Annotated in this window: 103 protein-coding genes, 8 tRNA genes and 1 riboswitch (1 of these 112 only partly in view); of the genes, 66 read left to right on the forward strand and 45 right to left on the reverse strand. The window is 55.3% G+C overall.

What is annotated here, in order from left to right; all coding sequences use genetic code 11:
- The 6 genes from B5E43_RS01840 to B5E43_RS01865 all read right to left on the reverse strand — a co-directional run.
- Positions 1-391 carry the 5' portion of a hypothetical protein gene (locus tag B5E43_RS01840; RefSeq protein ID WP_087393061.1) on the reverse strand. 8 nt of this gene lie to the left of the window's left edge, so only the first 391 of its 399 coding nucleotides appear in the window; it begins with the start codon at positions 389-391; its stop codon lies beyond the left edge, outside the window.
- A complete protein-coding gene (locus B5E43_RS01845) occupies positions 384-803 on the reverse strand; it encodes a hypothetical protein (protein ID WP_087393064.1) in 420 nt (139 codons plus the stop codon). Before B5E43_RS01845 ends, B5E43_RS01840 begins: the two co-directional genes overlap by 8 nt.
- On the reverse strand, positions 800-1294 hold the full coding sequence (locus tag B5E43_RS01850; RefSeq protein WP_087393066.1) for a DUF4860 domain-containing protein: 495 nt from the start codon (positions 1292-1294) through the stop codon (positions 800-802). The genes B5E43_RS01845 and B5E43_RS01850 overlap by 4 nt, the downstream gene beginning before the upstream one ends.
- The gene (locus tag B5E43_RS01855; RefSeq protein ID WP_087393069.1) at positions 1291-1608 is read right to left on the reverse strand and encodes a hypothetical protein; all 318 of its coding nucleotides are present in this window, start codon (positions 1606-1608) and stop codon (positions 1291-1293) included. Before B5E43_RS01855 ends, B5E43_RS01850 begins: the two co-directional genes overlap by 4 nt.
- Positions 1609-1612: 4 nt before the next feature.
- Positions 1613-2659 carry a type II secretion system F family protein gene (locus B5E43_RS01860; protein ID WP_087393071.1) on the reverse strand — a complete coding sequence of 349 codons (1047 nt, stop codon included), beginning with the start codon at positions 2657-2659 and terminating at the stop codon, positions 1613-1615.
- A gap of 117 nt (positions 2660-2776) precedes the next feature.
- On the reverse strand, positions 2777-3814 hold the full coding sequence (locus tag B5E43_RS01865) for a transglutaminase-like domain-containing protein (protein WP_087393074.1): 1038 nt from the start codon (positions 3812-3814) through the stop codon (positions 2777-2779).
- Between the two features lie 293 nt (positions 3815-4107).
- On the opposite strand from B5E43_RS01865, the gene B5E43_RS01870 reads away from it, so the two are divergent.
- Positions 4108-5307 (forward strand): BTAD domain-containing putative transcriptional regulator, encoded by a 1200-nt coding sequence (locus B5E43_RS01870; protein ID WP_087393076.1) that lies wholly within the window; start codon positions 4108-4110, stop codon positions 5305-5307.
- 60 nt (positions 5308-5367) lie between these two features.
- On the opposite strand, the gene B5E43_RS01875 is transcribed toward B5E43_RS01870, so the two are convergent.
- Genes B5E43_RS01875 through glpK form a run of 3 tightly spaced genes read right to left on the reverse strand, consistent with a single transcriptional unit; the run spans position 5368 to position 8422 of the window.
- Positions 5368-6555: an iron-containing alcohol dehydrogenase gene (locus tag B5E43_RS01875; RefSeq protein WP_087393079.1), complete on the reverse strand. Its 1188-nt coding sequence runs from the start codon at positions 6553-6555 to the stop codon at positions 5368-5370.
- A 53-nt stretch (positions 6556-6608) separates the two neighbouring features.
- A complete protein-coding gene (locus B5E43_RS01880; protein ID WP_087393081.1) occupies positions 6609-6899 on the reverse strand; it encodes a hypothetical protein in 291 nt (96 codons plus the stop codon).
- A 26-nt stretch (positions 6900-6925) separates the two neighbouring features.
- Positions 6926-8422: a glycerol kinase GlpK gene (gene glpK / locus B5E43_RS01885; protein ID WP_087393083.1), complete on the reverse strand. Its 1497-nt coding sequence runs from the start codon at positions 8420-8422 to the stop codon at positions 6926-6928.
- 771 nt (positions 8423-9193) lie between these two features.
- On the opposite strand from glpK, the gene B5E43_RS01895 reads away from it, so the two are divergent.
- The 5 genes from B5E43_RS01895 to B5E43_RS01910 all read left to right on the forward strand — a co-directional run bounded on the left by B5E43_RS01895 (position 9194) and on the right by B5E43_RS01910 (position 15748).
- Positions 9194-11962: an S-layer homology domain-containing protein gene (locus B5E43_RS01895; RefSeq protein WP_087393087.1), complete on the forward strand. Its 2769-nt coding sequence runs from the start codon at positions 9194-9196 to the stop codon at positions 11960-11962.
- 106 nt (positions 11963-12068) lie between these two features.
- Positions 12069-12206 (forward strand): hypothetical protein, encoded by a 138-nt coding sequence (locus tag B5E43_RS15015; RefSeq protein WP_158098936.1) that lies wholly within the window; start codon positions 12069-12071, stop codon positions 12204-12206.
- 20 nt (positions 12207-12226) lie between these two features.
- Positions 12227-13708 (forward strand): recombinase family protein, encoded by a 1482-nt coding sequence (locus tag B5E43_RS01900; protein WP_158098937.1) that lies wholly within the window; start codon positions 12227-12229, stop codon positions 13706-13708.
- Between the two features lie 308 nt (positions 13709-14016).
- Entirely contained in the window at positions 14017-14571 is a 555-nt protein-coding gene (locus tag B5E43_RS15295; protein WP_242964667.1) for a hypothetical protein, read from the forward strand.
- Between the two features lie 82 nt (positions 14572-14653).
- Positions 14654-15748 carry a glycosyltransferase gene (locus B5E43_RS01910; RefSeq protein ID WP_242964668.1) on the forward strand — a complete coding sequence of 365 codons (1095 nt, stop codon included), beginning with the start codon at positions 14654-14656 and terminating at the stop codon, positions 15746-15748.
- Between the two features lie 45 nt (positions 15749-15793).
- Here the strand turns inward: B5E43_RS01910 and B5E43_RS01915 are convergent, their stop codons facing one another.
- The 5 genes from B5E43_RS01915 to B5E43_RS01935 all read right to left on the reverse strand — a co-directional run bounded on the left by B5E43_RS01915 (position 15794) and on the right by B5E43_RS01935 (position 21754).
- On the reverse strand, positions 15794-17110 hold the full coding sequence (locus tag B5E43_RS01915) for a helix-turn-helix transcriptional regulator (protein ID WP_087393094.1): 1317 nt from the start codon (positions 17108-17110) through the stop codon (positions 15794-15796).
- Between the two features lie 153 nt (positions 17111-17263).
- Positions 17264-18598 (reverse strand): MATE family efflux transporter, encoded by a 1335-nt coding sequence (locus B5E43_RS01920; RefSeq protein ID WP_087393096.1) that lies wholly within the window; start codon positions 18596-18598, stop codon positions 17264-17266.
- A gap of 100 nt (positions 18599-18698) precedes the next feature.
- Positions 18699-19139 (reverse strand): MarR family winged helix-turn-helix transcriptional regulator, encoded by a 441-nt coding sequence (locus B5E43_RS01925; RefSeq protein ID WP_087393098.1) that lies wholly within the window; start codon positions 19137-19139, stop codon positions 18699-18701.
- A gap of 64 nt (positions 19140-19203) precedes the next feature.
- The gene (locus B5E43_RS01930; protein WP_087393100.1) at positions 19204-20379 is read right to left on the reverse strand and encodes an alanyl-tRNA editing protein; all 1176 of its coding nucleotides are present in this window, start codon (positions 20377-20379) and stop codon (positions 19204-19206) included.
- 43 nt (positions 20380-20422) lie between these two features.
- Positions 20423-21754, reverse strand: a complete 1332-nt coding sequence (locus B5E43_RS01935; protein WP_087393102.1) for a sodium-dependent transporter — start codon at positions 21752-21754, stop codon at positions 20423-20425.
- Between the two features lie 178 nt (positions 21755-21932).
- Between B5E43_RS01935 and B5E43_RS01940 the strand changes: the two genes are divergently transcribed.
- From B5E43_RS01940 to B5E43_RS15410, 9 genes are all read left to right on the forward strand, one after another.
- Complete coding sequence (locus tag B5E43_RS01940) at positions 21933-22574, forward strand: undecaprenyl diphosphate synthase family protein (RefSeq protein ID WP_087393104.1); 642 nt, start codon at positions 21933-21935, stop codon at positions 22572-22574.
- Between the two features lie 195 nt (positions 22575-22769).
- The gene (locus B5E43_RS01945) at positions 22770-24158 is read left to right on the forward strand and encodes a DUF512 domain-containing protein (RefSeq protein WP_087393106.1); all 1389 of its coding nucleotides are present in this window, start codon (positions 22770-22772) and stop codon (positions 24156-24158) included.
- A gap of 38 nt (positions 24159-24196) precedes the next feature.
- Positions 24197-25522 carry a ribosome biogenesis GTPase Der gene (der, locus tag B5E43_RS01950; protein WP_087393108.1) on the forward strand — a complete coding sequence of 442 codons (1326 nt, stop codon included), beginning with the start codon at positions 24197-24199 and terminating at the stop codon, positions 25520-25522.
- 3 nt (positions 25523-25525) lie between these two features.
- On the forward strand, positions 25526-26227 hold the full coding sequence (locus B5E43_RS01955; RefSeq protein WP_087393110.1) for a glycerol-3-phosphate acyltransferase: 702 nt from the start codon (positions 25526-25528) through the stop codon (positions 26225-26227).
- Between the two features lie 78 nt (positions 26228-26305).
- On the forward strand, positions 26306-27307 hold the full coding sequence (locus B5E43_RS01960; protein ID WP_087393112.1) for an NAD(P)H-dependent glycerol-3-phosphate dehydrogenase: 1002 nt from the start codon (positions 26306-26308) through the stop codon (positions 27305-27307).
- 141 nt (positions 27308-27448) lie between these two features.
- The gene (locus B5E43_RS01965; RefSeq protein ID WP_087393115.1) at positions 27449-27847 is read left to right on the forward strand and encodes a spore cortex-lytic protein; all 399 of its coding nucleotides are present in this window, start codon (positions 27449-27451) and stop codon (positions 27845-27847) included.
- An 8-nt stretch (positions 27848-27855) separates the two neighbouring features.
- On the forward strand, positions 27856-29100 hold the full coding sequence (locus B5E43_RS01970) for a peptidoglycan-binding protein (RefSeq protein WP_087393116.1): 1245 nt from the start codon (positions 27856-27858) through the stop codon (positions 29098-29100).
- A complete protein-coding gene (locus tag B5E43_RS01975; protein ID WP_087393118.1) occupies positions 29097-29684 on the forward strand; it encodes a peptidoglycan-binding protein in 588 nt (195 codons plus the stop codon). Before B5E43_RS01970 ends, B5E43_RS01975 begins: the two co-directional genes overlap by 4 nt.
- A gap of 482 nt (positions 29685-30166) precedes the next feature.
- Positions 30167-30370 (forward strand): hypothetical protein, encoded by a 204-nt coding sequence (locus tag B5E43_RS15410; protein WP_242964669.1) that lies wholly within the window; start codon positions 30167-30169, stop codon positions 30368-30370.
- Between the two features lie 370 nt (positions 30371-30740).
- On the opposite strand, the gene B5E43_RS01985 is transcribed toward B5E43_RS15410, so the two are convergent.
- Positions 30741-30827: transfer RNA gene (locus B5E43_RS01985), tRNA-Leu, on the reverse strand.
- 108 nt (positions 30828-30935) lie between these two features.
- Positions 30936-31559 (reverse strand): folate family ECF transporter S component, encoded by a 624-nt coding sequence (locus B5E43_RS01990; protein ID WP_158098938.1) that lies wholly within the window; start codon positions 31557-31559, stop codon positions 30936-30938.
- A gap of 57 nt (positions 31560-31616) precedes the next feature.
- A riboswitch (THF riboswitch) is annotated at positions 31617-31720 on the reverse strand.
- Between the two features lie 235 nt (positions 31721-31955).
- On the opposite strand from B5E43_RS01990, the gene rpoN reads away from it, so the two are divergent.
- Entirely contained in the window at positions 31956-33335 is a 1380-nt protein-coding gene (rpoN, locus tag B5E43_RS01995) for an RNA polymerase factor sigma-54 (protein WP_087393124.1), read from the forward strand.
- A gap of 94 nt (positions 33336-33429) precedes the next feature.
- A tRNA-Pro gene (locus tag B5E43_RS02000) sits at positions 33430-33506 on the forward strand.
- 536 nt (positions 33507-34042) lie between these two features.
- Here the strand turns inward: B5E43_RS02000 and B5E43_RS02005 are convergent.
- Genes B5E43_RS02005 through B5E43_RS02015 form a run of 3 tightly spaced genes read right to left on the reverse strand, consistent with a single transcriptional unit; the run spans position 34043 to position 37028 of the window.
- The gene (locus B5E43_RS02005) at positions 34043-34483 is read right to left on the reverse strand and encodes a GtrA family protein (protein WP_087393126.1); all 441 of its coding nucleotides are present in this window, start codon (positions 34481-34483) and stop codon (positions 34043-34045) included.
- Positions 34455-35426, reverse strand: coding sequence for a glycosyltransferase family 2 protein (locus tag B5E43_RS02010; protein WP_087393128.1), 972 nt, complete (start codon positions 35424-35426; stop codon positions 34455-34457). Before B5E43_RS02010 ends, B5E43_RS02005 begins: the two co-directional genes overlap by 29 nt.
- Before the next feature lie 3 nt (positions 35427-35429).
- Positions 35430-37028, reverse strand: coding sequence for a glucosyltransferase domain-containing protein (locus tag B5E43_RS02015; protein WP_087393130.1), 1599 nt, complete (start codon positions 37026-37028; stop codon positions 35430-35432).
- 145 nt (positions 37029-37173) lie between these two features.
- Between B5E43_RS02015 and B5E43_RS02020 the strand changes: the two genes are divergently transcribed.
- The 3 genes from B5E43_RS02020 (at position 37174) to nifU (ending at position 39399) form a co-directional block, all read left to right on the forward strand.
- Positions 37174-37623 carry an Rrf2 family transcriptional regulator gene (locus tag B5E43_RS02020; RefSeq protein ID WP_087393133.1) on the forward strand — a complete coding sequence of 150 codons (450 nt, stop codon included), beginning with the start codon at positions 37174-37176 and terminating at the stop codon, positions 37621-37623.
- A 167-nt stretch (positions 37624-37790) separates the two neighbouring features.
- Positions 37791-38978: a cysteine desulfurase NifS gene (gene nifS, locus B5E43_RS02025; protein ID WP_087393135.1), complete on the forward strand. Its 1188-nt coding sequence runs from the start codon at positions 37791-37793 to the stop codon at positions 38976-38978.
- Positions 38965-39399: a Fe-S cluster assembly scaffold protein NifU gene (nifU, locus tag B5E43_RS02030; protein WP_087393137.1), complete on the forward strand. Its 435-nt coding sequence runs from the start codon at positions 38965-38967 to the stop codon at positions 39397-39399. Before nifS ends, nifU begins: the two co-directional genes overlap by 14 nt.
- 47 nt (positions 39400-39446) lie before the next feature.
- Here the strand turns inward: nifU and B5E43_RS02035 are convergent, their stop codons facing one another.
- Together B5E43_RS02035 and B5E43_RS02040 are read right to left on the reverse strand one after the other, a co-directional pair.
- A complete protein-coding gene (locus tag B5E43_RS02035; protein WP_087393139.1) occupies positions 39447-40241 on the reverse strand; it encodes a TIGR03915 family putative DNA repair protein in 795 nt (264 codons plus the stop codon).
- A gap of 12 nt (positions 40242-40253) precedes the next feature.
- The gene (locus B5E43_RS02040; protein WP_087393141.1) at positions 40254-41516 is read right to left on the reverse strand and encodes a putative DNA modification/repair radical SAM protein; all 1263 of its coding nucleotides are present in this window, start codon (positions 41514-41516) and stop codon (positions 40254-40256) included.
- Between the two features lie 261 nt (positions 41517-41777).
- Here B5E43_RS02040 and acpP point away from each other — a divergent pair, with 261 nt between their 5' ends.
- From acpP to B5E43_RS02100, 12 genes are all read left to right on the forward strand, one after another.
- Positions 41778-42008: an acyl carrier protein gene (acpP, locus tag B5E43_RS02045; protein ID WP_087393260.1), complete on the forward strand. Its 231-nt coding sequence runs from the start codon at positions 41778-41780 to the stop codon at positions 42006-42008.
- 32 nt (positions 42009-42040) lie between these two features.
- Complete coding sequence (gene accB / locus B5E43_RS02050; protein ID WP_087393143.1) at positions 42041-42478, forward strand: acetyl-CoA carboxylase biotin carboxyl carrier protein; 438 nt, start codon at positions 42041-42043, stop codon at positions 42476-42478.
- A 4-nt stretch (positions 42479-42482) separates the two neighbouring features.
- Positions 42483-43877, forward strand: a complete 1395-nt coding sequence (gene accC, locus B5E43_RS02055; RefSeq protein WP_087393145.1) for an acetyl-CoA carboxylase biotin carboxylase subunit — start codon at positions 42483-42485, stop codon at positions 43875-43877.
- A 60-nt stretch (positions 43878-43937) separates the two neighbouring features.
- Entirely contained in the window at positions 43938-44792 is an 855-nt protein-coding gene (gene accD, locus B5E43_RS02060) for an acetyl-CoA carboxylase, carboxyltransferase subunit beta (RefSeq protein ID WP_242964670.1), read from the forward strand.
- Positions 44789-45613, forward strand: a complete 825-nt coding sequence (locus B5E43_RS02065; protein ID WP_087393147.1) for an acetyl-CoA carboxylase carboxyltransferase subunit alpha — start codon at positions 44789-44791, stop codon at positions 45611-45613. Before accD ends, B5E43_RS02065 begins: the two co-directional genes overlap by 4 nt.
- On the forward strand, positions 45610-46548 hold the full coding sequence (locus B5E43_RS02070) for a beta-ketoacyl-ACP synthase III (protein WP_087393149.1): 939 nt from the start codon (positions 45610-45612) through the stop codon (positions 46546-46548). The genes B5E43_RS02065 and B5E43_RS02070 overlap by 4 nt, the downstream gene beginning before the upstream one ends.
- A 46-nt stretch (positions 46549-46594) precedes the next feature.
- Positions 46595-47527, forward strand: a complete 933-nt coding sequence (locus tag B5E43_RS02075; protein ID WP_087393151.1) for a nitronate monooxygenase — start codon at positions 46595-46597, stop codon at positions 47525-47527.
- A 2-nt stretch (positions 47528-47529) separates the two neighbouring features.
- Positions 47530-48465 (forward strand): ACP S-malonyltransferase, encoded by a 936-nt coding sequence (gene fabD / locus B5E43_RS02080; RefSeq protein WP_087393152.1) that lies wholly within the window; start codon positions 47530-47532, stop codon positions 48463-48465.
- Positions 48462-49205 carry a 3-oxoacyl-[acyl-carrier-protein] reductase gene (gene fabG / locus B5E43_RS02085; RefSeq protein ID WP_087393154.1) on the forward strand — a complete coding sequence of 248 codons (744 nt, stop codon included), beginning with the start codon at positions 48462-48464 and terminating at the stop codon, positions 49203-49205. Before fabD ends, fabG begins: the two co-directional genes overlap by 4 nt.
- 13 nt (positions 49206-49218) lie before the next feature.
- On the forward strand, positions 49219-50460 hold the full coding sequence (gene fabF, locus B5E43_RS02090) for a beta-ketoacyl-ACP synthase II (protein ID WP_087393156.1): 1242 nt from the start codon (positions 49219-49221) through the stop codon (positions 50458-50460).
- 4 nt (positions 50461-50464) lie between these two features.
- On the forward strand, positions 50465-50911 hold the full coding sequence (fabZ, locus tag B5E43_RS02095) for a 3-hydroxyacyl-ACP dehydratase FabZ (protein ID WP_087393158.1): 447 nt from the start codon (positions 50465-50467) through the stop codon (positions 50909-50911).
- A gap of 106 nt (positions 50912-51017) precedes the next feature.
- Positions 51018-51467 carry a MarR family winged helix-turn-helix transcriptional regulator gene (locus B5E43_RS02100; protein ID WP_087393160.1) on the forward strand — a complete coding sequence of 150 codons (450 nt, stop codon included), beginning with the start codon at positions 51018-51020 and terminating at the stop codon, positions 51465-51467.
- Positions 51468-51518: 51 nt separating this feature from the next.
- Here the strand turns inward: B5E43_RS02100 and B5E43_RS02105 are convergent, their stop codons facing one another.
- Both B5E43_RS02105 and B5E43_RS02110 read right to left on the reverse strand, forming a co-directional pair.
- Positions 51519-51776 carry an HPr family phosphocarrier protein gene (locus tag B5E43_RS02105; protein ID WP_087393162.1) on the reverse strand — a complete coding sequence of 86 codons (258 nt, stop codon included), beginning with the start codon at positions 51774-51776 and terminating at the stop codon, positions 51519-51521.
- A 30-nt stretch (positions 51777-51806) separates the two neighbouring features.
- The gene (locus B5E43_RS02110; RefSeq protein ID WP_087393164.1) at positions 51807-52739 is read right to left on the reverse strand and encodes a carbohydrate kinase; all 933 of its coding nucleotides are present in this window, start codon (positions 52737-52739) and stop codon (positions 51807-51809) included.
- Positions 52740-52918: 179 nt separating this feature from the next.
- Here B5E43_RS02110 and B5E43_RS02115 point away from each other — a divergent pair, with 179 nt between their 5' ends.
- The 4 genes from B5E43_RS02115 to glsA all read left to right on the forward strand — a co-directional run bounded on the left by B5E43_RS02115 (position 52919) and on the right by glsA (position 58718).
- Positions 52919-54307 carry a sodium-dependent transporter gene (locus B5E43_RS02115; RefSeq protein WP_087393166.1) on the forward strand — a complete coding sequence of 463 codons (1389 nt, stop codon included), beginning with the start codon at positions 52919-52921 and terminating at the stop codon, positions 54305-54307.
- A 231-nt stretch (positions 54308-54538) separates the two neighbouring features.
- Positions 54539-55558 (forward strand): TAXI family TRAP transporter solute-binding subunit, encoded by a 1020-nt coding sequence (locus B5E43_RS02120; protein ID WP_158098939.1) that lies wholly within the window; start codon positions 54539-54541, stop codon positions 55556-55558.
- Positions 55559-55683: 125 nt separating this feature from the next.
- Positions 55684-57651: a TRAP transporter permease gene (locus B5E43_RS02125; protein ID WP_087393170.1), complete on the forward strand. Its 1968-nt coding sequence runs from the start codon at positions 55684-55686 to the stop codon at positions 57649-57651.
- 149 nt (positions 57652-57800) lie between these two features.
- Entirely contained in the window at positions 57801-58718 is a 918-nt protein-coding gene (gene glsA, locus B5E43_RS02130; RefSeq protein ID WP_087393172.1) for a glutaminase A, read from the forward strand.
- A 78-nt stretch (positions 58719-58796) separates the two neighbouring features.
- On the opposite strand, the gene B5E43_RS02135 is transcribed toward glsA, so the two are convergent.
- The 7 genes from B5E43_RS02135 to bilQ all read right to left on the reverse strand — a co-directional run bounded on the left by B5E43_RS02135 (position 58797) and on the right by bilQ (position 66454).
- Positions 58797-59744 (reverse strand): GTP-binding protein, encoded by a 948-nt coding sequence (locus tag B5E43_RS02135; protein ID WP_087393174.1) that lies wholly within the window; start codon positions 59742-59744, stop codon positions 58797-58799.
- An 11-nt stretch (positions 59745-59755) separates the two neighbouring features.
- Positions 59756-60853 carry a GTP-binding protein gene (locus tag B5E43_RS02140; RefSeq protein WP_087393176.1) on the reverse strand — a complete coding sequence of 366 codons (1098 nt, stop codon included), beginning with the start codon at positions 60851-60853 and terminating at the stop codon, positions 59756-59758.
- Between the two features lie 39 nt (positions 60854-60892).
- The gene (locus tag B5E43_RS02145) at positions 60893-62821 is read right to left on the reverse strand and encodes a S41 family peptidase (protein ID WP_087393178.1); all 1929 of its coding nucleotides are present in this window, start codon (positions 62819-62821) and stop codon (positions 60893-60895) included.
- 95 nt (positions 62822-62916) lie between these two features.
- Positions 62917-64212: an adenylosuccinate synthase gene (locus B5E43_RS02150; protein WP_087393180.1), complete on the reverse strand. Its 1296-nt coding sequence runs from the start codon at positions 64210-64212 to the stop codon at positions 62917-62919.
- A gap of 217 nt (positions 64213-64429) precedes the next feature.
- The gene (gene bilS, locus B5E43_RS02155; RefSeq protein ID WP_087393182.1) at positions 64430-64933 is read right to left on the reverse strand and encodes a flavodoxin family protein BilS; all 504 of its coding nucleotides are present in this window, start codon (positions 64931-64933) and stop codon (positions 64430-64432) included.
- On the reverse strand, positions 64930-66042 hold the full coding sequence (bilR, locus tag B5E43_RS02160; RefSeq protein ID WP_087393184.1) for a bilirubin reductase: 1113 nt from the start codon (positions 66040-66042) through the stop codon (positions 64930-64932). The genes bilS and bilR overlap by 4 nt, the downstream gene beginning before the upstream one ends.
- A gap of 4 nt (positions 66043-66046) precedes the next feature.
- Positions 66047-66454, reverse strand: coding sequence for a bilirubin utilization transcriptional regulator BilQ (bilQ, locus tag B5E43_RS02165; protein WP_087393186.1), 408 nt, complete (start codon positions 66452-66454; stop codon positions 66047-66049).
- Positions 66455-66623: 169 nt separating this feature from the next.
- Between bilQ and B5E43_RS02170 the strand changes: the two genes are divergently transcribed.
- Positions 66624-67097, forward strand: a complete 474-nt coding sequence (locus B5E43_RS02170; protein WP_087393188.1) for a CBS domain-containing protein — start codon at positions 66624-66626, stop codon at positions 67095-67097.
- Between the two features lie 55 nt (positions 67098-67152).
- Here B5E43_RS02170 and ppk1 read toward each other — a convergent pair whose 3' ends face one another.
- The 3 genes from ppk1 to nrdR form a co-directional block, all read right to left on the reverse strand.
- A complete protein-coding gene (gene ppk1 / locus B5E43_RS02175; RefSeq protein ID WP_087393190.1) occupies positions 67153-69294 on the reverse strand; it encodes a polyphosphate kinase 1 in 2142 nt (713 codons plus the stop codon).
- A gap of 119 nt (positions 69295-69413) precedes the next feature.
- On the reverse strand, positions 69414-70757 hold the full coding sequence (locus tag B5E43_RS02180; RefSeq protein ID WP_087393192.1) for a sodium:alanine symporter family protein: 1344 nt from the start codon (positions 70755-70757) through the stop codon (positions 69414-69416).
- Positions 70758-70860: 103 nt separating this feature from the next.
- Positions 70861-71316 carry a transcriptional regulator NrdR gene (gene nrdR / locus B5E43_RS02185; RefSeq protein WP_087393194.1) on the reverse strand — a complete coding sequence of 152 codons (456 nt, stop codon included), beginning with the start codon at positions 71314-71316 and terminating at the stop codon, positions 70861-70863.
- A 254-nt stretch (positions 71317-71570) separates the two neighbouring features.
- Between nrdR and purF the strand changes: the two genes are divergently transcribed.
- Positions 71571-72980 carry an amidophosphoribosyltransferase gene (gene purF, locus B5E43_RS02190; protein ID WP_087393196.1) on the forward strand — a complete coding sequence of 470 codons (1410 nt, stop codon included), beginning with the start codon at positions 71571-71573 and terminating at the stop codon, positions 72978-72980.
- Positions 72981-73034: 54 nt separating this feature from the next.
- Here purF and B5E43_RS02195 read toward each other — a convergent pair whose 3' ends face one another.
- The gene (locus B5E43_RS02195) at positions 73035-75143 is read right to left on the reverse strand and encodes a glutamine synthetase III (protein ID WP_087393263.1); all 2109 of its coding nucleotides are present in this window, start codon (positions 75141-75143) and stop codon (positions 73035-73037) included.
- Between the two features lie 376 nt (positions 75144-75519).
- Here B5E43_RS02195 and B5E43_RS02200 point away from each other — a divergent pair, with 376 nt between their 5' ends.
- The 5 genes from B5E43_RS02200 (at position 75520) to glmS (ending at position 81907) form a co-directional block, all read left to right on the forward strand.
- Positions 75520-76851: a glutamine synthetase family protein gene (locus tag B5E43_RS02200; protein ID WP_087393198.1), complete on the forward strand. Its 1332-nt coding sequence runs from the start codon at positions 75520-75522 to the stop codon at positions 76849-76851.
- Positions 76852-76891: 40 nt separating this feature from the next.
- Positions 76892-77437: an ANTAR domain-containing protein gene (locus B5E43_RS02205; protein WP_087393200.1), complete on the forward strand. Its 546-nt coding sequence runs from the start codon at positions 76892-76894 to the stop codon at positions 77435-77437.
- 97 nt (positions 77438-77534) lie between these two features.
- Positions 77535-78323 (forward strand): diaminopimelate epimerase, encoded by a 789-nt coding sequence (gene dapF, locus B5E43_RS02210; protein WP_087393202.1) that lies wholly within the window; start codon positions 77535-77537, stop codon positions 78321-78323.
- A gap of 98 nt (positions 78324-78421) precedes the next feature.
- Positions 78422-79639: an LL-diaminopimelate aminotransferase gene (locus B5E43_RS02215; protein WP_087393204.1), complete on the forward strand. Its 1218-nt coding sequence runs from the start codon at positions 78422-78424 to the stop codon at positions 79637-79639.
- Positions 79640-80071: 432 nt separating this feature from the next.
- Positions 80072-81907, forward strand: a complete 1836-nt coding sequence (gene glmS, locus B5E43_RS02220) for a glutamine--fructose-6-phosphate transaminase (isomerizing) (RefSeq protein ID WP_087393206.1) — start codon at positions 80072-80074, stop codon at positions 81905-81907.
- A 63-nt stretch (positions 81908-81970) separates the two neighbouring features.
- On the opposite strand, the gene B5E43_RS02225 is transcribed toward glmS, so the two are convergent.
- From B5E43_RS02225 to B5E43_RS02235, 3 genes are all read right to left on the reverse strand, one after another.
- Positions 81971-82420 carry a hypothetical protein gene (locus tag B5E43_RS02225; RefSeq protein ID WP_087393208.1) on the reverse strand — a complete coding sequence of 150 codons (450 nt, stop codon included), beginning with the start codon at positions 82418-82420 and terminating at the stop codon, positions 81971-81973.
- Between the two features lie 177 nt (positions 82421-82597).
- Complete coding sequence (locus tag B5E43_RS02230) at positions 82598-82978, reverse strand: DUF4363 family protein (RefSeq protein ID WP_087393210.1); 381 nt, start codon at positions 82976-82978, stop codon at positions 82598-82600.
- Positions 82979-82990: 12 nt separating this feature from the next.
- Positions 82991-83677, reverse strand: a complete 687-nt coding sequence (locus tag B5E43_RS02235; RefSeq protein WP_242964671.1) for a DUF421 domain-containing protein — start codon at positions 83675-83677, stop codon at positions 82991-82993.
- A 229-nt stretch (positions 83678-83906) separates the two neighbouring features.
- Between B5E43_RS02235 and B5E43_RS02240 the strand changes: the two genes are divergently transcribed.
- The 3 genes from B5E43_RS02240 to guaA all read left to right on the forward strand — a co-directional run bounded on the left by B5E43_RS02240 (position 83907) and on the right by guaA (position 90175).
- A complete protein-coding gene (locus B5E43_RS02240) occupies positions 83907-84989 on the forward strand; it encodes a carbamoyl phosphate synthase small subunit (RefSeq protein ID WP_087393212.1) in 1083 nt (360 codons plus the stop codon).
- A complete protein-coding gene (carB, locus tag B5E43_RS02245; RefSeq protein WP_087393214.1) occupies positions 84989-88198 on the forward strand; it encodes a carbamoyl-phosphate synthase large subunit in 3210 nt (1069 codons plus the stop codon). The genes B5E43_RS02240 and carB overlap by 1 nt, the downstream gene beginning before the upstream one ends.
- 435 nt (positions 88199-88633) lie before the next feature.
- Positions 88634-90175, forward strand: a complete 1542-nt coding sequence (gene guaA / locus B5E43_RS02250; RefSeq protein WP_087393216.1) for a glutamine-hydrolyzing GMP synthase — start codon at positions 88634-88636, stop codon at positions 90173-90175.
- Positions 90176-90351: 176 nt separating this feature from the next.
- On the opposite strand, the gene B5E43_RS02255 is transcribed toward guaA, so the two are convergent.
- Positions 90352-90909, reverse strand: a complete 558-nt coding sequence (locus tag B5E43_RS02255) for a helix-turn-helix transcriptional regulator (RefSeq protein WP_087340666.1) — start codon at positions 90907-90909, stop codon at positions 90352-90354.
- A 165-nt stretch (positions 90910-91074) separates the two neighbouring features.
- Here B5E43_RS02255 and B5E43_RS02260 point away from each other — a divergent pair, with 165 nt between their 5' ends.
- The 6 genes from B5E43_RS02260 to B5E43_RS02285 all read left to right on the forward strand — a co-directional run bounded on the left by B5E43_RS02260 (position 91075) and on the right by B5E43_RS02285 (position 97274).
- Entirely contained in the window at positions 91075-91263 is a 189-nt protein-coding gene (locus B5E43_RS02260) for a hypothetical protein (protein WP_004010379.1), read from the forward strand.
- Between the two features lie 13 nt (positions 91264-91276).
- Positions 91277-92353 carry a site-specific integrase gene (locus B5E43_RS02265; protein ID WP_087393218.1) on the forward strand — a complete coding sequence of 359 codons (1077 nt, stop codon included), beginning with the start codon at positions 91277-91279 and terminating at the stop codon, positions 92351-92353.
- A gap of 3 nt (positions 92354-92356) precedes the next feature.
- Positions 92357-92677: a hypothetical protein gene (locus B5E43_RS02270; protein WP_087393220.1), complete on the forward strand. Its 321-nt coding sequence runs from the start codon at positions 92357-92359 to the stop codon at positions 92675-92677.
- A gap of 3 nt (positions 92678-92680) precedes the next feature.
- The gene (locus B5E43_RS02275) at positions 92681-93835 is read left to right on the forward strand and encodes a helicase RepA family protein (protein ID WP_087393222.1); all 1155 of its coding nucleotides are present in this window, start codon (positions 92681-92683) and stop codon (positions 93833-93835) included.
- Between the two features lie 445 nt (positions 93836-94280).
- On the forward strand, positions 94281-95465 hold the full coding sequence (locus tag B5E43_RS02280; protein ID WP_343214259.1) for a plasmid recombination protein: 1185 nt from the start codon (positions 94281-94283) through the stop codon (positions 95463-95465).
- A 306-nt stretch (positions 95466-95771) separates the two neighbouring features.
- Positions 95772-97274 (forward strand): Lsa family ABC-F type ribosomal protection protein, encoded by a 1503-nt coding sequence (locus B5E43_RS02285; RefSeq protein WP_087393226.1) that lies wholly within the window; start codon positions 95772-95774, stop codon positions 97272-97274.
- Between the two features lie 489 nt (positions 97275-97763).
- Here the strand turns inward: B5E43_RS02285 and B5E43_RS02290 are convergent, their stop codons facing one another.
- Both B5E43_RS02290 and B5E43_RS02295 read right to left on the reverse strand, forming a co-directional pair.
- Positions 97764-98393, reverse strand: a complete 630-nt coding sequence (locus tag B5E43_RS02290) for a hypothetical protein (RefSeq protein WP_087393229.1) — start codon at positions 98391-98393, stop codon at positions 97764-97766.
- 87 nt (positions 98394-98480) lie between these two features.
- On the reverse strand, positions 98481-98969 hold the full coding sequence (locus B5E43_RS02295) for a helix-turn-helix transcriptional regulator (RefSeq protein WP_087393231.1): 489 nt from the start codon (positions 98967-98969) through the stop codon (positions 98481-98483).
- A gap of 302 nt (positions 98970-99271) precedes the next feature.
- Between B5E43_RS02295 and B5E43_RS02300 the strand changes: the two genes are divergently transcribed.
- The 4 genes from B5E43_RS02300 to B5E43_RS02310 are packed head-to-tail and all read left to right on the forward strand — an operon-like array spanning position 99272 to position 102045.
- The gene (locus B5E43_RS02300) at positions 99272-99466 is read left to right on the forward strand and encodes a helix-turn-helix domain-containing protein (protein ID WP_087393233.1); all 195 of its coding nucleotides are present in this window, start codon (positions 99272-99274) and stop codon (positions 99464-99466) included.
- 2 nt (positions 99467-99468) lie between these two features.
- Positions 99469-100542, forward strand: a complete 1074-nt coding sequence (locus tag B5E43_RS02305; RefSeq protein WP_140402101.1) for a site-specific integrase — start codon at positions 99469-99471, stop codon at positions 100540-100542.
- Between the two features lie 2 nt (positions 100543-100544).
- Positions 100545-100880, forward strand: coding sequence for a hypothetical protein (locus tag B5E43_RS14810; RefSeq protein ID WP_143382921.1), 336 nt, complete (start codon positions 100545-100547; stop codon positions 100878-100880).
- Positions 100870-102045 (forward strand): AAA family ATPase, encoded by a 1176-nt coding sequence (locus tag B5E43_RS02310; RefSeq protein ID WP_087393235.1) that lies wholly within the window; start codon positions 100870-100872, stop codon positions 102043-102045. The genes B5E43_RS14810 and B5E43_RS02310 overlap by 11 nt, the downstream gene beginning before the upstream one ends.
- A 319-nt stretch (positions 102046-102364) precedes the next feature.
- Here the strand turns inward: B5E43_RS02310 and B5E43_RS02315 are convergent, their stop codons facing one another.
- From B5E43_RS02315 to B5E43_RS02330, 4 genes are all read right to left on the reverse strand, one after another.
- Positions 102365-102859, reverse strand: a complete 495-nt coding sequence (locus B5E43_RS02315) for a carboxypeptidase-like regulatory domain-containing protein (RefSeq protein ID WP_087393237.1) — start codon at positions 102857-102859, stop codon at positions 102365-102367.
- A 25-nt stretch (positions 102860-102884) separates the two neighbouring features.
- Complete coding sequence (locus tag B5E43_RS02320) at positions 102885-103493, reverse strand: hypothetical protein (RefSeq protein WP_087393240.1); 609 nt, start codon at positions 103491-103493, stop codon at positions 102885-102887.
- Between the two features lie 139 nt (positions 103494-103632).
- Positions 103633-103706, reverse strand: a tRNA-Gln gene (locus B5E43_RS02325).
- An 80-nt stretch (positions 103707-103786) separates the two neighbouring features.
- Positions 103787-104488, reverse strand: a complete 702-nt coding sequence (locus B5E43_RS02330) for an RsiV family protein (protein WP_158098940.1) — start codon at positions 104486-104488, stop codon at positions 103787-103789.
- Positions 104489-104641: 153 nt separating this feature from the next.
- Here B5E43_RS02330 and B5E43_RS02335 point away from each other — a divergent pair, with 153 nt between their 5' ends.
- The 3 genes from B5E43_RS02335 to hslO are packed head-to-tail and all read left to right on the forward strand — an operon-like array spanning position 104642 to position 106572.
- A complete protein-coding gene (locus B5E43_RS02335; protein ID WP_087393244.1) occupies positions 104642-104938 on the forward strand; it encodes a YerC/YecD family TrpR-related protein in 297 nt (98 codons plus the stop codon).
- On the forward strand, positions 104935-105687 hold the full coding sequence (locus B5E43_RS02340; RefSeq protein WP_087393245.1) for a class I SAM-dependent methyltransferase: 753 nt from the start codon (positions 104935-104937) through the stop codon (positions 105685-105687). Before B5E43_RS02335 ends, B5E43_RS02340 begins: the two co-directional genes overlap by 4 nt.
- A 3-nt stretch (positions 105688-105690) precedes the next feature.
- Positions 105691-106572, forward strand: a complete 882-nt coding sequence (gene hslO, locus B5E43_RS02345; protein WP_087393247.1) for an Hsp33 family molecular chaperone HslO — start codon at positions 105691-105693, stop codon at positions 106570-106572.
- A 51-nt stretch (positions 106573-106623) separates the two neighbouring features.
- Here hslO and pfkA read toward each other — a convergent pair whose 3' ends face one another.
- Positions 106624-107625: a 6-phosphofructokinase gene (gene pfkA, locus B5E43_RS02350; RefSeq protein ID WP_087393249.1), complete on the reverse strand. Its 1002-nt coding sequence runs from the start codon at positions 107623-107625 to the stop codon at positions 106624-106626.
- A 264-nt stretch (positions 107626-107889) separates the two neighbouring features.
- Between pfkA and B5E43_RS02355 the strand changes: the two genes are divergently transcribed.
- The 7 genes from B5E43_RS02355 to B5E43_RS02380 all read left to right on the forward strand — a co-directional run bounded on the left by B5E43_RS02355 (position 107890) and on the right by B5E43_RS02380 (position 109838).
- Positions 107890-107965: transfer RNA gene (locus tag B5E43_RS02355), tRNA-Val, on the forward strand.
- A gap of 31 nt (positions 107966-107996) precedes the next feature.
- Positions 107997-108073 (forward strand) — tRNA-Asp (locus B5E43_RS02360).
- 35 nt (positions 108074-108108) lie between these two features.
- Positions 108109-108184 (forward strand) — tRNA-Phe (locus B5E43_RS02365).
- A gap of 32 nt (positions 108185-108216) precedes the next feature.
- A tRNA-Gly gene (locus tag B5E43_RS02370) sits at positions 108217-108292 on the forward strand.
- A gap of 29 nt (positions 108293-108321) precedes the next feature.
- Positions 108322-108396, forward strand: a tRNA-Cys gene (locus B5E43_RS02375).
- An 87-nt stretch (positions 108397-108483) separates the two neighbouring features.
- Positions 108484-108810, forward strand: a complete 327-nt coding sequence (locus B5E43_RS14815) for a hypothetical protein (protein WP_143382922.1) — start codon at positions 108484-108486, stop codon at positions 108808-108810.
- A 56-nt stretch (positions 108811-108866) separates the two neighbouring features.
- Positions 108867-109838 (forward strand): hypothetical protein, encoded by a 972-nt coding sequence (locus B5E43_RS02380; RefSeq protein WP_143382923.1) that lies wholly within the window; start codon positions 108867-108869, stop codon positions 109836-109838.
- Positions 109839-110434: the final 596 nt, after the last annotated feature.

Genomic DNA, 110434 nt, shown 5'->3' on the forward strand with positions numbered 1-110434 from the left:
CATCCCAGACCGCCAAATCATCGTCCGGCTGCCATTCGGCAGTCGATACTGCTTGCCAGCGTAAAATTTGGTAGGAGATTCCATCTAGCTCCACAGCAACCTCAAGGGCTTGTGTATCAGAGATGGGACAGGAGTAGGTGTAAATACCGTTTTGTTCCTGAACCCCTTGGGGTCGTTCTCCCTGCCGCAGCTGAGCGAGAATTTGTTCGGCCTGACAGTCGGCTTGATAATAGTCGGAAACAGCCTGGACAGCTGCGTCGGCCAGGCGCTGGTTGGCTTGGACACCGGACAGAGCCAACAGAGCGAAGATCGTCAGACACAAAACTGCGAAAATAACCAATAGAGAGCTACCGCCCACCACCGGGGGAGAAAAGGTCTCCTTTTTACCCATGGTCCGCCACCTCCTGCCAGGATACAGGGAGGGAGAACAGGAGTTTTTCTCCCTGCGTCACCTGAATGAGGGCAGATCCCAGAAGGGGAGTGGGGGAATCCTGTAGGGATGCCTGAAGCTGATAGACGGCTTCTTCCTGGCTGATCTGCCAGTCGGTTCCGTAGGAGATGGACCATACCTCCTCCGTACAGGTGCCGCCCATGCGAGAGGCAGCCTGGGACAGTGATCCGCGCACCTGCTTTAACGTTTCGGCGGCACATTCCGCCTGTAGCACAGCTTGGTCACGGACCTCATTGAACCGGGAAATCTGGTCAGATAGAGCAAATACACGCAGGCAAAGGGCGGCAGCCAGGGCAAATACCAATATCATAATGCCCTGTTCCATTAAAGCCAAAGGGGCTTTACTTTTCATGCCAACTCTCCTCCTTCCCCGCGAATATACAAGGTGAGTGAAAGGGGAAGCTGGTCGGGAAGAGAGAAAACCGCGGTCAAAAAGCTATCTTCCAGTTCCAAGGAAAGCTGTTGAAGGGGGAGAACCTGTTCACCGTCTTCGGGAGAAAAGTCTCCGTCAGCGCTAGTAAACAGCTCCCGCAGCCACCCATCCCAGCAGTAAATGCGGGTGAGGTAGAGCTCTCCATCAATTTCCTGAGAAAAAATGAGGGCATCTCCATCTCCAAAATAGTCCACAGAAATAGAATCCGGAGAGGCGGCCTGCCGTACCTTGGTGGCCAGATATTGCGTACAGGTCCGTTGCTGGTAGGCCAGCTGATCCCTGGTAGTGAGTCGCTGGTAAGCAGAAGCGCCTGTCAGCAGTACCGAGAGAACGCAGGCGGCAAATACGCCAAAGAGCAGCAGGGCAAACAGACTCTCCATGTGGGAATGATTCCAATGTCGTTGCTTCATGATCCCTTTTCCAGAACCGTGATGTCGGGCATCAGGTTCGATCCAAAAATTTCGTAAAATACAACATAGCGGCTCTCATCAATTTGAAGGCCGTAGTGCTCTTCTAAATAATCCAGGGTAGGAGGATAGATTCCCTCGGCAGCATAGCATGCCACAGCAGAGCGCCGGACGGACTCCTCCAGCTGCTGCCGTCCCTCCTCCCCACGGCTGCTGTCCAGGTTGGACAGGGCGGTAAAGAAAAGCAGCAGCACACATAGCGCGCCCAACGGGAGCAGCAGTCCCCAGAAGGAGAAGCGGGATAATCGTTTTTTCATAGGCTCACCCAATGGCGGTCATGATGTGCATCAAAGGCAACATCACGGACAGGAGAATCAGGCCCACCAATATGGAGGTGAGAATGACTAGGGCTGGCTCCACTTGATTGACCCGCCCCTCTAAAGCAAATTCACTTTCCTCTGACAGCCGCGCAGCAATCTGTTCCATCACCTGATCCCCGTTCCCGCTGCGAAGACCCAGCTCTAAAAGGTGGCACTCGCTGGCAGGCAGAACCCCGGACTCCCGCATGGCCTGGGCCAGAGGAAGTCCTTCCTCCAGGCGGTGCAGACAGTCCTGGCACCGGGCCTGGGCGGTTGGGACTCCGCTAAGAAGTGTACTGGAGAGAGAGATCGACTCCTCCAGAGGTAGTCCGCTGCTCAATCCCATCGAAAAGGACTGGGCAAAACGGGCGTCATTCATGCGCCGGGATACCCCACGGTCACCTAATGTACGTCTCCAGAGGGAAAGAATCCGGGTACGGACAGTACCCGAGGCAGCAAATAGGGCCAGGAATAGGACAAGGAAAACCAGAAGCACACACAAAATAGGCATGATTTGGTCAAGAGCCTGTCCCAAGGCATACAGCCCGCCAGCAATACCGGTCAGTCGGCCGCCTAGGTAGGAATAGACCTCATTGAACACAGGCAATACCCGTACCAGAAGGACCACAATTACGGAGAGCATGATCAGTAAAAGAATAGCGGGATAGAGTAGAGCGGCCCTCAGTCTGCGGTCCAACCTGGCCCGACGGTCATAGTGGTCAGCCAGAGCCGACAGTGCCTCCTCCGTACGCCCGGAGCGCTCGCCTACCTCAATGAGTGTACACACATAATCAGGAAAGTGCCCTGATTCCCGGATCACCACGGCAAGGGACTGGCCCTCGTCCATTTGAAGGGCCATTTGGGACAGCAATTCCCGGAGTTTCAGATCGGATTCCTGTTCAGTTAGCAGCGTCAAGCCATCTGCGGTGCTCACACCGGAGTGGAGAAGCAGGGCCAGGCCGCGGCAAAAGGTACCGATTTGAAGATTGGAGAAGCCTTCTTGTTTCATAGTGTCTCCTAACGTAAAACGGTCCGGATCATCAGACCGAGATAAAAATGGGCTTGCAGCATTTGCTGCAAGCCCATTTTAAAACATTTCTTCCATCAGGTAAAGGGGAAAATCAACTCAATAGAAATACTTGGCAGAATAATTTTTCCCGTCACCAATATAGGCCATGATGGATTGGCTCTGCTTGCCCGAGGAGGCAAAGGTGGGGTCCATTCGCTGCCAGGAGGTGCCGTCAAAGTAGATAGCGCCGTCAACCCAGCCGGTGGTGTCGGACCAGACACTGATCCAAGCGTGATAGGCGGAACCGGCGTAGCCCACCACCAACTTGCAGGGGACGTTTTGACTGCGGAGCATGCCGGTCATCAAAGCGGCATAATCAAAGCAGATGCCGGTTTTATTGGCCAAAACTGTGTCAAGAACGGGAAGATAACCGCTCTGGACGGTGGCAGCCAGCTGCTTGTCATAGGTGAGATTGGTCACCACATAGTTGTACACGGCTTCCACCTTTTTCAGCGGATCACTGATTCCCTTGGTCAGTTCTGCGGCCTTGGCCACCGTATTGGGGGCGGAGGCATAATCCACATACTGATTGGGACGGAGGAAGGGAGCAAACTCATCGGTAAGGGCAACTGTGCAGGATACGGATAGGACAGCGGCGTACTTGGTCCCCTCAATATTTTCGTAGACAATGAATTGATAGGCACCGTTGCCATCAGAGAGGGGGAAGGTTTCCCACTGTCCCGCAGTCAGATTATAGGTGTAGGTAGTGGTGGGGCCCTTGACCTGTGCCTTCAGCCGCTTGGAGGTGGAAGCGGTGTACTGGACCATCACGTAACCGTCCTTGGTGTTGGAGTAGTCGATGACGGCCTTATCATTTTTCTTGGTGAGGGTACCTGAAGCCACAGGGGTAAGATCGGAAGGAATAGCGGCCGGGGTAGCGGCTAAAGCAACCGCCTCGTCCTCCAAAACCACATCTCCTAAAGAGACCTCATCCACGTAGGAAGGTGTCTGCTCCGCGGACGTGCTGCCCTGGCTGGAGGAGGCAGAACTAGAAGAGGACAGGGAAGAGGTAGAGGAGCTTGAAATCTGAGCACATCCTGACAGCAGAACAGCAGCCAGGGCAAAGGATAAGCAACGATAAAAAATCCGGTTCATAGAGTTCAACTCCAGTCGGTATAAAGTAAAGAATAAACGGAACGAGTGTAAAATCATTCCGGCACATGCAGGAAGGTAAAATAACCTAGACTCAGTATAGCACAAATTTTACCGGAAAGAAAGGAGAATTTTTAAATTCACAAAAAACATACAAAATGAATGAAAATACGTAACCAAAGAAGGGAGATATTGTAAAAGAAAAGAATTTAACGTTGCAAATTTCGTGCACATATGGTATTTTGATAATGACTACCATTATACCCATCTTATGTTAGGAGAGGGAGGTGTGGAATATGAGTAGTGAGGGGTTACAGATTCGGATGCTGGGCAGTTTTTCCCTTGAACAGGGCGGCCGAGTGATTAACGATGGGGATAACCGATCTCGGAAGGTCTGGCTATTGTTGGCCTACATGATTTACTGCCGAAACCGGACCATCTCCCAGGAAGAACTGGTGAACCTTTTGTGGGGCGAGGAAGAGAGAAGCTCCAACCCGCTGAATGCATTAAAGACCATGTTCCACCGTGTGCGTACGATGCTGAACCAGTTGGGAGAGTCAGCTGGACATGATCTGATTGTTCGCCGAGGCGGAAACTATAGCTGGAATACGGATATTCCTGCCACGGTAGATGTAGAGCAATTTGATGCGCTGTGTCGGACCGGCGGAAGTGAGATCGACGAAAATAAGCGTCTGGAACAGTACCGCAAAGCGCTGGAGCTGTACCAGGGGGATTTCCTCAGCAAGCTGTCCTCTGAGCCTTGGGTGGTGCCCATTGCTGCATATTTCCATAACTTATACACACAGGTGGTCCAAGAAACGCTGCCGCTGTTGGAAGGACTTGGAAAGAGAGAAGAGGCCGTTCAGCTGTGCCGGCAAGCTCTGGAGGTAGAGCCCTATGAGGAGTCGTTCTATCGTCATTTGATGCGCAATCTGTTGGACCTGGGAGATCAGCGGGGTGCAGTGAGCATTTATGAAGAGATGAGCGAACTGTTCTTCACTAATTTCGGTGTCATGCCCTCGGATGATATTCGGGCGTTATACCGGGAGGCTATGAGAACGGTCAACGACCGGGCTATCCCGCTGGGAGAGGTGCAGGAACAGCTTCGGGAGCCGGACCCGGCCAGCGGAGCCATGATGTGTGACTACGACTTTTTCCGGATGCTCTACCAGATGGAGGCTCGCTTTATCTCGCGCAGCGGCGACGCCATTCATATTGGCTTGATTTCGGTCCATGGGGAGGATGGAGCGGAGCTATCCAAACGGAGCCTGGACCGAGTGATGGAGAATTTAAGGGAACTGATCCGGATCAGCCTGCGGCGGGGAGATGTGGCTGCCCAGTGCAGCGTATCTCAATACATCCTGATGCTGCCCCAGGCGAACTATGAAAATAGCTGTATGGTATGTGAACGAATTACCAAGGCATTTTTTCGTCAGTATCCCCATTCGCCAGCCCGGCTTCGCTACTGTGTTCAGCCCTTGGAGCCGCTAAAATAAGGAACCTTTTTCAAAAGGGGACGTCTGTATATACAGACGTCCCCTTTTCCATGGCATCAATCAGTGGTTAGCCAAGGCGTAGATGGCCCGGATATCCTCTCGCTGTAGGACCTGGAAGGAGCCGATGGTGCGCTGTCCGTAATAGGTGCAGCGGACGGCCAGCTCGTCCAAAACGTCTTCAGACTGGATGCCGCAGCTCAGCTCGGACAGGCAGGTGGGCATTCCAATGGAGTGGAAATAGTCCTTGGTGGCCTGGATTGCCTCCAGAGCCAAAGTCTCGTCGTCCTTCCCGGAAGGATCAAGCCCCCATACCTGAACGCCGAATTTGGCAAAGCGGGCGGGATTGGTGTGGTAGCAGTAGCGGGCCCAGCTATCCCAGACTGCCGATAGGGAGGCGCCATGAGCTACATCGAACATGGCGCTGAGCTCATGACCCAGCTGGTGGGGGGCAAAGTCTACAATGTTTCCCAATCCAGTCAGACCGTTGTGAGACAGGGATCCTGCCCACATCAGCTCGCTCATGGCCTGGTAATCTCCGGGCTTCTCCACTGCCCGTGTTCCATTGCGGATGACACAGCGCAGAAGTCCCTGGGCGAGCTCATCGGTCAGATCGTTGGAGGTGATGGGGTTAAAATAGCGGTCCATGGTGTGCATCATGATGTCCACAATGCCGCAAGTCACCTGATAGGGGGGGAGGGTGGCGGTGAGCTGAGGATTGAGTAGGGCAAAGGCGGGTCGGTGGGAGGGACAACTCAGTCCCCGTTTTTCCAAGGTATCGTCGTTGGTGAGTACGGCAGAGTCGCTGCTCTCGCTTCCGGCAGCGGGGATGGTGAGTACCACACCAACAGGAAGGGCTTTCGTTACGGGAATTTTCTTCAGCCAAAATTCCCAGATATCGGTCTGGGGATTGGCTGCGCCGTCCGCGATGGCCTTTGCAGTATCAATCACACTGCCTCCGCCGATGGCCAGCAGAAAGTCTGCGCCGAAGGAGAGAGCCTGTTCGACTCCCTTACGGGCCAGAGAGAGACGGGGATTAGGCTGTACACCGCCCAAGGTTTGATAGGCCAGGCCTGCTTGGGTCAGGGAAGCCAGAACACGGTCTAGAAGTCCGCTTTTGACCGCGCTATGTCCTCCGTAGACCACCAGAATTTTTGTGGCGCCCCGGGCTGCGGCCAACTCACCGCAACGAGATTCACAGTTGGGACCAAAATACATGTGGGTCGGGGAATAAAATTCAAATATCTGCATGGTAGTTCCTCCTTTATAATCGGTAGCCAGGCTTTTATGTATGAAAAATATGGTTACGAGGATGAGGAATTCAGTGGCGCAGCCTGCTCTTCCAGCCATTGAGTTAGCTGGCCGAGTCCCTCTTCAGACAAAGGGAAAGAGGCGGTGGCAATCACTTGGCTGAGTTCCTTGCACAAGGGGCCGGGCCAGAGCTCGGCCTGAAGGACTGGATCAGGGGTGGTGGGCTGCTCTTCCTGTTGGGGAGGAGTGACCGGTTGGATGAAAAAACGGGCATTTCCCTTGCTGCCATACCAGGTGTTTCCATTTTTCCAAAACAATAGGGTAGGAATCAAAATTTCGTTCAAGATGTTCGCTCCTGTTCTACAAAAGGTCAATTTTCGTCCTGGGCCCAGTGGAGGCTGCGTCCAACCGCTTTGTGCCAGCCCCGGAGAAGGTCAGTTCGAGTGGTTTCCTCCATATTGGGAGTATACCGCTGCTCCAGTGTCCGCAGGGCACGCAGCTCATCCAAATCGCGCCATACCCCTGTGGCTAGGCCGGCCAGATAGGCCGCGCCTAGAGCGGTTGTCTCACGGATGGCGGGGCGGAGTACGGGCTTATTTAATATGTCTGCCTGGAACTGCATCAGGAAGCGGTCGCGGCTGGCCCCGCCGTCTGCGTTGAGGGCTGACAGGGGAATGCCAGTGTCCTTCTGCATAGCCTGGACCAAATCCCACACCTGGTAGGCAATGGATTCCTGAGCGGCACGGATGATATGTTCCCGAGTGGTGCCCCGGGTCAGCCCCATTAACGAGCCCCGGGCGTACATGTCCCAATGGGGAGCCCCCAGTCCGGTAAAGGCGGGAACCAGATAGACGCCCCCGGTGTCTGGCACTTTAGAGGCGTAATATTCCGCATCCCGGGCTTCCGTGATAAAACGAAGCTCGTCCCGCAGCCATTGAATTACCGCCCCGCCCACAAAGACAGAGCCCTCCAAAGCGTATTGAACCTGTCCATTTCGACCCACCGCAATGGTAGAGAGCAGGCCGTTTTGGCTGCGGTAGAGTTCGGTGCCCGTGTTCATGAGCAAAAAACAGCCCGTGCCGTAAGTATTTTTGGCCTCGCCAGGATTAAAACAGGTCTGGCCAAATAGAGCAGCTTGCTGGTCGCCGGCGATACCGGCAATGGGGACCTCCACGCCCTGAAGATTGACAGTTCCGTAAACGGAGCTGGAGTCCACCACCTGAGGGAGCATCTCCATAGGGATATCTAGGGTGCGGCAGATCCGGCGGTCCCAGCACAGATTGCGGATATCATAGAGCATAGTGCGGCTGGCGTTGGTGTAGTCGGTGATATGTACCTTTCCTCCGGTGAGCTTCCACACCAGCCAGGAGTCCACAGTGCCGAAAAGCAGGTCCCCTGCCTCGGCCTTTGATCTGGCGTCGGGAACGTGGTCTAAAATCCACTTTAGCTTGGTGGCCGAAAAATAAGCGTCAATGAGCAGACCTGTGTGTTCTTTGATATACTCGGTCAATTCCTGGTCGGCCTTTAGCTCTTCACACAGGGAGGCGGTCCTCCGGCATTGCCAGACGATGGCATTGCAGATGGGACGTCCGGTGTGCCGGTCCCATACCACAGTAGTTTCTCGCTGGTTGGTGATACCAATGGCGGCGATTTCTTCTGGGGAGACGCCGGTTTGGGCCAGAACCTCGGTTAAAACAGAGTATTGACTGGACCAGATTTCCATGGGGTCGTGCTCCACCCAGCCTGGTTGTGGGTAATATTGAGTAAATTCCCGCTGAGCCAGACCTAAAATGGTCTGTTGGCGGTCAAATAGGATACAGCGGCTGCTAGTGGTGCCCTGATCCAAAGCGATCACGTATTGCTTCATGGGTACAGCCCCTTCCATGGCAGTGATTGTAGTATCTGTATTATGACAGAAAGGGGGAGCGGTGTAAAGAGGAACCCATATGGAGTACAGCGCATAGGATGGAGCGTGGCACAGCCACATTAATAACGATCTGCATGTGCGGAAGGAGCGTTTATGAAACAATATTTTACTTCCGGGCAGGATAGATGGCGCAGGGAAGGAATTGTGGCCTATCTGAATGGTGGAGACGGGTGTTGTCCACCGCCGTCACCGCCACCCCATCCCTGTCCGCCCCCCTGCCCACCACCCTGTCCGCCAGGGGTAGGTCCTACTGGTCCCACCGGACCCCAGGGGATTCCCGGTCCTGATGGGGCAACTGGCCCTACAGGTCCCCAAGGCATTCCTGGGCCTGTAGGACCTACTGGTCCAACAGGAGCCACCGGCGCAGCGGGCGCAACCGGCCCCACCGGTCCCATGGGAGCTACCGGCGCAACGGGAGCCACTGGACCGACTGGTCCAACAGGAGCGACTGGGGCGCAGGGGGCAGTTGGACCCGTGGGAGCCACGGCTGCATGCCAGAGGACGCAACCAAAACGTAGTTTCTTAAAATATTGTTAAAAATGTTAAAACCAAACCTTAATATTTTGACTTTTTTGCTCAGAGGTACTATACTAACAGATAAGAATCACAGCACTATGAACGAATCTGCGTGCAAGCCAAATGAGTTGAGAAAAGAAGGCTGGGAAAGACGGCTAGAAATAGCGGTCCATACACACAAGGAGGAGCGAGAGAATGAAAAAAACGTTGCGAAATGTTGCGGCATTGGCACTGGGTGCCGGTATGCTCGTAATGAATGTAGCGGCGGCCAGTACGGTCTTTGCAGATGTTCCCCGCAGTCACTGGGCGTATCAGCATGTTACCCGGGCTGCAGAGGAGGGGTTAGTCTCCGGCATGGGGAATGGCGTATATGGAGTCGATAATAAACTCTCCAATGCGGAATTTTCTGCCATGATTTGTGGGCTGTTTTATTCCAATGAGGTAAAGGAACAGGGATCTTCTGGTGATTGGTGGAGGCCCTATCTAGAGGCAGCCTATCAGCGGGGAGCTTTGAGTGGTACAACTGCTGGGGCAGAGCGTGGCAAACAGCAAAAGTGGACAAGCTCTGTGGCAAATGCCCAGATAAACCGGTATGATATGGCCCAAATCATCATGAACATCTCCGATGACCAGGACTGGGAGGCACCCACTCTAAACGAGATGGCCATTGCGGTGACCCAGATTGCAGACTGGAAAAATATTCCGGCCAAATATCAAACTGCGGTGACAGTGGCCTATGCAAAGGGCTACCTGGGCGGTATGGATGACAAAGGAACCTTCATGGGTGACAGCAGCATGACCAGAGGCCAGGCGGCGGTGGTGCTGTGCAATCTGTTAGATGCGAAAAACGAAGTGGATGCGCCTGTCTACACCAATACCACAAAATTGGTCAATGGGAAAACGCCCACCCGGGAGAACGTCTATAACGCACTGCTGGATCTGAAGGACGAGTTTGGCCAGAATGATACCTGGGATACCAGCCGGGAGTATACTTCTGAGGAACTGGGGTCTGGAGAAGGTAGCCAGGGCTTTGCCTATATGCTCAGCGACCGGGTGTTTGGAGCGATGGAGGCGACCAAGCAGTCGGATATTGACCGGATGAAGCCGGGCGATGTGGTATACCTGCGCGATGAGCAGGCATATGCGGTAGTGCTTACCGTAGATGGGAATGACTTCACCTATGTTACCTGCAATTCAAAGGGCGTCATTACCTGGCGCGGAAGCGGTTACCTGGATGAATTGACCAGCCGGGATACCATCTACACCCGCTATACTGCTGCGGTCACCGATGAGTTGGCCAATGGGGACAGCATTACCGAGCGGAACGTGAAGAGCGCTCTGGCTGACCTGGAGGACGATTATTCCGACGGCGACGTGTGGAATATGGACTGGAAATACCGCTCCAATGTGATGGGCAGCCTATATGGCAGCGAGGCATTTGTCTGGACCATCAGCGATGAGGTGTTTGGGGAGCTGGAAGTGACGGAGCATCGCAAGGCGGAGGATTTACGGCCGGGCGACGTGGTCCACTTAGATGATTATGATGAGTATGTGGTGGTTCTCGATGTGGAGGACGACGCCTTTACCTATCTGGGAGTAACCAGCAAGGGAAGCATCTACTGGGACGGCTATGAGAAGCTGGACGGTCTGGACCGGGACGATACCATCTATACCCGTTATCCCGAGGATAGCAGTTCTTCTTCCTCCAGTGGGGATGAGGAACTGACCAATGGGAAATCAGTGACGGAAAAGAATGTAATGGCCCTGCTGGAGGATCTGATGGAGGACTATGAGCAGGGAGACGAGTGGGATGAGCGCTATACTTCCCGCGTGCTGGGAACAGCCAGTGGCAGTGAGGGCTTTGTTTACCTTATCAGCGATGAGATTTTTGGCAACCTGGACGTGGACGAACTCACCCGTACCTCTCAGCTACAGGCTGGGGACCTGATCGATTATAGCTATGAAGGGGATTATGTCATCGTAGTAAAAGTGGATGATGAGACTGGGCGGTTTGTTTACGCTGGAGTGAATGACAAGGGAAAGATTTACTGGAATTACAGCGCTCCGGTTGATGGCCTTTCCAGTAAGGACACTATTTATACCCGGTATCCTGATTACACATCCTCTTCAGATAAGGATGAGGATGACGACACGCTGACCAATGGTAAAAGTGTGACAGAGAAGAATGTGGCGTCTTTGTTGGAGGACCTAATGGAGGACTATGAGCAGGGAGACGAGTGGGATGTGGATGAGCGGTATAGCTCCGATGTCCTTGGCTCTGCCCGTGGAAGTGAAGCCTTTGTTTACTTCATCAGCGACGAGGTATTTGGGGATCTGGACGTGGATGACCATGACGATCCCTCGGAGCTGCGCATAGGTGATATCATTGACTACGACTACGAAGAGGAATATGTGCTGGTCGTGGACATCGATGGAGATGAGTTCACTTACGCAGGGATTTCGTCTAGTGGAAAAATTTACTGGAATCGGTATGGGTATCTGGATGAACTTGGTCGGTATGACACGATCTATACCCGTTATCCGGGCAGCAGTTCCTCCAATCGGGATGAGGATACTCTGACCAATGGGAAGGACGCGACCGAGCGGAATGTGGCCAATTTGCTGTCTGACCTGCGGGACGATTATCAAACAGGCGATGAGTGGACTGATCGTTACAGCTCGGATGTGTTGGGAACCGGCCGTGGCAGCCAGGCATTTGTATATTTTCTAAGTGATGAGATCTTTGGTGATTTGGATGTGTGGGAGCACAGCCGTCCAACCAACGCTATGGTAGGTGACGTCATTTATCTGAGCAAGTTTGACGAATACGCTATGGTGGTAGATCTGGACGAAGATGGCCTGACCTACGCTGGAGTGGACAACGACGATGAAATCTTCTGGAATGCCTACATCTCCTTTAACAATTTAAGTAGTAAGGATACCGTTTATACTCGTTATCCCTGATCGGATTAGTTAAGAAAACCGCTGGCGGACATTGTGTCCGCCAGCGGTTTTTTTACATATCCCGCACATGCCTGACATAACTTTAGTCAGGAAGGGAGGTGGGGACGTGAAAGAACATGTGCAGTTAGAAGATCAAAATCAGGAAGCTTGGTTTCTATGGAGGAAGTTGCGGGTGAAATTGGTATACGTAAACCAAAAAGATTGGGAGCAAGAAATTAGGCGTCTGCGCGGCCAAACGGATTGAAACAGGATCATCTCTGGAATGTGGCAGTTTACATCCGGTTGTCCCGGGAAGATGGAAATGATGAGAGCCTGAGTGTGGAAAATCAACGCAAAATTATTGGAACATTTTTGGAGGAATCGTTTCAGGGAGCCTGGACCTTGGCGGGGGAATTTGTAGACGATGGAGTGACAGGAACAGGAGCGGAACGTCCGGGCTTTCAGCGGATGCTGCGGGCTATAGAGGAAGGGAGGGTAAATTGTGTCGTGTGTAAAACACTGTCCCGCGCATTCCGTAATTATGCAGATCAGGGTTATTTTTTGGAGTCCTATTTTCCACGGTTTGGGGTGCGATTTATTTCGTTGGGCGGGCCGGCCGTGGATAGCTATTTGCGGCCAGAAGCCATCTGTGGATATGAGGTGCCCATCAGTGGGATTATGAACGACCGCTATGCCTGCCGCACCTCGGCAGACGTGCGAAATACGTTGAATATGAAGCGGCGCAGAGGAGAGTTTATAGGCGCTTTTGCCCCATATGGGTATCAAAAGGATATGAATTGCAAAGGAAAGCTGGTGATCGATAAGACGGCAGCAGAGGTGGTTCGGAACATTTTCTTATGGAGAGCAGAGAATGTAAGTTGCCAGGAAATTGCCCGGCGCCTTAATTTTCAAGGAATCCTGGCCCCTTCTGCCTATAAACGGCAATCTGGTCTGCGTTATCAAAATCCAAAGTTAGAAGCTAGCCGTGGCCTTTGGTCAGCCCGGACTATCTCGCAGATACTAAATAATCCGGTATACATTGGGACGATGGTACAGGGGAGACAGAGGGTGGTCAGCTACAAAATCCATGATAGGAAAGCGGTTGGGCCGGAAGAGTGGTTTGTTGTAGAGCATACGCATCCGCCAATTGTAGATCGGGAACTGTTTGATCAGGTGAACAGCTTAGTTCAAGGGAAGGTTAAAGGAAAGAACAGCAGTCAGACTCGCCACTTGTTATCAGGTTTGGTATACTGTGGACATTGCGGGCAACGGATGGGAAGAAAGACAGCTAAAGGCCATAGCTATTTTGCCTGCCGGAGAAGAGAAGGTATGGAGTGTCCCGGCAGTTCGATTCGGGAGGATCAGCTGGAGGAGCTGATTTGTGGACTGTGGGAGAAGTTAGAAGAGCAAGATAAAGGGAACTATTCTGTCCAAAGGACACAAGAGGAACAGCTTTTGAGACAGAAACAAAAGGAGTTAGAACGGTTAAAGAGAATTGGGGATACCCTGTATTTGGATTGGAGAACGCAGGTCATTTCCGATGAGGAATATGGGAGGGTACGCCAGCGGTGGAAGGAGCGTGTCCAGAAGCTGGAGTGTTGGTGCGAGCAGCAGGGAATATACGGGCAGGAGGAAGTAAAAAAACAACCTGATATATTAGAGCGATCCAATTTGGTCCGATTTGTCCGGGGGATTGTGATAGGTCAGAAAGGAGAGGTGGCGCTTTATCTGTGCGCTCAAAATGAGAGAAGGGAGGGGAGTAATTGAGCTGGGTTGTGCTACTGTAGCATGCAGCCACAGGCCCCACCGGCGCAACCGGCCCCACGGGAGCTACTGGCGCAGCGGGTGGCACCGGCCCCACTGGTCCCACGGGAGCTACCGGCGCAGCGGGAGCCACCGGCCCCACTGGTCCCACGGGAGCTACCGGCGCAGCGGGAGCCACCGGTCCCACTGGCCCCACAGGAGCCACCGGCGCAGCGGGAGCCACCGGTCCCACTGGCCCCACCGGCCCCACTGGCCCCACGGGACCTACTGGCCCTGCTGGGGATACAGGCGAAGCAGGTACCCCGGCTACTTTGGCGGTTGGTACTGTAACTACAGGTGATCCGGGCACCAATGCTGAGGTGACTAACTCAGGCACCAGTCAAAATGCGGTGTTTGATTTTACGATTCCCAGAGGGGCAACGGGCAGCAGTGCCCCCGTATCTTTGCTTTCGGCCTATTCTACCCCGCCTCAGCCTGGGGCTTCTGGCGACCCTGTGCTGTTTGATAAGAATGGACTGTCCTATGGCAGTGATGTTTCCCATACGGCGGGGAGCGGCACAGTAACGTTACAGACACCAGGTGTGTATACGATTGCATTCCATGGGAATGTGGCTCCTGGAGCAGGTTCTGAATTCCCACTGAGTATTACCTTGAACTTAATGCAGGACGGCTCCACAGTACCAGGGGGATCGGTACTGCATACCTTTAATAACAGTTCGGATACGGCAAATTTAGCGTTTTCAGTGCCAGTGCAAGTTACAAATGCACCTTCAACATTAGAGGTTGAGGGGAGCGGAGGAAACTATTTATATAGTGCAGTTGCTCTAACGGCCTATCGTTTGGGGGATATTCCCAGCGGGTCCTGAGCAGGAAAACGTACGAGGAGGGGGTGAAATTCACTCTCTCCTTTTTGTTTAATGGATGCGTAAGGGAAAGGGGTATGGGGCATTGCGTGTAGTTGTGTATGGGATTTGCAAAAATGAAGAGCAGTTTGTAGACCGGTGGATGGATTCCATGTCCGAGGCAGACCAGGTAGTCGTATTGGACACAGGCTCCACCGATGCAACAGTGGAAAAGCTGCGTCAGCGGGGGGCCAGTGTAACAGTAGAAGTCATTACACCCTGGCGCTTTGATACGGCCCGGAACCGCTCTCTGGAGCTAGTGCCTGAGGATGCGGAGATCTGTGTTTGCACAGATTTGGATGAGGTGTTTCATCCGGGTTGGCGGAAGGAGTTAGAGCAGGTATGGGAAGAAGGGGCAGGTCAGGCCACATATCGTTATACCTGGTCTTTCAATCCCGATGGATCAGAGGGAGTTGTGTTCTGGTATGAAAAAATCCATGCCAGATGGGGCTATCGGTGGGTCCATCCGGTCCATGAAGTGCTTGCTTGGGTAGGAGAGGGGCGCCCGGGTCCCACGGTGGTGGCGGACGGAGTGCAGCTGGATCACCATCCAGATCCCACCAAATCCAGGGGGCAATATCTGGCGTTGCTGGAGTTGTCGGTAGCGGAGGACCCGGAGGATGACCGGAATGTCCATTATCTGGGGCGGGAGTATATGTTCCGAGAACGATGGGACGACTGTATCGCTACTCTGAAGCGGCATCTTTCCATGCCAAAATCCACGTGGAAGGACGAACGAGCGGCCTCCATGCGGTACATTGCCAAGGCGTATTTGGGGAAAGGGAACCAGCAGCAGGCACAAGACTGGTATCTAAGGGCTATCGCGGAGGCTCCCTATCTGCGGGAGCCATGGATGGACTTAGCTGAGTTGCTTTATGAGCAAGAGGAGTGGGATGGGGTACTGTATATGACTGGGCGGGCCCTTTCTATCACCCATCGTCCCCGGACCTATATTTGCGAAGCTGCCCCGTGGGGCAGCCTGCCCCACGACCTACGGTGCATCGCCTTTTACCACACGGGGCGAAGGCAGCAGGCCCTGGAGGAGGCACGGAAGGCCCTGGCTCTGGAGCCGGGAAATGAGCGACTGCGAGGCAATGTGGAGCTTTTGGAACAGGAAATGGAAACAGCGGTCCACCCCTGATGGGGCGGGCCGCTGTCAACGGTTTCAGCCGGGCAAGCCGTACAATTAAAATTCCCAGTCCGCCGGATCGCTGGAGAGAACCTTGTCCTCAGGATACTCCAACGCTCCATTTCTCACGATATAGCCAGGGGCATCCTGAGCTATATAGGAGCGGCCATATTGGTCGGTGAGCAGGGCGGCAAAGTCAATCTGATCCCCCTCCTCCACCTCCAATTGGGTGGCAGGGAGAACGAAGTAGTCGGCCGGCGTGTCCGGGAGGGATTTCAAGCTGCTGGGGATTTGGTCGGTAGGCTCCAGCCAGCACACCAGCTTGTGGTTGCGGAAAAGCCCCACTTTCCTGCTTTCCCATTGGGACTGCTCCAGGTCGGCGTTTGTGGCAGGCACATAGGGGTTAGAGTGGGCCAAAATGGCGGTGGTTTCCGGGAGCTGCAATAACCCGGGCTCATCCTTCTGTTTGCCGGGAAAAACGGTTTCCACACAACTCAGAAAGGCCGTGGGAAAGGAATCAGTGTATAGGTCCTGGTATTGATCCAAGATTTGAGTCTCCCGCACTCCATCACGGAGGAAAACGATGGAGATGGTAATGGAGTCGGTGAGAGGACAGGTGACCTCGGCAGTCAGGGTTTGGTCATGGACCTCTCCCTGGGACTCCACCGTTTGGACGGTTTCCCCGGTGCTTTCCACCAGAAACATAACCTCCGTGCCCTGGAAATAGGTCTTGGGGACTGCCCGGAGGTGAAAGGTGACGGTGTTGGCCCGCAGATCACTTCCGGCAATTTGGGTGGAGTAGTCGGCCAGGAGACTGTTTTGGGCCTTGAGGATATCCTCCACCCGTCCGGTGAGGGAATCGATCTGACTGTCCACCGAGTAGGTGATGTTATCAATGGAATTGGACAGGCTGTCATATTGCTGCTGGGACCGGTCTATTTTACCGTTGAGAGTAAAGACCGAGGCGACGATGATGCCGCACAGCACAAAGAGGATGGGTACCGGCCATCTCTCCCAGGGGGACGAGGGCTTTTGATGGAGTTTTTCTTCCACCAACTGCTCCACCTGCTCCTGGGTCAGAGAGAAGGGATTTTCTTGCTGATAGCGCCGTAAAATTTCTTCCACCAGCCGGCGCTGTGCTTCCGTGAACGTCTCGCCATCTGCGTTAGAGGAGTCCTTCTCCACGCCCAACAGCCAACCTACATTTACTTGAAAAAGCCGGGCCATGGCCACCAGCTTGTCAATTTCCGGCAGAGAGGCGTCGCTCTCCCATTTATAGATGGACTGCCGGGAGACCCCCAATAATTCTCCCAGCCGCTCCTGCGAGAGCTCCCGTTCCTTTCGTTTGGCCGCAATGCGCTGGCCTGTCGTCATGAAAGACCACCTCCTGATGGAGAGATGGTAACACAGATGGGAAAGAACGTCCACCCATCCCTGGTTTTGAATCTGCTAACCAGCGGTTTACATGGAAAGAAAACCTTACTCTCCCAATGGATTTCAAATGGAATGGTAAAAATTTAGCTCTAATCAGACATAATGATATTTGCCGCGCTTTCCCACCAGAAAACAAAGGGATACCATCAAGGCAGTCACCTCGGCGGCCACAATGGCCAGCCAGATTCCATCCACACCCAGCACGGCGGGGAGGAGAAGAACCGCTGCGGTTTGAAAGAGCAGGGTACGCAGGAAAGAGATCAGGGCGGAGACCAGCCCATCATTGAGTGCGGTAAAGAAGGCAGAGGCAAAAATGTTAAAGCCTACGAACAGGAAGGAGATGGAGTACAGGCGCAGTCCCCGGGCAGTGAGGTCCAGTAATTGGACGTCGTAGCCCACAAAGATGGTGGCCAGGGGGGTGGCTAGAGCCAAAGCGATCCCGGTAAGCAGAATGCCGCCGCCGCCCACCAGTGTGAGACTTTTGCGGAAAAGTCCCTTTAGCTCCTGGTGATGAGCAGCCCCGTAATGATAGCCGATGATGGGAGCGCTACCGATGGAATATCCAAGAAAAATGGAGATAAAGATAAAGTTCACATACATAATGACTCCGTAGGCGGCTACCCCATCCTCTCCCACCATGCGCAGCAGCTGGAAATTGTAAAGGATGTTTACCAGGGACAGGGAGAGGTTGGTCATCAGTTCCGAGGAGCCATTGGAACAGGTTTTCCAAAGAGCACGGAGGTCCAGCTTGGCCCGGGTCAGGCGGAGCAGGCTGGAATTACGGGGATGGGAGAAGTAGAGCAGAGGGACCATTCCGCCCACCGCCTGACTGAATGCGGTGGCAATGGCTGCTCCGGCCAATCCCCAGGGGAGAATCGCCACAAAAAGAAAGTCCAGTACCATATTGGTCACTCCGGCCGCTACGGTGACGGCCAGACCCAAATGGGGCTTTTCCGCAGTGACAAAAAAGCTCTGAAACACATTTTGCAGCATGTACAAGGTCTGAGCGACTAGAATGATCCGTCCATACAGCACGCAGTCCTCCAGCATGGAGCCCGAAGCGCCCAGTGCGGCGGCAATGGGGCGCAGCCAGATGAGACCCACCACGGTAAACAGCACGCCGGCGACAATGGTCACATAGATGAGCATGGAAAATAGGGCATTGGCCCGCTCCCGCTTTCCCCAGCCCAGGGTGACGGCCACCAGGGCACTGCCGCCTGTGCCGATCATAAAGCCCAGAGCGCCCAGTCCCATGAGAACGGGCATGATGAGGTTGACAGCGGCAAAGGAGGTCTTACCCACAAAATTGGATACAAACAGTCCGTCTACCACCCCGTAGATGGAGGTAAAAATCATCATAAGGATGGAGGGAAACACAAATCGAAGCAGCCGCCCCACGGTGAAGTGGTCGGAAAGTTGAATCTTCATGGTAACGCTCCTTCCAGGGCAAAAAACCGCGCCCGGTCTCTCTTTGGGAGAGAACCGAACGCGGTTTCCTGATGATCTGAGATCCAGGGACACGCTGCTGTCAAGGGTTATCTTCTACCAAGTCCCGAAAGCCAAAGACATACGCCTGAGTCAGGCGAAACAGCTCCTGCTGCTGTTCCAGAGGAATTTGGGAAAAGGCCTGTTGCTCCATCTGGGCCACCGGAGCAATTTTATCCCGAACCACCCGCTTCCCCTCGTCAGTGAGGAATATGTGGGTGTCCCGCCCCTTTCCAGAGGTCAGACGGATCAGCCCCTCTCGCTCCAGCTTCCGGATGGAGGAGTTAATGGTCTGCTTACTGATAAAGGAAAAGTTGCAGATATCTTTTTGTAGGCAGCCGTCTCCTGTCATACACAGGGTGTAGAGAATGTCAAAGGCACTGTCGGACAGGCCCGCACGGCGGGCCAGTTCGTGGTAGAGATCGTCCATTTCCTTGAACAGACGGTTATACTCCCGCAGCAGCTGAGATTGGACAGGGATCATGGTGCCACACCCCACAGTCTGATTTCATACTTGCTGCGAGAGCCAGTATAGTATGATTTCATACTCATGTCAAGCCCTCGTTTCCCCGTGAACCGTTTTGATTAAGAAGAAAGGTGCAGATTTCCTCTTGAGAGGCCTGGAGCGAGCCCTGTACAAAGTCCGGCTTTCCGCCGCCTCGGCCCTGGAGGGCCTGGTTCATGGTCTTGGTAAAGGCCCGCAGATCACCTCCACGTTCGCCCATGGCATATTTGTATCCGCTCTCCTCTGAGCCGGAGAAACAGGCGCACCGGCCGGAGCAGGTCTGAAGCAGGGCATCACACAGACGGCGCAGACTGTCAGGGGAAAGACCCTCCTCAAAGAGAACCACATCCTGCTCACCGGCATGTTCCTGGGCCAGGGCAGCAAAATGCCGTTCCTCCATGGTGAGGACCCGGGATTTCAGGGCGGTGTTCTCCTCCAGCAGCCGCTGTACGGCTGTTCCCGTCTCAAAGACCTTGGCGGAGAGGAGGGTGGAGACCTGGTGATTTTGGTCCATCACATGGTTGATGTAGTTCATCGCCCGGCCACCGCACACCAGTTCAATGCGCACGCCCTCCCGGAACTTCTGCACCGATAGCAGCTTTACCAGTCCCACCTGACCCGAGGAGGAGACGTGGGTGCCGCAGCAGGCGCAGGTGTCGGCTCCGGGGAAGGATACAATGCGTACCCGGCCGGACAGGGCCTTTTTGCTGCGGTACTCCAGTACCTCCAACTCCTGCGGGGAGGGGAAGGTGATGGAGATGGGGTGGTCCTCCCAGATATAGCGGTTGGCCTGTCCCTCCAGCCAGCGCAGCTGGTCCTCGTCCAGCACCACGTTCAGGTCGATGGTGATCACGTCCGCCCCCATATGGAAGCCCACATTGTCGCAGCCGAAGGCGGCGTGGGCCAGACCGGAGACGATGTGCTCCCCGGAGTGGTGCTGCATCAGGTCGAAGCGCCGCTCCCAGTCAATGGCCCCCTCTACACAGGTGCCGGGGGTCAGGGGAGCGTCGCAGGTGTGGACCACCCGCCCATCCCGCTCGTGGACCTCCAGCACCCGGACACCGCCCAGGGTGCCCAGGTCGTAGGGTTGTCCGCCTCCCTCGGGGTAGAAGGCGGTCTGGTCCAGCAGGATATCAAAGCCCTTTTTGCTGGGGGTGCAGGACTCCACCTGGGCGGAGAATGTAGTCAGATATGGGTTTTCCTCATATAGCTTTTCCATCGGTAATACCTCTAATCCTCATTTGCATTGATCATAATTGAAATCAGCCGATTCCGCCGTCTACCACAGCACCCAGAATCAGTACGGCCAGAGTCACGCCGCAGAACAGGTACTTAGCCATAGGATAGAACCAGGAACCCAGAGGCTTACTTCTGGCCAGGTTGACCTGTTCCAGTACATAGTCCTTGCCGCATACCCAGAAGAACATGATGCCGGCCAGCAGAGCACCCAGGGGGCAGATGTAGATGGAGCACACATCCATCCACTGAGAGACAATGGGGGCGATGACCAGCCCCACACCAATGCCCACGACCCCAATCACGGCTACCGCCGCCGGGCGCTTGAGGTGGAACAGCTCCTGAAGGGTGGCAGTAGGGGCCTCATAGAGGTTGATGAGGGAGGTTAGGGCGGCAAAGACAACGGCCAAGAAGAAAATGGCCAGGATGACGTCCCCTCCGGGGATGTCCTTCAGCACATTGGGGAGGAAAATGAACATTAGGCCCGGGCCGCTGTTGTTCAACTGCTGCCCGGCCACCGCCATAGCGGGAATGATGACCAGAGCGGCCAATAGGGCGGCACAGGTATCGAAAATAGCCACCATTTTGGCGTCAGCGGGAATGTCCGAATCCTTGCTCAGGTAGGAGCCGTAGATCAGGGTGCCGTTGCCTGCGATGGACAGGGAAAAGAAGGCCTGTCCCAGGGCGTAGACCCAGACCATGGGGTCCAACAGTCCCTCGGGCTTGAGCACAAAGATGTACTGGTAACCGGCGGCGGAACCAGGGACCGTAACCAGATATACAGCCAGACCAATGAAGAGGAGGTAGAACAGAGGGGTCATTACTTTATTGGCCTTCTCGATTCCCCGGCCGATTCCGAAGATCATGATGGCGATGGTGGCCGCCATAGCAAGCAGCTGCCACAGGGTGTTGCTGGTGGCGGTGGCTCCAAAAAGGGAATTGAAGGCATCCAGATCCGACAGACCGGACAGGGAGCCGGTGAAGGACAGGGCGGTATACTTAAAAATCCAGCCGGTGACCACCGAGTAGCCAATAGCCATAGCTAGGGAGCCCAACACCGGGATGAGACCCAGCAGGCGTCCGGGCCGCTGGGTGCCAAAGTGCATCTGGGTGGCCGCACCGAAGGCATCAATGGGGCCGGAGCGGGTAGCCCGGCCAAAGGCCATTTCCCCGATCACCCCAGTGGAGCCGATGATGAACACAAAGATCAGGTAGGGGATGAGAAAGGTAGCCCCTCCATATTTGGAAATGCGGGCGGGGAAGAGCCAGATGTTGCCCATTCCCACAGCGGAGCCAATGCAGGCCAGGATAAAGCCCCATTTGGAGCCCCAGGAATCCCGCTTCGTGCTGTGTGCCATAAAACCAATCACGCCTCTCTTGTTTGAACCGGCACCTTGCCGTGTACCAGTAAGCATACCATATTCCAGGAAAAAAGCAAAGGGGTGTATCCTTTTATAAAAGAGAAAAAGGGGGAGGGAGGATGAGAATAGGGGGAAAGGGAGGGGGCTATACTAAAATCTGGAAAGAGGTGAGGATATGCGCATACCCAAGCATATCGGAGTGATCCCCGACGGAAACCGGCGCTGGGCCAAGGAAGCGGGACTGGAGAAAAAGGAGGGCTATGCCCACGGGTTGGCCCCCGGGCTGGAGGTGCTGCGTCTGGCCCGGCAGGCGGGGGTGGAGGAGCTGACCTATTACGGCTTTACCACCGACAACTGCGGGCGGCCCGCCGAACAGGTGGAGGCTTTTTCCCGGGCCTGTGTGGAGGCAGTGGAACTGATTGCGGCCGAACCGGTGTCCCTGCTGGTGGTGGGCAATACCAAAGCCCGAGTATTTCCTTCTCGGCTGCTGCCCTATACCACCCGGCAAGACTTTAACGGAGGGGGCATGCGGGTCAATTTTTTGGTCAACTACGGTTGGGAGTGGGACTTGGCTGGACTGGAGTGTCCTGGAAGCAGCCGTCCTGCCATCTGCCGGCAGCTGCAATCCAGAGACATTTCACGGGTAGATCTGGTGATCCGTTGGGGCGGCATGCGGCGGCTGTCCGGTTTCTTGCCTGTGCAGGCGGTGTACGCCGACTTTTATGTGGTGGACCGGCTATGGCCCGATTTTCAAAAGGAGGACTTTTGGCAGGCTCTGGAGTGGTACCAGAAGCAGGATGTGACATTAGGAGGATAGGCAGGGAACAATTGAAAAGGGGAAAACAGGCTTTTTGCATGAACATGCAGAAAGCTTTTTTCTTCGAATAAGGAGAATTTGCTGATATCCGCGGGAAATCAGGGAGGAAGGGGCAGTTGCCCTTGCAATATAGAGAAACCTATTGTAAAATGGAGCGAATACGGCAATCTGACATACGGAAAGGCGGGATGTTCCATGAGCATGACGGTCATCAAAGCGGTGGACCCACGCAGTCCCGCCCACCGGGCAGGGGTGCGGCCGGGGGAGACGTTGGCGGAGATCAACGGCCACCCCATTGTGGATGTGCTGGATTACAAGTTTTATAGCTACGATCCCCGTCTGGAGCTGAAGCTGCGGCAGTCGGATGGAACGGTGCGTACCCTGCGGGTGCGGAAATCCGAAGGGGAGGACCTGGGACTGGAGTTTGAGACCTATCTCATGGACCGGGCCCGCTCCTGTGCCAACAACTGTATTTTCTGCTTCGTGGACCAGATGCCTCCCGGTATGCGGAAGAGCCTCTATTTTAAGGATGACGATGCCCGCCTGTCCTTTTTGATGGGCAATTACCTGACCCTCACCAACCTATCCCCCCGGGAGGTGCAGCGGATCATCGACCTGCGGATCTCTCCCATCAATGTCTCCGTCCATACCACCGACCCGAAGCTGCGGGGTGAAATGTTGAAAAACCCCAGAGCGGGGGAGGGCATTGCTATTATGGAGCGCTTTGCCCAAAACCATATCACTATGAACTGCCAAATCGTCTCCTGCCCCGGCATCAATGACGGTTCGGCTTTGGACAAGACTCTCCGGGACCTGGCAGGGATGTTTCCGGCAGTGAACAGCATTTCGGTGGTCCCGGTGGGCGTGACCAAATATCGCCAGGGGCTCTACCCCCTCCAGCCGTACACCAAGGAACAGGCTGCCGCTCTGGTAGATCAGGTGGAGGCCTTTGCCCAAGCTCACTGGGAGGAGAAGGGAACCCGTCTGGTGTGGTGCTCCGATGAATTTTATCTTCTGGCCGGGCGGGAACTGCCGGAGGAGGAATATTTTGAGGAGTTTACCCAGCTTGACAACGGAGTGGGCATGCTCCGCCTGTTGAGAAGCGAGTTTTCCCGGGCCTTAACGCTGGCCGAGCCGGAGGAGCTGGAAGGCATCGCTCCCTTTTCCATTGCCACAGGGGTGTCAGCCGCCCCCTTTCTGGGGGAATTGGTTGACATGGTCCAGGGAAAATGTGGTAAAATAGAGGGGAAGGTATACCCCATTGTGAACCACTTTTTTGGGGAGACCATTACGGTGGCTGGGCTGGTCACCGGCAAAGATCTGATGGAGCAGCTTCGAGGGCAGAAGCTGGGGGAGCGACTGCTCATCCCGGCTAATATGCTCCGCTCCGGAGAGCGGGTTTTTTTGGATGATGTGACCTTGGACGAGGTGGAAGAGAAATTAGGCGTGCCGGTGATCCCGGTGGCCCAGGACGGCTATGAGCTACTGGACGCCATGTGCGGCCTGGTGACGGCTCCGCCCCCGTCAAAGCCCAACTTGCCTGAGGATGAGTATTACCGCTATAACCCCGGTGTCCGGGGCTGACAGCGGGCAGGAGAACGGAAGAAATTAGGAGTGATTGGATGAAACCATTAGTTGCCATCGTGGGCCGGCCCAATGTGGGCAAGTCCATGCTGTTTAATAAGCTGGTGGGCCAACGGCTGTCCATTGTGGAGGACACACCAGGCGTGACCCGGGACCGGCTGTACGCCCAGTGTGAGTGGAGAAACCGGGTCTTCGACCTAGTGGACACCGGGGGTATTGAGCCGGGGACGGACGACCAGATCCTGTCCTTTATGCGGGAGCAGGCGGAGATCGCTATTTCCACTGCTACGGTCATCGTCTTTGTCTGCGATGTGAAGACGGGGATGACCGCGGCCGACCAGGAGGTAGCCAATATGCTTTTGCGCTCGGGGAAGCCGGTGGTGCTGGCGGTGAACAAGGCCGACCAGGTAGGCCGGGAGAACCCGGACGTATATGAATTTTATAACCTGGGTCTGGGCGATCCCATCGCAGTCTCCGCCGTCCACGGCCACGGCACCGGGGACCTGCTGGACGCCTGCTTTGAATACTTCCCCCCCGAGGAGGAGGAAGAGGAGGAGGACGACACCATCAAGGTGGCCATCATTGGCAAGCCAAACGTGGGCAAGTCCTCCCTGGTCAACCGGATTTTGGGCCAGGAGCGGGTGATCGTCTCCGATGTGGCCGGAACCACCCGGGACGCGGTGGACAGCTACTTTGAAAACGAGAAGGGCAAATACTGGTTTATCGACACCGCCGGCATGCGGAAAAAGTCCAAGGTGGATGACCGGATCGAAAAGTTCTCCGTCCTGCGCTCCACCATGGCCATCGAGCGGGCGGACGTGTGCCTCATTATGATCGATGCCCGGGATGGGGTCACCGAGCAGGACACTAAGGTGGCCGGCCTGGCCCATGAGGCGGGAAAGGCCTGTATCATCGTGGTCAACAAGTGGGACGCCATCGAGAAGGACGGCAAGACCATGGACAAGATGCGCCAGGACGTGATGCGGGACTTAAGCTATATGACCTACGCCCCCATCGTCTTCATCTCTGCCCTCACGGGCCAGCGGGTGGACCGGCTCTTTGATCTCATCAATTATGTCAACAACCAGGCGGCCACCCGAATCTCCACCGGCATGCTCAACTCGGTGTTAGCCGATGCCACCGCCCGGGTCCAGCCCCCCACCGACAAGGGTCGGCGGCTGAAGATCTACTATATGACCCAAACGGGCATCCGTCCCCCCCATTTCGTCTGTTTTTGCAACGATGCCCGGCTGTTCCATTTTTCCTATCAGCGGTACCTGGAAAATCAAATCCGCAGTACCTTCGGCCTGGAGGGCACTCCCGTGCGCATGACCATCCGGCAGAAGGGCGACAAGGAGGGGTAAAGAATGGATCCCACCAATGTACCCGCAGGTGTAAGTCCCGATTATTCGGCGGTTCTGGGAGCGGCACTGCAATATGCTCTGCTTCCTGCCCTACTGGTGGCGGCTGTAGCCTATTTTTGCGGCTGCTTCAATGGGGCGGTCATCGTTTCAAAATATATCCTTCGAGACGATGTGCGTACCCACGGCAGCGGAAACGCTGGCCTTACTAACTTTTTCCGCACCTTCGGCGGCCCCCTCACCTTGGTGGTCATCCTCTGCGATGTGCTGAAAGCGGTGGTGGCCGTGTGGGTGGGGATCCTGGCGGCCAAGTATATGATTTTGGATGATGCCATGATGATTACTCTGGGAAAATACTGGGCCGGCCTGTGGTGCCTGTTGGGCCACATGTTCCCCTGTATGTTTGGCTTTAAGGGGGGCAAGGGCATCCTCTCTGGCGGGGCCATCGCCATCATGATCGACTGGCGGGTGGCCCTGGTCGTGTGGGGCGGCTTCCTCATTCTGGCTGTCCTCACCCGGTATGTCTCTCTGGGCTCCTGCTGGGCTGGAGCCTCCTTCCCCTTTATTACCTGGTTTGTCTACCGGGACCCCGTCATCACCGGCCTGGGAGCTTTTATTGGCCTGCTCATTTTGTATATGCACCGGGGCAATATCCATCGTCTACTCACGGGCACGGAAAATAAATTTACCCTACATAAAAAGCATTGATCCTAAGAAGGCAGAATGGGCGGGCCAGAAACCCACCCATCCAGACACAGAACAACAAACAACAAGGAGGCCCAAACCATGAAGATCACGGTAGTGGGAAGCGGCGGCTGGGGAACGGCTCTGGCGCTGCTGCTGCTTGAAAACGGGAATGATGTTACCCTGTGGTCCTATCACGAGGCGGAGTCCAAGATTTTAAGAGAGACCCATGAGAATCCTATGCTGAAAGGCGTGCCCCTGCCGGAGGAGATGAAGTTCACTACGGACCTGGCGGCCGTAAAGGGCTGCGGCCTTGTAGTGCTGGCTACTCCTTCCTTTGCCGTGCGCTCCACCGCCGCTCAGATGAAGGACCTTCTGGACCCCGGGACCATTTTGGTCTCTGTGTCCAAGGGCATTGAGAAGGACAGCTCCCTGCGTCTGAGTCAGGTCATTGAGGAAGAGATTGGAGACAAGTGTCCCGTGGTGGTCCTCTCAGGCCCCTCTCACGCTGAGGAGGTGGGGCGGCATATTCCCACTGGCGTCGTGGCGGCCGCCGACGACCTGGAGGTGGCACAGAAGGTCCAGGACCTGTTTATGAACAAGCGCTTTCGGGTCTATACCAGCGATGACAAAATCGGGACAGAGATCTGTGCTGCCCTGAAAAATATCATTGCCCTGTGTGCTGGCTGTTGCGATGGTATGGGTTGCGGAGACAATACCAAGGCCCTGCTCATGACCCGGGGTCTGGCCGAGATGGCCCGTCTGGGGGTCGCCTTAGGAGGCAGGAAAGAGAGCTTTACAGGCCTTGCGGGCGTAGGAGATTTGATCGTTACCTGTTGTTCCATGCACTCCCGTAACCGCCGCTGCGGCATTCTCATCGGACAGGGTAAGCCGGTGGAGGAGGCAGTAAAGGAGATCGGCGCGGTGGTGGAGGGCTACTACGCCGCCGCCAATGCCCGGACCCTGGCCCAGAAGGCGGGGGTGGAGATGCCCATTGCCCAGGCTGCCTATGAGGTGCTCTATGAGGGACGGGATGTCCACGGCGTGGTGATTGACCTTATGACCCGAGCCAAGCGCTCCGAGCACGACGAGAGCTGGAGCTAAGAGAACACTTTATAAATGAAAAACCGCCTGCCGGTACACCCGGCAGGCGGTTTTTGTCTGTGGAGACGAACCGCTTTGTATTGGGGCACATAGAATGGGGAAAACAGGCGGGCAGTGTCCGCTAAATAGGAGGCGCTATACATGGAATATTCGGGAACGCTCACGGTCCGGGTTTACACATCCCGGGCGGAGCTGCCCATAGAGGGAGCCACTGTGGTGGTGACCCAGGATGGAGGCCAGGGAAAGCTGGACCTGCTCAGCGTACAGGTTACAGACAGCAGTGGACGGATCAAGCCGGTGCGCATTGAAACACCGGCTCTCTGGGAAAGTGAGTCGCCAGCTGGCGAGAATATGGGGGCCCCATTTGCACTTTGTAATGTGTGGGCAGAGCATCCGGGCTATGGGATGCTGGAAGTGGAAGGAGTGCAGATTTTTCCCGGCATTGAAACGATGCAGGACATGGAGCTGGCGCCGCTGGCAGAAGGACAGACCAGCCTACAGCGTAGAGATCTGCGACAAATTGCCATTCAGAATTTGTGAGGTGAGCCATGGTACAAGTAATCCCATATATACCCAAAACCATCACCGTCCATATGGGACTGCCGGACCAGTGGGCGGAGAATGTTACGGTAAGTTTTCCAGATTATGTAAAGAATGTAGCGTCAAGTGAGATCTATCCCACCTGGGAACCGGCAGCCATCCGGGCCAATGTGCTGGCCATTATTTCCTTTGCGCTCAACCGGGTGTACACGGAATTTTATCCCAGTCGGGGCTACGACTTTCAGATTACCTCTACTACAGCCTATGACCAGAAATTTATCCGGGGACGGGATATTTTTGAAAACATCAGCCAGGTAGTGGACGAGATTTTCACGGACTACATCCGGCGTCAGGGCTTTGTAGAGCCATTGAGCGCCAAATTCTGTAATGGTACCACCACCACATGTGATGGACTGTCCCAATGGGGCAGCCAGGAGCTGGCCCAGGACGGACTCAATTCCATGGAGATTCTGCGTCGGTATTACGGTAACGACATTGAGCTTGTACTGGATGCCCCCATTCAGGACTTACAGAGCTCCTATCCCGGGACCCCGCTTCGCTTAGGATCTGTAGGGGAAGATGTGGTCATTCTACAGGCAATGCTGAATCGGATTTCGCAGAATTATCCTGCCATACCTAAAATCAACCCGGCTATCGGTTCTTTTAATGAAGAAACGGAGGCCGCAGTCAAGAAATTCCAGAGCATTTTTAATCTGACACCGGACGGAATTGTGGGAAAAGCCACTTGGTATAAGCTGGTTTATTTATACGTGGGTGTGACGCAGCTGTCTGAACTGGTCAGCCAGGGACAGACCTTTTATGCGGTGCAGTTCCAATATCCGGGAGTGCTGCGGGAGGGCGATCGTGGAGACGAGGTTAAGGTGCTACAGTACATGCTGGCGCTGCTGGAAGAGTTTGACAGCGCTCTTTCCCCAGTGGGCATCGACGGAGTATTCGGTCCCAGCACCGCCCGGGCAGTGCGCAATTACCAGGGAGTTACTGGCCTGGTAGTGGATGGGATTGTAGGAGAGGATACCTGGAACTCCCTGTACCGCAATTTTGTGATGGCAGAACAGTACCTCCAGCGGGATATGGAGCAATTTCCACGTACTGCCGCCCAAGCAGTGCCAGCTGCGGTTATGGAGGTCCGGTCCGGAGGCAATGGGTATGAGAATACCGTCCGAATGGGGCAATACCCTGGCTATGAAGTAAAATTGGGGCAGTCCGACCGTCGGGAGGGAGTAGAGGTATGAGACGAAAGCAGATAGAACAGGAGTTTTTGGCCCAGCCGGTGCGCAGTCTGCAATATATGCTGGGCCGTCTGGCCAAAGAATATCCGTTTCTGCCTCAACTGGCAGCAGATGGAATTTTTGGGGAGAAGACCTTGGAGGCAGTTATGCTGTTTCAGAGAGAACTGCACCCGCCAGTTACAGGGGTGGTAAACCGGGAAACATGGGAGGCCATTCGAGAGTATTGGCTGAAGCTGGAGGAACGGATGGAAGAACCCAGGGCCTTGCGAGGCTTTCCAGGGGAGGGGAGCCGGGTGGTTCCAGGTGAGACAGCGGAGTACATGGTGCTGCCTCAGACTATGTTCCAGCTGTTAGAGCGGCATTTAAATGGAATTACCTCCGCCGCCGCAGATGGAATCCATGGAGTTGATTCGGCGGACAATGTTCGTTGGCTACAGCGGGCAGGTGGCCTGGAGGAGAGCGGTGTGATGGACTGGAGAACATGGGGACTGCTCAGCCGGTTGTATGAGGTATTTGTTGTCCGGGACTGGAAAAAAGCCAAAAGTGAAGGGAAAAAGCCCCCGATATTTACTGGAGGCTGGGGATAGTAAAAAGCCGGAGCATCTTTGCTCCGGCTTTTTCAACGGGAAAAGCGCTGCCGATACCCACATCGGCGGCAGAGAGGTTCTACTGCACGGCGCTGGGAGAATCCATCATAAAGGGCTTTGGCTCGGGGACTTTCCAAAATTTCTTCCAGACTTTGATGATATAGATTCCCCAGGGGAATATCTCCCTCATGATCTAAGCAGCAGGGGACCACAGTTCCGTCCCATAATATACCCACCTGGTCTCGCAGTCCACGGCAGAATCCCTGTTCCTCCTGTTGGGAAAGGGAGAGATCGGGCCATTGAAAGCGTTCCCCCCACTCCAAATATACTTGGGGAGCAATTGTGGTGCCCTGCCAATCGGTTTTCCAGGGAGGGGGAAAGGACTGGGCAATCCGGTCTACAATGGCCTTGTTCTGAGTATTTGAACCGGGAGAATCCGGACCATCCAAATTCCAAAGACGGAGAACGCACCGTTTTCCACATTGAGAAAGCTGTTGGGCAAAGGCCAGGCAATGATCAAAATAGCAAGAGGAATCAGGAGAAAAGGAATTGCCCTCAAAGGAGTGAAGAGAGATGCTTACCTTCCAAACAGCAGGACTTTGGCACAGAAGAGCACTCCGTTTGGGGAGCAGCGTTCCATTAGTGGTGAGAATGACCCGAAAGTCCAGATCGTGGGCAATTTGTAAAATTTGTTCCAGCTGGGGATGGAGTAGAGGTTCACCCATCAAATGGAGGTATAGGTATTGAGTGTGGGGGCGAATGCGCTGAGCCAAAGTAGAAAAGCCATCTGGAGAAAGGCTGCCCGTGGGCCTTTTTGTGCCAGGGCAGAAGGAGCAGCTTAAATTACAGATATTCGTAATTTCCAGGTAGGCTTTTTTCAATGTGTACATATCAGAACCCCCAACAGTATAGATACCGTGGCTTCCAGGTTCGCACCCAAAACCAAATCACAACCCAGCGTTAGCGGTTGTGATTTGGAAAGGAGGAGCAGCGGCATGAGCGCGCTCTGACTTTTGTAAAAAAGTCGGAGCAAGCGATATAAAGCTTGCTCCGACGTGGTGCCGGTGACCGGACTCGAACCGGTACGCTGTCGCCAGCGGTGGATTTTGAGTCCACTACGTCTACCAATTCCATCACACCGGCAGGTGCGAAACGTATTATACACGAAAAAGCAGTTCTTGGCAAGGAAAAGTTTTTAGAGCGGGAAAAATCCCGGCTGGGACACAGGTCTCAGCCGGGAGGACGCGATACTTAAAACCAAGTAATTCGACGATGAGAATCCAGTTGATTGGGAATCAGATGCATTTGCTGTAGGATGGGTAACAATGCCTGAAAGAAGATGTACAGTAAGAGAGCTTTGGGGACAATGGTGATTAAGTTTTTCCAAAGACTGACGGTGAACCAACCCCAGTAGCCGCCTTGCCGGGTCATCATGGTCCAGAAAGATCCCATAAAGGCGTTGACCAAGACGTTGACCAAAAGATTTGCCAGAACCAGGCGCCAAACCGTAATTTTGGCTCGGTAGAAACATAGAGCATAAACCAGTACGCCGGCCATGGTGGAAATGGTGTAGCCGGGGAAAAAATCACCGGAGGGTTGAAGAATAAAGCCAAGAATATCTTCCGAAAAACCAAAAATTAGGCCCAGGATAGGACCGCACACCAAGGCGCACAGAGATCGAGCTAGAAAACCAAAGGATAAGTGAGTGTGAGCAATGGGAATGCTGGGAATCAGGGAGAGAGCTCTGGTCATGGCGATCATCAGCGCAGCAAAAACGACCAGCTTCAGGGTACTGGCACTGCGACCGGCATCTCTCCAATACCGGGAGGAAAAGGGGGTCAGATACGTCTGGGCAGAATAAAGTCCTTGCGTCATCATACATTACTCCTTTGCGATAAATTGTCCGTTTGTCGCAAAGGAATGCCCTCTGACGACAGCGGGAGCGAGACACCACCGCAAGCACAAATTGAGCGGTGCTTTTCGTTCAACGGCAACTTCCCAACCGCTGACACTTAACGCGATGCCTCGAGTCTGTTCGTAGCAGTTCTAGAGCGTGTTCCATCCTGACAAGATGGGAAAATTAGTAAAGATCCCTCCCTGTGGTATAACTGATACAGCGGCTATTATACCATAGGGCATATCGCTTGACCAGACGGTATTTGTATTTTTTCTCACGAATTTCGGAACGGTGGAGAGGAAAAATGGGTCAGCTTGACTTTTTTACAGGGGTGCGATACACTTTTCTCATTCAAGGATGGGGGAGGGACCGAGATGAAGCTGATTCAGTCGCAGGTACAGCAGCTTAGCCAGCAGCAGCTGCAAGGGGTCGAATTGCTGCAGATGAGCACGCTGGAGTTGGAGGCGTATGTGCGGGAATTGGCGCTAAACAACCCCATGGTGGAGCCTGAGGAGGACTTCTCTTCTCAGGAGACAGTGCGGGATGATGATTTGTTGGATAAACTGCGTTGGCTCAATGAGAACGACCGTCAAAATCGGTTCTATCAGAATTTTGATGCCGATGAGTTAGATCCTCTGGCCAGGATTGGTACAGAGGGAGGACTGGAAGAATCGCTGTTTCGGTTTCTGTCCCGGCAGATTCACCAACTGGAGCTGAGGGAGGAGGATGCTCAGACGGTTCGGTATTTAGCGGCCTGTTTAGACGATAATGGATACTTCCGAATCCCTCTGGAGGAGCTATCGCAGAATTTAGGGATATCCGTCCGGCGGCTAGAGAAGGGCTTGGAGGTTTTGAGAACCTTAGAGCCGGCAGGAGTGGGGGCGTCCAGCTTATCTCAGTGTCTGGCATTACAATTGGAGCGGATTGGAGAGTACGGACCAGCGCTACAGATTGTACAAAATCATCTGGAGGAACTGGCGAAGCATCATTACCGAGCGATCGCAAATAAACTGGGACTTCAACCAGAACAGGTGCAGGCGGCTGAACGGATTATTCGGGAATTGGATCCCAGGCCAGGATCCCTGTTTCAAAAGCCAGAGCAAGTTCCATATATTGTGCCGGATATATTTGTTGTGGAGGAAGACGGTGCGTTGGAAATCCGAACGAGGAAGGGGGAACGCCCGTTTTTTCAACTGAGCCGTTATTACTGTGACCTGCTGGCCAATTCTGAGGATCGAGAAGTCAAGGAATATCTTTCCGCAAAACTGAAACAGGCAGAAAACATATTATGGGCCATTGGACAAAGAGAGACAACCCTACAGCGCTGTGCCAAAGAAATTTTGCAGCGTCAAATAGATTTTTTCCAAGTGGGACCAAGTGCACTACAACCGCTTCGGATGGCGGATGTGGCTGAAGCTCTGGGGGTACATGAGTCAACGATCAGTCGGACGGTCCGTGAAAAATATTTGCAGTGCTCCCAGGGCGTTTATCCTCTGAATTATTTCTTTTCTCGTTCAGCTACATCGGAACATGGGGAAACTGTAGTAGGGGGGACAGCAGCCCGTATGATGTTGCGTAGCCTGATTGAGAAGGAAGACAAGCGGCACCCACTTTCGGACCAAAAGTTAAGTGAGCTGATGGCGCAGCAGAACTGCCCTATTTCTAGACGCACGGTGGCAAAATATCGGGAAGAAATGAATCTACCAGGAGCTTCCGGTCGTCGGGCACAGGCGTACGCAGGAGAAGAAAAATAAATTTAAAAAATCTTGAAAAAGGTATTGCTTTTTTCTTCCTGGTATGATATTATGTACAAGCTGTTCGGGACGAACAAAAAACGACAGCGGGTTTCCGGGTGTGGCGAAGTTTGGTATCGCGCTTGAATGGGGTTCAAGAGGCCGCTGGTTCGAATCCAGTCACTCGGACCATACTTTGTGGTCACCTTGGAGAACAAGGTGGTCTGAGGAACACCCCTGATTTATCAGGGGTGTTCCTCGTTTTTTCTCTAATATGCTAGTTAGAAAAGCACCGTGAACGATTGAAATTGCACCAATATTTTGAGGAGACAAATAGTAGCTACATTTTCTGATTTTAGGTGGATGTTACTTTTCTCACGCGAAAACCTATGCTTTCAAAAAGTGGTGCAACCTCACAGATGCACCACTTTTATTTTTCCCATTCACAAGGATGCGTACAGACAGGAAAAAGCGCCGCAGCAGTCGGAATTCATAATTCAGATTGCCTGCGACGCTTCTATTTGTAATGTGCTATGGTAGTGTACGATCAGATTATGACTTCTGCTTCTCTAAGAGGATTGTTTTTATATCATTCAAACAGGTCACCTTCTGCTGCTGTGTATTAACCGGTCATATATAGTACGGAAAAAGGAGCAAAAACACTGAGCATTTTGAAATAAAAAAGGGCGGGAAAATTTCCCGTCCTTTTTTATTTCAATAGAGATGGATCATTTTGAACGAAAGGCAAAAAATCGCTGGCCCAAATAATTAAGAATCACGAACAGGCCTGATCCCACCAGCATGGCGATATTCCCCTGAAGCTGTGGGGAGAGTGCCGTACCGGCCAGGAGCTGTTCCACTGCCCTCTGGGCAATGCTGTAGGCCAACAGCATACAGGCGGCAATGTTAAGGGCAAAGCGCAGGACAACCTGTATGCCTTTCTCCTTACTACGAAAGGTAAAGTGCTTGTTGAGAAAAAAACTGACCAGGCTGGCCACGGTATAATTGGCCAGGGTAGACAACCAGTAGCCCCAAGTTCCCCAGGTATGCAGTCCGGCCAGGTTATATAGGCCAAACATAATACCGTAGCCCACCAGGGTGTTGACAATCCCCACCAGGATAAAGCGGAAAAAGGTGGGGTCAAAGATCTGCTTCAGTTTTTGTATCATGGGAGGAGCCCTCACATCGGTCGGCCACAATGTAGCGGGGCCGGTCCTTGATCTCTTCATAGATTTTGGCAATGTAGTAACCGATGATGCCCAGACAGATCATCAGGATACTGCCAATTACCAGTTGCAACAGAATTACCGTGGTAAAACCTTCCAGAGCGTGGCCGGCGAGCTTTTGCCACAGGGAGTGGAGCCCCAACACCACAGAGCAAATAAAAACAACTACGCCCAACAGGGTAATCAGCTGTAGAGGTGCGGTAGAAAAGGCAGCAATATTGGTCAAAGCGTATCGTACCAGCTTGCCCACGGACCACTTGGATTCCCCCTCCAGCCGGGGCTGAACCTCAAACTCTACCTGGGCGGTGGAGAAACCGATCCAAGAGGACAGGGCGCGGAAAAAGGCATTTTTCTCCCGCATGGCCAGCAGGGTATCCACTGCCCGCCGGTCCAGGAGTTTAAAGTCGGAGGCCCGGGACATATCAATGCCAGTAGCGCGGCTAAGGATAGCGTAGAAGCTACGGGCCGCAAAGGTATACAAGGGATTTTCCTTGCCACGACTGACCTTGATTCCTTCTACGACCTGGTAGCCCTTTTGCCACAGACGGTACATTTCCAGGACTTTTTCCGGTGGGTGCTGTAGATCACAATCCATGACTACCACACAGTCGCCGTTGGCCTGTGCTAAGCCGGCAAAGATGGCGGCCTCCTTCCCAAAATTCCGGGAAAACCGCACACCACGGACCTGGGGATATTGGGCAGTCTGAGCCTGAATGACAGCCCAGGTGCCGTCCCGGGAACCATCATCTACAAAGATCAGTTCATGGTCGATGGCGTCCTGGTTGAGCAGAGTGGTAATGCACTGGGCTGCCCGGGGAATGGAAGCCTCCTCGTTGAAGGAGGGGAGCACCACGGACAGGCGCCCCTGTTTTTGGTGTTCTGACATGGGTTATCTCCTGTTCTCGTAGGCGATTTCGTAATCGGATTTGGGGGTGTATTCCTCCTGGAGCTTGACCACTACCCGGCCGTCTAAAATGGTGACACTTCCATCAGAGGGATAAAGGGGCATAGCTTGAAATTCCGGGGAAGCCGAGATGGCCAGCATGGTTTCCTCACTGGGCTCCTCCATAGGGACGTTGAGCCAGTGGTTGAGGTAGTAATAGATGTGTTTGTTCAAAGGAAGAACGGAATTTAAGGGGACACTGTAATGGTCCACCTGCACATAGCTGGGAATCTGGGAGTAGATCTGGTCGGTGGGCAGAGCACCGACAATTGCCACTTCCATGCCCTCCTGATAGCCGGAGCAGCTCTCCACCCGGCCCAGCAGGCGGGTGACGTAGCTCTCAGTGGCCCGGTGGGCCTGGTCAGAGGCGGTATAAAGCAGATTGTTGGTATTCACACAGAACAGCAGCAGGGCGGCCGCCCAAAGGGCGGCGGTGGGGGCCAAGCATTTGCGCAGGGGGAGATGGAGAATGCCGTCCGCCATACCAATGAACATGAGAACGGCCAGGTAGACCGCCACAAAGGCGTATTTCATCAGAGGAGTGGGCTGGGAGTAGGGGCTGAGCATCTGCATAAAGTTGATGCCAAGGGGAAGGAGAAGCAGCATAGCTACAGCGCCGATGGGTCGCCAAAGCTGACGGAATAACTGACGGCGGATGAGACAGGCAACCAGGCAGAAGCCCCCCAGAAGGAGAGCGGCCAGGTCCACCACCACCAGAAAGAGACTGGCAAAGCCGTTGGCAGAGCCGGGTAGAAAAAAGAAGGCAATGGCCTGCTTATAGGTGTCCAGAAGCAGGGAGGGCAGGCGGGAGAAGGGGTAGCCGGAGCTGGCCTGGTCCATTCCCAGGTAGGAGAGAAGCTCCAGATTTTTTACCCGCAGGAAAATCAAAAGGACCACATAATAGAGGACCGCACCCGCAACTAGAAAGGTGACCAACCGCAAACCCAGATGGAGGGTGCCGGAGAAGGTGGCTCGGCGATCTAGGGTCTGGCGTAGAACCACCAACAGGGACAGGGAGATGGCCACAGCGGCATAGGCCTGATAGGTGCCCATGGCCAAGGCCATAGCGATCACCCCGAGTAGCCAGCCCACCTGGCTGCGCTTGGCCAGCCACACGGATAAGACCGCCAGGAAAATAGCCAGACAGTAGGCCGAGGCAGTGAACATATAAAGAAAGGTGTATCCCAGACAGGGAAAGGCGGCCATCACAGCCCCGGCGATCATGGCCAGGGTCCGGCTGCGGAACACCAGCAGATCCACCGTGAGGGCGGCAGCCAGACTGAGGAACAGGATGGATAACAATCCGATGACGGCCGGCATCTGGGTGAAGTCATTGAGGGAGGAGGCATAATGGAGAAACCATCGCCCCGATATGGTCATCTGCTGGGTGTCATAGACCCGGCTGAGGCCGTCGGAGTTGGGAATCAGGTTGGTAAAGGCGTAGAGATGGGTGAGGTAGCCGGTGAGAAATGCGGACAAGAAAGCAGCCCGCTGAATGGGGGTGATGTGCCGCAAAAGACGGCGGCCCTGTGCATCAATGGTCATGATCGTCCTCCTGGAGATGGGGGTGGAAGGATATGCAAGGCTATTATAGGCGGTTTGACGCTATTTTGCAAGAGAATCGGGGAGATCAGGGCCTTGTAACGGGAAAAACCCTCTGCTATAATAGGTTAAAAAGGAGGGCGATCCTATGATGGTATCCACAAAGGGGCGGTATGCGCTGCGGGTGATGATTGAACTGGCGGGCCGGGCCGGGGAGGGCTGGATTTCGTTGAAAGATGTAGCTCAGCGGCAGCAGATCTCAGAAAAATACTTGGAAGCCATCATGAAAAGCCTGGTCAAGGAGGGCCTGGTGGAGGGCCTGCGGGGAAAAGGCGGGGGCTACCAACTGGCAGTATCTCCACAGGACTGTACCGTGGCCGCCATCCTGCGGGCGGCGGAAGGGTCGTTGACCCCTGTGGCCTGCCAGGGAATGGAGGGAATGTGCTGCCCACGCCAGGATCACTGTGCCACCCTTCCGGTTTGGAAAGGGTTGGAGGAGCTGGTCAACCAGTATCTGGATGGAATTACACTGGAGGAGCTAGTCCGGCAGGCAACGCAGTCGGGCAGCTGCAATGGAACAGACGGGGACCATACCTGATCAAACCCCGCCCGCCGAATGGACGGCAAGGGCGGGGGTTTTCGTCACTTAAAAACCTATTGACAAAGTAGGAATTAAATGCTATCATACAATTAACCTATAAAAATTATATGTTTATAAAACGGATGTTTACCGACCGATAAACCAACGGGGGAAAGGAACAAGCTATGATCTATTTGGATAACGCAGCTACCACCAAAACAGGGCAGGTCGCTCAGCAGGCCATGGTGGCCTGTATGGAAGAGTGCTGGGGAAATCCCTCCAGCCTGCATACGCCGGGACAGCGGGCGGCAGAGGTGCTGGAGCGGGCACGGGAGGAGATCGCCTCCGCCATCGGAGCCAGTGCCCAGGAGATCTATTTTACCAGCGGCGGCAGTGAGGCAGATAACCAGGCCATCCGCAGCGCCGCTGCCCTGGGCCGGCGCCAGGGAAAGACTCACCTGGTGTCCACCGCCATTGAACACCATGCCGTTCTCCACACCCTGGCCGCTCTGGAGAAAGAGGGGTTCACGGTGACTTTGGTGCCGGTGGATGAGAGCGGCATCGTCAAGGTAGCGGATGTGGAGGCCGCTTTGCGGGAGGACACCGCTCTGGTGTCCGTGATGTTCGCCAACAACGAGATCGGTACCCTGCAGCCGGTGGAGGAGATCGGCCGGCTTTGCCGGGAGCGGAAAATTCCCTTCCACACCGATGCAGTTCAGGCAGTGGGCCACGTACCGGTGGACGTGGAACAGCAGAACATCGACCTGCTCTCCCTCTCAGGACACAAGTTCCACGGTCCCCGTGGCGTGGGAGCTTTGTACGTCCGCCGCGGCCTGCCCCTGTTTCCCCTAATTGAGGGGGGAGCACAGGAGCGGGGCAAGCGGGCAGGGACAGAGAACACCCCAGCCATCGTGGGGATGGCCGCCGCGTTGAAGGAGGCCTGTGCCCACCGGGAGGAGAACGCCGCTCGGGAACGGAAGCTGCGGGACCAGCTTATCGCCGGCCTGGAGCAAATTCCTCACAGTGCCCTGAACGGGGACCGGGAGCGCCGCCTGCCCGGCAATGTAAATTTCTGCTTTGAAGGAATCGAGGGGGAGTCCCTACTGCTTTTGCTGGATGACAAGGGAATCGCCGCCTCCTCGGGTTCCGCCTGCACCTCCGGGTCTCTGGACCCCAGCCATGTGCTGCTGGCCATTGGCCGCCCCCATGAGGTGGCCCACGGCTCCCTACGGCTGACTTTGGGGGAGGAGACCACAGAGGAAGAGATTACCAAGACTATCCAGGCGGTGGAAGAGGTGGTGGCCTACCTGCGGGCAATGTCCCCGGTTTGGCGCCAGCTTCAGAAAGGAGAGCGAGCTTATGTTATACAGTGAAAAGGTCATGGACCACTTCCGCAATCCCCGGAACGTGGGGGAGATCGAAAACCCGGACGGCGTAGGAGAGGTGGGTAACGCCAAGTGCGGCGACATCATGCGCATTACCTTAAAGGTGGAGGACGGGGTCATTGCCGACGCCAAGTTTACCACCTTCGGCTGCGGCTCTGCCATAGCCACCAGCTCCATTGCAACAGAGATGATCATGGGAAAACCGGTGGAGGAGGCCCTGGAGCTATCCAATCGGGCGGTGGTGGAGGCGTTGGACGGCCTGCCCACTCATAAGATCCATTGCTCGGTGCTGGCGGAGGAGGCGGTGAAAGCCGCCGTCAAGGACTACTACGATAAAAACAACATCACCTACGACCCAAAAATCTTCTGCGGTCTGGAGTGTGGAAGCTGTCATCACCACGGAGAATAAGAAACAGGGCGCCTGGAGTGGGAACTTCGGGCGCCCTGTTTTTGGGTTTAGGGAGAGGGAAGAAGGGCCGATTCCGACCGCTGGCTGGAGGGGGAGTCCGTCTGGAACTCCGTCATGCAGCCCCAATACCGTTTGGGCATGTGAGTCATGCGGCACTTTGGGTTGTACCGCCCCTCGATGGCAATGGTGTCGTAAAAGGAGCGCCACAGGCGGCGGTAGGATAGCTCCTCCTCCCCGGCGGGTCCCATCTGAAAATCCTCCACTGGGAGGATAGCCCATTGGCCGGGTTGGTAGAGAAGGGCCTCCTGGTGGGTGCGGTCGTGGAGGACAAAGCGCTCCTGGGGGTAGCGGGAGCAGAAGTGGGGGCGCAGCAGGGGGAGCACCCGGTTTTTGGGCTCAATTTCTCCCACCAAAGTGCCCGCCAGGTCGGAAAAACGGACAAAACCGGTGAACAGGTGGGCCTCATGCTCCAGGTGGAGCACTGCCTTACCCACCCGGTCCACCACCGGGTGGGTGAGGTCCCGGGTGAAGGCGGGACCTCGCTGAAATCCCTCCTGAATGAGCCGCCATAGCCACAGCTCCTTGTCCGGCAGACAGGTGAGAAAGCCTCGAGCCACCATGCGCTGTCCCTGGGCGCCCATCCGCTGGGCCAGCGAGCGGTAGACTCGCTTGGCGTGCTCCTCATGGGCGGGTATGGTCCGCATGGGGTAGAGGGAGCAGCAGGGGTCACCTGGTGTTCGGAACTCCACCGGCTCCTCCTGGTGGACGTAGCAGTCAAAGACACAGGAGAGAAAACCAGTAAAGGAGCCGTCATATTGGCAGCAGACCTGGGTGGGAAACATGGGAAACTCCTTTCAGTGGTCGGCAAATAGGGACAATTGCTGAGGCATAGGGGCGGCCAGGGCGGGGGCCTCCAGGGAGATGAGATGGCGCAGCAGGCCGTCCTCCTTGACGTGAAGGCCAGAGAGAACCCGGCCCGAACAGGTGAGGAAGTATTGGGCCCGCTTGAGGACCACGCCCAGCCGCTTGAGTCCCTCAAAAGTGAGGGGCCCCACCCGCCGGGCGGTGAGAATGCGCCGTGCGGAGCGTACTCCGATGCCCGGGACCCGGAGGAGAACCTCGTAGTCGGCCCGGTTGACCTCCACGGGAAAAAAGTCCAGATGTCGAAGAGCCCAGCAGCATTTAGGGTCCATGCGGGGGTCCAGATCGGGCTGATCCTCGTCTAAAATCTCTTCCGCCTGAAAGTGGTAGTAGCGCAGCAGCCAGTCGGCCTGGTAGAGCCGGTGCTCCCGGAGTAGAGGAGGCTGGAAGGTCTGGGGAGTGGGGAGGAGGGGGCTGGTGGAGACGGGCATATAGGCCGAATAAAAGACCCGCTTAAGCTGGTATTTCCGATAAAGCCCTTGGGAGAGGGTGAGAATCTGTCGGTCTGTCTCCGGAGTGGCTCCAATGATCATTTGGGTGGACTGGCCCGCAGGGGCAAAGCGGGGAGCGTGACGGTATACCTTCAGCTCCTGACGGGACACCGTGATGCCGTCCCGAATCTGTTTCATAGGGGCCAAAATGGCCTCCTTCTTTTTGTCCGGGGCTAGCTGGGAGAGACTGGGGGCGCTGGGCAGCTCGATGTTCACCGACATCCGGTCGGCCAGCAGCCCCAGCCGCTGGGTGAGAAGCGGGTCGGCACCGGGGATGGCCTTGGCGTGGATATAGCCACCAAAGCGGTACTCTTCCCGCAGCAGGCGCAGGGTTTCGATCATCCCTTCCGTGGTGCGGTCGGGGCTGCCCGACACCGCCGAGGAGAGAAAGAGTCCCTCGATGTAGTTGCGGCGGTAAAATCCCATGGTCAGCTCGCACAGCTCCCGGGGAGTGAAGGCGGCCCGGGGCACATCGTTGGAGCGGCGGTTGATGCAGTATTGGCAGTCGTAGACGCATACATTGGTCATCAACACTTTTAATAAGGAGATGCACCGCCCGTCCGCGGAGAAGGAGTGGCAGCAGCCGGCCAGCGTGGTGCTGCCGATGGTCCCCGGCCGTCCCGCCCGGTCCAGACCGCTGGAGGTACAGGCGGCGTCGTATTTGGCCGCGTCGGCCAGAATATTCAGCTTGTCCAGCAGCTCCAAAGTAATCCCTCCAGAAACGAACGTTTGTACGAATAATTATAGAACCTATGTTTGAAAAGTCAAGTGGAAAATGAAGTAAAAAGCTGGAAGGGGAGGGGGGTTCTTTGTGGGGAATGGGGAAAAGTGTGGCCCCGGCAAAAATTCGACTTGACTTTCGGCGGAAACCCCATATAATAATGCTCAAGCATTTTATCTAAAATATTTTAACTAAAATGCTTGAATGAATTTTAACAATGATGAGAGGAAGTTTCTATTATGGAGATCACGTTTGAGAATGTGCGCGACATCATCGTCAACACCCTGAGCTGCGACGCTGACCAGGTGACCCTGGAGACCAATCTGTTTGAGGACCTGGAGGCCGATTCCCTGGAGGCCGTGGAGCTGTCCATGGCTCTGGAGGAGGCCTTTGGTGTGGGCATTGCCGACGAGGACATGGCCAACATCAAGACCGTCAACGACATTGTGGAGTACATCAAGAGCAAGGTTCAGTAAGTCCAAAAAACAGCAAGCAAGGAGGGGAGCCCATGGAATTACAGGAGCTTTATGATCTGATGGAGCGGTTTTCCCGTTCCGGGCTGACCGAGCTGGAGTGGAAGAAGGAGGGCGAGGAGATCGTCCTGCGTCACACCCCTGCTCCCGTGGTACAAGCCGCGGTGGCCGCGCCCGTGGCCGCAGCCGTCCCCGCGCCGGCCGTGCCGGCTGCCGCCCCCAAGGCGGAGGAGGGGGATTTGGTGAAGGCGCCCCTGGTGGGCACCTTCTACGCTGCCCCCGCCCCCGGGGAGGAGCCCTTTGCCGCACCGGGCAAGCAGGTGAAGAAGGGGGAGACCCTGTGCCTCATCGAGGCCATGAAGATGATGAGTGAGGTCCCGGCTCCCGCCGACTGTGTGGTGGAAGAGGTCCTGGGCCGGGATGGAGAGGCGGTCGGCTTCGGCGACCCCCTGTTCCGGATTCGGAAGGTGTAAGGGTATGCTCAAGCGCGTATTGATCGCCAACCGGGGGGAGATCGCCCTCCGGATCATCCGGGCCTGCCGGGAGCTGGACATCGAGACGGTGGCCGTCTACTCCACCGCCGATGAGAGCGCCCTCCACGCCCAGCTGGCCACCCGGTCGCTGTGCATCGGGCCGGCCAAGGCGGCGGACAGCTACCTTAACCAGGACGCCCTGTTGTCGGCGGCCAAGGCCACCGGCTGCGACGCCCTTCACCCCGGCTACGGCTTCCTGTCGGAGAACCCCGACTTTGCCGACCGGTGTGTGGAGGCGGAATTGAAGTACATCGGCCCATCCGGAGACGTGATCCGGAAGATGGGCAGCAAAGCTGCCGCCCGCACCCTGGCCCAGCAGGCCGGGGTGCCGGTGGTTCCCGGCTCTGACGGGCCGCTGCATAGCGTGGAACAAGCCAAGGAGCTGGCCGGGCAGGTGGGTTATCCCGTCCTGCTCAAGGCCTCCGCCGGAGGCGGCGGACGGGGCATGCGCCAGGTGGACCGCCCCGAGGATCTGGAGAGTGCCTTCCAGGCTGCCCAGGCTGAGGCGGTGGCCTGCTTCGGAAACGGGGAGATGTATCTGGAGAAGCTGGTCCTCAATCCCCGTCACATCGAGTTCCAGATCATGGCGGACACCCAGGGCCATGTGGTCCATCTGGGGGAGCGGGACTGCTCCATCCAGCGCCGCCGCCAGAAGCTGGTGGAGGAATCGCCCTCCAAAGCCCTGACCCCTCAGCTTCGGGAGGAGATGGGGGCGGCGGCGGTGGCCGCTGCCAAGGCGGCTGGCTATGTGGGAGCGGGCACCATTGAGTTTGTCCTCTCTCCCGAGGGCGCCTTCTACTTTATTGAAATGAACACCCGGATTCAGGTGGAACACCCGGTTACCGAGCTGGTCACCGGCATCGACCTGGTCAAGGAGCAGCTGCGGGTAGCGGCTGGACTGCCCCTGTCCTTCACCCAGGAGGACATCAAGGTAAACGGCCACGCCATCGAGTGCCGCATCAACGCCGAGGACCCGGAGCAGAACTTCCGGCCCTGTCCCGGCAAGACAGAGTTTCTCCATCTACCCGGGGGACCCGGAGTGCGGGTGGATACCGCCCTGTACTCGGGGTATGAGGTGTCCCCCTTCTACGACTCCCTGGTGGCCAAGGTGCTGGTCCATGCGCCCACCCGGCTGGAGGCCATCCGCCGGATGCGCCGCAGCCTGGAGGAGTTGGTTATCGAGGGCTATCCCACCAACGCCGCACTGGCCCACCTCATCATGCACGATGCGGAGTTTGTTAGGGGACAGTACGACACCGGGTTTTTAGACCGCAATTTGGATAAGCTGCTGGAGCTGGCACGAACCTGTGACAAGCTGACAGCCAGCGAGAGCACCTAAGAAAAGGGCCCAAGGAGACGAGGGCCCTTTTGACCGGCGCTTTCTGGAAAGGAGTACCCAGTGAACCGATTTTTCACTCAGCGCCGGGATCGGCTGCTGACCTATCAGGCCATGCGGGAGGGGAAAATCACCGCCGCCCGCCGCTCTCCCTGCCCCTCCTGCGGGGCAGAGACGCCGGCCACCGACTGGAGCCATAATCTGCAGGTTTGTCCCAAGTGCGGCTATCACCGGCCCATTGGGGCTTATTACCGCCTTTCTATGATTCTGGATCCCGGTTCCTTCCAGGAACTGGAGGAAAAGCTGTCCCCCTCCGACCCTCTGGACTTCCCCGGCTACCCGGAGAAGTTGGAGGCTCTGGAGGAGGAGACCGGCCTGCGGGACGCGGCAGTGGCCGCCGTGGGCAAGGTCCAGGACCACAAGGCGGTGTTTGTTGTGTTGGACAGTCGGTTTCTCATGGGCAGCATGGGAACGGCGGTGGGAGAGAAGGTGGCCCGGGCGGCGGAGTACGCCGAACGGCATAAGCTCTCTCTGGTGATCTTTGCCGCCAGCGGCGGGGCCCGGATGCAGGAGGGCATTTTTTCCCTGATGCAGATGGCCAAGACCGCGGCAGCCATCCAGCGCTTCCAGTCTAAGGGAGGGCTGTATATTTCCTGCTTGACCCACCCCACCACCGGCGGCGTGACGGCCAGCTTTGCTTCCCTGGGAGACATTATGCTCTCCGAGCCAGGAGCCCTCATCGGCTTTGCCGGGCCCCGGGTCATTGAGCAGACCATTGGGGAGAAGCTGCCCGAGGGGTTTCAGCGGGCGGAATATCTGCTGGACCACGGCTTTTTGGACCAAATCGTGCCCCGGAGCCAGTGGAGGCATGTGCTGGGTCAGCTGTTGAGCCTGCATGAAAAGGGGGGACGGTCATGAGCGTGTACACGCCGGAAGAGAAGGTCAAAGTGGCCCGAAACCCGGGCCGTCCCGGAGTGGTGGACTTTGTCAACGCCCTGTTCACCGACTTTTTTGAGCAGCGGGGAGATCGCCAGTGCCGGGAGGACGGCAGCATTTACGGCGGAATCGCCCGCTTCCATGGCCGCCCTGTCACGGTGATCGGCCATCGGAAGGGAAAGAATCTGGAGGAGAACCTCCACTGCAACTTCGGCATGCCGGGTCCGGAGGGCTACCGGAAGGCCCAGCGGCTGATGAAGCAGGCGGAGAAGTTCGGCCGGCCCATCATCACCTTCGTGGACACGCCGGGAGCATACCCCGGCAAGGAGGCGGAGGAGCGGGGCCAGGGAGAGGCCATTGCCCAGTGTCTGGCTCTGATGAGCTCCCTCACCGTGCCGGTGATCGCCATTGTCACCGGAGAGGGGGGTAGCGGCGGAGCGCTGGCCCTGGCTGTGGCCAACCGGGTGCTCATGCTGGAGCACGCGGTGTACTCCGTGCTCTCCCCCGAGGGCTTTGCCTCTATTTTGTGGAAGGACTCCTCCCGCAGCGGGGAGGCCTGCGCGGTGATGAAGCTCACCGCTCAGGACCTGCGCCGGGGCGGGATCGTCCAGGGAGTACTGCGGGAGCCGGATGGAGGCGCCCATACCGACTGGGAGGCCACCTTCCGCACGGTAGACGCGGCTTTGAAAAAGGAGCTGGCCGCGTTAGATAAGATGAAGGGCCCTGCGCTGGCCCAACAGAGATATCAAATGTTCCGCGCTATGGGGCAGAGCCTGCTCCCGGCGGGGAAGGAGGACGCATGAGCGCACCGAAGATCCTGTCCACCGGGCGGTGTTTACCCGCCCGTGTGGTGACCAATGAGGAATTGAGCAAGACGGTGGAGACCAGCGACGAGTGGGTCTACAGCCGTACCGGGATCCACGCCCGCCACTTCTGTGAGAAAGAGTCGGGACTGGATTTGGCTATGGGAGCGGCCCAACAGGCCCTGGATCGGGCGGGATTGAAGCCCGAGGACATCGGAGTATGCCTGGTGGCTACCTTTACCCCCGACTATGCCAGCCCTTCCATGGCCTGTCTACTGCAAAAGCATCTGGGAATGCTGGAGGACACCCTTTGTTTTGATCTAAATGCTGCCTGTGCCGGCTTTTTGTACGGTATGAAGACCGCCCACGCCTTGCTGCGGGACAGCGTCCGGCCCTATGCCCTTCTGGTGGGCTGTGAGGTGATCAGCCGGGTGCTGGATATGACCGACCGCAACACCTGTGTCCTCTTTGGGGACGGGGCCGGAGCAGCGGTGCTGTGCCGGGACGAGGACGCCCAGTGGCACACGGTGTTCGGCTCTCGGGGAGACCCGGAGAGCATCTGGGTCCAGGGCCCGGGGCCGGACAAGGCCGCGGTACATATGGAGGGCAAGGCGGTGTTCCGTTTCGCGGTGGAGGTGGTGGAGAAGTCCATCCGCCAGCTGCTGGAAGCAGAGGGCTGCGGGATCAACGATCTGGACCTGGTGGTCTGCCACCAGGCCAACGCCCGAATCATTGACCATGTGGCCAAAAAGCTGAAGGCCCGGGAGGGCCTGTTTTATAAGAATATGGACCGCTACGGCAACACCTCTGCCGCCAGCATCCCTATGGCGCTGGATGAGCTGGTGCTGGCTGGAGAGTTGAAGCCTGGAATGCGGGTGCTGATCGTGGGCTTTGGCGGCGGCCTGACCTGGGCCGGAGCCCTGCTGAAGTGGTAAGAAGTGCCGAATCCCCGAGCAAGGGAACAAGAGAAGGAGATAACATATGAAGTTGAATGAACTGCTGGGGACGGAGTTCCCCCTGATCCAGGGCGGCATGGCCAACATCGCCACCGGTGAGTTCGCCGCCGCCGTATCTAATGCCGGGGCCCTGGGCCTCATCGGGGCGGGCGGAATGAACGCCGATATGCTGCGCGACCACATCCGCCGCTGCAAGGAGCTGACCGATAAGCCCTTTGGTGTGAATATCATGCTGATGAACCCGGCAGCTCCTGAAATGGCCAAGGTGGTGGTGGAGGAGGGCGTCAAGGTGGTGACCACCGGCGCTGGTGTCCCCAGCCAGTTCGTTCCGGCCTGGAAGGAGGCTGGAATCAAGGTCTTCCCCGTGGTGGCGGCCACCACTCTTGTCCGTCGCCTGGAGCCTCTGGGGGTGGACGGTTTCATCGCCGAGGGCACCGAGTCCGGCGGCCATGTGGGTGAGCTGACCACTATGGCCCTGGTCCCCCAGGTGTGCGCCATGACTGACCTGCCTGTCATCGCCGCCGGCGGCATTGCCAGCGGCCGTCAGCTGGCGGCGGCCTTCGCTCTGGGTGCTTGCGGCGCTCAGATCGGTACCTGCCTGCTGGTCAGCCAGGAGTGCCCCATCCATGAGAACTACAAGCAGGCCCTGCTGAAGGCCAAGGACAGCGACACCACCGTTACCGGCCGCAGCGTGGGCGCTCCTGTCCGGGTGCTGAAGAACCAGATGACCCGGGAGTACCTCAAGCAGGAGAAGGAGGGCGCCGACAAGATGGAGCTGGAGAAGTTCACCCTGGGCTCCCTGCGCCGGGCTGTCTTCGATGGCGATACCAAGACCGGTTCTCTCATGGCCGGCCAGGTGGCTGGTATGCTCCATGAGATTCGCCCCCTGCGCACTATTTTGGAGGAGCTGTGTGCCGGCAGTCATGAGACCGCTCAGCAGCTGGCTAAGGAGGTTTAAGGATGAAGCTGGCTTTTGTATATGCCGGTCAGGGCAGCCAGAAGGTGGGCATGGGCCGGGACTTCTATGAGCAATATCCGGAGTTCCGCGCCGTGCTGGACAACGTGCCGGTGGACTTTGACGTCAAGCAGCTGTGCTTTGAGGGACCGGAGGAGCAGCTCTCCCAGACCCGGTATACCCAGCCCTGTATGGTGGCTTTTGCTATTGGTGTGACCGACCTGCTGGCTCAGCGGGGGATTCGTCCCGCCGCCGCCGCCGGTTTGTCCCTGGGTGAATATTCCGCCCTCTATGCCGCCGGAGTCTTTGACCGGGATACCGCCCTTCAAACTGTGGCCCTCCGGGGCCGGGCCATGGAGCAGGCGGCTGCCGGGCTGGTGTGCGGCATGACCGCCGTGCTGGGCCTGGACCGGGAGAAGCTCCAGCAGGCCTGTGACCAGGCCTGCGAGCTGGGCGTGGTGCAGATCTGTAACTACAACTGTCCCGGTCAGCTGGTCATCGGCGGCGAGAAGGCCGCTGTGGATAAGGCCGGAGAGCTGGCCAAGGAGCTGGGTGCCAAGCGGTGTATGCCCCTGAAGGTGAGCGGCCCCTTCCATACCCGTCTGATGAAGCCCGCCGGAGACGCCCTGGCCCAGCACTTTACCACCATCTCCTTCGGAGAGATGAAATTGCCTGTCTACTTCAACTGCAAGGGTGCGCCCATGGGGGAGGGGGATACCATTCCCGCCCTGCTGGAAAAGCAGGTGCAGTCCTCCGTTTTCTGGGAGGACACCATCCGCGCCATGGAGGCCGACTGCATCGATACCATTGTGGAGATCGGGCCGGGCAAGACCCTGAGCTCCTTTGTGAAGAAGACCGCCTCCTCCATCCGTACCTTTAACATCGATACCGCCGCCGACCTGGAAAAGGTGACGGCTGAGCTGAAAGGAGAAGCCCAATGACCATGAAGGAATCTGTGGCCCTGGTCACCGGCGGCAGCCGGGGAATCGGCCGCGCCATCTGCCTGGAGCTGGCCCGTCAGGGCGCAGCTGTGGCGGTCAACTACGCCGGCAACGAGGCCGCCGCCCAGGAGACGGTGGAGGCCTGCCGGGCTCTCGGGGTGGAGGCGGAGGCTTTTCAGGCCGACGTAGCCGATCCCGCTGCCTGTGAGCAACTGATCCAGGCGGTGAAGGAGCGCTTCGGCAAAGTGGATATTCTGGTCAACAATGCGGGCATTACCCGGGACGGCCTGCTGATGACCGCCAAGGCAGACGATTTTGACCGGGTATTGAGCACCAACCTGAAGGGGGCCTACTTCTGTATGAAGGCTGCCTCCAAGCTGATGATGCGCCAGCGCTATGGTCGGATCATCAATCTGAGCAGTGTGGTGGGCCTGCGGGGAAACCCTGGACAGACCAGCTACTCCGCCAGTAAGGCTGGTATTTTGGGTCTGACCAAGTCGGCGGCCAAGGAGCTGGCCACCCGGGGCGTGACGGTAAACGCGGTGGCCCCCGGCTTCATTGAGACAGATATGACTGCGGTTCTGCCTGAGAATGCCAAGACCGCTATGCTGTCCACCATCCCCATGGGACATCCCGGTCAGCCTGAGGACGTGGCCCGGGCGGTAGCCTATTTTGCTCAGCCGGAGTCGGCCTACATCACCGGCCAGGTGCTGTGTGTGGACGGCGGCATGGCGGTTTAACGAGGTGAGAAGTATGGAAAGACGCAGAGTAGTCATCACCGGCATGGGCACGGTGAACCCCATCGGCAATACCGTGGAGGAGAGCTGGCAGGCGGCCAAGGCGGGCAAGTGCGGCATCGGCCCCATCACCCGTTATGATACCTCCAACCAGAAGGTAAAGCTGGCTGGTGAAGTGAAGGACCTGGACATCGGTGCGCTGTTGGGCAAGCGGGATGCCAAGAAGATGGACCGCTTCACCCAGTTGGCCCTGGTGGCCTCCGACCAGGCTGTGGCCGACAGCGGCCTGGAGATGGAGAAGGAGAATCTGGACCGCTGCGGCGTGCTGTTTTCCAGTGGCATCGGCGGCTTTGAGACGGTAGGCGAGGCCTACGAGCGGGGCCTGGAGCGGGGCTTTGACTCCGTGTCCCCCTTCATGATCCCCATGATCATCTCCAACATGGCGGCCGGTCACATGGCGATCCGTTACGGCTTCAAGGGTATGTGCTCCTGTGTGGTCACTGCCTGCGCCGGTGGTACCAATGCCGTGGGCGACGCCTTCCGCCACATTCGAGACGGCTACGGTGATGTGATGCTGTGCGGCGGTACTGAGGCTGCCATCACCCCCCTGGCTATGGGAGGCTTCACTGCCATGAAGGCTCTTACCGATAGCACGGATATCAGCCGGGCTTCCATCCCCTTTGACGCGGAGCGTTCCGGCTTTGTCATGGGCGAGGGCGCGGGCGCTTTGATCCTGGAGGAGTATGAGCACGCCAAGGCCCGGGGCGCCAAGATCTATGCTGAGGTCATCGGCTACGGCGCCAACTGTGACGCCCACCATATCACTGCTCCTGCCCCTGGTGGCGCGGGCGGTGCGGCCTGTATGGCCCAGGCTCTGGCCGACGCGGGAATTGCTCCCGAGCAGGTGGATTACATCAACGCCCACGGCACCTCCACCCCCATGAATGACTCCTGTGAGACGGCGGCCATCCACACCACCTTCGGCGACCACGCCAATAAGCTGATGGTCAGCTCCACCAAGTCCATGACTGGACACTTGCTGGGTGCTGCCGGAGCTGTGGAGGCCATCTTTACCGCCATGGCCTTGAAGGAGGGCTATGTCCCTGCCACCATCGGCTATCAGGTGCCTGATCCGGCCTGTGATCTGGACATTGTGCCCAATGAAGGCCGTCAGGCTGACATCCATGTGGCCCTGTCTAACTCCCTGGGCTTCGGGGGCCACAACGCCGCCGTGGTGCTGAAAAAGTGGGAGGAGTAAGGATATGGAACTGAATGTAGATCAGATCGAGCAGCTGTTGCCCCACCGCTACCCCTTCCTCCTGGTGGATAAAATCGTGGAGTGCGTCCCTGGCCAGAGCGCCAAGGGCATCAAATGTGTCACAGCCAACGAGCCCTTTTTCCAGGGACATTTCCCCGGCTATAAGGTTATGCCGGGAGTGCTCATCATTGAGGCACTGGCCCAGGTAGGAGCAGTGGCCATCTTGACGGTGGAGGGCAATCAGGGTAAACTAGCCTTGTTTGGAGGCATCAAGAACGCCCGGTTCAAACAGCAGGTCCGTCCTGGCGATGTGTTGGAGCTGGAGTGTGAGCTCACCGCCCAGCGGGGCCCTGTGGGATTTGGAACCGCCACTGCCAAGGTCAACGGGAAAACGGCCTGTAAGGCGGAACTGACCTTTGCTCTGACGGAGCGTACCGCCGCCTCCTGCTGATCTGGAAACGCATTTGCCCTGCGTGCTCCCGGGAAGGCAGGATCTCCCCAATTGTCGGGAGCCCAGTGTAAAACGCTGTTGGATACAGAGAGGAGGGTGAACCATCATGCTAGAGGAGAGCTTTGCTGAGGTGTATACGAAATTCAAGCTGCACTTTTATCAGGAAGTTTTTTCTCGCTTCCAGAACCGAGAGGCCAGCCTGACGGCAGTGGAGACCTTCTGCATGGAAATTATTCTGGCTTTGAAGGAGCCGACCATCAACGAGTTTGCCTCCTTCGTCCATATCTCATCTCCCAATGCTGCTTATAAGGTGAACAGCCTCATTCAAAAGGGATATGTGGAGAAGGTACAGTCCTCGCATGACCGCCGGGAATACCACCTGCGGCCCACTCAGAAATATATGAATTACTACAACATCAGCACCCACTATCTCCAGCAGGTCATGAACCGGGTCAAGGCCCGGTTTACGCCGGAGGAGGCCCGCCAGCTGGACGAGATGCTCCAGGTTGTGGGTGAGGAACTGATGCCGGAAGTAGAATTAAAGCGCAGTGAATAAAAAACACCCGTGTCTTGAAAGACACGGGTGTTTTTTATTCAAAGGAATAATTTAAAGGTTTTCCTGAAAATAGGCCAGGAGCGTCTGAGCTTCCTCTGTTTCCTGAGGTCCCTCCAGAGCCACAGAGATGGTGTCATCCTGTTTGACCTCCAAAAGGAGCAGGGGCACCAGACGGGTGGCGGAGATCATCTGATCACCTTTGGTTATGGTGATCTGACTGGAGAGGGATTTACACAGGTCGGTGAGCAGGGCAGCGGGCCTGGCGTGAAGGCCCAGGGGATGGGTAATGGTATAAGTGAAGGTAGTCAAGGGGAGGTCCTCCTTTCAGGGAAATGGGCTTCACTCCAATTCGGCCAAGGTGGGCATGGCGGGGATCGCTCCGCTGCGGGAACAGGTGAGAGCGGCGGCCCGGTTAGCGAAGGTAAGAATCTGCTCCAGTTCCGGTGTCTGTAGCTGTTCCAGGGGTCCTTCCGGGCGCAGGGCAAGACAGCGAAGCACTGCGCCGAGGAATGTGTCGCCTGCGCCGTTGGTGTCAGCGACGGAGACGGGGACACCGGGGACCAGTCCGGTGGAATCGCCCCAGCGGTAATAGACTCCCTTTGCTCCTAGGGTGACCATAATAAGGCGGACCCCCAGTCCAGATAGCTCCAGGGTTCCCTTCTCTAAATTAGAAGTGTGGGCGATCAGGGGTAGCTCTTCGTCTGAGAGTTTGAGAATATCTACCAGGGGGAGCGGGAGGGCCATCCACTGTACCGCGGATTCCCGGCTATCCCATAAAGAAGGGCGGAAGTTGGGGTCGTAGCTGATGAGCGCACCGGCCGAGCGGGCCTGGCGAGCAGCAAAGAGGGTAGCGGAGCGGGAAGCGCCTGGAGTAAGGCTGACAGAGCCAAAGTGGAGAAATTTTGTATGGGAAAGATCGGTGCCGGCTACCTCTTGGACAGTGAGGCTCTGGTCGGCGCCCCTTAAAAAACGGAAAGATCGCTCCCCGGAAGGGGAGATGGTGACCACCGCCATGGTGGTGGCCTGCTCTCCACGGTATACATTGGAGGGATCCACTCCGTTGGATTGCAAGGTATGGAGGAGGCTATCGCCAAAGCCGTCCCGTCCCACTTTACCTAGGAATGAACAGCGGCAGCCCAGGCGGGCAGCGGCCACAGCCACATTGGCGGGGGCTCCGCCGGGATTGGCAGCAAAGAGTCCCACGCCTTGCTCATTGACGCCCACCTGGGTTAAGTCAATGAGAAGTTCACCGATTGATGTGATATCATACATGGGCGGGCTCCTTTCTGGTAAATGGTGGCTTCAAGGTGCCTTTACTATAGCATATTCCAAGAAACGAAACAAGTAGAAGCCGCCATTGACCCCAGGAGAGAAATCAAGTACAATAGCGGCATCGGCAAGTGCAATACAAGCGGATCTGCAAGGGCCGAATGAACAAAGGAGGAAATGAAATGGAGAAACGGGAGAGCTTTTCGTCCCGACTTGGTTTCCTGCTGATTTCAGCTGGGTGTGCCATTGGTCTGGGAAATGTTTGGCGGTTCCCCTATATTACAGGGAAATATGGCGGGGGAGCCTTTGTACTGGTGTATCTGTTGTTTTTGGTCATTCTTGGTCTGCCGGTTCTGGTCATGGAGCTTTCCGTGGGACGGGGAAGCCAGCGGAGTATTGCTCGATCCTTCCATGTGCTGGAACCTGAGGGAACAAAGTGGCACTGGTACTGCTGGTTTGGAATTGCGGGCAACTACCTTTTAATGATGTTTTATACCGTCATTGCGGGCTGGCTTCTGCTGTATTGTCTGAAGATGGCAAAGGGTGATTTTGAAGGACTGGATGCAGCGGGAGTAGCCGCTCAGTTCAATGGCCTAATGGAGCAGCCCGGCCTGATGACGGTTTTTATGCTGTTGGTGGTTTTGATTGGCATGGGTGTGTGCTTTCAGGGTCTTCAAAATGGGGTCGAGCGGATCACAAAAATGATGATGGTCTGTCTGCTGGCCATTATGGCGGTCCTGGCAGTCCGCTCTTTGACGCTGGAGGGCGGAAGTGAGGGCCTGCGATTTTATTTGCAGCCTAATTTCCATAACCTGATGTATGATGCAGATGGCAACTGGATCCTGGGCGAGAGTATTTTTGCAGCCATGGGGCAGGCATTTTTTACCCTTTCCCTGGGAATTGGTGCTATTGCGGTGTTTGGCAGCTACATCGGCAAGGAGTACTCCTTGGCAGGAGAGGCCCTTCGGATCGGCGTTCTGGATACCGCGGTAGCCTTTACGGCCGGCTTAATTATTTTTCCGGCCTGTTCCGCCTTTGAAGTCTCTCCGGGGGAAGGACCACCTCTGATTTTTGTCACTTTGCCTAATATCTTCAATGGAATGGCATTCGGACGTATATGGGGTGCCTTATTTTTCGTGTTTTTGTCCTTTGCCGCTTTATCCACTGTGATTGCCGTGTTCGAAAATATCATATCATTTGCCTCTGATATGTGGGGATGGAGCCGGAGAAAAGCCGTTTTTATCAATTTTATTGCTATTTTCCTGCTCTCCATGCCCTGTATTTTGGGCTTTAATATTTGGTCTGGCTTCCAACCTCTGGGACCGGGCAGCAATATCTCCGATTTGGAAGATTTTATTATCTCCAATAATTTATTGCCTTTAGGGTCTTTGCTGTACGTTTTGTTCTGTGTCAGTAGAAAGGGCTGGGGATGGGAAAACTTTTTGTCGGAGGCAAATCAAGGCCAAGGTCTGAAATTCCCTGGGGCTGTACGGTTCTATGTAACTTACCTGCTGCCTATTATTGTTTTAGCGGTATTTATCCTGGGCTACTGGGATAAATTTAGCGGTTAACAATTTGTTAACAGAATATTTATTCTGCCGGTCAAAATTCACAAAAATTCTATAATTAATAGGCTGTTATTGCGTGATATCTACTTCTATGGTATAATTTACCTAAAATTAGATGAGGAAATATGTGAAGAAGCTATAGAGCTTCTAGCCGCATTTCGGGGAAAATGCGGTGGGTGAATTTCAAAGCGGAAGCAATGACACTTTGGAAAAATGAGAAAAGGAGCGAAATCTATGAAAAGACTACTTGCTACTCTCTTGACCTCCGCGATGTTACTGTCCGCTCTGGCGGGCTGCGGCGGAAGCAACAACGGCGGCGGAAGCGCGGCTTCCGGCGGCGGCGATGCCTCTGGCTCCGGCGCCCCCTCCCGCGGCAATGTAATGATGACCTTCGGCACCGGCGACACCGGCGGCTCCCTGTACCCCGCCGGCGCTGCTCTGTCTCAGCTGTGGACCAACAACGTCCAGGGCGTGAAGTGCAACACCCAGACCTCCACCGGTTCCTTCCAGAACGTGCAGGACGTGGCCGCCGGCAATGTTGACGTGGCCGTGGCCACCGCCGACGTGGTCCTCAACGGCTACTCCGGCACCGGCAACTTCACCGAGGCTCTGGACAACGTCCGCGTCATCGGCGCTGTGTACACCTCCGTCTCCAGCGGCGTGGCTCTGAAGGATTCCGGCCTGCAGTATGTCCACGACCTGAAGGGCAAGCGGGTGGCCGTGGGCCCCGCCGCCTCCGCCACTGAGAACTCCTGCCTGGACGCCTTTGCGGTGATGGACATCACTGCTGAGAACACCAGCCTGGAGAACCTGGGCCTGGGCGACGGCGCCGAGTCCGTGGGCGACGGCATCATCGACGCGGCCTTCGGCTTTGCCGGCCTGCCCATCGGCGGCCAGATGAACCTGGCGGCCACCAAGGACATCGTGGTCCTCAACTACACCCAGGAGGAGATCGACGCCATCCTGGCGGGCAACGAGGCCTACATCCAGTCCACCATCCCCGCCGGCACCTACAACGGCCAGGACTATGAGACCCTGACCTTCGGCGTGAAGTGCCTGGTCATCGTCAGCGCCGATATGGACGAGAGCCTGGTCTATGACCTGTGCAAGACCATGAACGAGAACTCCGCCGACCTGGCCGCCGGCAACGCCATCCTCAACGAGATGCAGGATCCTTCCTTCCTGTGCACCAACATGCCCATCCCCCTGCACGACGGGGCTACTAAGTACTACACCGAGCAGGGCCTGCTGTAAGCCCTTCTCCAAAGGCTTCCCAACACAAATCATGTGACGCATTGGGGGCCGGAACTGGGACTGTCTCGGCTCCGGCCCTTTGTAAAGTCCCATAAAATGCGAATCCAAAGAAAGGACTCAGCTTTATGGCAAAAAAAGAGTACAAGGAAATTGACGTAACCTCTCTGGACAGTGAACTGGCAGCCGCCAAGGCGGTGGAAGAGGGCAAAAAGGACCTGTTTGTCAAGGTAGCCTTCTTTGTGGGCATTGCCATGACCCTGTTCCACATCTATACCGGCTTTTTCGGCCTGTTCGACTTTGTCACCCAGCGTGGTATCCACCTGGCGTTCACCGCGACCCTGATCCTGCTGACCCAGCCCCTGTACAAGCACGTCTTCAAGGACAAATTTGCCGGCAGCAAGACCTTCCGTACCTTTTGCCGCACTGTTGATATTATCCTGATCGCCCTGACCTGGGTGGCCTGGTGGATGGCCCAGGATGAGGTTCATCACCTCACCGAGCGGCTGAGCCAGACCACTTGGATGGCTGTGTTTGCCGGCGCCGCCCTGGGCTTTGTTGTTTTGGAGTGCTCCCGCCGGGTGCTGGGCTACATCATGCCCGCTCTGGCCCTGATCTTTGTGGCCTACGCCCTGGCCGGCCCCCATCTCCCCTGGGCCATCGCCCACCGGGGCTACTCCCTGGAGCGCATCTGCTCCTTCCTGGCCACAGACCTGGACGGCCTGTTCGGCACCACTATGAGCGTGTCGGCCACCGTTATCTTTATGTTCGTTATGTTCGGCGCTTTCCTGGAGGCTTCCGGCTGCTCGGACTTCATCAACAATATCGCCATCTCCCTCACCGGCAAGATCAAGAGCGGTCCCGCTCTGTCTGCCGTGGTGGCCTCCGGCCTGATGGGCTCCATCAACGGCTCGGCCGTGGCCAACGTGGTGGGCACCGGCACCTTCACCATCCCCCTGATGAAGTCTCGTGGCTACAAGCCGGCCTTCGCCGGCGGCGTGGAGGCCGTGGCCTCCACCGGCGGCCAGATCCTGCCCCCCGTCATGGGCTCGGGTGCCTTCCTGATGGCTGCCTTCACTGAGACCCAGTACATCCATATCTGCATCGCCGCCGCCATCCCCGCCCTGCTGTACTACTGGGGCTGCGGCGTGGCCGTGGTGTCCAGGACTGAGATGGCTGACATCCAGCTGATGGACCCCAAGGATGTGCCCAAGTCCCGGGACGTGATGAAGACCGGCTGGATCTATCTGGTCATCATCGCCATCCTGCTCTACTGCCTGCTGTGGGCCCAGTACTCCCCCTTGTACTCCGCCCTGTGGGCCACCTGCTCGGTGCCCATCATCATGCTCTTTGACAAGCAGAAGCGCTTCACCCTCAAGAGCATCCCCTCCGCGCTGGCCAAGTCGGCCTTCAGCGCCATGTCCATCGTCATCGGCTGCGCCTGTGCCGGCTTCGTGGTGGGCATGGTGTCCCTCACCGGCATCGGCGTCATCTTCGGCGACATGATGATCCAGGCGGCCGGCGGCATGCTCTTCCCCTCCCTGCTGTTCACCGGCATCACCTGCGTCATCCTGGGCATGGGCCTGCCCACCACGGCGGCCTACGTCATCGCGGCCTCCATCCTGGCTCCTTCCCTCATCAAGCTGGGTCTGCCCGCCCTGACCTCCCACCTGTTCGTGTTCTACTTCGCCTGCCTGTCGGCCATCACGCCTCCCGTGGCTCTGGCCGCCTACGCCGGCGCCGGCATCGCCAAGGCCAATCCCATGTCGACCGGTATTGAGGCCTGTAAGCTGGGCTTTGCCGGATTCATGGTGCCCTTCGCCTTCTGCTACAACCCGGCGATGATGCTGCAGGGCAACATCATCGAGGTTCTGGAAATCGTGTTCTTCGCCATCGTGGGTGTGGCTGTCATGTCGGCCGGATTCCAGGGCTGGCTGCTCTGGAGGCTGAACATCCTGGAGCGCTGGATTTTCATCGTGGGCGGCCTGCTGATGTTCGTCCCGGAGCTGATCTCCAGCCTGATCGGTCTAGCAATCGTGATTTTGCTCATCGTCATCAACATGAGGAAGTGGAAAACGGCCAAGACCACCGCATGACCTTCCCCATCGGGATCACCAAAAGGACGCCGTCAATTTTGGCGGCGTCCCTTTTCATCTGGGTTTGACAAGCCCTGCGGCATACGGTACAATGTAGAGTGCGGGGCAATGGGGTCCCGGAAAAAAGTCCAAAGGGGGGCTGTATCGCCATGGAAGAACTGCTGGAACAGCTGCTGGAGGAGTGTCGTCCCTACACCCAGCAGGGCCAGGTGGCCACCTATATTCCGGAGCTCGCCAAGGGGGACCGGAACAACCTGGGCATCTATGTGCAGCGCAGCGACGGCCGTCACTACCAGGCGGGGGACTATCAGAAGTGCTTTACTATCCAGAGTGTGGTCAAGCCCATTTTGCTGCTGCTGGCGCTCATGGACAACGGGGAGGAGTATGTCCGGGCCCGGGTAGGGGTGGAGGCAACTGGCAAGCCCTTTGACGCCATTAACGTAACAGATCAGACTTTGCTCAGCGAACACCTGAATCCTATGGTGAATATGGGTGCCATCGCGATGTGCACCTTAATTAAGGGGAAGGACTATGAGGAGCGTTTTCAGCGCCTGTTAGATTTGACCCGTACATTGGCCGGAAATCCGGATATTCAGGTGGACCAGGCGGTGTACCAGTCGGAAAAGCGGACTGGAAATAAGAACCGTGCCCTGGCTTTTCTGTTGAAGACGTATGGCATGATTCAGGACGATGTAGAAGAGGTACTGGACTGCTACTTTAAGGCCTGTTCCATTTCGGTGAACAGCAAGGATTTAGCCAACATTGGCTTTGTGCTGGCTAACCGGGGCAAGCACCCCCAGTCTGATGAACGGCTGTTTCCCAGCGACTATGCCCATTATGTAAATGCGATCCTGACGACCTGCGGTATGTACGATGGATCGGGAGACTTTGCGGTAAAGGTAGGGGTTCCTGCCAAGAGCGGCGTGGGCGGCGGCATTATGGCCGTAGTCCCAACCCGCATGGGAATCGGAATCTTCTCTCCCGGGCTGGACAGCAAAGGAAATAGCTTGGCAGGGATTCAGGTGCTGGAGCGCCTGTCCAAGCGGATGTATCTGAGTATTTTTTAATTGGATGAAAAAACCTGTGCACATGGGATGGGGTTATCCCGGTGCACAGGTTTTTTCTATCTGATTCGTGGTAGAGGTTCAGCGGAAATAAACCAGAGGATCTTCCGGGCGCTGGGCCTTTTCCACCGATTGGGCGTAAAGTACCACGCCCTCGCCATCGTAGACGCTGGCATTCTCCCAGCGAATCTCAGCGGTGACGGTAATCCACTCTCCCTTTTTCAGTGAGCGGGCCTTATCATACTTGCACAAGAAGCCAAAAAATCGGATATCTTCCGCACAGCAGGTCATCGCGTTGCGGCCAGGCACAAACGAGCCCTTTGGAAGCCGCATTCCTGTCATAGCCTGGGCCTTGTAGGTGATGGTCTTTCCCACATAGCGGTCGGGATGTTCCTGAATATCCAGATACCAGATACCGTAATCGTCGTCCTCCAAATCGATGTGAGGCTGTTCCAGGGAGTAGGGGAGGATATCGGCTACTTCCAGTTCTTCCCCCTGTTCATTTTCAAAGACGATCTCGCACATCCGGTTGACCGCCCGAATCGACCGCTTCCAGCCGGACATGGGCATATCGGGGGTGCAGCGGTTAAACAGAACCATATCTGCTTCCGTGACCATGTCCATAATCATGGACTGCATGTTGTTGCGGTACATATCAAAGGTGGTGCCGTCAATTACGTCGATGGCCTGGTAAAGCCCCCAATTTTTGGGCAGCTTCAGATCACGGAGAATTTGGATGGGCCACATGCCGTTGTATTCCATTAAAATCCGTTCCGGCTGATAACGGCGGTCGATCTCCTGAAGAAAGGCTGTGTTAAGCTGCTCCTGACTGTCAATAGGGATCAGGCGGCAGTTTCGTTTGGATAGCCGATCCTGATCATATTCCTCTTCGCCGTCCTCACACATGAGCAGAACTGTACGCTGGCCGTCGTTAAAATAGTCCATGTTCAGTGTATCGGTGAGAAGAGTGGTTTTTCCGCTGTCCAGAAATCCGGTAATCAGGTATAGGGGAATACGGGAATCCTTCATGTCCGCTCACCTCACGCCAGCAGGAAAAGCTGCTCCAAACGGTCCTCTTTCAGTTCTGAGCCAATGACACACAGCCGTCCAGTGTAATCTGCGCTGCCTTCCCGGATCTGGAACTCACCAGGAACCAAATCAAAGTGGAGCCAAGTCTGACCATCCTCGCAGGGAACCATGCCCTTGGCGCGGAGGATATAGCCGTAATCCTCACCCATGGCCAGGGCGGAGAGGGCCTCCTGAAGCTCCTCACGGCTGTACTTCCGAGGCGTTTCACGGCCCCAAGAGGTAAATACCTCGTCAGCGTCGTGGCCGTGATGATGATGGTGGTGATCGTGGTCACAGCAGGCGGTGCAGGTGCCTTCCTCGTGGTCGTGATGGTGGTGCTCGTGCTCATGGTGGTCATGATCGTGATCGTGATGATGCTCGTGGTCATGACAGCCACAGGTGCAGTGCTCGTCGTGCTCCTCATGATGGTGGCTGTGCTGAATTTCTTCCATCAGCTCCTCGGCCAGAGAGTGGCCGCCCTCCATGGCAGAGACAATTTGCTTGCCGGTGAGCTGATCCCAGGGGGTGGTGAGAATCGCGGCCTTGGGGTTCTTTGCCCGCAGCAGGTGGACGGCGCCGTCCAGCTTGACGGGGTCCAGCTTTTGCGTGCGAGAGAGAATAATGGCACAGGCATGTTCCACCTGGTTGTTAAAGAACTCACCGAAGTTCTTCATATAGACCTTGGCCTTTACCGCGTCTACCACGGTAACAAAGCTGTTCAGATGCAGGTCAGGGGACTCAGCCTGAACCCGCTCCACAGCGGCGATGACGTCGGAGAGCTTGCCCACGCCGGAGGGCTCAATGATGATACGGTCGGGGGCGTAATCGGCCAGAACCTGCTTCAAAGCGGCACCGAAATCACCCACCAGAGAGCAGCAGATGCAGCCGGAGTTCATCTCGGTGATCTCCACTCCGGCGTCCTTCAGAAAGCCGCCGTCAATGCCGATCTCGCCGAACTCGTTTTCGATGAGAACGATCTTTTCACCCTGAAAGGCTTCGTCCAGCAGCTTTTTAATCAGAGTGGTCTTGCCAGCTCCCAAAAAGCCGGAAATAATGTCAATTTTGGTCATACAATACAGATCCTTTCCAAACAAATAGAATAGTTGATATTACGAAGCCGAGGTATCCGCCAGAGAACCGGAGGTCATCCAGAACAGACCGCAGGCATCCATCATGGAGTAAATCAGATGGGCGCACATCTCCCGAGTGCCAGGCTGTTGGGGATTCTCATGATCAACCGAGAGCCCCAACTGTTCTAGACGCCAGGCGGGGTCCTGGGCCCAATTGCTGAAGGACTGGTAGTTAGGCCACTGGGCAGCAGGGATAGACTGTTCAGCCAGGTCATAGCCCTCCATGGTGCACCAGGCAGACAGAGAGGAGAGAATGGTAAGGATCTCCTCGTAGGAGATGGAATCATCTGGGCGGAAGGTTCCGTCCCCGTAGCCGGAAATAAAGCCGCGGCTGGCCATGGCGGAAATTGCACCGGCATACCAGCTGTCGGAAGCGACATCGGAGAAGGATAGGGTTCCGGATGCGGAGGAGGACAGGTTCAAGGCAGCGGCGGCCATGGCACAAAATTCTCCTCGGGTCACATTGGCCTTGGGTCGGAACGTTCCGTCGCTGTAGCCGCTGATCAGCTCATAGGTGGCCATAGTACGGATCTCGGCCTGGTAAGGGGAGTCCGCCAGGTCAGAGAAGGAGTAGCGGCTGGTAAAGGAGAACCCCAGCTTTTTGGCAATGGACTCGGGAGTCAAAGAAGGATATTTGCTCCAGCCGTCTCCACTGCCTTCCCAGATAGTGCAGTGGTCAATGGGAAGGGCCTCCAGCAGTTCGGTAAAGGCCGCCTGATTTTCCTTTTTCATGGCCTCATCCAAGTCGATGTAGAAGGTAAAACCGTACAGCTCCAGCTTGAGATAGTTGCTGGTCTGGCTGGAACTGGGCTCCTTGGAGGAGAGAAGAAGGGCGGCGGTGGGAGTGTTTTCTATGGAAAGAACTAAGGTGGGGAGGATTCCGATGGTGTGATTGGTCACCCCATTAGGCGAATAAAAGCGGTAAGCGGTGACTTTTAAGGAATCTCCATCAAATAGGTCGGAATGGTTGCTCTCATCCAGCACGATTTGGGCAATGCCCTTTCCGAAGGTCCGCTGCCCCAGGGCGATGCCGAAGCCATAGTCCCGGGCGGCGGCGGCAAACAGCTCAGAGCCGCTGGCGGAATAGGGACTGGTGAGAAGAATGAGGGGCTTGTCGGTAAGGTCAGGGGTGGTGGGTAAGGTGTAGAGATAGTTGTAGTTACCCTTGGAATCCCGGAAGTAGACCATGATGTGACTGCCGGAGAAGAGACCGGCAGAGCCCGCGGCCGCTTCACTGGTTCCGCCCGGATTGCTGCGCAGGTCCATGATCCAGACAGAGACCTGATCGTTTAGGGTTTCCAGAGCCTCTTTAATGGTTGAAGTGGTGCTGGAACCAAAGCTGGTGCAGTCGATGATACCGGCGTCACCAATAGCGTCATAGGTGACAATGGGGATGGCAACCGAGCGGCGTGTCATGGTAAAGTCCTGCTGGCTGCCGTCCTCCAGACGGATAACGGTAATTGTGACCTCTGTGCCGGATTCACCGCCGATCATGCCCTGTACATCGGAGGAGGCGGAGAGGGAAACTCCATCTACAGCAATAATTCGGTCACCAGCGGCCAAGCCAGCCTCCAGAGCAGGGGAATTGGGGAGGATAGACATGATCTTGAAACCGTCATTATAAGTAGTCTGAATGGAAACCCCGATTCCGACCACCGCATCACCATTCACCGAGGAGAGGAAATCCTCATATTCCTGGGCGGACATGTAGACGGTGTAGGGATCTCCCAAGGCCTGAAGAAGCTCGTCCAAAGAGGTGGCGGACAGGACACTCTGAGGAATCTCGTCCACGTAGTATTCCTCAAGGAGTTCTTTGGCTTCTTCCAGCTCCAGGGCGGAGGCGGGGAAAACAGCCAAAGAGAGGGTGAGGCACAGAGCTAACAGAGCGGAAGCAAGTCGTTTCTTCATGTGATTCTCCTTTTGTCTCGTGTCGTGGAAGGAAGATAGGGGCTGCGCATACGCCGGATGCCACACTGTGGCATCCGGCGTGGTGGATGAAGGGATCAATTTAATTTTGTAGCCCGGTGGGTAATTTCGTGGCGCTTCGGACCGGTGGATACCAGCGTGATGGGATAGCCAATCTGGGCTTCCAGGAAATCCACATAGTCCTTGGCCTGTTGGGGAAGGGCGTTGTAATCTTCGCAGCCGCGAATATCACACTTCCAGCCGGGCAGAGTGGTGAAGACCGGCTTAGCTCGCAGCAGGGTGGGGGTCGTGGGGAACTGGTCTGTTACCTGGCCGTCAATTTCGTAACCGGTGCATACAGGAATCTCATCCAAATAGCCCAATACATCCAGACAGGTCAAAGCAACCTGGGTGGCGCCCTGAACCATACAGCCGTATTTCGTAGCCACGGCGTCAAACCAGCCCACTCGGCGGGGACGGCCGGTGGTAGCGCCAAACTCGCCCTTGTCGCCGCCCCGGCGCCTGAGCTCGTCTCCGGCCTCGCCGGTGACCTCGCTGACAAAGGGCTCGGTGTGGGACCCTACCGAGGAGGAATAGGCCTTGGTGACACAGATCACGTCTTCAATGGAGGTGGGGGGAACCGCACCGCCCACGCAGCCGAAGCCGGCCAGAGTGTGGGAGGAGGTGGTCATGGGGAAGATGCCCAGATCCGGGTCCTTCATGGAGCCCAGCTGTCCCTCCAAAAGAACGGTTTTCCCTTCCTTCAGAGCCTGGTGCACAAAGGCGACGGTATCGCCCACGTAGGGACGAAGCTCCTCCCGAAGAGCCAGCAGATCTTCCATCAGCTCGTCTTCGTTGAGGGAAGGCTTGTGGTACAGGTGTTGGAACAGAACATTTTTCAGGGTAACAGCGGCATGGAGACGTTCCCGCAGACGGGGCTCGTCAAACAGGTCGCAGACCTGAATCCCGGTTTTAGCGTACTTGTCGGAGTAGAAGGGGGCAATGCCGCTTTTGGTAGAGCCGAAGGCCTTACCGCCCAAACGTTCCTCCTCATAGGTGTCCTGAAGCACATGGTAGGGCATGAGCAGCTGGGCCCGCTGGGAGACAATGAGATGGGGGGCCGGAACCCCTTGGTCGGTGATGGATTTCAGCTCTTGAATCAGCTTCTTCCCGTCCAGAGCCACACCGTTTCCGATGATGTTGGTGACATTGGGATAGAAGGTGCCGGAGGGCAGAATGTGGAGGGCAAACCGGCCATATTCGTTGATGATGGTGTGCCCGGCATTGGCCCCGCCCTGGAAGCGGATGACCACGTCTGACTGCTCAGCCAACATGTCGGTGATTTTACCCTTACCTTCGTCGCCCCAGTTGGCGCCTACAATTGCTTTTACCATAACGTTACCTCCATAAACCGGGATTCGCAACCGCCCAGGCGGATTTGCCTTATCCGGTCTGTAACGCAACGCAAATATTATACTGCGTTTTCCCCTGAGTGGCAAGAGGTTTAAGGAGAAAATTGATACAAATCAGGTGGAAAAGGGGAGGAAAACAGAACAGAAAGGAAGAAAATTTTGGATACGTAACAATCAGCTTTATTGAGATATGAAGCGGTCAAGGCAGGGGTGCAGAAAGAATAGTGGAAACACATTGGGAGAGCCGAAGCAGGTCGGAGGAGTCGGGATGGGACACCGCACGGTCAAAATTGGTCAACAGCATGTCACGGTGAGGGCCGTCTTCCATGGATTCATAACGGCGACGGACTGCCTGGGGCATCTTGCCCTGACACATGAAGGATCCAACCACAGTGACTCCAGGGGCCAAATGGGTTTTTACGGCGGTCAAAATGCGCTGGAAATAGGCCTCCTCCCCGCCAAAGCCGGCAGTGCCGAAGAGAAAGACAGACTGGCTGGTCAAGGTCTGGAGAAAGGCAGCAGTTTGGCTGTCGCAGGTCCCTTTATCGGTCCAGAAGCCTATAAAGATGAGGTCAGCCTGAAGAACCTGAGGATCGGGGAAACCAAAATAGAGGCAGTCGCCGGAGGGAAGGGTGGCCTGAACGGCCTGGGCCAGCTGTGCGGTGTTTCCGGTTTTGCTGCTGTAGACGATAGCATATTTCATGTAGATTCCTTCCTTTCATAGATGCAGTGAACACCCTGGTGGGTCATCATGCCGCCCAGGCACTTTTGATTGCAGCGAATGCAGCGGTGGATTTGCGCAGCTTGACCATCCCGCACCAGGTTGGGCCAATTAGGGTCGGCGATGAGCTGGCGGCTCATAGCGGCGCATTGGATGCGGCCGGAACGGAGCTGTTCTTCCACAAAGTCGGGGGAGGAGAGACCGCCCACTCCGCAGATGGGCAGAGAGGTGAGCGCGCGGACCTGGTCACAGAAGGTTAAAAAGCAGCCCTCACCATGGAAATAGGGGTGGTTAAAGGGGGGGATGGTGTCGCTGAGATTGGAGTGGTTAGCCAGTGTAACATGGAAACTGGTGACGCCGGCTTCCTCCAGCAGAGGTACAAAAATGGGTAGTTCTGATTCCAACACACCGGCGTTGCCATAGTGGGGATTTTCCTGACGTACCGCCAGCTTGTAGTCAATGGGGAAATCAGGCAGATACTGGCGGATGGAACGGATGGACTCTACGGCGAACCGGGCCCGATGTTCAGGGGTTCCGCCGTATTGGTCCGTGCGGCTATTATAGACGGAGGAACTGAAGCTGCCGCACATCCGGTCCCCATGGACCTGGACCATATCGAATCCGGCCTCTTTAGCCCGGAGGGCGGCTGGACCAAAGGAGTGGGTAATTTGCTCCACCTTGTGGGTGGGCAGGTTGGTGATGTAGGGTCCCACCTGCTGGTTGAGAAGATTGCGCAGCTGATCGGCGTCTATCCGCTTGGTGAGAAGGCCCGGAAGGTAACGGAGCATGGCTTTCAGATCGGAGTCGGATTGGTGGAGCTGAGCGCAGATTTTACAGCCCTCCTGATGGACGATCTGGGCCAGGCGCTGATAATAAGCAAATCCCTTTTTGGTAAACAGGGAGGGACCAAAGCCGTGTTTGGTGACGGGTACGTCGCCAAGAATGATCATGGCACAGCCGCCTGCCGCAATGGAACGCAGGCGCGCTTCCAACTCTTCCTGGGGCAGCCCCATAGTAGTCGGGGCGAATATAATCCGGTTTTTTAGGGTAAGGCCGCCATAGTTCATAGGGCTCAGAATGGTTTCGTACATAGGATCAATCTCCTTTTTTGCTGGAAATCTTAGCTAACAATGAAAAAAGCTGGTCTCGTTCGGAGGGAGAGAGGGAAGAGAGTGATTCCTGATCCCAGTCGAAGAAGACTTGGTGACTGATGGAAAAGGCCTGCTGCCCCTTCGAACTGAGGGTGAGGCGGTAGGCCCGGCCGACCTTTTCCCGTATCAGAAAGCCATCCTCCACCAAACGGGTGATGCTGCGCTGGGAATAGCCCCAATCCAGGCCCAACGCCTCGGTCAGTTCCGCCTGACTACAGCCGGAATGCTTGCCCACGTATATGACCAGAAACAGAGAGCCGAAATTGAGCCCCAGCTGCTGCAAACGGGTGGAGGTGTAGGCCACAAAGCTGCGATAAAATACGGTGGTGTAATAAGCCAGTGTGGAAAACATGCAATCCGTCCTCTCGTTACTTGACTAAGTCAAGGATAAACAAAATACTTGACTTTGTCAAGTGAAAAGAAAGGGCGAAGTTCACAGTTTTGTGATAGATTTCCCACGGAGAATATGCTATGCTACCAAAAGAGTGAGTGTCAGCAACCGGAAGAAAGGAGCTTGAACGGTGAACGTGATATCCCTGGTCACGCCTAAGGCTCAGGTGGCCTATTTATACGATGATTTTACCATTCGGCAGGGGCTGGAAAAGCTCCGGGCCCATGGATATACAGCCATCCCGGTGCTGTCCCGGGAGGGGCAGTATTTGGGTACGGTAAGTGAGGGCGATTTTCTCTGGCAGATTTTGGACCAGAATGACAATAGTCTTCGCTCCCAGGAAAAGTTGCCCCTGAGGCGAATTTTGCGAAAGGGCTTCAACCCTGCAGTACGGATTGACGTGACCATGGGCGAGCTGCTGGAGCGCTCCATGCGGCAGAGCTTCATCCCGGTGGTGGATGATCGGGGAGCATTTGTTGGGATTGTCACCCGGCAGACCATCATTCGCCGGTTGACCAAACCCAATGTGGATTTGGACGAGGATGCCTGCTACGTTATGACCCCGGCCTGCAGCTCGGGCGTAATGGATGCCTCACGCAATTGACACACTGAAGAAATAAAAGATCCCCGAGACCGGAGAAGTGGTCTCGGGGATCTTTTTAGGAGCGATGGAGTAGGTCGGACAGGCGGCCAAGGAGAGAGGGATGCTTTTTATGGACCTTGGCAGGAGTACGGCCGGTAGCCGGAGGCTCCACCGTTTCCGTTTGGAAGATCTCCTGGCAGCAGCGGGGATCTTCGGTAGAGACACGGGGATGGTAGGCTCCGCCAGGCTTGAGCTCTCTTGCCTTCACATTGTCCCTCTGCAACTCCTCAATGATGTGGAACAAGCGCTTCCGACACCAGGAGTCCAGCACGGGGCAGGCGATCTCCACCCGCCGCTCCGTGTTGCGGGTCATAAAATCGGCGGAGGAAATATAGAGGTCGGCGTTTTCTCCACGGCCGAATTGGTAGATGCGGCTGTGTTCCAAATAGCGGCCCACAATGGAGAACACCGTAATGTGGTCGGTCAGGCCGGGGACACCGGGCATCAGACAGCAAATACCCCGGACATTCATGATGATCTCAACCCCAGCCTGGGAGGCTTGGGCCAGCTTGTCGATGAGCATACGGTCAGTCACGGAGTTTAGTTTCAGGAAGATATAGCCCTCCCGGCCCTTGGCAATTTCCCGGTCAATGAGAGAGATAACCTTGTCCCGCAGGCCGAAGGGAGAGGCCAACAGGAGCTGATAATCACCGGAAAAGTTGCTGATAGCCATGTTCTGGAAAAAGGCGGCGGCGTCCGCACCAATGCGCTGATTGGCGGTCATCAGGCACAGGTCGGTGTAGAGCTTGGCGGTCTTTTCGTTGTAGTTGCCGGTGCCGACCTGGGTGATATATTGAATCCCGTTTTTAGATTTTCGGGTAATCAGGCAGATTTTGGAGTGGACCTTCAGGTTTTCTGAGCCGTAAAGGATGGTGCAGCCCGCCTCCTCCATCCGCTCGGCCCATTGGATGTTATTTTGTTCATCAAACCGGGCCCGCAGCTCCATGAGTACGGTGACATCTTTTCCGTTTTCCGCAGCGGCACAGAGGTATTCCGCCAGCTTGGCCCGAGAGGCAAGACGATAAATGGTAATTTTGATGGATACCACGTCGGGGTCGGAGGAGGCCTCGCGAATCAGGTGGAGGAAGGGCTCCATCTGCTCGAAGGGATAGAAGACAAGGGCGTCCCGCTTTAGAATCTGGGGTAGAATGGGTTGCTGGGGCACCAGACAGGCGGGAAAGCGGGGGGAGTAAGGAGGATCGCACAAAGCGGCGGCGCTCTCTGCGGGGAGGAGGGAGGTGAGCTGGTAGACGTATTCCATAGAGATGGGAGCCTTGGTCTTAAATACCTGGGCCCGGCTCAGCCCCAACCGCTCACATAAAAACGGGATTAGCTTGTCCCCTTTTCCTCCCTGGTACTCCAGACGGACGGGGGCCAGACGGGCCCGCTTTTTCACAATCTTCCGCATGTGCTGGCGGAAATCCTCGTCCACGTCGTAGGACTCGTCCTCAGGGCTGATATCAGCATTCCGGGTGACGGCTACTACGGCCTTTTCCACAATGGAGAATTGATCGAAGACCTGGCTGGCATATTCCATTAAAATATCCTCCAACAGGATATACCGCAGGCCCCGTTCCTCCAGGCGCAGGAAGGGAGGAAATTTTGGGGGGATGGGGAGGAAGGCGAAATACTCCCTCCCGTCCCGCTGCAACACCAGCGCGATGGTCAGGCGCTTGTTGGGCAGGTGTGGGAAGGGGTGGTGGATATCCAGAATCAGAGGGGACAGAACGGGACGAACCTGGGCCTGGAACCAATTTTCTACCTGCTTTTTTGCCTTGTTGTCCAGTTCGCTGATGGAAAGCCGGCAGATATTGCAGGAGCGCAGACGCAGGTCCAGCTGCTCAAATACTTTGTCCCGCTGCTTATATAGCTGTGGAACGGTCTCAAAGATGGCGTGGAGCTGCTGCTCCGGGGTGCGGCCGCTTTTGGAGTCGATGTGGGTCTCCTTGACCAGAGACATGTCGGTGATGGACCCCACCCGGATCATAAAAAATTCGTCCAGGTTGCTGGTAAAAATAGCGGCAAATTTGAGCCGCTCCATCAGAGGAACCGACTCATCCCTGGCCTCAGCCAAGACCCGCTCATTGAATTTCAGCCAGGACAGCTCCCGGTCCTGCGTGTAGCGAGTGTCAAAGGTCTTTTGTATGCCATTGCTCATATCAATTGGTCTCCTTCCAAGTGTTGGAGCGCAGATGGGGAGGGCATAGTCTGCCAGAATAAGAATCCCCATTATTCTACAAAAAGTTTGTAAAATTCGTTGATTGCATCGGGTAAAATTTAAGTAAAATGTCTCTGCCAATCGGCCAACATGGATAGGGCACGGGGAGCGAGGATCAGCAGGGCGATGAGGTTGGGCAGGGCGATGAGAGCATTGCATAGGTCCACCAGCTGCCAGATGATGCCCGGTTCCCAAAGGGCCCCAGCTAAGGTGCAGCCCAAAAACACCATGCGGTACAAGGGGAGCAGCCGGTCAGAGCCCACAAGGTAGCGCAGACATTGCTGTCCATAGTAGCTCCAGCCCAGGATGGAGGAGAAGGCGAACAGCAATAGAGACAAGGCCACAACCTGTGCGCCTATGGGCCCCAGCACGGAGGCGAAGGCGGCGGCAGTCAGGGGGGCGCCGGTGGGGCCAAGAGGCTGCCAGACGCCGCTGACTAAAATAACCAGGGCGGTGACGGTACATACCACCAAGGTGGAGAGCCCCACCTCAAAGATCCCCCACATTCCCTGGATCGCCGGGTGGTCCACCCGGGCAGCGCCGTGGGCCATGGCGGAGGTGCCAAGACCGGCCTCATTGGTGAACACGCCCCGGGCGGTGCCATAGCGCAGAGCAGCAGCTACGGTCCAACCCGCTCCGCCGCCCAGAGCGGCCTGGGGGGAGAGTGCACAGGTGAAAATGAGGTGTAGCGCCTGGGGAAGATCGGAGGCCCGGGCCGCAAGCACCGCAATGCCGCTGCCCAGGTAGAGCAGCGCCATAGCCGGCACAAGGGCGGAGGACACGCGGGCAATGCGGTTCAAGCCCCCTACCATGACCATGGCGGCCAGTGCGGTGGTGACAAGGCCGGAGAGCAGCCGGTCCGTTCCGAAGGCGGCCTGCAGGGAGGCAGCGATAGAGGAGGACTGGACCAGGTTTCCCCCGGCGAGGGTGGCGGGCAGGCAGGCGCAGGCAAACCAGGCCGCCAACAGGGGGGAGCCCACCCCCCAGCGGAGGTAAAACATTGGTCCCCCTTGCAGCCCGCCGTCAGGGGCTGGGCGCTGATATGCTACCGACAGCAGTTTCTCTCCGCAGCTGGTCATCATACCAAGCACGGCGGAAATCCACATCCAAAACACGGCTCCCGGCCCCCCCAGCGTCAGGGCTGTGGCCACGCCCGCGATGGAACCGGTGCCCATGGTGGAGGCTAACGCGGTGGCCAGGGCCTGGAGGGAGGAGAGACCACCACTGTTTGTTCGGCGGGGACGGAGAAGGGAACCCAAAGTTTGGGAGAGCCAGAGGCGAAGACAGCACAGCTGAAAGCATCCGGACCCCAGCGTGTAAACCAGTCCAGTCAGGAGAAACAGCCCCATCAGCCAGGGATTCCACAAAACATCAGCCAGTTGGCCCAGGATCGTCACAGGCATCACCTCAATATCGGTCTTTGCTTTTAGAGGTATGCCGAAGTGACGCTTCTAAGAACAAAGGACCCGCCGGCGGAGAGACCGGCGGCGGGCGGATTTTGGAACGTTACTTGTCCTCCAGCAGCTTGTTCAGCTCGTGCATAAAGGTGTTGATATCCTTGAACTGGCGGTAGACGGAGGCGAAGCGTACATAGGCCACCTCGTCGGTTTTTTTCAGCCGCTCCATAACCAGCTCGCCGATTTCAGCGGAGCTGACCTCCCGTTCCATCTTATTTTGCAAAACCTGTTCAATTTCGTTGACCATAGCCTCCAGGGTACTATAGGGGACCGGCCGCTTTTCACAGGCGCGGATGAGGCCGGCCAACACCTTGGTGCGGTCAAAGCTCTGGCGGCTGCCGTCCTTTTTCACAACCATAAGGGGGAGGCTCTCCATGGTCTCATAGGTGGTAAAACGCTTATGACAGGCCAGGCATTCCCTGCGCCGGCGAATACTGGCGCCTTCGTCCGCGGGGCGGGAGTCGACGACTTTGCTCTCCAAGTGGGAACAGAAGGGGCATTTCATTACGGATACCTCCCAAAAGGATGAAAATTTTGGTGTAAAGCAATCATAGCATATTTTTGGAGGGTTGGGTAGAGCTATTTTCTAAATGTTGTATAAAATTCATGGAAAACAGGGAGAATGCGGACAAGATATGGTTGGCATTGCCGGAGTATTTCCATTGCGGGGGAGGGGGGAGGAGGTGTATAATAAAACGTACAGACAGCGGCGCCTGGACAGAAGGCGCCGCTGCACTTTTTTATGAGGAGGAACGGAGAATGGATCTGCCCCAACAGGCGCAGCCGATCAACCAGGGTCTGCATGAGGAATGCGGTGTATTTGGAATTTATGACCCGGCAGGTGGCTGCGCACAGACGACCTACTATGGGCTGTACGCCCTACAGCACCGGGGCCAGGAGGCCTGTGGCATTGCGGCCATAAACAACAGGGAGCAATCCTTTTATAAGGATGTGGGTCTGGTCAGTGAGGTGTTTCAGCGGGAGACTCTGGAGCGACTCAACGGAACCATGGCGGTAGGACATGTCCGTTATGCCACCACAGGGGCGGGAGAGCGGGAAAATGCCCAGCCGCTGACCATTAAATATGTCAAGGGGACTCTTGCGGTGGTGCACAACGGAAACCTGGTGGGCATTGACCGTTTGCGCCAGGAGTTTGAATATAAAGGGGCCATTTTCCATACTACCAGCGACTCGGAACTGATTGCCTATGCCATCGCCCAGGCAAGACTCCACTGCGGAAGTGTGGAGCAGGCGGTGTGCCGGGCGACAGCGGAGTTGAAGGGCGCCTTTTCTCTGCTGGTTATGTCGCCTCAGAAGCTGATTGCCTGCCGGGACCCCTGGGGATTCCGGCCGCTGTGCATGGGGCGGAAAGGGGAGGCCATTGTGTTTGCATCGGAGTCCTGCGCCATTCAGGCGGTAGGGGGCCATGTGGAACGGGAGCTGGAGCCGGGAGAAATTGTAGTGGTGCAGGATGGGGAGATTCGCTCCATTCGGGATAATTGCCGGGGAGAGTCCCATCTGTGCATCTTTGAATACATTTATTTTGCCCGCCCCGATTCTGTGATTGCGGGGCAGTCCGTCCACCAGGCGCGGGTGAATGCGGGGCGGCTGCTGGCACGGGAGCATCCAGTGGAGGCCGACCTGGTGGTGGGTGTTCCGGACTCTGGCTTGGACGCCGCCAGAGGCTATGCCCTGGAGAGCGGGATCCCTTTGGGGATGGGCTTTGTAAAAAACCGATATGTGGGCCGGACCTTCATTACCCCAGACCAGGCCAGCCGAGAGCAGGCGGTGCGTATCAAGCTGTCCGCCCTGGCCAGTGAGGTGGCGGGGAAGCGGGTAGTTATGGTGGATGATTCCATCGTCCGAGGAACCACCTGCCGACAGATCATCAATCTTCTCCGGGAGGCAGGGGCCACCCAGGTCCATATGCGAGTGTCGGCGCCACCCTTCATTGCCCCCTGCTATTTTGGAACGGATATTCCAAATCGGGAAAAGCTCATCGCCTGCCATCACAGTCTGGAGGAAATTCAGCACTTGGCGGGAGCGGACAGCCTTGGTTACCTGTCCCTGGAGAGCTTGGACAAGCTGGCCCCCGACGCCAAGTGTGGCTTTTGCCGGGGGTGCTTTACCGGAGAATACCCTATTGAAGTGGAAGAAGAAAATTCATAAACAAAGGCCCTGTGCTGTACAGCACAGGGCCTTTGTTGTTGGTGGGGAAAGAGATTATACCTCGAACATCAAATCGCCATAGGTGGGGACGGGCCAGATATCCTTGTCCACCAGCAGCTCCAGCTCATCCACCGGACGGCGCAGAGCAGCCATGGCGGGAACCAGACGGTCGTGGTAGGCGTGGGCCATTTCAGCCACATCCTCCATGGCGTCTACCTCAGGCAGAAGCACCTTCAGCTCCTCCAGCGCCTTGGAGGCGGAGGAGAGCAGAGCACTGCATTTCACCAACAGATCCTTTTGCACCGACAGGTCTGCGCCCACAGCAGCAGAGGAGATAGAGGTGATGGACTGTCCCAGCCGGGTGTTGAAGTGGATGGCAGCAGGGATGTAATGCTTGCCGGCCATGTGGATCATGGTCTGGGCTTCAATTTTCAGCACCTTGGCATAAGTCTCATACATGATCTCAGCCCGGGATTCCAGCTCCGACTTGGTGTAGATGCCAAACTGGGTAAACAGGGCTTCTGCCTTGTCGGTGGTGAGAGCGGGCACCGCATCCACCATGGAGGGCAGGTTGGGCAGCCCACGGCGGGCAGCCTCCTCGACCCATTCGTCGGAATATCCGTTGCCGTTAAAGACAATGCGCTGATGCTCGGACATCCAGTCGTGAATCAGCTGCGTGCAGGCGGCGTTGAAGTCGTCCGCCTTCTCCAAAATATCAGCAGCCTGGCTGAAGGCCTCAGCGACGATGGCGTTGAGGGTGACGTTGGCGTCTGCAATGGAGTCGGAGGAGCCCACCATGCGGAACTCGAACTTGTTGCCGGTGAAGGCGAAGGGAGAGGTGCGGTTGCGGTCGGTGGCGTCCTTCTTGATGACAGGGACAGTAGATACACCAAAGTCCAGGTTGTGGGAGGCCAGCAGCTTAATGGAGTCGGCGTTGGAGACGATCTGGTTTACCACGTCGTCCAGCTGGTCGCCCAGGAAGATGGAGATAATGGCGGGAGGCGCCTCCTGAGCGCCCAGACGGTGTTCATTGCCCACGCAGGAGGCCGAGCAGCGAAGCAGATCGGCGTGCTCGTCCACCGCCTTCATGATACAGGCCAGAACCAGCAAAAACTGCATGTTTTCGTTGGGGGTGTCGCCGGGGTCCAGCAGGTTTTCACCCACATCCGTACCAATGGACCAGTTGTTGTGCTTGCCGGAGCCGTTGACGCCGGCGTAGGGCTTTTCGTGGAGAAGGCATACCAGGCCGTGGCGGGTGGCCACCCGCTTCATGGTCTCCATGGTCAGCTGGTTCTGATCCACGGCCAGGTTGCACATGGTGTAGATGGGGGCCAGCTCATGCTGGGCGGGAGCCACCTCATTATGCTGGGTGGTGGCGGGGATGCCCAGCTTCCACAGCTCCTGATTCAGGTCGGACATAAATGCCCCAACTCGCTCCCGGATCACTCCGAAGTACTGGTCCTCCAGCTCCTGCCCCTTGGGGGCGGGGGCGCCGAACAGGGTGCGTCCGGTGTAGATGAGATCCCGGCGCTTGAGGTACTTCTCCCGGTCCACCAGGAAGTACTCCTGTTCCGGTCCCACATAGGCCAGCACCTTGGAGGCCTCCGTGTTGCCAAACAGCCGCAGAATGCGCATCGCCTGGGTGCTGACCGCCTCCATGGAGCGCAGCAGGGGGGTCTTTTTATCCAGGGCTTCTCCGTTGTAGGAGACGAAGATGGTGGGGATGCACAGGATGGTGCCGCAGGACATCTCCTTGACAAAGGCCGGAGAGGTCATATCCCAGGCGGTGTAGCCCCGGGCGTAGTGGGTGGAGCGAAGGCCGCCGGAGGGGAAGGAGGAGGCGTCAGGCTCTCCCATAATGAGCTGCTTTCCGGTCAGCTGGAGAAGGGTTGTGCTGTCCTGGGGAGGGGTAATAAAGGAGTCGTGCTTTTCAGCGGTAACTCCGGTCAGGGGCTGGAACCAGTGGGTGTAGTGGGTAGCTCCCTTTTCCACAGCCCAATCCTTCATGGCATTGGCCACAATATCAGCGGTGGCCATGCTGATGTTTCCGCCGTGATCCATAACGGAGACAACCTCGGCATATACCTTTTTGGGCAGGCGCTCCCGCATGACAGAGCGGCTAAATACATGGGTACCAAAAATTTCGGAAATCTGATCGCTCATTTTCATTCAACCCTTTCAACCATCGTATCTCTGGGGCTGGACAACAGAAAACGAGACAACAACGCCTTTTCCAGACGTCATTGTCTCGCATACCATCCATTGTCCTCAGTCAAGCATGCAGCCCGACTTGGATTTCTGCCTAATACGATACCCTAAGCCGGGGGTTTTTGCAAGAATAAATTCTGCCTAAAGTTATTTGAGAGAAACCGCAAAGAATGTGGAGATTCTCCACAAGGGGGGCGGCGAGACGGTGGCAAAACGGGGAAAAATCTTGACAGGCCGGAGCGAGGCGTGTAATACTGACCCTATAAGGCCGCCGGTGGAACAGACGCTGCGCGGCGAGAGCTTTACTATGGACAGGAAGGAGCCGCCCGCCATGAAATATACCAAGGAAGATATCATCCGCATGGTGCAGGAGGAGGAAATCGAATTTATCCGCATGCAGTTTGTGGATATTTTCGGACAGCTGAAAAATGTGGCCATTACCGCCTCGCAAATTGAAAAGGCGGTCAATAATCAAATTATGTTTGATGGCTCCTCCATCGAGGGCTTTACCCGGATCAACGAGTCGGACCAGTGCCTGTACCCGGACCTGAACAGCTTTGCTATTTTCCCCTGGCGTCCGGCCCAGGGAAAGGTGGCCCGGCTGATCTGCGATGTGTACAACCCGGACGGAACGCCCTTTGTGGGCGATCCCCGGGGCGTACTGCGGCGGGTTTTGAAGCGGTGCAACGATATGGGGTTTGACACCTTCAACATCGGGCCGGAGCTGGAGTTTTTCCTGTTTGAGACAGACGAACAGGGACGGGCTACCACCAATACCCGGGACGAGGCGGGCTATTTTGACCTGGGGCCCTTGGACCACGGTGAGTCCACCCGGCGCGAGGTGTGCATGAATTTGGAGGAGATGGGCTTTGAGATCGAGGCCAGCCACCATGAGTGCGCCGTGGGCCAGCATGAAATTGACTTCCGGTATGTGCAGGCTATGGAGGGCGCGGACAAGATCATGACCCTGAAGCTGGCAGTGAAAACGCTGGCACAAAAAAATGGCCTCCATGCCACCTTTATGCCAAAGCCCCTGTACGGGGTTGCCGGGTCGGGGATGCACCTGAATATGTCCCTGTTTAAAGACGGCAAAAATGTCTTCTACGACCCCAACGGTGATCGGCAGCTCTCCCAGACCGCTTACGCCTTTATTGCCGGACTGCTGGAGCACGCCAAAGGGTTTACGGCTCTGACCAATCCCCTGGTCAATTCCTATAAACGCCTGGGGGCCGGATATGAGGCCCCCTGCTACCGCTCCTGGTCGGCCTCTAACCGCTCCACCCTCATCCGCATCCCGGCTGTGCGGGGGCAGACCACCCGGGTAGAGCTGCGCAGTCCGGACCCCTCCTGCAACCCCTATCTGGCGGTGGCGGCCTGCCTGGCCGCCGGATTGGACGGAATTGCCCGGGGTCTTACGCCGCCTCCTGAGGTGGCGGACAACATCTATGATATGGATGAGATGGTGCGGGCTCAGCGCAATATTGACGCTCTGCCGGAGACCTTGAAGGACGCCCTGGAGGAGATGGAGCGGGACGAGCTGGTGATGGACGTGCTGGGAGAGCATGTGGCTCAGCACTACATCCGGGGCAAAATGAAGGAATGGAAGGAATACCAAAGCCGGGTTTCCAATTGGGAGCTGGACCGCTATTTGGTGGTTTACTGATGAAATGGGGAAACGATGAAAGGCCAAGGGGGGATGAAAATTGGATACCGTCATCGTTGCCTTTGAAAATCGAACCATGTGCCAGCGGTTCAGTGAGCTGTTGGAGAGCACCGGGACAGCCCACTGCCTGACTTGTCACTCCGGTGACCAGGTACGCAGGCTGCTGTCCCAGCGGCAGGCCTACTGCGTCATCTGCTCCCCACACCTCACCGACGGGCCTGCGGAGTGGCTGTACGAGGACCTGCCGGCGGTGTGTTCGCTGCTGCTGGTGGGGCCCCAGCATGTGCTGGACAGCTGCGGCAGCCGGGAAGTGTTTAAGCTGCCCACCCCCATTCGAAAGGAGGAGGCGGTATCCACGGTCCGCCTTCTGCTCCAGTTTGGCCATCGAATGGAGCGGTTTGTACGCCCCAAACGCAGTGGGGCTGAGCAAGAGCTAGTGGACCGGGCCAAACGGCTGCTGATGGAGCGGGAGGGATACTGTGAGGAGGATGCCCATCGGATGCTACAGAAGCAGAGTATGGATGCTGGATGCCGGATGTCCCAGACCGCACGTAAAATTTTAGAGTCGTACGGCGTGTCCAGCTAGGCATGGAGCCATCCCCTTAGGCATAGAATGAAACCGAGCGAAACGGGCGGCGCAAGCCGCTCGTTTGGTTTCAAGCTGGCCAAAGGGGGCGGTGATTGTGCACTTTACCAAAATGGAGGGAATCGGAAACGACTATATCTACCTCGATTGCCGGCAGACCCAGCCGGAGGATCTGCCGGGACTGGCGGTACGGCTGTCCCGGCGTCATTTTGGGGTGGGAGCGGACGGACTGATCTGTTTGAAAACCGGGCAGTCCGGGGATTTTGCCATGGAAATGTACAACGCAGACGGCTCCAGAGGGGCCATGTGCGGCAATGGCATTCGCTGCTTGGGGAAATACGTCTACGACCGGGGCTTGACCCGGAAGACCTGCCTGACCATCGAGACGGACTCTGGTCCCCGGGGGCTGGAGCTACAGGTCAGGGGGGGCGTGGTGGATCGGGTAACCGTGGATATGGGGCCGGCCCAATTGTTCCCTCCTGTGTCTCTACAGGTGGAAGGGAAGACCTATCAGGTGGAGCAGGTATGGGTGGGCAATCCCCACGGGGTCATTTTCTGTTCTGACCCGGAGCAAGTGGAGCTGGAACGGTTGGGACCGCAGCTGGAATACCATCCGGCGCTGCGGGAGCGTTCCAACATTGAATTTGCCGCCCCCTGGGAGGAAAGAGGGCTGCGGGTGCGGGTGTGGGAACGGGGCAGTGGGATCACCCTGGCCTGCGGCACGGGAGCGTGTGCCTGCTATGCGGCCGGACGCCGGGCGGGTCTGTGCCCGGAACGAGGGGAGATCGCCCTGCCGGGAGGCACGCTGGAGGTGGAGAGCCGAAATGGTCGGCTGTTCCTCACCGGCCCGGCGCGTACTGTCTTTGAGGGCGATGTGGAGACCTGAAGGAAATTTTAATTGACAACCTAACCTTCATAGGAGATAATAACAATCAATGATAACAGGCGATTTGAAGCTTTGTTACAAAGGAGCTGTACAAGAAAATGGTAAAGGTGAATGAAAACTATCTCAAGCTGCCTGGCAGCTATCTGTTTTCGGAAGTGGCCCGGCGGATTGCGGCCTATTCTCAGGCCAATCCCCAGGCTAAGATCATCAAGCTGTCCATCGGCGATGTGACCCGGCCCCTGGTCCCTGCGGTCATCCAGGCCATGCACGCCGCCGTAGAGGAGATGGGTACCTTTGAGGGCTTCCACGGCTACGGCCCGGAGCAGGGCTATCCCTTCCTGCGGGAGGCCATTGCCCAGCACGACTATGCCTCTCGTGGCGTGACGGTGAAGCCGGAGGAGGTCTTTGTCTCTGACGGCGCGAAGAGTGACTGCGGCAACATCGGGGACATCTTCGGTGTGGACAACGTGGTTGCGGTGTGTGACCCGGTCTATCCCGTCTATGTGGATACCAATGCCATGGCCGGCCGGGCTGGAGATTTCCAGGAGGAGTTGGGGAAGTGGAATAAGCTGATCTACATGCCCTGTGTGGAGTCCAACGGCTTTACCCCCGAGCCCCCCAAGGAGAGAGCGGACCTCATCTACCTGTGCTACCCCAATAACCCCACCGGCGCCATGGCCACTCGGGAGCAGCTGCAGGCTTGGGTGGACTACGCCAATGCCAACGGCTCGGTGATCCTGTATGACTCGGCCTATGAGGCCTTTATCACCGGCGAGGACATTCCACACACCATCTTTGAGATCGAGGGAGCCCGTACCTGCGCCATCGAGTTTAGATCCTACTCCAAGACAGCTGGCTTTACCGGCAACCGCTGCGCCTATACTGTGGTGCCCATGGAGCTGGAGCGGGGCGGAGTGAAGCTCAACAGCCTGTGGAACCGCCGCCAGTGCACCAAGTTCAATGGTGTGCCCTATGTCATCCAGCGGGGCGCCGCGGCCATCTATACTCCCGAGGGCAAGGAGCAGACCCGGCAGTCCATTGCCTATTACCAGAAGAATGCCCAGGTCATTCGGGAGGGCCTGACCTCCGCGGGTATGACCTGCTTTGGTGGAACCAATGCGCCCTACATCTGGCTGAAGACGCCCAAGGGCATGGGGTCCTGGGACTTCTTTGATCTGGTGCTGGATAAGGCCAACGTGGCCACTACCCCCGGCGCCGGCTTTGGCCCCAGTGGAGAGGGCTATGTCCGCCTGACCGCCTTCGGCGACGCGGATGCCACCCGGGAGGCCGTGGAGCGGGTAAAGGCCATCGTGTAAGGGAAAACCAGTTTTCAAGGACAAGAACAGCGGCGCTGCGGATTCCTCCGCGGCGCCCTTTCTTTTTGCAGCGGAAAAATTTCCCCTTTACTCCGGGAATGAAATCTTTTATAATGCACAGCATGGAACTGCCGCCTCTTATAACGCGGGCTTGCAGAAGGGGGCAGGAGTTCATCGCAGAAGGAAAGGAGGAGCTTTGGGCAGAAACCCAACATAAGCGCCAGTGCCCCGCCGGAAGGGCGGGGACGACGAGGTGGGGGAAGTATCGAAGGATTCGGCGGGTGTCCCCCCGTGCCGCTCCGGGTGCGTACACAGCCTAAAAATATGCGGGTGACCGCAAAACAAAGGGGCTGTGACCGGGGAACGAGGTGCAAATGGCTGCGAGTTTGTCCTCTGATCCATTTATCCAAAGATCAGGAGGAAATAAAAACTATGTGCGGAATTGTTGGCTATATCGGCAAAGAGCAGGTGGCTCCTATTTTACTGGATGGGCTGGCCCGTCTGGAGTACCGGGGCTATGACTCGGCAGGTGTGGCGGTCTATTCCCAGAAAAAGCAGGCCCTGTGTGTGCACAAGGCCAAGGGACGGCTCCAGGTGCTATCTGATATGCTCCGAGGCGGGGCTGCTGTGGACGGGACGGTAGGAATCGGCCATACCCGTTGGGCCACCCATGGAGCACCCAGCGACGTCAACTCCCATCCCCAGGTGAGCCAAAGCGGACGCATCGCTGTGGTTCACAACGGCATCATTGAAAATTATGCGGAGCTGAAGTCCTTTTTGATGTCTAAGGGGGTGGAGTTTACCTCCCAGACCGATACCGAGGTGGTGGCCCAGCTCATTGATTACTTTTATCAGGGCGATCTGCTGGAGGCGGTGGGCCGAGTGCTTCACCGGATCCAGGGGGCCTATGCGTTGGGCATCCTGTGTGCCGATGCGCCGGATCAGCTGATCGCCGTGCGCAAGGACAGCCCGCTGATTTTGGGTTATGGCGAGGGATGCAATTTCCTGGCCAGCGACGTCACCGCCATTATCAAATACACCCGGGATGTGGTGTATATGGAGGACGGGGAGCTGGCCGTGCTCACCCGGGAGGGAATCCAGTGCTACAACCACCTGATGCAGCCCATTGAGAAGGAGATCTCCCATGTGGACTGGGAGATCGACGCGGCGGAAAAGGGCGGCTATGAGCACTTTATGTTCAAGGAGATCATGGAGCAGCCGGAGGCCATGCGCCGGTGTATCTTCCCCCGTATCCGGGACGGAGAGGTATACCTGGAGGATTTTGGCCTGGATGAGAGCTATATCCGCTCCATGAGCAAGATCTACATTGTGGCCTGCGGGTCCAGCTACCATGTTGGCATGGTGGGGAAATACAATCTGGAGCGGCTGACCCGGAAGAATGTGGAGGTGTCCCTGGCCTCGGAATTTCGGTATATGGACCCCATTGTGGATGACCACACCCTGGTCATTGTAATCAGCCAGTCGGGAGAGACCCTGGACACCATGGCGGCTCTGCGGGAGGCCAAACGGTTGGGGGCCCGGATTTTGTCCATTGTGAACGTGGTGGGCAGCTCCATTGCTCGGGAGTCCGACGTAGTGCTCTACACCTGGGCCGGACCGGAGATCGCGGTAGCCACGACTAAGGCCTACTCCACGCAGATGGCGGTTTTAGACCTGCTGGGGCTGTGGTTTGCCCGGGTACTGGGTACGGTAGAGGAGAAGGAGTACCGTAGCGTATTGGAGGAGATGCTCCTGCTGCCTGGAAAGATGGAGACCATTCTTGCCAATAAAGACAACATCCAATACCTAGCCTCCCAGTATTTTAACCATGACAGCGTCTTCTTTATTGGCCGCAATGTGGACTACGCCCTGGGACTGGAGGGCTCCTTAAAGCTGAAGGAGATTTCCTATATCCACTCGGAGGCCTATGCCTCCGGGGAACTGAAGCACGGCACCATCAGTCTGATTGAGGACGGTACGCTGGTGGTGGCTCTGGGTACCTACAGCAAGCTGTTTGAAAAGGCCATGAGCAATGTGGTGGAGGTAAAGAGCCGGGGCGCAGATGTGCTGGCCCTGGCTACCGAAAGCCATGCCGAGGAGATGGGGAAGACGGCGGATGCCGTGATGACCATTCCGGACACCCACGACCTGCTGTTGCCCTCTCTGGGGGTGGTACCGTTGCAGCTGTTTGCCTACTATGTGGCCCTGATGCGGGGGTGCGATATCGACAAGCCCCGGAATTTGGCTAAAAGCGTGACCGTGGAATAAAAGAAAAACAGCCCCCGCTGTGGTAAGACAGCGGGGGCTGTATGTATTTGGGGAAGATGGAGTTTAGGGGTTGGGTTCACCCTTAAGCCATTCATCCTCATATTCTTTCTTCAGCCAATTCTCGTAGTTGGACTTGACTGTTTCCCAAACGGACATCCAGTCAATCTTGCTCATGTCCGTCTCATTCTGGAACAGCTCGGAATAGAAGGCGTGGGTGGAGTCCTCGCCCTCCACATAGTCCTCGTAAAAAGCGTCCATATAGGCGCCGAAGCGGGGGTCCTCCAGTTCCTGAGGGCCAAGCATCATGGCGTGCAGCTGTTCCTTGGTCCAGGGCTCGTCGTTGCCCAAATCATGAGGCATAACCTGGGCCCACTTGGTCAGACGCCCCAAATCGTGCAGGAAACGGTCCCGGCCCTCATCGCTGTTCAACATGGGGAGGACACTGCGCAGAAGGGTGTAAAAGGCGTCGTCCATTGCTTCCTTAATTTTCGGGCTAATCTTCTGTTGATCCATCGTTCATGCCTCCAATTCTGATCTGGGTTCCCTTTGGCAAGGGGAGATGTCTGTGAAATCCGGGCATCTCTATGCTTGTATTATAGCCTGCCTGGGGAGGCTCGTCAACTGGAAATTGTGTAATTTTTGAAATTTAAGGCGGAAAAACTTGCGAAAATTGGCAGATTGACAAAAATTTCACAATACATTGACTAAAGTGGCCTGTTCCATTTCAGACAGCAGTCGGATCTGGGCGATGAGATCAGCATTGGCCGCGGCGTACTGGTCCATCTCCTGGAGGGTCAAATACTGCAGGACACAGCGAAACCCTCTTAGGATCTGATCGGTGTCGGAGTGGCGCATGACCGTGTGGAGATAGAAATGGTGACTCTGCCAGTCCTGATAGACCTCCCGTGTAAGGTGGGCGGCCTGATCCCAGCAGCCCTGTTGGGCAAGCTGGTGAGAATGCTCCAAGCGGCGGGAGAGTCCTTCCGTGAGCGTTTGAGCGTACCAGGCATTGTAGAGGCTTCCTCCCAGCATGATCGCTAAGATGACAGCGGCAATGACGAAACGTTTCATGTTGGTTTCCTCCTAAGAAGGTCTGGACGACTCCTTTGGAATCAAATAGATTCCGCCAGAGGGGTCGGCCATGAGCAAAAAAACCCGGCTGAAACCGGAATAACCCTTTTGCTTCAAGTAGTCATTTAGCCAGGCACGGCTGTATCCCAGCAGAGCCAAATTGCGCTGCAGTAGCTGTCCGTCGCTGATAATGACCAGGGGCAGGCCAGGGTCCTGAGTGGACAGGTTCAGCTGCTGGACGGTGGGGGGCTTATGGGCGGCGTAGGGGAGAACGGAGATCTGGCCGTTGGTCTCCAGAATCGCGTATTTCACCGCGGTGAGATCGGTGTAGCCCTTGGTGCGCAGTTCCTCCAAAAGCTCGTCTACGGTCAGTCGGTTGCGGGCCATCTCCTTTTGATCCAGCTTGCCCTCTCGGATAATGATGCTGGGTCTTCCACACAGAAGGGCGCGGAAGCGCACGCTCTTCATGGTGAGTACCGACAGCATCATGGTCAGAGACAATAGGGTAATGATGGGGATAATCCCGGTCAGCAGTGGAATACCGAAGTCCTGCATGGGCACGGAGGCCAGATCTGCGATGATCAGGGAGAGGACCAGCTCAGAGGGCTCCAGTTCTCCCACCTGGCGTTTGCCCATCAGGCGAATGCCTACGATAATTAAAAGGTATAAAATGATGGTGCGTACCAATCCAGTGAACAAGTCGCTGCCCCCTCCATAATAGTTCCGGGACCCTTGGACCCCACACAGAGAGTGTTTCCAATATTCTGGAAGGATATCCAGCCAAATGAACAAAAGAGAGTGGGAAAAAAGATGGAAAAAAGGGGAACGGCATCTTGCAAAAGAGGAGGATTTTCGATACAATATCTTGAAACGGTTTGCGCAAGATAAAGGGCAACTGAGAACTGGAACGGAAGGCGTGTGAGAATTGATGAAAGCGACCTTGATTCTGGCCAACGGAAGCGTATTTTCCGGGACCAGCATCGGCAGCACCTCCGACCGGATCTGTGAGATGGTGTTCAACACCTCGATGACCGGCTACCAGGAGATCCTGACCGATCCTTCCTACGCGGGGCAGGGCATTGTCATGTCCTATCCCCTCATCGGGAACTATGGCATCAACAGCGAGGACAACGAGTCCAGCTGTCCCTGGGCCTCGGCCTTTGTGGTGCGGCACTTGTCCCCCCGGGGAAGCAATTTCCGCTGTGAGGGAACATTGGACGCCTATTTAAAACAGCATGATATCACTGGTATCGAGGGCGTGGACACCCGGGCCCTGACGAAGATACTCCGCAGTCAGGGGAGCATGAACGGCATGGTCACCTGTGCGGAGCATTTTAATGTGGCCCAGGCCCTGGAGAAGATTCGGGCCTACCGGGTGGAGGGCACTGTGGAGCTGGTGTCCCGGAAGGAGCCGGAGGACTGTCCTGCCTACGGGGAGGAGAAGTACCGGGTGGCCATGATGGACTACGGCGTGAAGCAGAACATGATCGAGTGCCTGCGCCGCCGCGGATGCCATGTCACCGTATTCCCCGCCCACACCCCCGCCCAGACCATTCTGGAGGGCGGCTTCGACGGTGTGATGCTGTCCAACGGTCCCGGCGACCCGGCGGACAACGTAGATATCATCCATGAGGTCCGCAAGCTGTATGACAGCAACATCCCCATGTTTGCCGTCTGCCTGGGCCATCAGATCATGGCCCTGGCCACCGGTGCAAAGACGGGCCGGCTGGACTACGGCCACCGTGGCGGCAACCACCCCGTGCGGGACATTGAGGCGGGACGGGTGTATATCACCAGCCAGAACCACGGCTATATGGTCCTGGCCGACAGTGTGGACCCCGCTGTGGCGGAGATCAGCCATGTAAACGTCAACGACGGAACGGTGGAAGGCCTGCGCTACAAGCGCCCCAACTGCTTTACCACCCAGTTCCACCCCGAGGCCAGCCCCGGTCCCCAGGACACGGAGTACCTCTTTGACCGCTTTATCGCTTCCATGGGAGGTGACCAGTAATGCCGAAAAATCCGGCTATTAAAAAGGTCCTGGTCCTGGGCTCCGGCCCCATTGTCATCGGCCAGGCCGCTGAGTTTGACTACGCCGGCACACAGGCCTGTCGTGCCCTGAAGGAAGAGGGCATTGAGGTGGTGCTGGTCAACTCCAACCCCGCCACCATTATGACGGACAAGGATATTGCCGACCACGTGTATATCGAGCCCCTGAACATCCCCTCGGTGACCCAGGTCATCGAGATGGAGCGGCCCGATTCCATCCTGCCCACCCTGGGCGGCCAGACCGGCCTGAACCTGGCTATGGCCCTCCATGAGAACGGAACCCTGGCCAAGTACGGGGTGAAGCTGCTGGGCACCTCTCCCGAGTCCATCCGTAAGGCGGAGGACCGCCAGGGCTTTAAGGACTGTATGGAGTCCATCGGCCAGCCCTGTGTCACCTCCAAGGTGGTGGAGGCGGTGGAGGACGCCGTGGCCTTTGCCGAGGAAATCGGCTACCCCGTTATTGTCCGCCCCGCTTACACCCTGGGCGGTACCGGCGGCGGTATTGCCTACGACGAGATGTCCCTGCGGGAGATCTCTGACCGAGGAATCAACCTCAGCCGTGTGGGCCAGGTGCTCATCGAGCGGTGTATCGCCGGCTGGAAGGAAATTGAGTTTGAGGTCATGCGTGACTCCGCCGGCAACGTGATCCAGGTCTGTTCCATGGAGAACATCGACCCCGTGGGCGTCCACACCGGCGACTCCATCGTGGTGGCCCCCACCCAGACTCTGGCCAATAAGGAGTACCAGATGCTCCGTACCGCCGCTCTAGACATCATCTCCGCCCTGGAGATTGAGGGCGGTTGTAACTGTCAGTTTGCCCTTAACCCTGACTCCTACGAGTATGCGGTCATCGAGGTCAATCCCCGTGTTTCCCGCTCCTCCGCTCTGGCCTCCAAGGCCACGGGCTATCCCATCGCCAAGGTGGCCGCCAAGATCGCCTTGGGCTATACCTTGGACGAGATTCCCAATGCCGTCACCGGCAAGACCACCGCTTGCTTTGAGCCCACCCTGGACTACTGCGTGTTGAAGATTCCCCGTCTGCCCTTCGATAAGTTCACCACTGCCAGCCGGACTCTGGGCACCCAGATGAAGGCCACCGGCGAAGTTATGGCCATCGCTAACTCCTTCGAGGGCGCTTTGATGAAGGCGATCCGCTCCCTGGAGCTGAATGTCCGGGCGCTGAAGCTGGACAAGCTGGAGGGCCTGTACACCGACGAGATCGAGGAGATGCTGGTCAACGTCACCGACGAGCGTCTGTTCGTGGTGGCCGAGGCGCTGCGGCGGGGCTTCTCTCCCCAGAAGATCAACCACATCACCAAGATGGATATCTGGTTCCTGGATGGCTTCAAGCGGATCATCGACATGGAGGAGGAGCTGAAGGCCTGCCGGGGCATCCCCGACGCCGACACCCTCAAGCGGGCCAAGGAGATGTGCTTTGCCGACAGCTACATCGGCACTCTGTGCGGCATGAAGCAGTCTGAGGTGAAGGCCCTGCGGGAGAAGTACGGCATCATCCCCTCCTTCAAGATGGTGGATACCTGCGCCGCCGAGTTTGACGCCGAGACCCCCTATTACTACTCCACCTACGACGGAGAGAATGAGGCGGTGGAGGCCGACTCCGGAAAGAAAAAGGTGCTGGTGCTGGGCTCCGGCCCCATCCGTATCGGCCAGGGCATTGAGTTTGACTACTGCTCCGTCCATTCTGTCTGGGCCCTGAAGCGCCTGGGCTGTGAGACCATCATCGTCAATAATAACCCCGAGACCGTCTCCACTGACTTCGATGTAGCGGACAAGCTCTATTTTGAGCCCCTCACCGCCGAGGACGTGCAGAATATTGTGGATCAGGAGAAGCCCTGGGGCGCTGTGGTCCAGTTCGGCGGTCAGACCGCCATTAAGCTGGCCAAGGCTCTCACCGACATGGGCGTCCAGATTCTGGGTACCTCCTCTGACGGCGTGGACGCCGCTGAGGACCGGGAGCGCTTTGACGAAATCCTGCAGAAGTGCGGTATTCCCCGCGCCAAGGGCCGTACTATCTTTACCACTGAGGAGGCCCTGGCGGCCGCCCACGAGCTGGGCTACCCCGTCCTGGTCCGTCCCTCTTACGTCCTGGGTGGCCAGGGCATGGAGATCGCTTACTCCGACCGGAACATTGAGGAGTTTATGCGCATCATTAACATGACCGTTCAGGAGCACCCCATCCTGGTGGATAAGTACCTCATGGGCCGGGAGCTGGAAGTGGACGGCGTGTTCGACGGAGAGGATATCCTTATCCCCGGCATTATGGAGCACGTGGAGCGGGCAGGCGTCCACTCCGGTGACTCCATCGCGGTCTACCCGCCCCTCCACCTGGAGCAGAAGCACCGGGATCTGATTCTCCAGCACACCCGGAACATGGCCAAGCACCTGGGTGTAATCGGCCTTATTAACGCCCAGTATATCCTCTATAACGACGATATCTACGTCATTGAGGTCAATCCCCGCTCCTCCCGTACCATTCCCTATATCTCCAAGGTCACCGGCGTGCCCATCATCGACCTGGCCACCAAGGTGATGCTGGGTCAGAAGCTGAAGGATCTGGAGTATGGTACCGGCATTTATAAGGAGGCCAACTACTATGCGGTGAAGGCCCCTGTGTTCTCATTTGAAAAGCTCACCGATGTGGATACCGGCCTTGGCCCGGAGATGAAGTCCACCGGCGAGGTGCTGGGTCTGGCCGAGACCTTCCCCCAGGCCCTGCTGAAGGCCTTCAAGGGCTCTGGCCTCCGTGCTCCCAAGAAGGGCGGCCGGATTATCATCACCGTTAAGGATGAGGACAAACGGGAGATCATCTCCATTGCCCGGGGCTTTGAGGAGATGGGCATTGAGCTCTATGCCACTTCGGGCACCTGCGACGTGCTCAATGAGGCGGGGATTGAGTGTAAGCGGGTCAACCGCGTGTCCCAGTCCCATCCCAACATCCTGGATATGATCGCCTCTGGTACGGTGGACCTGATCATCAATACCCCCACCCGGGGTCGCAAGCACGACTCTGACGGCTTCCGCATCCGCCGCTCCGCCGTGGAGCACGGGGTGGGCTGTGTCACTGCCATTGATACCGCACGGGCCCTGCTCACGGTCCGGCAGCAGAGCCGGAGCGAGGATTTGACCCCCATCGATATCACCAAGATCTAAAATCAAACGGTCACGGCCCCTTTCCGGGGGCCGTGACCGGATATTTAAAACGCGTACAACTGAAACTTCTGATTCCTTTCCATGAGGGAACATTCAGGAGAGAAACGGGATATGAGGATTCAAAAGAAATGAGATCCAAGATTGTGGTATCATCCTTTATTTATCCTTTTAAAACGCAAAAATCCACACCCTTAGGTGTGGCTTCTTGTTCCAAATCATGTTGAAGTTACCTTACCGCTCGCTGGCTACCGTGTTCTGGTCCTCATAGATGAGATCCTCCAGATCGGTGCGGCTATTCCAATAGAAATCTGTCATTTACAACACCTCCTTTCCTTTATCTGCCACTATGATACCTGGAAACAGGGGCGAAAACAAGGGGAAACGGGTTAAATGTTTGTAAAATCCCATTATGTAGATAGGGAGGAAAATATGACTATGTCACACCAGACTGTGATCGTGCTGGACTTCGGCGGACAGTACAATCAGCTCATTGCCCGGCGGGTCCGGGAGTGCAATGTGTACTGCGAAGTCAAGCCCTACACCACCCCGCTGGCCGAGTTAAAGGCCATGAACCCCATCGGCATCATTTTCACAGGTGGTCCCAACAGCGTGTACCTGGAGACATCTCCCCATGTAGATCCTGAGATCTTTACTTGGGGAGTACCAATTTTGGGTATCTGCTACGGTTGCCAGCTCATTGCCCACAATTTGGGCGGACAGGTAACCGAAGCCCAGGACGATTCTGCCCGGGAATACGGCAAGACCGCCACTTATTACGATACATCCTGTAAGCTGTTCCAGGGACTGCCGGAAGAGGGCATCTCTTGGATGAGCCACGGGGACTACATGGCAAAGGTGCCCCAGGGCTTTGCCCTTACTGCCCACAGCGACAGCTGCCCCAATGTGGGTATTGCTGACGAGAGCCGGGGCTTCTATGGGGTGCAGTTCCACCCAGAGGTCAACCACACAGAGAATGGCATCAAGATGATCCGCAACTTCCTCTATGAGGTGTGTGGCGCTGTGGGCGACTGGACCATGGGTGACTATAAGAATACCGCCATTGCTGCTGTACGGGAGAAGGTTGGCAGCGGAAAGGTGCTTCTGGCCCTGTCTGGCGGCGTAGATTCCTCCGTGGTAGCCGCTTTGCTGGCGGAGGCTGTTGGGTCTCAGCTCACTTGTGTCTTTGTTGACCACGGCCTGATGCGCTTGAACGAAGGGGATGAGGTAGAGTCTGCCTTCTCCAAGTGGGACATCAACTTTGTACGGGTGGATGCCGAACAGCGTTTTCTGGGCAAACTGGCGGGAGTGTCCGAGCCCGAGCGGAAGCGGAAGATCATTGGTGAAGAGTTTATCCGGGTCTTTGAGGAAGAGGCCAAGAAGGTGGGCACTGTGGACTTCCTGGCCCAAGGTACCATCTATCCGGATGTGATTGAGTCTGGTGCGGGGGATGCTGCCGTTATCAAGAGCCACCATAATGTGGGCGGTCTGCCCGACTACGTAGACTTTAAGGAGATCATTGAGCCTCTGCGGCTGCTCTTCAAGGACGAGGTCCGTCAGTTGGGCCGGGAGCTTGGTTTGCCTGAGTATTTGGTCTCCCGCCAGCCTTTCCCCGGTCCTGGTCTAGCTATTCGTATCATTGGGGAGATTACCAAGGAGAAGGCTGATCTGCTCCGCCAGGCAGATTTTATTTTCCGGGACGAAATCGCCAAGGCGGGGGAGGATAAGAACCTCAACCAGTATTTTGCGGTCCTTACCAACACCCGCTCCGTAGGTGTGATGGGTGACGGCCGTACCTATGACTATACTCTGGCCCTTCGTGCAGTGACTACCAGCGACTTTATGACCGCTGATTGGGCCCGAATCCCCTATGAGGTTTTGGACAAGATCAGCGTGCGCATTGTCAATGAGGTGCAGGGTATTAACCGCATCTGCTACGACATCACGTCCAAGCCCCCCGCCACAATAGAGTGGGAATGACCGTCAAAACGGCGCAAACCCGCATGAATACAGGCTTTTTTGCCCGTCGCTGTGGCTCTTGATACTGGATTGATACTATTCGTGTTCGCCCGGTATTCCCAAGAGAATAATCACAAAGGGACAAGCAAAACCGCCCTGCTGAACGACAAATTCAGCAGGGCGGTTTTTTGCTTGTCTTATTTATTTTTCCGCCAGGTGACATAATACTGACTTTCCTTGCTATCGTCACAGGTGTAAGGCCAGTTGAGTTTCCATTCAAAGTATTCGTCCCTGGTGATCTCCCCGGCGTCAAGTTCCTGCTGGCGCAATAGCCATTCGTGCATAAACTCATCTACAAGTCCGTACTGAAAATAAATCCCCACGGGAGGATGGATGGGCCAGTCGTCGTTGTCATTGTAGCGCACGCTGGTATCATCGGAGGCCCCTGTCTTGCTGGGATTGCGGACAAGCTGGAACAGGCGGATAGAGCCTGGGCTGTCCTCGTCCAGCCAGAAAAATGTCCGCATGAAGTCCTCGGCAGAGCCGGGGGCGATGGTGTAGAAGTTCTGGCGGTCTACCCGCAGCGCCTCGGCCATCTTGTCCAGCAGCTCCCGTTTCGGGACACGGTAATTCGTCTCATACTGGGCAATCCGGTTGTCCGCACCCTTTTCCTCCAAACCGATGGCAAGGCCCAATTCCTTTTGCGTCATGCCCCGAAAGGTACGGATTTTCTTGATTTTATCCCCTACGGTCATATCATTCACCGCCTTTGAGGATAGTATAGCGCAAATAAGCGAAATATGCAAGATATATATTAACAAAAATGCGAAATAAATTCTTGACATTAACATCGGCGTTAATGTATAATGACAATGCGGATATTAACATATTTGCGAAACAAAAATAAGGAGGTGCTAACTATGGAAAAGGAGCTGTTTGTGAGGGCGGAGGAGGTCGCCAGGGAGCTGGGGATTTCCAAGCCCTACGCCTACAAGCTGGTGCGGGAGATGAACGAGGAGTTGAAGAAAAAAGGCTTTCTCACCATTCCCGGACGGGTGAGCAGGCGCTACTTCGAGGAAAAATTCTATGGGTTGCGGGACAGGCAGTAAGGAGGGAACCACAATGCCGGCATACAAAGACAAGGCAAAGGGCACATGGTATGCGTCCTTTTACTACGAGGACTGGACGGGCAAGAAAGTAAAGAAAATGAAACGGGGCTTTCCCACCAAGCGGGAGGCTCTGGAGTGGGAGCGGACATTCCTGCAACAGCAGACCGCCGACCTGGAAATGACCTTTGAAAACTTCGTGGCTGTCTATGTGGCAGACATGAAAGGCCGTATCAAGGAAAACACCTGGGGGACGAAAGAGCATATCCTCTACAAGAAATTGGTGCCGTACTTCGGCAAGCGGAAGATGTGCGACATTCACTCAAAAGAGGTCATCGCCTGGCAGAATGAAATGCTCAATTACCGGGACAAGAACGGCAAACCCTACTCTCCGGTGTACTTAAAAACGCTGCACAATCAGTTGAGTGCTGTGTTCAACCATGCGGTACGCCACTACAACTTAAAGGTCAATCCCGCTGCCCAGGCGGGCAACATGGGAAAACCCAAGGGACGGGAAATGCTGTTCTGGACAAAGGCGGAGTATCTGAAATTTGCTGAGGCCATGATGGACAAGCCCCTCTCCTATTACGCCTTTGAAATGCTCTACTGGTGCGGCGTCCGGGAGGGGGAGCTGCTGGCCCTCACTCCTGGCGACTTCGATTTTGAGAAACAGACCGTCACCATCTCCAAGTCCTACCAGCGGATCAAGGGCAAGGATGTGATTACTGACCCCAAGACCCCTAAGAGCAACCGGGTCATTCAAATGCCCGCTTTTCTCTGTGAAGAAATGCGGGACTATATCAAGAGCCTGTATGGGGCGAAACCCACCGACCGCATTTTCACGGTGACAAAATCCTACCTCCATCGGGAGATGGACAGGGGGGCGAAAGAGGCCGGGGTCAAGCGGATCAGAATACACGACCTGCGGCACTCGCACATTTCCCTGCTCATTGACATGGGCTTTACGGCCCTGGCAATCGCTGACCGGGTGGGACATGAAAGCATTGATATTACCTACCGCTACGCCCACCTGTTCCCCACCCGGCAGACAGAGATGGCGGACAAACTGGACATGGAGCGAAAGGGGGCCTAAATCATGTCAGCGAAAAATTTTGACCGACACAACCGCTGGAGAAATAAAACTGTGGCTTTCCGGGTGTCCCCGGAGGAGGACAGGGAAATCGAAACCGCCGTGCGGCTCTCCGGCCTTACCAAGCAGGACTACATCACCCGGCGGCTGCTGTGCCGGGATGTGGTGGTACAGGGCAATCCCAGGGTGTATAAAGCCCTGCGAAACGAGCTTGCCGCCGTTCTGGAAGAACTGGGGCGTATCGAGGCCGGGAGTGGCGTGGATGGGGAGCTGCTGGACACAATCCGGCTGATCGCCGCCATCATGGACGGCATGAAGGAGGATTGATAGATGGATGGATTGAAAACGAAAACGACCGTCCCATATCCGTCTGTTGCAGCAGACGGGGGACAGTCGCTCTCACAAAAACCTAACCAAAGTATAGCAGAGGGTGTGGCAGAACACAAGTCCCCGGAAAGAGATTTGGAGGAAATCATGCGGCAGATAAGCCGGGTCAACGACCCGGCCTATCTGCCTACCGTGTCTATGAATGACCTCTACGAGCAGGTGTACCCCGGCAGACCTCCTGTGATAGACGGTCTGCTCTATGCGGGGACATATCTGTTTGTGGGCGCTCCTAAGGTGGGAAAGTCCTTTCTCATGGCCCAGCTTGCCTATCATGTGAGTATGGGCCTTTCCCTGTGGGGGTATGAGGTGCGCCAGGGGACAGTCCTCTATCTGGCCCTGGAGGACGATCACCGCCGCTTACAGGAGCGGCTGTACCGAATGTTTGGGGTAGAGAGTACCGGAAACCTGTTCTTTGCCATCGGAGCCAAGCAGCTCGGCGGCGGCCTGGAGGAGCAGTTAAAGGGCTTTGTCCGGGAACACCCGGACACCCGGCTTATTATCATCGACACCCTGCAAAAAGTACGGGAGGAGGACGGCGGAAAGTATAGCTATGCCAACGACTATGAGGTAATCACCAAACTGAAACGGTTTGCCGATATAAGTGGGGTTTGCCTCCTGGTGGTACATCACACCCGCAAGCAGCAGGCCGATGACAAGTTTGATATGATCTCCGGCACCAACGGCTTGTTGGGTGCGGCAGACGGGGCCTTCCTGCTCCAAAAGGAGCGGCGGACAGACAACGCCGCCACCCTGGACATTTCCGGGCGGGATCAGCAAGACCAGCGCCTCTACCTTAAACGGGACGAGGAACGGCTTGTGTGGGAGCTGGAGCGGCGGGAAACGGAGCTGCGGCAGGAGCCGCCCGACCCGGTGTTGGAGGCTGTTGCTGCCCTGGTGACGGCGGAACGGCCAGAGTGGAGAGGGACGGCCACGGAACTTGTCGCCGCCCTGGGGCTGGATATGAAACCCAATGCCCTGGCTATGCGGCTGAATGTCCGGGCATGGCGGCTGTCCTATGAGTACCACATCCGCTATGAAAGCGCCCGAACCCATGCAGGACGGAGTATCAAGCTCACGCTGGAGGAACCCCAGGCGTGACGACCGTGACAGCTGTGACAGCTTTTTGGAGTGCGGAGGCGGTGTGCAAAACATCGTCACGGTCGTCACGGCTGTCACGGGGAGCGGGGGCGAAAGTCAAGGGGGCATACCTGCGGGTGGAGATTGCCGCAAGGCAATACAACCCGTACCCCTTGACTTTCACCCCACGGAAAACACTTGCCGGGCGGTGGAAAGGCCCCTGGCCTTTCCACCCTGCCCAACGGCGAGTGACAAAGTTTAGGCGGGGTGCAGGGTGCCCTTTTCAAAGGGCGGCCCTGCTGGGGGAGGCAACCGCAGTTGCCGGGGGCAAAGCCCCCACACCACCCCGTAGGGCGCAAATGCGCTTTTGATGGCCGTAAGGCTGTCAAAAGTGCTTTTGCGTTACTTTCGCAGAAAGTAACAAAGGCCCGCCGCTTGCGCGGCGGAAAAGGAAGGAGGGATTGATTTGAAAAGGACGATCAGCGCCATGGTGGGCCAAGGATCAGTGAACCATAACAGCAGAAAATTCCACGCCAAGAACACCGATCCGGAACGCTCCCATTTGAATGTCACCTACTGCCAGGAGAATATCAAGACGGTGTACCATGAACTCTTTGACGAGGCTCTGGAGCGCTACAACGCTAAACAGACCAGGGCCGACAGAAGGATTGAGGATTACTATGAGAAAATCCGCTCGGGCAAGCAGGAAAAGCCGTTCCACGAAATCATTCTGCAAGTGGGCAATCGAGACGATATGAGCGCCGACAGCGAGGAGGGGCAGCTGGCGGCAGCGGTTTTGGACGAGTACATGAAGGGCTTTCAAGAGCGCAATCCCCAACTCCGGGTGTTCTCCGCCCACCTCCACATGGACGAGGCCACGCCCCATCTGCACATTGACTTTGTTCCGTTTACCACGGGGAGCAAGCGAGGGCTGGACACCAGGGTATCTCTGAAACAGGCGTTAGCGGCCCAGGGGTTCAAGGGCGGCACCAGAGGTGACACGGAGTGGAGCCAGTGGGTGCGCTCGGAAAAGGAGCGGCTTTCCCTGGTTATGGAGCGCCACGGGATTGAGTGGGAGGACAAGGGAACCCATGACAAGCACCTGTCTGTACTGGACTATAAGAAGGAACAGCGGGCAAAGGAGGTCGCCGTCCTGGATACAGTCAAGGCGGAGAAAGAAAGCCTAGTAGAGAGCCAGGAACGGCGGCTCAAAGAACTGGCCCCGGCGGTAAAGAACATGGAGCGGTTGGCTGCGGACTTCTCCGCCGACCCGGACGAGATTTTGCCGGAGCCGGGAACGCTGGAAACAGGCCGGGCCTACCGGGAGAAAAAGGCCAAACCCCTGTTGGCCCAAATCGTCAAGGTGCTGCGCTCCCTGTATCTGGCCTATGTGGAGCTGCGGGGAAAATTTGAGCGTCTGCAAGGGGACTATGGCCGGGTGAGGGAGAGCAACGCCCGCCTGTCTGACCGATTGCAGGAGGTCAAGTTAGAAAATAAGGCCCTGCGGCAAGTCTCCGCCGACTATGAGCGGGTCAAGCGGGTCTTTGGCCCCGAACAAGTGGAGGTGGCGGTACAAGCGGACAAACAGCGGGAACAGGCGGAGAAAGGCCGAAAGCGGCCCCGGCGCTCTGTTGATCGGGGGGAGCGGTGAAAGTAAAGGATTTGTTTTTATACTTGATTATTCCATGCGTTTATGATACGCTAATAAAAACATTAGAGGTGAGGTGGAAAGATGATTAACTTTTCTTGCAAATAAATTGGAATATACAGTGATACTGTGTTTTACAGTACCATTGTACCCATTGCAAGAAAGTTAAAAGTCTATTCACTCGATATATCGTAGGCGTATCACTCTTGATAGGGGTGGTACTATTATGCTGTGACGAGCTGCAAGAATTGACTTTCTTGCAGCTCTTATTTTATGTTCTTGATCCCTGGAATAAAGGAGGAATGCGATATGTCGATGATCCGAGTCGAGAACCTTACCTTTGCCTATCCATCCAGCTATGATAACATTTTTGAAAATGTCAATTTTCAAATTGATACAGATTGGAAACTTGGGTTTGTTGGAAGAAACGGTAGAGGGAAAACAACTTTTCTAAATCTCTTGCTTGGAAAGTACGAATACCACGGGAAAATACAAGCCTCTGTGCAATTTGATTACTTTCCATATCCTGTGAACGACAAAAACAGATTAACTACGGATATTCTCTCGGAAGTCTGCCCGCTGGCGGAAGAGTGGGAGCTGTTGAGAGAACTATCCTATCTGGAAGTCCGTGATGATGTACTTTGGAGGCCATTTTTTACGCTTTCCAATGGAGAGCAGACCAAGGTGCTGCTTGCCGCTCTATTTCTGAATGATGGACACTTTTTACTGATTGATGAACCGACAAACCATTTGGATATGAAAGCCAGAGAAACCGTTTCAGCATACCTGAAACGGAAAAAGGGATTTATCTTAGTCTCTCATGATCGCTGTTTTTTAGATGGCTGTGTTGACCATATCCTGTCGATCAATCGGTCAAACATCGAAGTGCAAAGCGGAAATTTTTCTACTTGGTTCACCAACTTCCAGCGTCAACAAGAATTTGAACTCGCTCAAAATGTGAAGCTGAAAAAAAGCATTGATAATATGCAAAAGGCCGCTAAAAGAACTTCTGTCTGGTCAGACCGAATTGAAGCGTCAAAATATGGGAACGGCCCGGTTGACCGAGGGTATATTGGTCACAAATCTGCCAAAATGATGAAACGCTCAAAGGCTATCGAAGTGCGGCAGCAACGGGCAATCGAGGAAAAGTCCGGCCTTCTCAAAAATTTGGAAACCGTAGAAGATTTGAAAATCGCTCCGCTTCTTTATTTTTCAGATACCTTAGTGACTTTCTCTGATGTTGTACCGATTTTTGACGGCAAAAATGTCTGCCAGCCAATCTCGTTTACAGTAAAACAGGGAGAACGCATTGCCCTTGATGGGAAAAATGGTTCTGGGAAAACGAGCCTTCTAAAGCTACTGGTCGGGCAACAAATAGAACATCGTGGGACAGTTGCAATAGGTTCTGGCATGATATTGTCCTATGTACCTCAAGATACTTCTATGCTGAACGGGTCGTTATCAGAGTTTGCGGAAGCCAATCGTGTTGATGAAACTTTGTTTAAGGCAATCTTACGGAAAATGGATTTTTCACGAATACAGTTTGAAAAGAAAATGGAAGATTTTTCAGCGGGACAAAAGAAAAAAGTGTTGATAGCAAAAAGCCTTTGTGAACAAGCACATCTGTATGTGTGGGATGAACCTCTTAACTATATTGACATCTATTCCCGAATGCAAATTGAAAATCTGATTAGGGAATTTTCTCCTACAATGATCTTCGTAGAACATGATCTTGCTTTCAGAAATACGATTGCTACAAAAACAGTATATATTGAAAGCACTCCCGGTCAAAGCTGTCAATGGTCAAGATGAACGGCGCATTTCATGCGCCGCCATTGACAGCCCTGCCCGGTCTTGCTCTGCGGTTATCAAGGCAGGCAAGCCCCAGGGGTGCTTGCCTGCCTTCTTTGATTTTGAGTGGAGGTCAGTGGCCGAAATTGGCCTCAAATTGAGGCCAATTTCGACAGGTACTTGCAAAGCCCGGAACTCTTGCAAACTCTGGTTTTCTGTGATACTATTTTGATACTAAGAAAACGAGGTGTCCCAAATAACAGGTGAAATATTAACATAATTGCGAAAGTTTTCCCTGTGAAATCACCTCAAATACACCCCTATATATCTGAATTTGCCGAATGGGAATGATTTCAGAGACCCGGAAAAGCCTGATATGACTGGGTTTTTGAGGGGTTAATGCCCTCTGTGGCAACGATTTGGCAACATTTTTTCATTATTCATAAAAAGAGAGCTAACTGATTTTGATTAGTCAGTTAGCTCTCTTTTTATTTTGGTTCCTATATGAGTTTAGCCGTTTAGTTTTTTCTCAAGCTTTTGAAGCCTTGCAGGGTATCCCCCTTTAGTTGAATCGGTTAATCCATATTTTATTGCCAAATTGCAAATTTCAATGGCCTCTTTATACTGCCCGGCTTTTTCGTAAAGAATTGCAAGCCGCTGAAAGGTTGTGATTCGTGGAATACAACCGAACTCTTTTTGCATTGGCTTTACATATTTAGGGAACATCTGGATATCTTTCAAGCAAAATTCGATTGTTAAATCAATCGCATCTGGTCTGCAATCTCTCTGCTTGTAATAACATTCGGCGGCTTCCTGCCAAAAATAGTGAGCGTCCAGAAGCTCTGCTTCGCTAACTGCTAAGTCTTTACCTGCACTAATTATTTTATCGGCAAGAGAGTAGTTCTTCTCAGAAACTGCCCAGCCAATCATTGCGGAAAAGTACTTCAGTTTTGTGCTGGAAGAATAAGATACATCACCTTTTATAGGAGAAGAACCCGGACATGCACCAAGCCCACCTTGATGATATCTGGTAAGAGCATCTTGCTCTTGAGGTGTGCATGATAGCCAAAAAGATTCCAAGCCCAAATAACCGATGATGCCTTTAATTTTAGGTTTCTGAGAAAATAGGGACTTAAACATACAATGTCACCTCTAACTTCAAGTGAACTCCAAATTTTTCTTTTCTACGCAACAAACAGCCTCTCCTGTGGCCTACAAGTGAGGGGGTCAAAAGAGGTCCTGGGGCGGCACCTTCACATAGTTCTGGGCTTTGTCAAACTCCGGATAGTGGTAGCGCCACTTGTCGTAATCCTCTTTGGAGATTTCGCCCGTCTCCAGCATGGCAGCGGCCTGCTGCCAGGAACAGAGCATCTCATGCAGCCGGGCGGCATCCTTGTTCTTCCGCACATCCACCTTCAGGCAGACTTCTCCATCCGTTTCGCTGATTTTGAGCCCGTAGTTGTCCTCCAGGGTAAACAAGGTGTGCATCAGCCCCACATAGGAGTCTATATCCGGGACAGAGAGGGCATGGGGCGAGACATCCAGTATCTGGGCTAGGGCAGCAGTAAGGTCTGCCTTAGGGGTTCTTGATCCTGTTTCATACTGAGCAAGGCGCACATCGGCAGACTTCTCCGGGAAGCCCAGCGCCATACCAAGATATTTCTGTGTCATTCCTCTCAGGAGCCGGAAAAAGTGAATCCGTTCGCCAATCGCCATATCATCCACTCCAATCGTTGGTTGTCTTTAGGAAAAGCGTAGCAGAAATGCTTAGTAAAGTCAAGGGAATCCTAAACAATTTTATTTAATTTATTTTGCGTACTCTGATTGACACAAGCTATTTTGCTTAGTATAATGACAATAGACTAAGCATAATAGCTTAGAATCAATAAATAAAAAAGAACTGCCGTAATCCCTGGTTATACATCCGGGAAAAAAGTGGCGGACGAAAGTGAGGAGGCATTTATGAAACACAATATCCATCCGCAGCAGCCATCAACGAGGAAAGGAAGGTATTTTCAATGCAGGCACAAAACTTTATGCGCGTGGAGGAAGTGGCCCAGGAGCTGGGTATCTCCAAGTCCCACGCCTACAAGGTGATCCACCAGCTCAACGCCGAACTCCGGGACAAGGGCTATCTGACCATCGCCGGGCGGGTCAACCGGAACTTTTTCATGGAGAAGTTTTGCTACGGCAAGACGGGAAAGGAGGGCTAATCATGGCAGTCTACAAGGAAGAAAAGACCAACACCTGGCGGGCGGTCTACCGCTACACCGACTGGAACGGCGAACGCAAGCAGACCCAGAAGCGGGGCTTCAAGACCAAGCGGGAGGCACAGGCATGGGAGCGGGAACAGCTCAATAAGACCAGCGCCGATCTGGACATGACCTTTAAGAGCTTCGTGGACCTCTACACGGCGGATATGAAGACCCGGCTCAAGGAAAACACCTGGGCCACTAAGGACCATATTATCCGTACCAAGCTGTTGCCCTACTTCGGCAGGCTGAAGATGTGCAACATTACTGCCCAGCAGATCATCACCTGGCAAAACGAGATGCTGAATCACAAGGACGAGAACGGTAAACCCTACTCGCCTGTGTACCTCAAGACGGTCCATAACCAACTCAGCGCCATCTTCAACCACGCGGTTCGGTACTACAACCTCCGGGAGAATCCCTGCAAGAAGGCGGGCAGTATGGGCAAAAAGAAAAACCGAGAGATGATGTTCTGGACCAAGGAACAGTACCTGAAATTTGCCGAGGTGATGATGGACAAGCCGCTATCCTTCTATGCCTTTGAGATGCTCTACTGGTGCGGTATCCGAGAGGGGGAGCTGCTGGCCCTGACCCCAGCGGACTTTGACTTTGAGAAGCGCACCGTTACCATCAATAAATCCTATCAGCGGTTGAATGGCCAGGATCTGATTACTACCCCCAAGACGGAAAAGAGCAATCGGGTCATTACCATACCGCAGTTTCTGGCCGAAGAAATCCAGGATTACATCAAGATGCTCTACGGAATCGGGCCAGACGACAGAATGTTCACTGTTACCAAGAGCTATCTTCACCGGGAGATGGATCGGGGAGCCAAGGAAGCTGGGGTGCCGCGTATCAGAATCCATGATATTCGTCACAGTGCGGTTTCACTTTTGATCGATATGGGCTTCTCTGCCACGGCCATCGCGGACCGGGTGGGCCATGAGAGCATCGACATCACTTACAACTACGCGCATCTGTTTCCGTCCAAGCAGGCGGAGATGGCGGATAAATTGAACATGGAAAGGGGCAATTAAAAATGTCAGCAAAGAATTTGGACAAGCACAACCGTTGGAGGAACAAGACCGTGGCTTTCCGGGTCTCTCCGGAGGAGGACGCCCAGATCGAAACGGCAGTGAAGCTTACCGGCCTGACCAAACAGGATTATATCATCCGGCGGCTGCTCTGCCGGGATGTGGTGGTGCAGGGCAACCCCAGGGTCTATAAAGCACTGCGGGACCAGCTGGCCGCTGTGCTGGATGAGCTGCGCCGGATCGAGTCCGGTCAGGGCGTAAACGATGAGCTGCTGGACACCATCCAGATGATTGCCACCATTATGAACGGGATGCAGGAGGATTTTGCCTATGACCGATGATAAAAAGAAAATGACCGCCCAGGGCTCATCTGTTGGCGCAGATGATGGGCAGTCAATCTCTCAAAATTCCAAGACCACTATACCAGACCCAGACGAAAAAAGCAATTCCCCCGAAAGAGATTTGGAGGAACTTTACCGGAAGATGCGCTGCATGAGCGACCCAGCCTACCTGCATACTGTGACCCTGGACGAGCTGATGGACAATGTGTTCGAGGGCAAGTCTGCGGTAATTGAAAACCTGCTCTATACAGGAGCGTACATCCTTGCCGGAGCGCCGAAAATCGGCAAGTCCTTCCTGGTGGCGCAGATCGCTCACCATGTTAGTACCGGGCAGGACTTGTGGGGCTACAAGGTCCATCAGGGGACTGTCCTTTATCTTGCTTTGGAAGATGACGAGAGCCGTTTGCAGCGCCGGATGTTCCGAATGTTCGGAGTGGAGGGGACAAGCTCCCTCCACTTTGCCACCAATGCTAAGATGATTGGTGGTGGTCTGGATGAACAGCTGGAAAAGTTCGTCCGGGAACACAGTGATACCAAACTGATTATTGTGGATACCCTGCAAAAAGTCCGGGAGGCGGTGAGCGACAGTTACAGCTACTCCAGTGACTATGAGGTAATCGGCAAGCTGAAACAATTTGCTGACCGATATGGCGTCTGCATCCTGATCGTCCACCACACCAGGAAGCAGCCTGCGGGAGATAGTTTTGAGATGATCTCGGGCACCACCGGCTTGTTGGGCTGTGCGGATGGGGCGCTCCTGATGCAGAAGGAAAAGCGGACAGATAGCAAGGCCACTCTGGAGGTGGTGGGCAGAGACCAGCCGGATCAGCGGCTGTATCTGAGCAAAGACCAAGAGAACCTGGTTTGGGGTCTCGACCATGCAGAGAATGAGCTTTGGAAACAGCCTCCAGACCCGGTGCTGGAAGCCGTGGCAAAGATTGTATCCTCCAAGAACCGCGAATGGGAAGGCAGTCCCACTGAGCTGGCCCAGGCGATTCAAACGGATATGGCAGTAAACCGGCTCACCAAACATCTGAATGTGAATGCCAGCCGACTGTTGGAAGAGCATCAGGTGAAGTACGAGAACAAGACCAAGCACGCCGGACGGCGTATCCGGCTGACTTACATGGTGGTGGAAGCCCCCGCGTTTGAAGTAATCGGGTAAAGCGCGACGCTCGCAACGGTCGCGACGGTGTTTTGAGGGGTACTCCCAGCACCGTTGCGACCGTCGCCACCGTCACGGAAAGGAACAACTGGGGTGGTATTTTACCACCTCATCTTCCAGGAGGGAGCCCCATTTTAGGGGGCCCTAAAAGTACCAGAGGATGTCGCGATTCACGACACCCTATGCCTCGAAACAGGGCACCGGGTACAGGGTCAAAAAGCGTTCAGAGAACGCGCAGCCACAGAATGAAATTCTGTGTTCAGAAGGGGCTTGGGGGCGCTGCCCTCAACAAGCAGATGGCAGGAAATGTGAGTGTGTATTAACACACGCATTGCTTGCCGGACTTGTGTGTGGCTAGCGTGATTTGTGCTCCGGCTAAAGGTGTGGTGAGCCCATTCAGATCGGTAGCAGTCAAGACTCCGGCAATAGTCCCTAAATTTAAGGTGGCATCAGCAGTACAGACCAGATCCATTTGGACACTGGAGCCCTCAGATAAGGTTACGCCGGCCAAACTGCTTAACAAGTAACCAGTTTTTACAGCGCCAAGACTGTAAGTTCCGGTGGGGATTTCAGAGATTGTAAAGGCGCCGGTTTCGTCAGTTAAGGTATGGCGATAGGGTGTTCCAGTACTGTCAAAAAGCTTGACGGTGGCATCGGGAATAGGATCGGTGCCATCCGTTACAACGCCGAATACAGTGGCTGACGCAGCAGATGCAGGGGGCAGTTCCAGGTCGATATTAGCCTCCTGCATACCCTGAATGGGAAAACTCTGACTAAATTGTAAGCCAAGTAGATCCTGTTTCATATCTGCCATAGTAATGACCTCCTGGATGAGTTAATCAAGTTTGATTGGTTTGCTGTGTGGGGTGGCCAATCAAAAAGCCAACACAGCCAGAGATGAAATCTCGAAACTGAACTATTGTTGCCGCAACGGAATCGGATTGAGCGGCAGTGTTGCAATGTTCCGTATTGCGTAGAAGCAGCAGGGTGATCAGGCAGAACAGCCCGATTCCAGCCGCAATCCAAACTTGGAGACAGCTTACCTGTACAGGGTCTGGGGAAGAAACAAAGTCTTGCTCCATTGTTTCCGAGGTTTTGGTAAGCGTGGGAGGTGCGATTTCGGTAGAGGTAGAAAAGTTAGGAGATTGCGTCTGACTGTTGTCCGCTGTCTCCATTATATGCGCTTGGTCAGAGGGGGGTGAGGCTGAAGTGGAACCGGAATGGCGCATAAAATTTCCGCTTAAAAAGTAACCAAAAATTGAGGCGGCGGATGTGCGGACAATAATATCAATTTCGTTAGAGGACTGTTGGGTACCCGAGCAGATAAATATATTATAGACCGATTGAAGAAGGAGTATGGCCATGATCAAAAGAAGGGCCAGGTCTACAGGGTGGATTGTAGATAAAATGGCACGTAAAGATAGTTTACAAGATTGGTTTGAACGCATGATAATTCCCTCCAACCCATTGTATGCAGCAGCTATATTGTGGGGGAAGGGACTGCAAAACAGTGGCTGTGTTGCATTAAGGGGCAGCGGGAGAAAAGAAAATAAAAAAACACCGTAGACAATTTTGTCCACGGTGTTTTGGCAGCGGGAGAAGGATTCGAACCCTCACAAACAGAGTCAGAGTCTGTCGTGCTACCCTTACACAATCCCGCTATTTGATTGCTGTGCCGAAGCACGAATGTTATTATAGCAAACAATTCGAGAATGTCAAGGGGGAAAATGATTTTTTCCAATTATTTTTTTGGCGGTATTTTTTGCGTCTCGGATGCGCAGGAGAGAGGGAGTTGAAAGACGGGCGTGCCCTCTGCCATAGGAGAAATGGAACCTTGGGGATAAGCTATTTCGATGCCTTGGGCGGTTAGGCAATAATCCTCTTTTGGGAAAAAGGTTTGAAGTCCGTGTTCCCATCCCGGGAGCAGAAAGCGAGATGCCGAAGCCTGTTGGTCGGCGGCCAGTTTCTTAAGTTGAGAAATTAACTTCTGCTTCCAGCGGTGACAGGAGCAGTAGAGAGCGTGGATTGGGTAAGGGGCTCCTTCCTGGATATCCCACACGTCGCCCCAACGCACTTGATTAGGAGGGCGATTTCCCCTGATTTCCTGACCCGTCATGCGGATGCTGAGCAGGTGTTCGGTAAAAAGGGTGACTTCACCGCGCAAGCTCCCCTTCCAGGATACAAAAGGATGGCTGTTAGCACGCAGGGTTGCCAGGTTCAAGCAGGCCTTCCAGTAGACTTCCCGCTCCCAGCGTTGTCTCCAGCTTTTGATCAGACGGCGATAATAGCGGTTGATCTTTGTTCCACTGCGCCCAGTACCACGCAACTCAGGCCAGGACACGTGGTACTCCAATACCGGCTCTCCCTCTAAGGTCAGAATGCGGGTATCTTCCTGCCAGAGCACCTCTATGGATTGGGGCGCTGTGTGGTCAGTGTGCTCCATAAAGAAGCCTCCTCTCCTCCAGTTTTCTTTCCCCATCCTATGCCGAAACGCAGGAATGGGCACAGAGAAAGATATTTTTTTGTTTACTTTCATATTTTAGTGTGTTAAAATAATAAAAAGATAAAACCGTAGTGGACGGGAAAGGAGAACTCCATGTCTAAGTTTTTGGATAAGCCATCCAGTAATACGCTGTATCGGGCTATTGCCGCGTTGAAGGATGAAGAGGAGTGCCGCAAATTTTTGCAGGATCTGTGCACCGTGTCCGAATTGAAGGCGATGGAGCAGCGGATGGAAGTTGCCATGCTGCTGGACGAGGGGCTGATCTACAGTGAGATTTTAGAGCGGACGGGAGCTTCCAGCGCCACGATTAGTCGAGTGAACCGATGCCTGCACTATGGAGCAGACGGCTATCGAACCATCATCCCCCGCCTGAAAGGACAGCAGTCATGAGTAGCTATGAGTTTTTGGCGGGATGCTATGATCAACTGACCTATGATGTCCATTATGAAGTGTGGGCAGACTATATACAGCGGCAGTTCCACAAGTGGGGACTGCCAGGGAATACTGTGCTGGATTTGGCGTGTGGTACCGGCTCTTTGACCCGTGAGTTAGCTCTGCGGGGATATGAGATGATAGGAGTGGATCTCTCATCGGAGATGTTGGCGGAGGCGGTGGAAAAGAACCGGGATATCCAGGGGATCCAGCCCATTTTTTTGTGCCAAAGCATGGACCGGCTGGATTTGTATGGTACCATTGACGCTTGTGTTTGCTGTCTGGACAGCATAAACTATGTGACTAATGCCATGCAACTGCAGCGGGCCTTTGATCGAGTGCATCTTTTCCTGATGCCCGGAGGCCTTTTCTTATTTGATGTCAACACGCCGGAGAAGCTGGAGGGTCTAGACGGCCAGGTGTTTTTGGACGAGACGGAGGATACCTACTGTGTCTGGCGGGCGGAATATAGCCGCCGCAGCCGCATCTGTGCTTATTTTATGGATCTATTTCGGCTGGATGGTGAGACGGGGCAGTGGGTGCGAGGAGAAGAACTGCACCGGGAACGGGCCTATACCCGGCAGGAATTAACGAACTATTTGCAGCAGGCAGGTTTCCGGGATATTAAGGTGTATGGCAATTTAAAGATGCGCGCTCCTGTAGACGGGGAGGAGCGGATCTTTTTTGTGGCCAGAAAGGATGGCTAAACCATGGGCGATGAAATTGTAAGAGCGATCACAGCAGATGGTTATGTGAAAGCTACGGCTATTACCGCTAAAGGGATTGTGGAGCGGGCGCGGAATATTCACATGCTGCTGCCTATGGCCACAGCTGCTCTTGGGCGGGCTTTGATGGGCGCCTCCATGATGGGAGATATGCTCAAGGAACAAAATGGCTCTGTTACCCTTCAAATCAAGGGAGGGGGGCCGTTAGGTGCCGTATTGGCAGTGTCTGACTGCCAGGGAAATGTGCGCGGTTATGTTCAGAATCCCCATGTGGAACTGGTGGAGAAGTACCCAGGAAAGCTGGATGTGGGAGCTGCTGTAGGACAGAACGGAACCTTGACTGTGATGAAGGATATCGGACTGAAGGAACCCTATATTGGTTCCATCGGTCTGTTCTCCGGTGAGATTGCAGACGATCTGGCCATGTATTTTGTGGAGAGCGAGCAGATTCCTACCGCCTGTGCGCTGGGCGTGTTGGTTGGGACGGATCAGAGCGTGACAACAGCAGGGGGATATTTGATCCAATTGCTGCCGGGGGCGGGAGAAGAGATCATCTCCAGCATTGAGCGCGGGGTGCAGAAGGTAGGGTCGGTCAGTCACGCTCTGGAGGGCGGTTTGGATGGAGAAGGCCTGTTGCGTGCCGTGCTGTCAGAGTTCTCGTTGGAGATTTTGGAAAAGCATCCGGTGGAATACCGGTGTTACTGTTCTAGGGAACGAGTGACCCGAGCCTTGATCAGTATGGGACGCGAGGAATTATCGTCTCTTCTGAAGGAACAGGGGCAAGCAGAGCTGACATGCCAGTTTTGCGACCGGGTATATTCCTACACCCGGGAGGAGCTGGGAGAGCTGTTGCGTGGTATGAGCTAAGCGTGGAGCATAAAATATGGGCGGGAGATTTTATCTCCCGCCCATTTATTGTTAACGTCCGCTGTTGGTCAGTGCCTGCAAAACATTGTAGCGTTCCATATCAAACTCTTTATGCATGGCCAGCGCAGCCTCCATGTCCAGGTCCACGATCCGACCGTCCTGGGTGGCAATAATCCGGTTGCCTTTTCCTTCCATCAAGACATTGACGGCCTCATAGCCCATACGGCTGGCGGTTTCACGATCGCGGGCTGTGGGAGAACCGCCGCGCTGAATATGGCCCAACACAGTTACGCGGGGATCAATGCCCACTTCCTCCTGAATCCGCTTGGCAATTTCAAAGGCACTACCAGCACCTTCGGCAACCACAACCATATAATGGGTTGTGCCGGCTAGACGGGCGCGACGGATTTTCTCCACCACGTCTGTCTCAAAGTCAACGGGGCGCTCAGGAATGAGTACAGCAGTGGCGCCTACCGAGATGCCCACATAGAGAGCTAGGTAGCCCGCATGGCGTCCCATCACTTCTACCACCGAGCAACGCTCATGGGACTGCATGGTGTCTCTCAGCTTATCGATGCACTCCACAGCCGTGTTGCAGGCGGTGTCAAAGCCGATGGTGTAGTGAGAGCAGCCGATATCATTGTCAATGGTAGCAGGAATCCCAACTACGGACAAATGCTGACCGGACTCTCCAATTTGACGGGAGAGGGCCAATGCGCCGCGGAAGGTTCCATCGCCGCCAATTGCCACAATGCCGTCCAGCCCTAACAGTTTGCAGGTAGCAATCGCCTTTTCCCGCCCCTCGGGCTGCATAAACTCTGCACTGCGGGCAGTATAAAGAATGGTTCCGCCCTTATTGATAATGTGACTAACGCTGGAGCTCTCCATCCGAACAAAATCGCTGTTAATAAGGCCGCTCCAACCACGACGGATGCCAACGCACTCAATTCCCTTGCTCACGGCAGTACGAACTACTGCGCGAACAGCAGCGTTCATACCGGGGGCGTCGCCACCGCTGGTCAGCACGCCGATCCGTTTCACCTGACTGTCCATATCCCGACCCTCCTTGATATCCGGTCCCCACTCACATTGGGAACCTGGTCTTACCTATAGTAATGTAGGAAACTGGAATCATTATGTCATTATTAAAAACGAATGTCAAGAAGGGGGAGAGGATGGAAAATAAGGTAGTATCGGCTCCATCATAGTCTCTGTTGGGACGCAAAAAAAATTTATGCTAAATTTTGTTTTTCCTGTTGACAAGTCGGATTTAGTTTAGTATAATGATCAAGCCGTCGCAAGAGCGGGGGCAAACCGGGGAGCATAGCTCAGCTGGTAGAGCACATGCCTTACAAGCATGGGGTCACAGGTTCGAGCCCTGTTGTTCCCACCACTTTGACCCTAGGAATCCCCCCGGACTACCTGGCTCGGTAGTTCAGTTGGTTAGAACGCCGGCCTGTCACGCCGGAGGTCGAGGGTTCAAGTCCCTTCCGAGTCGCCACTTTTTATTTCTTTTGAGTGTGTCAAAAGAAATATGCCTCTGTAGCTCAGTTGGTAGAGCAGGGGACTGAAAATCCCCGTGTCGTTGGTTCGATTCCGACCGGAGGCACCACTTCCTCATAGATTTCCTGTGGGGAAGCTTATGCGAGTGTAGCTCATCTGGTAGAGCGCCACCTTGCCAAGGTGGAGGTAGCGAGTTCGAGCCTCGTCACTCGCTCCATTTTTTTGGAGCACTGTGTTGCTCCATATGGTGCCATAGCCAAGTGGTAAGGCAGAGCTCTGCAAAAGCTCCACTCCCCAGTTCAAATCTGGGTGGCACCTCCAAATCGGAGCAAGCATGAGATTGCTTGCTCCGATTTTTTTATTTTAGTAATGTAGATACTATAGTTTTTTGCGCTGGGGGGAGAAATTATGAGCTGTCGAAAATTTTTATTCTCACTGTTTTTGATTGTACTTATTCCTCTATATTTATGTAGTTGTGGTAGTGTGGATAGGGATGTCGATGAAAATGAGTTGTCTTCGGAATCTTCTAGCGGGATAGATTATGAATATAAAAATTTGAAAGGGCAAATTTTTTCTTTTCATTGCAGTGATTCCAATACCATAATTTATGAAAAAACAGTGAACCAACTTATCACTGAATGGAAAGATAATGTTGCACTAGCTGAAAGAACTTATAATCAGCAAAATGTAATGATAGTGGCTGAAGGATATATTCGAAGTATTGAAAGGGATTAGAACAAGATTCTTATTATTTATTACTATCCGAGAATGAAGATAGTGGTTTGTTTTCCATGGATGAACTTAGGGTCTATTTTCAAGACGAATCAACTTTGGATTCGCTTCTTTTGTTAAAATCTGGTGATTATATTACGCTGGTTTGTTCTGCTCAAGACACTACATTTTTCCTTGAATATCCGGAACTTAAGGCTGAATTAGTATTGGAGGCAATCCCAGTTGCAGATTCGGAGAACGGTATTGCTTCACTAATAGGTCATACGGTATCAGATATTATATCACAATATGGGAACGATTACATTGTTGATTGTTGGTCTGGCGGTATGTATATAACGTACGATGATTGTCCATACAATTTTTACTATAGCACTGTTGAATATGACAGTGATTGGAATCCGAATCCGGATGATAAAATCTGGGGAGTTGAGACCTTTGCCGACAAAATGATCATTGATGGAGCGGTAATGATTGGTGGTTCTTTGGAAAGCGCTGAAGACTTTTGGGGAAGTAAATTCGAATTATATGATAACTATGATTATGACGGAAATTGCGGTACTACTAATATTACTCGAAATAATTTGAAGTACACTTTAACATTTGATAGAGACTCAGATGTTCTAATCAGTGCAAGCTGTTGGGCGGAATTTATACCTCCTAGTCATCCGGACATTATACAGGAAAATATTGATAAATTGGAGTTTAATTATGGAGATATAGATAATACAAAGGAAATATTTATGCTTTGTCTAGCTCAAGATGATTTAATTGGTTATTATGAAGGAAAAAACAGTTTATATAATTGGAAAGAAGATTTTGAAGCCCCCAATTTTGTATCGACAGATTATTGGTTTAGTGTTATGGACGATTTAGATTGCTATCTTGATGGAGAAATATGTAAGTATGAAGAACTTTGGGAAGCGACAGAAACTGCCTTTTATATGTATGCTGCTCAACAAGTAGATTCAACTGCTGATACTATTGCGGATAACCTAAATAAAATTTATCATCATTTAGGGGAGATACAATAACTTGAATTTGGGTTGGCTGGGAGAAAATGGCATCTATACCTTACGGACAAGACAGAATGTGTTGACAAAAAAGATGCACAGCAAAAACGCCGCACAAAAGTGCGGTGTTTTTGCGTTTCAAGAAAAATATTGGGCGAAATAGGAGAAAAAAGTTTGAAAGTTGAAAATCTAGTTCCGTTTTTCCAGATTCACGCTTTGGGAGATGCATAGAGGGCTATTAAGGAACAAAAGTGTTTCGAACTCCCCAGCTCTCCCTCCACGAAGCCCCTCATGGATTACCACTTCCCGTGGCAGCCATGGGGGGCTTTTTTACTTTTCCATAGGAATCGGATATTTGGCACTTATACTTTGTTTGTCCATCATTCTTTGTTGGTGTTGGTAATAGCTTTCTCCAGACTTTTTATCTATGGGTAGGGCCGCGTGAGAACCACGCGGGGGTGAAAGTCCCGTGGAGCTGCGCCAGCAGCCGTCCGTTATGTGAATACGCCGCCTGAAACGGTGCCCTTAGACCGCACGAATGGTGCAGCCAGACCGCTGAAATGGTGCATGGTCACCGCAGACATGGTGCATTGACAGGATGGCCACTAAAATGGATT

Origin of the sequence: Flavonifractor sp. An100 (genome assembly GCF_002161175.1) — a bacterium.
Taxonomy (GTDB): Bacteria; Bacillota; Clostridia; order Oscillospirales; family Oscillospiraceae; genus Lawsonibacter.

Bases quoted from the DNA above. Each gene is read 5' to 3' on its own strand.
- B5E43_RS01845 (WP_087393064.1), bottom strand. From the start codon at position 803: ATGAAAAGTAAAGCCCCTTTGGCTTTAATGGAACAGGGCATTATGATA.
- B5E43_RS01850 (WP_087393066.1), bottom strand. From the start codon at position 1,294: ATGAAGCAACGACATTGGAATCATTCCCACATGGAGAGTCTGTTTGCC.
- B5E43_RS01855 (WP_087393069.1), bottom strand. From the start codon at position 1,608: ATGAAAAAACGATTATCCCGCTTCTCCTTCTGGGGACTGCTGCTCCCG.
- B5E43_RS01860 (WP_087393071.1), bottom strand. From the start codon at position 2,659: ATGAAACAAGAAGGCTTCTCCAATCTTCAAATCGGTACCTTTTGCCGC.
- B5E43_RS01865 (WP_087393074.1), bottom strand. From the start codon at position 3,814: ATGAACCGGATTTTTTATCGTTGCTTATCCTTTGCCCTGGCTGCTGTT.
- B5E43_RS01870 (WP_087393076.1), top strand. From the start codon at position 4,108: ATGAGTAGTGAGGGGTTACAGATTCGGATGCTGGGCAGTTTTTCCCTT.
- B5E43_RS01875 (WP_087393079.1), bottom strand. From the start codon at position 6,555: ATGCAGATATTTGAATTTTATTCCCCGACCCACATGTATTTTGGTCCC.
- glpK (WP_087393083.1), bottom strand. From the start codon at position 8,422: ATGAAGCAATACGTGATCGCTTTGGATCAGGGCACCACTAGCAGCCGC.
- B5E43_RS01895 (WP_087393087.1), top strand. From the start codon at position 9,194: ATGAAAAAAACGTTGCGAAATGTTGCGGCATTGGCACTGGGTGCCGGT.
- B5E43_RS01915 (WP_087393094.1), bottom strand. From the start codon at position 17,110: ATGACGACAGGCCAGCGCATTGCGGCCAAACGAAAGGAACGGGAGCTC.
- B5E43_RS01920 (WP_087393096.1), bottom strand. From the start codon at position 18,598: ATGAAGATTCAACTTTCCGACCACTTCACCGTGGGGCGGCTGCTTCGA.
- B5E43_RS01925 (WP_087393098.1), bottom strand. From the start codon at position 19,139: ATGATCCCTGTCCAATCTCAGCTGCTGCGGGAGTATAACCGTCTGTTC.
- B5E43_RS01930 (WP_087393100.1), bottom strand. From the start codon at position 20,379: ATGGAAAAGCTATATGAGGAAAACCCATATCTGACTACATTCTCCGCC.
- B5E43_RS01935 (WP_087393102.1), bottom strand. From the start codon at position 21,754: ATGGCACACAGCACGAAGCGGGATTCCTGGGGCTCCAAATGGGGCTTT.
- B5E43_RS01940 (WP_087393104.1), top strand. From the start codon at position 21,933: ATGCGCATACCCAAGCATATCGGAGTGATCCCCGACGGAAACCGGCGC.
- B5E43_RS01945 (WP_087393106.1), top strand. From the start codon at position 22,770: ATGAGCATGACGGTCATCAAAGCGGTGGACCCACGCAGTCCCGCCCAC.
- der (WP_087393108.1), top strand. From the start codon at position 24,197: ATGAAACCATTAGTTGCCATCGTGGGCCGGCCCAATGTGGGCAAGTCC.
- B5E43_RS01955 (WP_087393110.1), top strand. From the start codon at position 25,526: ATGGATCCCACCAATGTACCCGCAGGTGTAAGTCCCGATTATTCGGCG.
- B5E43_RS01960 (WP_087393112.1), top strand. From the start codon at position 26,306: ATGAAGATCACGGTAGTGGGAAGCGGCGGCTGGGGAACGGCTCTGGCG.
- B5E43_RS01965 (WP_087393115.1), top strand. From the start codon at position 27,449: ATGGAATATTCGGGAACGCTCACGGTCCGGGTTTACACATCCCGGGCG.
- B5E43_RS01970 (WP_087393116.1), top strand. From the start codon at position 27,856: ATGGTACAAGTAATCCCATATATACCCAAAACCATCACCGTCCATATG.
- B5E43_RS01975 (WP_087393118.1), top strand. From the start codon at position 29,097: ATGAGACGAAAGCAGATAGAACAGGAGTTTTTGGCCCAGCCGGTGCGC.
- B5E43_RS01990 (WP_158098938.1), bottom strand. From the start codon at position 31,559: ATGACGCAAGGACTTTATTCTGCCCAGACGTATCTGACCCCCTTTTCC.
- rpoN (WP_087393124.1), top strand. From the start codon at position 31,956: ATGAAGCTGATTCAGTCGCAGGTACAGCAGCTTAGCCAGCAGCAGCTG.
- B5E43_RS02005 (WP_087393126.1), bottom strand. From the start codon at position 34,483: ATGATACAAAAACTGAAGCAGATCTTTGACCCCACCTTTTTCCGCTTT.
- B5E43_RS02010 (WP_087393128.1), bottom strand. From the start codon at position 35,426: ATGTCAGAACACCAAAAACAGGGGCGCCTGTCCGTGGTGCTCCCCTCC.
- B5E43_RS02015 (WP_087393130.1), bottom strand. From the start codon at position 37,028: ATGACCATTGATGCACAGGGCCGCCGTCTTTTGCGGCACATCACCCCC.
- B5E43_RS02020 (WP_087393133.1), top strand. From the start codon at position 37,174: ATGATGGTATCCACAAAGGGGCGGTATGCGCTGCGGGTGATGATTGAA.
- nifS (WP_087393135.1), top strand. From the start codon at position 37,791: ATGATCTATTTGGATAACGCAGCTACCACCAAAACAGGGCAGGTCGCT.
- nifU (WP_087393137.1), top strand. From the start codon at position 38,965: ATGTTATACAGTGAAAAGGTCATGGACCACTTCCGCAATCCCCGGAAC.
- B5E43_RS02035 (WP_087393139.1), bottom strand. From the start codon at position 40,241: ATGTTTCCCACCCAGGTCTGCTGCCAATATGACGGCTCCTTTACTGGT.
- accB (WP_087393143.1), top strand. From the start codon at position 42,041: ATGGAATTACAGGAGCTTTATGATCTGATGGAGCGGTTTTCCCGTTCC.
- accC (WP_087393145.1), top strand. From the start codon at position 42,483: ATGCTCAAGCGCGTATTGATCGCCAACCGGGGGGAGATCGCCCTCCGG.
- B5E43_RS02065 (WP_087393147.1), top strand. From the start codon at position 44,789: ATGAGCGTGTACACGCCGGAAGAGAAGGTCAAAGTGGCCCGAAACCCG.
- B5E43_RS02070 (WP_087393149.1), top strand. From the start codon at position 45,610: ATGAGCGCACCGAAGATCCTGTCCACCGGGCGGTGTTTACCCGCCCGT.
- B5E43_RS02075 (WP_087393151.1), top strand. From the start codon at position 46,595: ATGAAGTTGAATGAACTGCTGGGGACGGAGTTCCCCCTGATCCAGGGC.
- fabD (WP_087393152.1), top strand. From the start codon at position 47,530: ATGAAGCTGGCTTTTGTATATGCCGGTCAGGGCAGCCAGAAGGTGGGC.
- fabG (WP_087393154.1), top strand. From the start codon at position 48,462: ATGACCATGAAGGAATCTGTGGCCCTGGTCACCGGCGGCAGCCGGGGA.
- fabF (WP_087393156.1), top strand. From the start codon at position 49,219: ATGGAAAGACGCAGAGTAGTCATCACCGGCATGGGCACGGTGAACCCC.
- fabZ (WP_087393158.1), top strand. From the start codon at position 50,465: ATGGAACTGAATGTAGATCAGATCGAGCAGCTGTTGCCCCACCGCTAC.
- B5E43_RS02100 (WP_087393160.1), top strand. From the start codon at position 51,018: ATGCTAGAGGAGAGCTTTGCTGAGGTGTATACGAAATTCAAGCTGCAC.
- B5E43_RS02110 (WP_087393164.1), bottom strand. From the start codon at position 52,739: ATGTATGATATCACATCAATCGGTGAACTTCTCATTGACTTAACCCAG.
- B5E43_RS02115 (WP_087393166.1), top strand. From the start codon at position 52,919: ATGGAGAAACGGGAGAGCTTTTCGTCCCGACTTGGTTTCCTGCTGATT.
- B5E43_RS02120 (WP_158098939.1), top strand. From the start codon at position 54,539: ATGAAAAGACTACTTGCTACTCTCTTGACCTCCGCGATGTTACTGTCC.
- B5E43_RS02125 (WP_087393170.1), top strand. From the start codon at position 55,684: ATGGCAAAAAAAGAGTACAAGGAAATTGACGTAACCTCTCTGGACAGT.
- glsA (WP_087393172.1), top strand. From the start codon at position 57,801: ATGGAAGAACTGCTGGAACAGCTGCTGGAGGAGTGTCGTCCCTACACC.
- B5E43_RS02135 (WP_087393174.1), bottom strand. From the start codon at position 59,744: ATGAAGGATTCCCGTATTCCCCTATACCTGATTACCGGATTTCTGGAC.
- B5E43_RS02140 (WP_087393176.1), bottom strand. From the start codon at position 60,853: ATGACCAAAATTGACATTATTTCCGGCTTTTTGGGAGCTGGCAAGACC.
- B5E43_RS02145 (WP_087393178.1), bottom strand. From the start codon at position 62,821: ATGAAGAAACGACTTGCTTCCGCTCTGTTAGCTCTGTGCCTCACCCTC.
- B5E43_RS02150 (WP_087393180.1), bottom strand. From the start codon at position 64,212: ATGGTAAAAGCAATTGTAGGCGCCAACTGGGGCGACGAAGGTAAGGGT.
- bilS (WP_087393182.1), bottom strand. From the start codon at position 64,933: ATGAAATATGCTATCGTCTACAGCAGCAAAACCGGAAACACCGCACAG.
- bilR (WP_087393184.1), bottom strand. From the start codon at position 66,042: ATGTACGAAACCATTCTGAGCCCTATGAACTATGGCGGCCTTACCCTA.
- bilQ (WP_087393186.1), bottom strand. From the start codon at position 66,454: ATGTTTTCCACACTGGCTTATTACACCACCGTATTTTATCGCAGCTTT.
- ppk1 (WP_087393190.1), bottom strand. From the start codon at position 69,294: ATGAGCAATGGCATACAAAAGACCTTTGACACTCGCTACACGCAGGAC.
- B5E43_RS02180 (WP_087393192.1), bottom strand. From the start codon at position 70,757: ATGCCTGTGACGATCCTGGGCCAACTGGCTGATGTTTTGTGGAATCCC.
- nrdR (WP_087393194.1), bottom strand. From the start codon at position 71,316: ATGAAATGCCCCTTCTGTTCCCACTTGGAGAGCAAAGTCGTCGACTCC.
- purF (WP_087393196.1), top strand. From the start codon at position 71,571: ATGGATCTGCCCCAACAGGCGCAGCCGATCAACCAGGGTCTGCATGAG.
- B5E43_RS02195 (WP_087393263.1), bottom strand. From the start codon at position 75,143: ATGAGCGATCAGATTTCCGAAATTTTTGGTACCCATGTATTTAGCCGC.
- B5E43_RS02200 (WP_087393198.1), top strand. From the start codon at position 75,520: ATGAAATATACCAAGGAAGATATCATCCGCATGGTGCAGGAGGAGGAA.
- B5E43_RS02215 (WP_087393204.1), top strand. From the start codon at position 78,422: ATGGTAAAGGTGAATGAAAACTATCTCAAGCTGCCTGGCAGCTATCTG.
- glmS (WP_087393206.1), top strand. From the start codon at position 80,072: ATGTGCGGAATTGTTGGCTATATCGGCAAAGAGCAGGTGGCTCCTATT.
- B5E43_RS02225 (WP_087393208.1), bottom strand. From the start codon at position 82,420: ATGGATCAACAGAAGATTAGCCCGAAAATTAAGGAAGCAATGGACGAC.
- B5E43_RS02230 (WP_087393210.1), bottom strand. From the start codon at position 82,978: ATGAAACGTTTCGTCATTGCCGCTGTCATCTTAGCGATCATGCTGGGA.
- B5E43_RS02240 (WP_087393212.1), top strand. From the start codon at position 83,907: ATGAAAGCGACCTTGATTCTGGCCAACGGAAGCGTATTTTCCGGGACC.
- carB (WP_087393214.1), top strand. From the start codon at position 84,989: ATGCCGAAAAATCCGGCTATTAAAAAGGTCCTGGTCCTGGGCTCCGGC.
- guaA (WP_087393216.1), top strand. From the start codon at position 88,634: ATGTCACACCAGACTGTGATCGTGCTGGACTTCGGCGGACAGTACAAT.
- B5E43_RS02255 (WP_087340666.1), bottom strand. From the start codon at position 90,909: ATGACCGTAGGGGATAAAATCAAGAAAATCCGTACCTTTCGGGGCATG.
- B5E43_RS02260 (WP_004010379.1), top strand. From the start codon at position 91,075: ATGGAAAAGGAGCTGTTTGTGAGGGCGGAGGAGGTCGCCAGGGAGCTG.
- B5E43_RS02265 (WP_087393218.1), top strand. From the start codon at position 91,277: ATGCCGGCATACAAAGACAAGGCAAAGGGCACATGGTATGCGTCCTTT.
- B5E43_RS02270 (WP_087393220.1), top strand. From the start codon at position 92,357: ATGTCAGCGAAAAATTTTGACCGACACAACCGCTGGAGAAATAAAACT.
- B5E43_RS02275 (WP_087393222.1), top strand. From the start codon at position 92,681: ATGGATGGATTGAAAACGAAAACGACCGTCCCATATCCGTCTGTTGCA.
- B5E43_RS02285 (WP_087393226.1), top strand. From the start codon at position 95,772: ATGTCGATGATCCGAGTCGAGAACCTTACCTTTGCCTATCCATCCAGC.
- B5E43_RS02290 (WP_087393229.1), bottom strand. From the start codon at position 98,393: ATGTTTAAGTCCCTATTTTCTCAGAAACCTAAAATTAAAGGCATCATC.
- B5E43_RS02295 (WP_087393231.1), bottom strand. From the start codon at position 98,969: ATGGCGATTGGCGAACGGATTCACTTTTTCCGGCTCCTGAGAGGAATG.
- B5E43_RS02300 (WP_087393233.1), top strand. From the start codon at position 99,272: ATGCAGGCACAAAACTTTATGCGCGTGGAGGAAGTGGCCCAGGAGCTG.
- B5E43_RS02305 (WP_140402101.1), top strand. From the start codon at position 99,469: ATGGCAGTCTACAAGGAAGAAAAGACCAACACCTGGCGGGCGGTCTAC.
- B5E43_RS14810 (WP_143382921.1), top strand. From the start codon at position 100,545: ATGTCAGCAAAGAATTTGGACAAGCACAACCGTTGGAGGAACAAGACC.
- B5E43_RS02310 (WP_087393235.1), top strand. From the start codon at position 100,870: ATGACCGATGATAAAAAGAAAATGACCGCCCAGGGCTCATCTGTTGGC.
- B5E43_RS02315 (WP_087393237.1), bottom strand. From the start codon at position 102,859: ATGGCAGATATGAAACAGGATCTACTTGGCTTACAATTTAGTCAGAGT.
- B5E43_RS02320 (WP_087393240.1), bottom strand. From the start codon at position 103,493: ATGCGTTCAAACCAATCTTGTAAACTATCTTTACGTGCCATTTTATCT.
- B5E43_RS02330 (WP_158098940.1), bottom strand. From the start codon at position 104,488: ATGGAGCACACTGACCACACAGCGCCCCAATCCATAGAGGTGCTCTGG.
- B5E43_RS02335 (WP_087393244.1), top strand. From the start codon at position 104,642: ATGTCTAAGTTTTTGGATAAGCCATCCAGTAATACGCTGTATCGGGCT.
- B5E43_RS02340 (WP_087393245.1), top strand. From the start codon at position 104,935: ATGAGTAGCTATGAGTTTTTGGCGGGATGCTATGATCAACTGACCTAT.
- hslO (WP_087393247.1), top strand. From the start codon at position 105,691: ATGGGCGATGAAATTGTAAGAGCGATCACAGCAGATGGTTATGTGAAA.
- pfkA (WP_087393249.1), bottom strand. From the start codon at position 107,625: ATGGACAGTCAGGTGAAACGGATCGGCGTGCTGACCAGCGGTGGCGAC.
- B5E43_RS14815 (WP_143382922.1), top strand. From the start codon at position 108,484: ATGAGCTGTCGAAAATTTTTATTCTCACTGTTTTTGATTGTACTTATT.
- B5E43_RS02380 (WP_143382923.1), top strand. From the start codon at position 108,867: ATGGATGAACTTAGGGTCTATTTTCAAGACGAATCAACTTTGGATTCG.